Below are 113014 nucleotides of genomic sequence, written 5' to 3'. Positions count from 1 at the left end.
ATATCTCTATTTCTGATCTAGACTATATCTGATTTATCAGATAAGTGCAAAGACCGCGTTGCAATGACCAGGCGGCACTCATCGTTGGTTGATGATCCGAGAGAAAAAAGTCTGTCACGGCATGCTTGCCTAAGCCGTTGATTCGATGATGTATTTTTTTGACGCATCAACGCATTCAAAGTCTGTGACGAGGCACAAGGATTGGGGATCTCGGAAGCGACGGCGGAATATAGTCTGTCAAGCCATAGTGGCGGATTCGATGGAAGCCGGCGGGCAACACATGGAGCAGGAAGCGACGCATGAACTCGCTGGATTCGAGTGTCATCGCTTTATAACGGGTACGGCCCTTCCCCCGGTAGTCTTTCCAGCGGAAGCTCACGCTCCGCCCATCGAAGGCGAGCAGGCGCTGGTTAGCCGTCTCCCGGTATTGCGTGTGCCGAATGACGGTTGACCAGCAAGGAATGGACACTCGGGCGGACTCTTCAGTGGTCGCCGTGCTGCCCGGCAACGTTTTCAGGCGACGTTGAGCAATGAAGTGAGCGACTTTTCACCCCGACGCGAGCCAGTACCCGATTTGGATTTCAACTGAACCGGGCCCCTCACAGCTGGAAGCGGGCGCGCGGCTGCGCGCTGGTGCGTACGGCCCGATCGCTTGATACTTAATTAATTACGGTCAGCAACCGCAACAGGCAGGGTGAACTGAAAGACCGCGCCCCGCCCAGGCGCGCTGGTGACCCATAACCGGCCGCCATGCGACTCGACGATTGAACGGCTGATGCGAAGCCCCATGCCGGTGCCGTGGGACTTGGTTGTAAAGAACGGATCGAAAATCTGTTCCGCGAGCTGCAGCGGAACGCCCATGCCCGTATCACTGACAGACACAAGAATCTGCCCGTTTTCGGCACGCCGCGACCTGATGACCATCTCCCGGATTCCATCAACATCCTTCATCGCTTCGATGCCATTGACGATCAGGTTCATCGCGACCTGCTGCAATTGCACGCGATCTCCGACAATCTGGGGGAGACCGGCTGCCAGTTCTGTGCGGACTGATATGTTGTAGCGCACTGCCTCGCCGCGTAGGAGCTCGACGGTTTCCCGAATAATCTCGCCTACGCCAAAGACCTCGCGATTCAGCGCGCCCTTCTCGAATTGCGTGCGGATCCTGTGAATAATCTGAGCAGCGCGTTCACCGTCTTTCACCATGCGTGTGGCAGCCACGCGCGCTTCGTCGAGATTCGGCTTATCGCGATCAAGCCACCGAACGCAGGCGTTTGCGTAGGCGATAGCACCCGTAACCGGTTGATTGATTTCATGAGCGAGAGAAGCCGTCAGCTCTCCCATTGTTGTCACCCGGTTGATGCGTGCGAAATCGGTCAATGCCTGGCGTAAAGCCTCTTCCGCCCGTTTGCGTTCCGTGATGTCACGAACGGCTCCTATAAAATCAAGGTTGCCGGTGTTCGCCGCCCGGCCCGTAACGTGAACGTATTTGACTCGCCCGTCCGGCATGACGAGACGATGTTCACTATCAAAATCCTTCTTTTCTCTGATAGCGTCGTCGAGCAGCCGTCGAACACCATTCTGGTCGTCGGGATGCACTCGCTGTAATGCGAGTTTCGCTGAGGCCTGGACACCCCGATCATATTCAAGGAGGTTGTAGCCTTCCTCTGACCAGTAATACTCTCCACTTACAACGCTCCAGCCGAAGGTACCCGTGTGGCTGATACTTTGCCCTTGAGCGAGGAAGGCTTCGCTGCGTTGCAGGTCGGTATAGAGCGCGGCATTCTCGAGTGAAATGGCGGCCTGTGAAGCCAGCAACCGCAACACGGCAAGCCGGTCCGACGTGAAGGCACGCGGTGCCAGGTTGTTCTCCAGATAAAGTGCGCCGCCAAACTTTGCATGTTTAAGAATGGGTAGGCAGAGCACGGAGCGCGAGTGGCTCCGCCGCACATAATCGTCCCTTGAGTACACGATGTCGGCCGACGCATCGTCGATGAGGACGTGCTCCTGCGTCCGGATAACGTACTGCAGCACGGTTTGAGGAAGATCAAACGTTCCGATGGCTGCTTGTCGAGTCGAAACCTCGATTCTGCCCGAGCCACTGATAGCCTCCGCTTCGATACGCGGTTCCCCATCCGATAAGATCAGAAGGCCCCGTTCGGCACCTGCCTGTTCGATTGCCGTGCGCATGATCGTCTCGATCAGCTTTTCCAGGTGTATCTCGCCTGAAACGGCCTGTAAAACCTTGATCACGGTCGCCAGCTCGACGTGCTCGATTGGTGTTGCCATCGTATTGGTGGGTCCGGTCGCCGTCTCTCGGGCCCGCAGATACGGGCACTGTTCCTCGAGTTGACGCACCTTTGCGTTGGCGCCCCAACGCAGATAGCCATAGCAGGCGTTCTGCATGTACATGCGCGCAATGCTCCCCAGACCGCGGGCTGCATAGAAGCGGGACGCGAGTTCGCTGGCCAGTGCCTCGACCTGCGCGAAGCCGCTTTCCTGTGCTGAGCGGATGGCCTGTTCGTAGAGCACCTCGGCATCGACCACGCGGCCCTCGAGGCGGGCGATCTCTGCGTCGACCAGCGCGCTGTGGCTTGCGAAGTTCTCCGGGCACAGATCCGCCCAGATGCGCAGCTGGTTGCGGTGGGCAGCTAGTGCGTCCATGTGCTCCGGCAGGTCACCGGCCGGGACGGAGTCGCATCGGGCAGACCGTGCCAGCGCGGCATAAAGGTAATATTCGGCGTCTTCGTTGAACGAGTATGAGGTCCACAGGAGCGCTTGTGCCTTTGAGGCAGCAGCTACGGCTGCGTCATAGTCGCCTGCGAGATAGCGAGCCTGCAGTTTCCGGACCCAGTACCAGCACGCGGCGGTCGAGAGCGACGGGTTGGACAGAAGCTGTTCGCAGTCAGCTTCATTGCACTGCCCGACCTCAAGACAGCCGAACACCGGCGTCAAGCCGCGAAGCGTCCTGATCAGTGCAAGCTGCACTTCGATACAGTGAATGACCAGGCCGAATCGGACTTTCCTCGCGTAGGCCAAGCCGGATTCGGCTTCTCGCTGCACCTCGGTTAGTGACTCACCGATGAAAAGCAAGGTCGAGGTCAGGTGATTGCGCGCGAATACGCCGTAGGTCAGGTCGCCAGTCCGGCTCAAGGCGTCCAGAATGCGGCGGAACTGGTCACAGCACGCCCGTGCAGGTTGCACCCAGCGTGTGACATACAGTGCGCGAGCGTGGTAAGTGCGGGCTGCGTAGCGTTCGAGCCCGCGCCGTTCGACGAGTTGGCAGGCGAGCTGGCTAAATCGAAATCCGGCCTCGTAATCGCCGAAAAGCCGGCCGGCGACCCGTGGCAAGTAAGCGTAGGCCACGCATGAGGCATCGCCATTGCCGTACTCAAGGCTAAGACTGACCGCCTTGCAGATTGCGAGGCCTGCGAACTGGCCATCTATGACCAACGCCGCTGCGAAGAGCTTGGTCAGAACCTCGACGGTCGCAATGGCGACCGCGTCCTGCATAGGCGGCAGGTCGACGAGTCCTTCGATGGCTCGGCCCCCAAGCAGGGACCCGATACGCTCGTATTCGGTTTGCACCGCCATCTCATCCGGATAGGGTGACCACGCGATGCCCACACGACGAAGGAAAGCGAGGCCAACTGTGATTGCCTGGTCGCACTGGTCGCTGACGATGTGGACATCCATCTGCCTGCATGCGACCTGAGCGCGCTCGGTCGTGGTCGCAACACGCTTCGATAGCTGCGCCAGCCGCGCTTCGGCGGCGGCCAGTTGTCCTGTGAGGAATTCGCATTCGGCCCGGTTCAACTCCAGCGTAAAGAGCAGGTCATGCCGCCGCTGCCAGCAATCGTCGCTCAGTAGCCCCGCACCCGTGGCGAAATACGCGAGCGCCGAGGCATAGGCGCTCGATGCCTTGGCGCGCTGGCCAGCGAGCAGATTGAGTTCGGCCAGGTGGTCGCGTTCGTCCTGTTCGGTGATCAGTACGGCGCCGCGATTAAGCTGCCCCACGATCTCGAAGATTGCTTCCTCGCGCTTTTCCTTGGGCGTATGCGCGACGAGCAGCCGGCCGATCCGCAGATGGGCATCGGCGCGCGATGCCTGCGGGATGAGTGAATACGCTGCTTCGTGGATCCGGTCGTGAACGAACGCGTAAGCGTCCTCCGCCCGCACGGCCAGTTCCTGGCGAACCGCCTCCCACAACGCCGTATGAACCTGCGCCTCCTGCATGCCGAGCACGGCGGACAGGGGCGCGATGTCCACGACGCTGCCGAGGCAGGCAAGCTGCCGCAGCGCGTGCTGCGTCGCGGCCGGCAGGCGGATCAGCTTGGCGGCCATCAGATCCACGACGTTGTCGGCGTAACCCCTGGCACGGATGCGATCGGTGTCCCAGCGCCACTGGCGCGCGTCGTGATCGAACGTCAGAAGATTGCCTTCGGCCAGCGCCTGCAAGAACTGGATCACAAAGAATGGATTGCCACCCGTTCTGTCGCGCACGAGGCGCGCGAGAGGCTCGATCGATTCGGGCGCACAGTGGAGGGCATCCGTAATCAGATTTGCGATGTGTGCCCGCGTCAGCGGCGCGAGCCGGATTTCCTCCACTTTCGCGTCTGCATTGCTGAGCGCCTGAAGCCTGGCGGTCAGCGGGTGGGCGGCGTCGACCTCGTTGTCGCGGTAGGCACCGATCAGCATCAGGTAGCGTAGGTCTGGGTGGGTCATCAGATCCGCGAGCAGATCCAGCGTCGCTGCATCGAGCCACTGCAGGTCGTCGAGAAAAAGTGCAAGCGGATGGTCGGCCTGGGCGAATACGCCGATAAAGCGCCGGAACACCAGCAAAAAGCGCTGTTTCGCCTGTTGTGGCTCGAGTTCCGGGACGGCGGGCGGTTCGCCGACGATGAGCTTCAGTTCCGGGATCAGGTCGCTCAATAGCGCGGTATTGGGCGAGAGCGCCTCCAGTAATGCGGTGCGCCAAGCTGCCAGCTCGGTGTCGGATTTGCAAAGCAACATGCGCACCAGGCCCTGGAATGCCTGAATCAGCGTGGAATAGGGGATATCGCGCTTGTACTGGTCGAATTTGCCGGACGCGAAAAGTCCCCGCGGGGGCACCAGCACCTTGTGTAGTTCATTGACGACCGACGATTTGCCGATGCCCGAATAACCGGAGACGAGCACCAGTTCCGGGACGCCATGCGCGACCATCCGATCGAATGCGGCGACCAGGGTGTCGACCTCGCGCTCCCGCCCGTACAGCTTCTCAGGAATCAGCAGGCGGTCAGGCGCATCGTGTTCGCCTAGTGGGAAGGCTCTGACGTGGCGGCGCTGCCAGTCAACCAGGCACTGCCTCAGATCACGCTCAACACCTGCCGCAGTCTGGTAGCGTTCTTCGGCCGTCTTGGCGAGCAGCTTCATGACGATATTCGAGATCACTGCCGGGACGGTCTGCAACCGCGCGCTGGGCGGTACCGCCCTTCTGGCGATATGGCAATGCACCCATTCCATAGGGTCGGCGGCGGTGAACGGTAGCGCGCCGGTCAGCATCTGATAGAGCGTGACGCCGAACGCATAGAGATCGCTGCGCGAATCGATCGAGCGATTCATCCGGCCAGTCTGCTCGGGCGCCATATACGCGAGCGTTCCAGCAAGGTTCTCGGGCGGCTCGGGTGCCTGTCGTTCGCGCGGCAGGCGAGAGGCGAGGCCGAATCCGGTAAGCCGCGCGCGCCCGTCGGCGCAGTTCACCAGGATGTGGGTTGGCTTGAGATCCTTATGAACGAGGCCGCTCTGGTGAAGCTTGCCGAGCGCTGCGGCAATGGGCACCGCGAGCCGCAAAAAGAGTCCCGTCTCCATGGGCGCGCCGAGCAACCGCGCGAGCGGCTCGCCACCTCGGTCCTCGAGCAACAGGAACGTACGGCCATGTTCACGCACCAACTCCAGCGGCAATACCGCCCACGCGCTATCGAGTTCGGCCCTCAGGCCAAACTCGTAGGTGATGCGATCCAGACTGGCGGGCGGTGGATGTTCGGCGGCAAGTCGCGCAAGCAGGACGCTGTCGCCGCCGGCCCCGCTTGCGCGTCGCTCCCGACAGAAGACACGCTCGCCATCGTCCCATAAGATCTCGAGTCTGTTATCCATCGCTGCCGGACCCATAGGTATGCTCTCATCTGCCGCACCCCGTCACTAGCCCGCGCTATGCCCATAAGCTGGACTTAACATCCGTCTACAAAACAAGGCACGCTTGGCGACGCGATTGAACGGAGCCCCCCTACGATTACCAATCGCGGCAGCAGCATCCATTCGTTAGAATACGCCTCTGCCGCCCGCAGTGCCAACGGGATTGGTACGAGAGATGCAGTCGGAGCGAAGTTCGCGCCACGCGAGCTGTCATCTGAAATCGGGAAGGCCATTGGCGCCGCTAGGGCAACGGCGGCGAAGATACCGGACGAAGCCCAACGAAAGGCGGAGCGTGCCACGATCCACTGGCGCATGAACGACTGCTGGATAAGCAAAAGTCACCGCTTATGCGAAAAGCCGTTCAGCGATCGAATAGGCAGGGAGTTTGAGTCCACCGATGTACGGTCCGCCCGCTTGACAACGTCATTGTCCGCAAGCCGGCAACTCGGGCCGAAGGTGCGTTCGTCTTTGACAATCGGGTGGCCGGTTACGACCCCGAGCTTGTGTGAAAACGCGTTGATCACCTAAACTGGATTAACTCATTCAGCATGGGTGACCGGATGAAGCGATTCATAGAAGGTGAAGATCGCAAGCAGGTGACGCTGCTTCCAGAGTGCCTTGATGACTTCGTCGCAGAGGACAACCCGGTCAGGATTATCGAGGCGTTTGTAGAAGAGCTTGACCTCGCATCGCTGGGCTTCGATGGAGCAATGCCCTCGATTACAGGACGCTCGTCCTATCATCCAGCAGTACTGCTGAAGATCTATATTTACGGCTACCTGAACCGTGTTCAATCGAGCCGTCGCCTGGAACGCGAATGCCAACGCAATGTTGAGTTGATGTGGCTTACGGGCCGACTGGCTCCAGACTTCAAGACCATAGCAGACTTTCGCCGTGACAACGGCGTCGGCATTCGCAATGTGTGTCGCCGCTTTGTGATGCTCTGCCGTGAGCTGAAGCTGTTCTCGCAAGCGCTAGTCGCCATTGACGGTAGCAAGTTCAAGGCAGTCAATACGCGGGATCGCAACTTCACCGAAGGTAAAGTCGACAAGCGCCAGAAGCAGATCGAGGAGAGCATCCAGCGGTATCTGAACGCGCTGGAGACTGCCGATCGAACGCAACCCGCGGAGCTCGAAGCGAAGACGACTCGATTGCAAGATAAGATAGCGCGCTTACGCGAGCAGATGCGGAACCTCGATCAGGTCAAGGAGCAACTCAAGACGCAGCCTGATGGCCAACTCTCGATGACTGATCCCGACGCGCGCTCCATGGCGACGAGCGGCAAGGGCTCGGGAATGGTGGGCTACAACGTGCAGGTGGCCGTTGACGCCAAACACCATCTCATCGTGGCTCACGAGGTCACAAACTCTGGCAGTGACAGGGCACAGCTTAGCCCCATGGCAAAAGCTGCACGCGACGCGATGGGCAAGACAAGGCTGAGGGCAGTCGCCGATCGTGGCTACTACACCGGAACCCAGATCAAGGAGTGCGCGGATGCCGGGATCGCGGTAATGCTGCTGAAACCGACGACATCAAGCGCTAAACATCATGGTCGGTTCGATCGGTCAGACTTCGTCTACATTGCCCGGGACGACGAATACAAATGCCCGGCTGGTCAGCGTGCAATTTACAGCTTCACTGGAGAGGAACACGGAATGCAACTGCGCCGCTACTGGAGCAGTGCGTGCCCGCAGTGCCCAATGAAATCCAAATGCACACCAAGTTCTTATCGGCGGATTACCCGCTGGGAACATGAGTCTGTGCTGGAAGGCGTTCAACGTCGGTTGGACAAAACGCCAGACGCAATGAAGATACGCAGGCGAACGGTAGAACATGTCTTCGGGACGTTCAAGCACTGGATGGGCTATACGCACTTCCTGACGCGCAGGCTGCCCAATGTAGGTACCGAGATGAGTTTAAACGTACTCGCCTACAATCTCACGCGAGTGCTGAGAATCCTGGGCTTCAAGAAGACAATGAAGGCGATGCGGCTGGTGGGTGGGTAAGGACCCGCAGGTCCCGAAATAAAGCCCTCAGACTCGCCTGGAACGCATCAGAGAGGTTCAACTTCTCGTCGGCGTCGTGATAGCTGCGAAGGCAGTCAAACGCGCCGCTGGGGTCGGCGTCACGCGTCGCATTGTAATGCCATCGGGTCTCCACATAGCCTGGACCCACAAGCGACAGTCAAGTTACGCGAAGCGGACGCTGGAAGAACACCCAGTGCTATCCGACTACGTGCTGTTTGATTTATTCCGCTGCGATAGCGCTTTGCTTATCGATTTGCCCGTGCCGTGTCATTGCCACCCGCTTTGTGGACCATTGCACCAACATCGCCAGCGCTGCTGCTTCAACAAACGCCAGCGTTGGAGGTTGATGCGGCAACGCGAACGCAAGAAACAAACAGAATGCGGCAAACGAGAACCGGCCGAGGACCATGCCGCTCAAAAGGGAAATTACAAAGTCAGGCCCATGTGCGCGATGTGACGACACCGATAAGACGATTCCAAGCAATGGGAAAACTGCGAGGAGGCCACTCCATGCGGCGCCCACCGACCCCGACAGCGAGGTGACGAGTATTGTGAGCACTGCACCGGCAATCATCCTCCCGATCAGATCAGCGCGAGTGAGCGGTGCGCCTGCCGCGACCGCTGTACTCCGTGGCAAAAACGACTGGCCGAAACAAACCGCAGCGAACGCTGCGGCGGCTGCCCACATGGGCGATGTCGGCAGGAACGAAAGGGCACACGCGCATACGAACCAAGTGAGGAGACCGGCAACCATTGCGACTGGCCACGCAAGCGAGCGGCAGGTCCATGCGTAAGCGAAATTGAACGCTTCCGACGCGAGGATGGCCGAGAGGGATAGTGTCGCAGCACGTGCCCCGAAGATCGGGCCGTGCGCGAGTACGAGAAGGTAAAGAATTGGACCAGCTACCACGGGTAGGCCGGCGAGCCACCCGGCAATTGACGGCCCCCACCATTTACCCGACATCGAAACGACAAGCAAAAACAGTGGAACGAGCGTGAGCTTGAGCGCAAGCATGACGAAATCGGGCGGATTAAAGACGAATTATACCCACTTCAGATTTGCGGCCTCTGCGTTGCGAGCGCGTCGCCGAAACATCGAACGGCCGCTTCCGGACGATATGACGAAGCACCGTTCATGGCCGAACGCGGTCCGATGACGAGGGGCATCACACGACCAGGAGCGGTCCTACAACCTGTTCTCAAGCAGCCATTCACATACGAACCCCACCACAGTCACATCAATGCCAGACGACGGCTATCGCGATCGCGGCAAACAGACACCACTTTATGGCGTAATACGCGGTGCGATTCCAGGCCTTTAGCCGCTTGCCGACAAGCCGCACGGAATAAACATAGCGGAATACACGATTGAGGCCGCCTGTCCGATCGCCTAGTTCATTCGGAGACGCCGCGGCGCGTAGCAGAAACCCGCCAATTATCCGGATGATCGCCTGTGCCCAGGCGAATTTCATTGGCCTCTCAATGTCGCAGAAGAGAATAATGCGATCCTGCTCAGTCCGGTTGGCGGCATGGTGTAGATAGGTTTCGTCGAACACCACATCCTCCCCGTCCCGCCACGAGTAAGGGATACCGTCGACGACAATGGCACAGCGATCGTCGTTCGGTGTAATCAGGCCAAGGTGATAACGCAGTGAACCGGCGAACGGGTCACGATGCGGATTCAGTGTGCCGCCGGCCGGCAGCATCGCGAACATCGCAGCCTTGACAGACGGAAGGCGTTGCAGGATTTCGACGGTGCGCGGACAGAGGGCCTCCGCCGACGGATGCGGATTGTCGTACCATTTCAGGTAAAAGCGTTTCCACCCGGTCCGGAAAAACGAGTTGAACCCGATGTCGTTATACGCATCGGCTGCGCGAATGCGGCTCGCTTCTACTAAAGCAAGTGCCTCCTCGCGAAACACGCGCCATTCGCTCTTTATTACCGCCAGTTCCGGAAATTGCCGCGGTGAAATGTACGGCGTGTTGGGCACCGAGGAGAACAGATACGCGAACCAGTTGAGAGGCGCTGTGAAAGTGGAGTGGTCGGTCAGTTGTCTGAAGAAACTGCCGTGTCGAACCTGTCCGCGTCGATGGGTGAGGACTGCGCACAGCACGAATAATATGAGGATAGTCCAGCGCATGGCTTAAAGGACCTTTCAAGCTTTTGCGATGCCATAAATTATACGAACTTCCACAAATTTTGGTTGTCTGCAGCGTGCGCGCCAAAAAGCAAAAAAGTAATGCTCCACGAGGCACTTAAGCCTGTGCGCAAATCGGGATACGCATGTTTCTGCTTTTGACTCCGTGAATCACGTGTGTGCTGTCAACAATTCAGGCAGTCGCGTCGACCGGCCGGACCTGGCCGATAGCACCAATTCGATGAACGTGCCGCCGTCGGGAGGTTGGAATTTCGATGACAGCTTTCCGGGGGTATGCACGAGCGCGTACTGCCGGCCAGGAAGAGACGGTCGACGGTACTGTTTATAGGAGAGGTAGGCATCGTGGCGATTGTTTCCTGGAACTTCCTCTCTTCGCAGAGTGGTCCCAGCAGGGACAAAGCCTTTAAACAATGCGAAGTAGGCCAGGGTAGACTAAGCACTAAGCACTAAGCACTAAGCGCGAAGCACTAAGCACTAAGCACTAAGCACTAAGCACTAAGCACTAAGCACTAAGCGCGAAGCTGACTGTATCTTCAATATCAGCAACCGCTTCTTTCCAGCCTCCTAGCATGAAATACGCCTTCGTATCGATAGGAGTTGGTCAATCACCCTGTTTCTGTCGGCGTCAAAGGTGATTGTTGGCGCGCTTTCTCCGGCAGCCTTAAGTGATTCAACCGTTGCGTATCGTCCGAGCCATCCCAGCTCCTTCCGAATCCCCCTATGGTTGAGATGCGGCATGTTTTCGCGAATAGCGATGTATTTGAGTTGTGCTCTGGCTATCAACGACTCGCGATTTCTTTCAAAAAACCGCCTGTGGTTGCGCGATTTGTATGTGAGAAGTTCCGGTTCAAGGCGCAGTCTTCCCCGCTTCCGCTTCAAGGGCCTGAATTGAGTGTCGTCTGCATTCGCTTCTTCGACGGCGCTCTCGACATCAGTCCAACCGTCGAAAAGCGCCATCAGGAGCGCCGAACTTTGCAACGGATTCAAATAAACAAGCTTCCCCGTGACATGGTCAATCGACACGGTCTCGTTAGACAGAACGCCGCACCTTTCAAGAAGTCTCTTCATCGAATGATTGGAAAGGTAGGCTTGTGCGAGCTTCGTCTTCATCACGTCAGACTCAATAAGCCCCAACTCTCGAGTACGACGTCGGACCACCTTACCAATCGCACCACGATTGAGGCCAGGCATGTACTCAGGGTTGAGCAAAAGCTTAGTAACTCGATGGAGCTCTATCTCATGCTCCTCCTGGGACGACGACATCCCTGATACTTCATCAAGTGGCTTAAGTCCGCAGCCGCAGTGCCGCATTTATAAAGGAGTGGGGTTCGACCTTGCAAGTCATGCGAGACGTCGCGTTTCGCGTAAGTCAGCCAGCGAATCGCCCAGATTGGATTGCCCCGAACACTCCAGAAGGATTGCAAGCCGACCAGTTCCTGCACGCGTACTATTACCAGCGCGTACGGGAAGGAAAATCGTATCCCGTCGAATCTCTCTATCAATCGAACAACCCAAACCGTGAAGCAGCATTGACTGAGGCGTTTAACTGGTGGAAGAACGGCTGGAGATGGTCATCAGGTGGCTATCAATACTCGGCGGAGGAAGCGGCTCTACAGCGCGCGCCCCTCATGCAAGCAAACCTCTCGAAATCACTGATTCGCGAACTATCTCAACCTGATTTCGCCGAAGTCGCAAAGAACATCTACGCCCTGCGCGACTACGCTTTCCGCCAACCCTCCGTAAGCATCGGGCTCGCGCCCAATGTCCGCGATTACGAGCTCAAGGCAGAAGCGTTCGCGCGCTGCCAATACCCGCGAAAGTCGGTTGAGGGTAAATCTATCCTCGAAACCATCTACTTCGTGCTTTACGGGGGGCTAGACGCAGACATTGCCGCCCGGCTGTGGGATGCCGTCGAAGAGCCCAAATGGCGAATTCAAGGTATGGGGATTAGCACATTGGGTGAAATGGCAGGGTGGGCGTTGCCCAATCGCTTTCCACCGCGAAACGGCCGAACTAGCAAAGCATTGCGCGCGCTCGGCTACGACGTTGCAGTCCCCAAATGATGAAGAAGCGCGCGACGATTGGGTAGCGGATGAAAGCGCGGCGGGAAGCGGACAGGGCAGACTAGGGTCGAGGCCCCGGTCTACCCGCTCATTGTTTCGACGGCGACCTAATGTGATTCGATGCCAGTCATACGAAAGGCGTCAGCTTCAATAAGCATCGCCCATTGCTCGTTGTCGACTTCCATCCCAAATTCGTCGCCGCTTTCCTCGTAGGTCACGAGGAAATAAGCCCGCATGCGCTCGGTCTCGCGAGCAAGTTCATCAGGTGCAGTGACCCCATCAGCCGCCAAGTCCTCTGCAATTTGTTCGTCAGTGAATGGCTCGCTTACCTCCACTACAACAAGTCTGTCGCCTTCGTCGTTTTCCCAAACTGAGTACAGAGGGGGTCTCGCGGTCGTCATGGGGAGTTCTGGTTTATCAAGTGTGCAGCTACACCTGCCTGTTGTCAGAAGCAGGCAGTGGAACGCTGCGTTATGCCAACGGAGAGAGAGATTTCCCCGCGTTGACGGCGTTCCTAGGTGCTGAAATCTAGTGCTATTAGTTGCCCTTAAGCCCCGTCCCGCTGGGGTTTCCGGTCGGTCCGAAGGTCTTAAGGATAACTTTTGCAGGCGCTTTAAGTATAACTATTAGAAGTTGCCACTCGGGCGACAGTTCCGCACACTCCGATTCCACCGTCACAGACTTCGCTACATTCCGCGGAATCTCCACGCCCGCCAATACCGTCCGCCATCCAACCCCATTTTTCGATTAGGAAATCCACGAGGCAAACTCACGCGGAGTCCACATGGTGAAAAATCCATGACGGACTTTATTCTCTCGGATCATTGATCAAAAACGTCGGCCCATGCCCCACCATTTCCTTGACATCTAAACTATCTAGGCCTAAATTAGTTTTCAGATTCCAACCGGAGTGTGAGCATGCGTATCGTCTGTATCGGGGGAGGCCCCGCCGGCCTGTACTTTGGGCTGCTGATGAAAGGCCGCAATCCGGAGCACGAAGTGACGGTCATCGAACGCAACCGGCCCTATGACACGTTCGGTTGGGGCGTGGTGTTCTCGGACCAGACCCTCGGCAACCTGCGCGCGGCCGACGCGCCCAGCGCCGATGCGATTCTCGATGCATTCAATCACTGGGACGACATCGAGATCCATTTCCGCGGCCAGCAGGTCCGCTCGTCGGGCCACGGCTTCTGCGGTATCGGCCGCAAACGCCTCCTTAACATCCTGCAGGCGCGTTGCGAAGAACTCGGCGTCAAGCTGGTGTTCGAGACCCAGGTGACGGACGACAGCGCTTACGAAGCCGATCTGATCATCGCCTGCGACGGCGCCAATAGCGCGATTCGTCAGAAGTATGCGGCGACTTATCAGCCGGATATCGACATGCGCGATTGCCGCTTCGTGTGGCTCGGTACAAAGAAGCTTTTCGACGCATTCACGTTCGCCTTCGAAGAAACCGAATGGGGCTGGTTTCAGGCCCATGCCTACCGGTTCGACGATCAAACTTCCACCTTCATCGTCGAAACGCCGGAACGCGTCTGGCGCGCGGCCGGTCTCGACGAAATGAGCAAGGAAAACAGCATCGCCTTCTGCGAGAAGCTGTTTGCCAGGTATCTGGACGGCAATCCCCTGCTGTCGAATGCAGCGCATTTGCGCGGCTCATCGCAATGGATTCGCTTTCCGCGCGTGGTCAACCAGGAATGGGTGCACTGGCGCAGCAACGCCAATGGCGCAGAGCCCACACCCATCGTGCTGATGGGCGACGCCGCGCACACGGCGCATTTTTCCATCGGCTCCGGCACCAAGCTTGCGCTGGAAGATTCAATCGAACTCGCCAACAGCATTGGCGAACATCCCGGCGATCTTGCCGCCGCGCTCAGGCACTACACCGAAGTGCGCAGCGTCGGCGTACTGCGCATCCAGAACGCAGCCCGCAATTCGACGGAGTGGTTCGAGCACGTCGACCGCTATACCTCGTTCGAGCCGGAACAGTTTGCCTATTCGTTGCTGACCCGCTCGCAACGCATCTCGCACGAAAATTTGCGCGAGCGCGATCTGCACTACCTGTCTGCATTCGAAGACTGGCTCGCACGACGCTCCGGCATCGAACGCGCGCCGGCCACGGCTTCCGTGCCGCCAATGTTCACGCCGTTCAAGCTGCGCGGCGTGACGCTCAAGAACCGCGTGGTAGTGTCGCCCATGGCGCAGTACTCCGCCGTCGACGGTGTCGTCGGCGACTATCACCTGATGCATCTCGGTGCGCGCGCTATGGGCGGCGCGGCACTGGTGATGACCGAGATGACCTGCGTGTCGCCAGAGGCGCGCATCACGCCCGGATGCCCTGGCATGTACACCTCCGAGCACCTGGGTGCCTGGAAGCGCATCGTCGATTTCGTGCACGCGCAATCGGACGCGAAGATCGGCATGCAGCTCGGACATGCGGGCGCCAAGGCGTCCACTCGTGTGAGTTGGGACGGCATCGATCAACCGCTGCCCGAAGGCAACTGGCCGCTCGTGTCGGCGTCGCCGCAGCAATATCTGGCGGGCGTCAGTCAACGGGCGCGAGAAGCGAGCGCGGACGATCTGCGCGAAATCGAAGCGCAGTTCGTCCGCGCGACGGAGATGGCCGCTGAGGCGGGTTTCGACTGGCTCGAACTGCATTGCGCCCACGGCTACTTCCTGTCCAGCTTCCTCTCCCCGCTCACCAATCAGCGCAGCGACGAATACGGCGGCTCGCTGCAAAATCGCCTGCGCTATCCGCTGCAAGTCTTCGCCGCGATTCGTAAGGTCTGGCCGGCGGACAAACCCATCTCGGTGCGGATCTCTGCGCATGACTGGGTCGACGGTGGCACCACGCCGGACGATGCGGTGGAAATCGCCCGCGCATTCAAGGCAGCCGGCGCCGACATGATCGACGTCTCGTCGGGCCAGGTCAGCAAAGCCGAAAAACCCGTCTATGGCCGCATGTTTCAGACGCCCTTCGCCGATCGCGTGCGCAACGAAGCCGGCATCGCGACGATTGCCGTCGGTGCGATCTCCGAAGCGGATCACGTGAACAGCATCATCGCCGCCGGTCGCGCGGACCTGTGCGCGGTGGCGCGGCCGCATCTGGCCAATCCGTCCTGGACGCTCCACGAAGCCGCGAAGATCGGCTACTTCGACGTCATGTGGCCGAAGCAATACGCCGCGGCGAAATCGCAACTGGAACGTAACCTGGAGCGCGAACGCGCACAGGCCGCCGCAAACGCGGGGCTGTCGCCGCAAGAACGCGCCCAGCGCGCAGAAGGAACCGTGTGAATACAGATATCCCCGGCCTGAGCGGGAAACATGCCGTCGTGACGGGCGGCGGAAGTGGGATCGGCGCAGCCACCGCCGCGGCACTGGTGCGCGCCGGCGCACGCGTCACGTTGATGAGTCGCGACGCGGCGCGTCTGGCTGCACAGCGCGATGCGTTAAGCGCCCTGATTTCGGGTACACCTGGCACAGCCAACCAACTTGCCTGCATTTCTGTGGATGTGGCGCAAGAGGACGCCGTCGCGGCAGCATTCGAGCAGGCAGGTCCCGTCGACATCCTGATCAATAACGCTGGCCAGGCGCAGGCAGCCCCGTTTACGCAGACGGGTATGGCGCTCTGGCAGCGCATGCTCGACGTCAATCTGACCGGCGTATTCCTGTGCACGCGCGCGGTGCTGCCAGGTATGCTCGAACGCGGCTATGGCCGCATCGTCAACGTCGCCAGCACCGCGGGACAGATCGGCTACGCCTACGTCGCCGCCTATTGCGCGGCCAAGCATGGCGTGATCGGCTTGACCCGTTCGCTCGCGCTCGAAGTCGCGACCAAAGGCATCACGGTCAACGCGGTCTGTCCCGGCTACACCGAAACCGAACTGCTCCGCGCGTCGCTCGACCAGATCACCAGCAAAACCTCGCGCAGCGAACAGGAAGCGCGCAGCATCCTGTTGCGCAACAACCCGCAACAACGCTTCGTTGCCCCGGAAGAAGTCGCCAATGCTGCCCTGTGGCTTTGCATGCCGGGCTCGGCGGCCATTACCGGCCAAGCCATTTCCGTCTCCGGTGGAGAAGTCACATGACCCGTGCAGCCAGCGCCAAAAAGCCCCCATCCGCAGAGGCGAAACCACCCCGCAAAGGTGTGGCGAAGCCTGCCCAGAACGTGGTCGACATGGAAATGAGCACCGGCGTCGACAGCCATATGGGCCTGCGTTTGTGGCTGCGTATGCTCACCACCACCAACCTCGTGCAAGCCGAGTTGCGCAAACGGCTACGCACCGAATTCGATACGACGCTGCCGCGTTTCGACCTGATGGCGCAACTCGAACGCCATCCCGAGGGACTCAAGATGACCGAGCTCTCGCGACGTTTGATGGTGACGGGCGGCAACGTCACCGGCATTACCGATCAGCTCGAAAAAGAAGGGCTCGTGGTTCGCGATGCCGATCCGAACGACCGCCGCTCGATCAGCGTGCACCTGACTGCCGAAGGCCGCACCCTGTTCGACCGCATGGCGGTGGCGCACGAACAATGGGTCGTCGAAATGTTCGGCGGCCTGAGCCTCGACGAGAAATCACGTACCCATCAGCGTCTGGGCAAACTCAAGCAACATCTGCTCGACAACCTGAAGGGTTGAGCGGCACCGAACTGGAGGAGATTTTTCATGACACGATCCCACGTCGACGCCCTGCTGGCCGGCAATCAAGTCACGCTCGCGGGCTATAAAGCGAAGCACTTCGGCTGGTCGGTCAGCGCCAAAGTGGCGACGATCACGCTCAATCGCCCTGAACGCAAGAACCCGCTCACGTTCGAATCGTATGCAGAGTTGCGCGACCTGTTTCGTCAGCTCAACTATGCGACAGATGTGAAAGCCGTCGTCATTCACGGCGCGGGTGGCAACTTCTGCTCGGGCGGCGACGTCCACGACATCATCGCGCCGCTGATCGATCTGCCCATGCCCGAGTTGTTGCTGTTCACCCGCATGACGGGCGATCTGGTCAAGGCAATCAGACATTGTCCGCAGCCTGTCATTGCCGCGGTCGATGGCATCTGTGCAGGCGCAGGCGCCATTCTCGCCATGGCCTCCGACATGCGTCTGGGTACCGCGCGCAGCAAGCTCGCCTTCCTGTTCTCGCGCGTCGGCCTTGCGGGCTGCGATATGGGTGCCTGCGCGATCCTGCCGCGCATCATCGGTCAGGGACGTGCGTCCGAATTGCTCTTCACCGGCCGCTCGGCAAGCGGCGAAGAAGGCTATACGTGGGGCTTTTACAACCGCCTGTGCGATCCCGACGCCTTGCTCGACGAGGCCGCGAAGCTGGCCGCCGAACTCGTCGCCGGACCGACCTTCGCACATGGCATCACCAAGAAGATGCTGCACCAGGAATGGAGCATGAGCATCGATGAAGCGATCGAATCGGAGGCGCAGGCCCAGGCCATCTGCATGAGCACGCATGATTTCGATCGCGCTTACCGCGCGTTTGCGGCGAAAACACGGCCTGTATTCGAAGGAGACTGACTTGAGCGCTTCCAGCAAGATCGATCTTCACGGCGCAATGGCGTGGCCGTTTTTCGAAGACCGCCATCGCGAACTCGCGGCGGGTATCGAGGCATGGTGCGGCACGCATCTCGCAGACGCCAGCCACGGCAAGGACGTCGATGCCGCCTGTCGTCATCTGGTGCGCGAACTGGGTGCGGCGGGCTGGCTGAAATACGGCGTCGGCGGCACGGCGTACGGCGGGCACGGCGACACCATCGACACGCGCGCCGTCTGCCTGTTGCGTGAAACGCTCGCGAAACATTCGGGTCTCGCAGACTTCGCGCTCGCCATGCAGGGGCTCGGCTCGGGCGCGATTTCGCTTGGCGGCACGCACGAACAGAAGCAGCGCTATCTGCCACGCGTGGCGAATGGCACTGCAATCGCCGCGTTCGCGCTTTCCGAACCGGAAGCGGGATCGGACGTCGCGGCCATGGCGTTGTCCGCCCGCGCCGAAGGCGATAGCTATGTGCTCGACGGCGACAAGACCTGGATTTCGAACGGCGGCATCGCCGATTTCTACGTGGTATTCGCCAGAACCGGCGAAGCGCCCGGCGCGCGCGGCATCAGCGCTTTCATTGTCGACGCCGATACGCCTGGCCTCGAAATCGCCGAACGCATTGACGTAATCGCGCCGCATCCGCTCGCACGCCTGCACTTTGCGGGCGCACGCGTGTCGCGTAGCCAGATGCTAGGTGCGCCCGGCGAAGGCTTCAAACTGGCCATGCGCACGCTCGATATCTTCCGCACTTCAGTGGCTGCTGCCTCCCTTGGCTTTGCGCGTCATGCCATGGCTGAGGGCCTGGCACGCGCGGCCTCGCGCAAGATGTTCGGCCAGACGCTCGGCGACTTTCAGTTGACCCAGGCAAAGCTCGCGCAGATGGCGCTCACCATCGACAGCAGCGCCCTGCTGGTCTATCGCGCGGCCTGGCTGCGCGATCAGGGCGAGAACGTCACGCGCGAAGCCGCCATGGCGAAGTGGCACGCCAGCGAAGGTGCGCAGCAAGTGATCGACGCAGCCGTCCAGCTGTGGGGTGGCATGGGTGTGCAAAGCGGTACCGCCGTGGAAATGCTCTATCGCGAGATCCGCGCGTTGCGCATCTACGAAGGCGCCACCGAAGTGCAGCAACTGATCGTAGGCCGGGATCTATTGAAGGCCTACGCTGCCGCGCAACCGGACCGCACGTCATGAGCGCGACGTTCGATATGCCGGTGCGCATCCGCTTTTCGCATTGCGACCCGGCTGGAATCGTGTTCTTTCCGCAGTACCTGGTGCTGACCAATGCGCTGGTCGAAGACTGGTTCACCGAATGCCTGCACGTCGACTACGCACACATGATCGGCGAGCGCCGCGTCGGCTTGCCGATCGTCAAGCTCGACTGCGAGTTTTCGCGGCCAAGCCGGATGGGCGAGACCATCACGCTCTCGCTGACCGTCAATGCAATCGGTCGACGTTCGATCCGCATTGGCATTGTCGGCCACTGTCACGATGAAGTGCGCTTTCGTGCCCATCAGGTGCTGGTGACGACTTCGCTCGAAACCGGCCAGTCCATCGACATTCCTGACGATATCGCGAGCGCGCTCGCGCGCTTCGCCCCACCGCCTGCTCTAACCGACGAGCCACGCTCATGAAAAAACCTCTCCTTCCTGCCGGCTGGGTCAAACCGCGCGGCTATGCGAACGGCGTTGCAGCCGTCGGCACCCAGGTGTTCATCGCCGGTCAGATTGGTTGGGATGCCGAAGCACGCTTCCAGTCGACCGATTTCGCGGCCCAGGCGATCCAGGCCTTGCGCAATGTGGTCGCCGTCCTGCATGAGGCCGGTGGAAAACCCGCCGATCTCGTGCGTCTGACCTGGTACGTGACGGACAAGCGCGAATACCTTGCCGCGCTCAAGGACATCGGCCGGGCGTTTCGTGAGCTGATCGGCGACTACGACATTGCGATGAGCGCGGTTCAGGTGGTTGCGCTGATCGAAGACGAAGCGAAAGTCGAAATCGAAGCCACCGCAGTGATCCCCCACGAAGCCCACTAACCGTCCGGGAGAGCGTCATGGAACCGTCTGCGCACGTCGACACCTTCGCCCGCGATCATTTGCCGCCGCAAGATCAATGGCCGGTTTTTCTGCTCGACAATCCCGACATTGCGTATCCGGCGCGCCTGAACTGCGCGACTGAATTGCTGGACCGAACCATCGCGGCTGGTCACGCAAACCGGCCGGCGATCTGGTCCGAGGTGAATGGCGAGGCACATGCCACCACCTATGCCGAGTTGCTTGCGTTAGTGAATCGCAGCGCGCATGTGCTAACGGAAGAACTGGGGCTGCAGCCCGGCAACCGCGTTTTGCTGCGCGGGCCCAATACCTTGCAGATGGCCGTGGCGGCACTTGCCGCGCTAAAAGCGGGGCTCGTCCTGGTGCCCACCATGCCCTTGCTGCGCGCCAAGGAACTCAAACAGATCATCGACAAGGCGCACATCAGCGCCGCCCTGTGCGACGCGCGCCTGACTGAAGAACTTGCCCGTTGCAGCGATCCGCAAGACGAATTCTTCTGCGCCGGACTGACGCAGACCTGCCTGTTCCATCACGACGCAGCGGATTCGCTCGAAACACTCGCCGCCGGCAAACCGGATCACTTCACGGCCTGCGACACCGCCAGCGATGATGTCTGCCTGATTGCCTTCACGAGCGGCACGACCGGTTCGCCAAAAGGCTGCATGCATTTTCATCGCGACGTGCTGATGATGTGCGACCTGTTTCCGCGTCACGTGCTCAAACCAACGGCCACTGACGTGTTTTGCGGCACGCCGCCTCTCGCTTTCACATTCGGACTCGGCGGCCTGCTATGTTTTCCGCTGCGGGTGGGCGCTTCCACTGTGCTGATCGAGCGGCTTACGCCCGAAACCTTGTTGCAGACGGTCGAGCGTTTTCACGCCACCATCATGTTCACCGCGCCCACCTTCTACCGGCAGATGGCGCCGCTCGTGCCGCGCTTCGACATCTCGAGCCTGCGCAAGACCGTTTCGGCAGGCGAGGCGCTGCCCGATTCGACGCGGCACTTGTGGCGTGAGGCAAGCGGCATCGAGATGATCGACGGCATCGGCGGGACTGAGCTGATCCATATTTTCATTTCGGCAACCGGCGCGGACATTCGACCTCATGCCATCGGCCGCGCCGTGCCGGGTTACGTCGTGCAAGCCGTCGACGACGCCATGCAGCCGGTGCCGCCCGGCGTCATCGGCAAGCTCGCCGTGCGCGGGCCAACCGGTTGCCGCTATCTGGCCGACGACCGCCAGACGAACTTCGTGCGCGATGGCTGGAATCTGCCCGGCGACACCGTCTATCTGGACGAGGACGGCTACGTGTTTTATCAGGCACGCGCCGACGACATGATCGTCTCCGCGGGCTACAACATCTCCGGCCCGGAAGTGGAAAGCGTGCTGTTGCAGCACGACGCGGTGGCGGAATGCGGCGTGATCGGCTCGCCCGACGAAACCCGTGGCCAGGTCGTCAAGGCCTTTATCGTGCTCAATCCCGGCTTTAGGCCCGACGACAAAATGGTCGCGCAGTTGCAGGATTTCGTGAAGAATAGCGTGGCGCCGTACAAGTATCCGCGGCTTATCACGTTCGTCGATGCACTGCCGCGCACCGAGACCGGGAAGCTCAAACGGTTCGCGCTACGCGGCATGTAGCATCCTGTAGCCCGCCCCGTCGTCCCTTCTGGAGCCTGGCATGTCCGCGTCTCTCATTGAAGTCGTCGCCCACTACGGTGGCCGTTTCATGACTGCGACGGTCAAAGCTTAGGGATCGCGAGCGAGCGACTGATTGGCTCTTTCTCTCTGTCCGTGAGTCCGCAAGCATGACGATTCTCGTCACTGGCGCCACGAGTGGGCTAGGCCGCAATGCGGCCGCATTTCTCGCCCAACAGGGCAGCAACGTACGCGCCACCGGCCGCAATCGCGCGGCCGGCGAGTCGCTGCAGGCGCCCGGCATGGCGTTCGTCCCACTCGATCTCGCCAGCGCCGCCAACACTGAACTCGACTCCCTGCTGCACGGTGTCGACACTGTTTGGCACTGCGCAGCACTTTCGTCGCCATGGGGAGCGTGGTCCGACTTTCACGCGGCCAATGTGCTCGCCACCACGCGCCTCGCCCAGACCGCAGTGACGCATGGCGTGCGGCGCTTCGTCCATATCTCGACGCCTTCGCTTTATTTCGACTTCAATCACCGTCTGGATATCGAAGAAACGTTTCGCCCCGCCCGCTACGTCAATCACTACGCGAGCACCAAGGCGCAAGCGGAGGACGTCATCCGCGAGGTTGCAGCGACGCATCCGGACACCACCTTCGTCATGCTGCGGCCGCGCGGAATTTTCGGGCCGCACGACCGCGTGCTGCTACCGCGCATCTTGCGGCTTCTGCGTGAGCGCAGCGGTCAGTTGCCGTTGCCGCGCGCGGGAACGGCCAGGCTCGATCTGACCTATGTGGGCAACGTGGTCCACGCGATGCATCTGGCCACCACCTGCGCCGATGTGCGTTCGGGTGAAGCCTTCAACATCACCAATGACGAGCCCACTTGCCTGCGCGACGTGCTTGACGCCCTGCTCACGCGGCTCGGCATCGCCTATCGGATCAAGGACGTACCGTACTCCGTGCTCGATCTCGCCGCCCGTGCGATGCAACACTGGGCCGCGTTGAGCGGGCGCGAGCCGCTGCTGACGCGCTATAGTGTCGGCGCATTGAACTTCGACATGACGCTCAGCACGCGCAAAGCGCAGACGGTGCTCGGCTATCGGCCACGCTGGACGCTGCAGCAAAGTATTGAAGAGACAGTCAACTGGATCAGGGCACATGGCGACGATTACGGTCTTTGAAGCCGGCTACTGCACGCATAGGGCGTGCATGGCGCTAAAAGGCGCGGGCCTCGCGACCTGCCGGTTTCCCGCACGCGCTTATCTGATCGAAACGGCACGCCAGCGTTGGCTCTGGGATACCGGTTACGCGCAGCACTTCCTCGACCACACCAAAAGCGGCCTCTTCTCGCTGTACCGGCGCGTGACGCCGGTTTATTTCGATTCGAAACAGGCAGTCGCCAGCCAGTTGAAGGCGCGCGGCATACAGCCGCGCGATCTGACCGCGGTGATTCTGTCCCACTTCCATGGCGACCACATTGCGGGCTTGCGCGACCTGCAAGGTGTGCCGACCTATCTGTCTGGCGCAGGTTGGCACGCCACGCGCGGCCTGCGTGGCGTGAGCGCATTGCGTAAGGGCTTCGTACCGGGGCTGATTCCGCCAGACTTCGAGTCGTCCACCGTGTTTGTCGAGCGCTTCGAGCAAGTTACCCTGCCCGCTGAACTCGAACCGTTCCGACAAGGCTTCGGACTGCCGGGCGCGCCCACTGAGGTCATTCTGGTCGAATTACCAGGGCACGCCGCGGGTCATCTTGGCGCGTTCGTCAGTACCGCTGAGGGCTGGGTATTGCTGGCATCCGATGCGGCCTGGTCGCCAAAGAGTTACCAGCAACTCGTGGGGCCGTCGGTTATCGCACACGCCATCATGGACAGCCCGGCCCAATATCATCAAACGCTGCGCGACCTGAATGCGCTTCATACAAGCGGCAACGCAAGGATCTGCCTGACGCACGAAGGTGCCTTGTAATGCGCCTTGCGCAGACGCTCTGGTCGTATTTGCAGACGCGCCGTTTGCGCTTCACAGCTCGCGAGGCGCTCGAACAGCATCAGCAGCGCAAGCTGAAGCAGTTTATCCATCAGCACCTGACGCGCAGTCCGTGGTTCGCGCCGTATCTGTCCCAGCCATTGCACACGTGGCCGCTGATGGACAAGGCCGTCATGATGGAACATTTCGACCGCATCAATACGGCCGGACTCAAGCTCGACGAGGTGCTCGCCTGTGCGATGCAAGCCGAGCAGTCGCGCGACTTCAAGGCGACCGTGAAGGGCTACAGCGTGGGTCTGTCCTCGGGCACTTCCGGTTCGCGAGGCGTGTTCGTCGTGAGTCCTGCGGAGCAGGCGAAATGGGCAGGCGTCCTGCTAGCCAAACTGCTGCCGCGCGGACTTTTTCACGGTGAGCGCGTCGCGCTGTTTCTGCGCGCCAACAACAACCTGTATATGTCTGTGCGCAATCCGTGGCTTTCGTTTGAGTTTTTCGATCTGTTCGATCCGTTCGAAGCCCATTTCGACCGCCTGAACCATTACGATCCGACCATCGTAGTCGGTCCAGCACAGGTACTGCGAAGTCTCGCGCTCGCCACAACAGCAGGACACCTGACAATCAGGCCTCACAAGGTTATCTCCGGCGCTGAGGTGCTCGATCCGGTCGACAAGGTGCTGATAGGCGCCTCGCTTGGGACAGTCGGCGAGGTCTATCAGGCAACCGAGGGCTTTCTCGCGGCCACCTGCCAGCACGGCACACTGCACCTGAACGAAGCCCATATCCATGTCGAACCACAGTGGCTCGACAGCGAACGTTTCGTCCCGGTCATCACCGATTTCACGCGTGTCACGCAGCCCATCGTGCGCTACAGGCTGGACGACATCCTCGTGCGGCGCGCGACGCCCTGCCCGTGCAATAGCCACGAAATGGCCCTGGAGCGGATCGAAGGACGCTGCGACGACCTGCTCCGACTACCCGGTGTAAACGGGTCGCCTGTAGACGTATTTGCCGACGGTCTTTCACGCGCCATTGCGCAAACGCTGCCACACACTGCGGACTATCGGCTCGTGCAAACGGGACCAGCGTCCCTGACGCTCCATGTCGACGCACCGGACGGGCAACTGGCACAGTATCAGGCGCAGCTGAACGCCTATCTGCAATGGCTGGGTGTGGCGACGACCAACCTGCAATGGCAGCTGCACGCCGCATTACCAGCGACCGATTTCAGCGCCAAACGCCGGCGTATTACGCGGCATCCACACACTGGCACCCAATCCCGTTTGTGAGGCTTCACTCTAGAATGGGCACCGCGCAACGCGGCTATGATGTGACACTCCAACGGCCCGGATCCCACACCCATGCTCACCGTCCATCACCTGAACAATTCCCGCTCGCAGCGTGTCCTCTGGCTGCTTGAAGAACTGGGTGTCCCGTACGAGATCAAGCGTTATGAGCGCGACCCGAAAACCATGCTGGCGCCGCCCGAATTGCGCGCCATTCATCCCCTCGGCAAATCGCCGGTGCTTACCGACGACGGACTCACTATCGCCGAATCGGGCGCCATCATCGAATATCTCGTGGACCGCTACGGGCAGGGGCGCTTCGCTCCCGCCGTGGGCACGCCCGAGCGCTTGCGCTACACCTACTGGCTGCACTACGCGGAAGGGTCGGTGATGCCGCCGTTGCTGCTCAAGCTGGTGGCGCTGCGCATCGCCAGCGCGCCCATGCCGTTCTTCGCCAAACCGATTGCGCGCAAGATCGCGTCGACGCTGCAATCGAGCTTCGTGGATCCGCAGATCAAGCTGCACCTCGGCTATATCAACGATGCGCTGACGCCCACGGGCTGGTTCGTCGGCAACGAGTTTAGCGCCGCGGACGTGCAGATGAGCTTCCCGCTCGAAGCCGCCACGGCGCGCGGCGGACTCGACGGCAATATCGCCGCTATCGAAGGCTATCTCAAGCGCATTCATGCGCGTCCCGCGTATCAGCGCGCACTGGAACGCGGCGGCAAGTACGAATTGTTGAGTTGAGCCTTGCTGAAGATGGGCGCGGCGCGAGGGCCGCTCGCGCCAGGCGGATTACCCATCCATGTCTTTCGTTCGACAGGCGTAACATCTCCGTTTCAGGCTAGATAGCGGTCCGAACGGCGTCACGAATTCCGCCACGAGCGCCAACGGCCAGGCGACCCAACACGGGAGGCGCGCCACATGACCCATGACATCGACCCGCGCAAACGCTGGCTTGCCCTGATCATCCTGTGCCTGGGCGTACTGATGATCGTCCTCGACACGACGATCGTGAACGTCGCCCTGCCATCAATCGCGGCGGATCTGGGCTTCTCGGCCACCACCCTGGTATGGGTCGTGAACGCCTATATGCTGACCTTCGGCGGCTGCCTGCTACTCGGCGGCCGGCTGGGCGACCTCTACGGCCATCGCAAGCTGTTTCTGGCTGGCATCACCCTCTTCACGCTCGCGTCGCTCGCCTGCGGCATGGCGAATTCGCAAGGGTTGCTGGTCTGCGCGCGTGCTGTGCAGGGGTTTGGTGGGGCGGTCGTATCGGCTGTTTCACTTTCGCTGATCATGAACCTTTTCACCGAGCCGGGCGAACGGGCCAAAGCCATGGGCGTGTATGGTTTCGTCTGTGCGGGCGGCGGCAGTATCGGCGTGCTGCTGGGCGGACTGCTCACCAACCTGCTGAGCTGGCACTGGATCTTTCTCGTCAATCTGCCTATCGGTATCGCGGTCTACGCGATGTGCGTCGCGCTGCTGCCCAACGGCCGCGGCCTCGCATACGGCGAGCGGCTCGACGTCGCCGGTGCTGCCACGGTCACCGTCTCGCTGATGCTGGCTGTCTATGCCATCGTGAACGGCAACGAGGCGGGCTGGACTTCGCTGCCCACTCTCGGCATGCTCTTCGCCGCGCTGGCGCTACTCGTCCTCTTCCTGCGTATTGAAGCGCGCGTACAGCACCCGCTGATGCCGCTGGGTCTGTTCAGACTGCGCAACGTTGCCGTCGCGAATGTTGTGGGCGTGCTGTGGGCGGCCGCGATGTTCGCGTGGTTCTTTATCTCCGCGCTGTATCTGCAACGTGTGCTGGGCTATCGGCCCATGCAGGTCGGGCTCGCATTCCTGCCCGCCAATCTGATCATGGCGCTGTTCTCGCTTGGCCTGTCCGCGCGCCTCGTGATGCGCTTCGGTCTGCGCCTGCCGCTCGGCGGCGGCCTGCTGCTGGCCGCCGCCGGGCTCGCGTGGTTCGCGCGGGCGCCGGTTGACGGCGGTTTCGTCATCGACGTGCTGCCCGGCATGATCCTGCTCGGACTCGGCGCGGGTGTCGCGTTCAATCCTGTTCTGCTGGCTGCGATGAGCGATGTCGAAGCCAGCGAATCCGGCCTCGCATCCGGTATCGTCAATACGTCGTTCATGATGGGCGGCGCGGTGGGTCTTGCGGTGCTCGCGAGCCTTGCAGCGGCTCGCACCAACGCGCTGCAGGCGAGCGAGGCGCCGGCCACCGCATTGAACAGCGGGTATCAGGTTGCATTTCTGACCGGGGCGATTTTTGCCGCGGTGGCGGGGCTGCTCGGCGCCCTGTTGCTACGGCCGCGCACACACGCCCCAGCTCCCGACGACGCTCCTGCCGACGCAACACGTGGCGCGCCGAGGCCACATACAAGTACCAACACCGCTGAGAATGGCTGAACGAGACGTAGAAGCATGACGACGGATCAATCACGGCCCTGATTCAAAATGCGCAAACCCGATCAAATCAGTGGCGACCCTGCCCGCTATGCTGGCTTCATGCTGACATGAGATCCCGTATGAACCCCGTCCAAAAGGCACTCTGGTTTATCGAAAGTCACTATTCGCGTGAGCTTTCGCTCGACGACATCGCGAATGGCGGCTGCGTATCACGCTACCACCTGTCACGCGCCTTCGAAGCGGCTACGGGCCGCCCGGTCATGCGCTACGTTCGGGCACGGCGACTTACCGAAGCGGCACGGCGTCTGGCAGGCGGCGCGCCCGATATTCTGGCGCTGGCGCTCGAGGCAGGATACGGTTCTCACGAGGCATTCACGCGTGCGTTTCGCGAGCAGTTCGGGCTCACGCCCGAAGCGCTGCGCTCGCAAGGACACACGCACAACATCGCCCTCGTGGAGCCGATCAAAATGGACGAAACCCTGCTTGCCAGCCTTGCGCCGCCTCGCTTCGAAAACGGCAAACCTTTGCTCATCGCCGGCCTCGCTGCGCGCTACAACTGCGACACTAGCGTGGCCATTCCGGCCCAGTGGCAGCGCTTTAACGAATACTTCGGAAAGGTGCCTGGCCAGATTGGCAACGTCGCATACGGCGTCTGCTACAACGCCGACGATAGCGGCACCTTCGACTATCTGTGCGGCGTCGAAGTGAGCGACTTTTCCGGCCTGCCTGCTGAGTTGAGCCACATGCGGGTGCCCGAGCAACGCTATGCGGTTTTCACGCATCGCGAGCACGTCGCCGTGACCCGGCGTTCGTGGAACACCATCTGGAACAAATGGCTGCCGGAATCGGGACACACACCCGCCGATGCGCCGAACTTCGAACGCTACAGCGAACAGTTCGACCCCGTCACGGGCATGGGCGGCTTCGAAATCTGGTTGCCGCTCAAGACTTGATGGTCCTTTGCTAGAACCTGTGATGCGCGGCTGCTTTTCCACTCCGGCCAACGCCAGCTAGCCGGAGCAAGCCCCGCAATCCGCAGACGCTCGACACCATCGGCCAGCGCCAGCACGACCTGCAGGGCATACGCTGCGCTGGCGTCGTTGATCGTCGCCACCGCCACCTGCTCCGGAGCCAGCCACAATGGCAGCCAGCCTTCGTGGTGTTCGAGCAGCATCGCGATGAAACGCTCCATGCTTCCCAGCACCGCATGATGAATCATCACGGGCCGCTCGCGCTCATTGCGGTCGTTGACGTAAAGCGCGTCGAGCCGCTCGGGCAAGACAAAATCGAGTTGAATCGTGCCGCACTGCCAACTCCGTCCGCGGCTGTCGAGCAAATGAAATTCCAGCTAGGGACCGTAAAAGGCGCCCTCGCCGTCGCGCACATCGAACTGCAGTCCGGCCGCCAGCGCGGCTTTGGCCAGCGCCGCTTCGGCACGATTCCACACTTCGTCGGCACCGGCACGCAGTGCTGGGCGCGTCGCCAGCGCCACCGAGAAAGCGGGAAATCCAAGGTCGGCGTAGACGTTACGCAGCCAATCGCAAAAGCGTCCGACCTCGACCTCGATCTGCGCTTCCAGAGCGAGCGCGCGAGTCACTGCGGCGTGCGGATTTCGCGGAATCCCGCGCGCCGCATGCGCCGGCGAATGTAGTCCTCCAGCACGCGATACAGCTCCCATCCGCGCGGATGCCAGAAGACCATGCCGGAGCCTTCCTCCTGCTGATGAAAGAGGTCCAGCCTGTTGCACAATACGCGATGATCGATGTCGTTCACAGTACGCTCCGTGTGTATGAGCCATCGACGCAGAGCCATAAACGCCAAGGGCCCCGTCCGTCTCCGGCGGGGCCCTTGGGGGTTTGCAACAGCAGCTTATTACGTTAGCGCGTGCAACCTCCAGACGACCCGCCCATGAGGGTGGTCGTCGTGGTGGTGACAGCCGCGAAAGAAAGCGAAGAGAGGTCCATGGATCGACATTAAACGATGGGATGACGATCCGTCAACCGATGTCAGTGGGAATTTCCCGCGCAACATTCGCCGCCGGCTCGACCTCGAATGCTTCACCCGTGGCAAAAAACGTCCCGCCCGCGACGTAATGACAGGTGCGCAATGCCGGGTCGTCGCCGAAATGCCAGCGGTTTTTCGAATACACGCGACTATCAGCGTACGCCGCTACCACTTCGCCGATGATCAGATCGTGGCGCTGGCTGTCGTCCGGAATCACCTTGCATTCGAGCCACGTGACGCAACCGGCCAGCATCGGCACGTCAATGCGCTCGCCCGGAAACGTCTCCAGGTTGAAGGCAGCAAACTTGTTGAGGTCGGCGCCCGGCGTGGTGCCCACCGCGAGGGTTTGTCGCGCGAACGCACGGCTCGGCAGTTGCAGGCCGAACACGCCGCTCGCTTCGATCAGTTGCCGCGTGAGCGTGCGGCTATCGACCACCACCACGACCTTGGGCGGGTTGAAATCGAGCGGCATCGCCCATGACGCCGCCATGACGTTCGTGCGCCCCGCGTGGGCGCTGGTGATGACCGTGACCGGACCGTGGTTCAGTAACTGGGTCGCGCGCGACAATTCCACTGCTTCTCTCGTGCCCTGCATACGTTCCTTCTCTGTGTCAATCCTGGGGTGGACCGATTCGCGCGGTGTGCCGTGGCATTCCGTCCGCGCCACATGGCATTTTAGCCAGGCTGCGGATTGGGGACGTGCGAACCTCGCCGAAGTCGCCGGACGGTTGCGCATGGGTCGCAGCATGGGCCCGTTCGGGAATGCCGAACATTTCGACACGCATCGAAGCATGCGTATCGTTTGACCGCCTATGATGGGAGCATGGCTGGCAATCAGCGTGCGAGACGTGCGTCGCACGGGGACCCGAGACGCGCGCTGAAGCGCGACCGCTCGTCGACCGAGATAAAACTGCATGGGACCAGACTAACGATCATGTGCCCTCAACCGAATATCGCAGCCACCGCCTTCCTGATCTCCGATCCGGCGCGCGCCACCATGCTGATGACCCTCGTCGACGGACATGCGCTGCCCGCTGGTGAGCTTGCTTATGCGGCCGGCGTGACCGCCCAGACCGCCAGTACACATCTGGCGAAGTTGCTGGCCGGCGGCCTCGTCGAAGTCGAAGTGCAAGGCCGGCATCGCTATTACCGGCTAGGCGGGCCACATGTGGCATTGCTGCTGGAAAACCTCGCCTCGGTCGCGCCATCGAGCCGCCCGCGTACCAGGCCCCTCAGCAGGGACGCGCAGAAACTGCGCTTTGCGCGCTGCTGTTACGACCATCTGGCTGGGCAACTCGGCGTGGCAATGACGCAGGCGCTGGAGCAGCGCGGAATGATCGTCGCGGCGGAAGAGAGGCAGTTCGAAGTCACACCTGATGGCGTCGAATGGTTCGGCAGGATGGGGCTGGACGTGCAGGAAGTGCGACCCAACCGTCGTGGCCTCGCGCGCCAGTGTCTCGACTGGTCGGAACGGCAGCATCATCTGGCAGGGCCGCTCGGCGTGCACTGGATGAAGCTGCTGTGCGCAAACGGCGCGCTACGGCGCGTCAAGGCAACGCGCGCCGTACAGGTGACACCGCAAGGTTGGGTGTGGCTGAAGGAGCATCTGGGCATCGAAGACCGCTTCGGAGAGCTCACGCAACGCACGTGAGCAAACTGCACGTGATCTCTCGCTCAACGCTCCTGCACCACCCTCAACGCTTCTCCCCGTGCGCCACATCCAGCGGTTTGTGCTGCTCTTCACCAAGCCCCGGGAAAAACGCGTTCCACGCCGCGCGCACACCTTCTGCCGCGGTCGCCTCGGCTTCGAACGTTTCGCTTTCGCCGGAGCGGGCTGGATCCTTGGAAAGTCCTCGCCAATGTGTGAATACCAGCAGCGGCTTTTCGCTCCATTCGTTTGCACCGAACTTCGCAAACGCCGTGTCGCCGCTCACTAGCTGAACCTCGTACCAGCCGTCACGGGTAGGGGCGTAATGGTCCAGCGGAAACCACGCGGTGGGTCGAATGTCCATCTTGTCCTCTCCGGTCGAAAAATCGTCGTGCATCAATCGAAGGCATTCTTCATGCCCGATGCAGATGAGGAAGTCGAGCGTGGTCAATCTGTCGTCGTGGCCCGCTCGTATGCGGCGCAGGCGGAGCGAATCGACGCGCAGGGACAGCATTCAGACGCGGTGTGCGGGTCGTGCATGAGGTAAGCAGGACGTGCCGTCCGTTCCTGCGAGCGTAAGACTTACACGGTAATGGATACAGACAACGGTGCGAGCGATATCAGCCCGTGCAGGGCACTGCGCAGCACAGCGGCGTTCACACCTTCACGCCTGCCCCAAGCCGCCCGCGCCGCACAGCGCCCGCCACCTCCCGCACGCACTCGGCGAGCGTATTCACCGCAGCCGTGATCTGCTCCGCCGGCGTATTGCCATAGCCGATCACGAGCCCATTGTCCTCATCGCCCGGTTGCAGTGCGAAGCCGGACAGCGCGCGCGGATTGAGCCGCCGCTGCTGCGCCAGGCTGACGACGGCGCGATCAGAAATGCGCGGCGGCAAGCGGAGTGTCAGATGCATGCCGCAATTGCCGCCGAGAATCTGCGCCGCTTCGAAGCGCCCGGCCAGCGCCTCGCGCAACGCCTGCTGCCGCTCACGATAAAGCCGCCGCATGCGCCCCAGGTGACGACCGAATTCACCCGCCTCGATAAAGTGCGCCAATGCCAATTGTTCGAGCCGGTGACCACCGCGCAGCATCTCCTCGAGCGCGGTACGCGTCTGTACCAGCATGCTGCGCGGCAGCACGACGAAGCCGATGCGCAGCGCCGGAAACATCGTCTTGCTGAACGACCCCACGTACAGAACCGGGGCATCCGGCACGAGCCCTTGCATGCTGGCAATCGGCTCGCCGGTATGACGAAATTCGCCGTCGTAGTCATCCTCGATCAACCAGGCGCCCGTGCGGCGCGCCTGCGCGATCAGGTCGAGCCGCCGCGCCACGGACAGCACCGCGCCGGTCGGATACTGGTGCGCCGGGGACGTATAAATCAGCTTCGGCGGACTCAGCCGCCAGGCTTCCGGCGGCACAACCATGCCTTCCTGATCGACCCGCATCGGCACGGTTCTCAGATCGCCCAGATTGCAGGCCGCTTTGGCGCCCCGATAACCGGGATCCTCGACCCATGCGGTATCGCCGGGATTGGTCAGCAGGCTCACACACAGGTTCAGCGCTTCCTGCGCGCCCTCGGTGATCACCACCTGCGAGCCGTCGCAGCGCACCCCGCGCGCCATCCGCAGATGCGCGGCGATGGCATCACGTAAAGCCGGCTCCCCCGCCGGCTCGCCGTAGCCTAGCAACTGAGGCAAGCCCTGCTCCATGGCGCGCTCCAGCGAGCGGCGCCAGGCGCCCAGCGGAAAGCGGTCCAGCGCCGGACTACCGGGCGTCAGCACGGAGGTCATGTCGGACGCCGTGCGAGTGGTGGCGAACCATTTGAGCCGCGTGGCGAAGGTGACCTCGGACGCGGTCGGATCCTGCTGCGTGTCGGCATGCGACGCCGCGTTCGATAGCGGACTGACGCGTGTCCCACGGCGGTCGGCCAGCACATAGCCTTCGGCGATCAGGTGGTCGTAAGCAAGCACCACCGTGTTGCGCGACACGCCGAATTCCGCCGCGAGCAGCCGTGACGACGGCAACATCGCGCCGGCGGGCAGACGGCCGGCCAGAATCGCCTGCTGCAGGCGCTCGATCAGCTGCTTCTGCAGCGACACAGGCTTGCCGCCCAGGCCTGGCGCTCCGTGTGTCAAAGGCCCGATTATCTCGATCATCGTCGCTGGATCTATCAAATGGTGGTTTGTTGGATCTTTTTAACATACCACGTTTGCCGTATCGTCTCTGCTTAATGCATCTCAAACGACATCGGATCAACGCCGTTGCGGTGCCCTCTGGCGGTCGCCGGGCAACAGGACATCAAGGAGAGGAAAGTGGCACAACGACTCAACGACTACATGCAACCCATCGGCACGCCGCTGCCCGACTGGAAGGCCGCCCGACTCCCGGGGCGCGAGCCGCTGCTCGGGCGCTATTGCCGGATCGAGCCCGTGGACGTCGAGCGGCATGTCGAGGACCTCTACGAGGCCTATGCAAGCGCCGAGGACGGACACGACTGGACGTATCTCGCCGTGGGGCCGTTCCAGAGCCTCGACGCGTATCGGGAGCATCTGACCAAAGCGGCTGCGCTCACCGATCCGATGCACCATGCAGTGATCGATCTGGCTACGGGAAAGGCCGTCGGCACGCTGGCCCTGATGCGCATCGATCCGCCCAATGGCGTGATCGAAGTGGGGCATGTGACCTATTCGCCACGGCTGAAACGGACGCGTATCGCGAGCGATGCCATGGCGCTGTTGATGAACTACGTGTTCGGCGATCTCGGCTACCGGCGTTTCGAATGGAAGTGCGACTCGCTCAACGCGCCGTCACGCGCGGCCGCGCTACGTTACGGCTTCAAGTTCGAAGGGATCTTCCGCCAGGCGATCGTCACGCGTGGACGCAATCGGGATACCGCATGGTTCTCGGTTATCGACGGCGAATACCCTGCGGTGCGCGACGGTTTCGCGCAGTGGCTCGACGAGCGTAATTTCGACGCGGAAGGTAATCAGCGTGAGCGGCTGGGCGATCTGATCGCGCAGAAGCGAGCATTGGAGGCGAAAGCCGAAGGCTGAAATCGACGCCGCCACCGGCCGCGCGTTAGCCCGGACACCTGCCAACCGTTGCCGCCTGTTCGGCAACACGCTGCGGGCGGCGAGGCCACCGTGCCTCGTACAGCTCTCAGCCGGGACCGGCGGCGCGACGCAGATGGATAGTCGGCTTGCCCTTGTACGAGCCGCGCGCCCACTCCAGGTAACCGCACTTTTGTGCCACCCGCAGAGACGCCGAGTTGTCCGGTGCGATGATGCAGGCAGTGTCGGTGGCGGGCCATTGTGTATCGGCCCAGCGCAGCGCGGCGCGGACCGCCTCAGTGGCATAGCCGCGCCCGTGGGCCGCAGGCGTGAGCGCCCAGCCGACCTCGGGCATACCGTCGAGCGGCGGCTCGATCTGACGCCGGAAATTGGCGAAGCCCACTTCGCCCAGAAAGCGCCCGCTAGTCTTGTCGCGCACCACCCAATAGCCGAAGCCCAGCAGCGTCCAATGCCCCACGTAGCGCAGCAGACGCGCCCAAACCTCTTCGCGGGTAAATGGCTGGCCGCCGATAAAGCGAATCACCTCCGGGTTGGACCACATCGCGAAGCTATCGTCGTAATCGTCCAGGACGTGGGGACGCATGGTCACGCGGTCAGTTTCGAGGAACGTGCTGAACTGGGCCATGGTGCGGGAAAGGTGGTTGAGCGTGCTTGGATAGTCGCAGAATCCCGACGTTGATGCACGCCCACGCTGCGCGCTAGGATACGCATGCCCACCCGGAGCCCCGCATGCAGCTTCTCAGATACGCGTCCGCCTTATGCATCAACGTGTTGCTGCCGTGGCTCGCCTACCGGTTGGCATCTCCGCATTGGGGGCAGCCTGGCGGCCTGCTGCTGTCGACTGTACCGCTCATCGCATGGATGACGTGGGATCTTGCGCGCCACCGGCATTTCGACGCGTTGAGCGCGATCGTATTGATCGGCATCGTGCTGTCGCTGGCCGCGATGGAACTCACCGGCGCTTCGCATAACCTGGCACTCGACGAGCCCATGGTGTCCGGCATGATCGGCGTTGCGTTTCTGGCTTCACTCGTGCTGCCTCGTCCGATGGTCTTCTATACCGCCCGTTCGACACTTGCCCGCGAAAGCGTGAAACGGGCCGGCGAATTCGAGCAGGAGTGGCGCGAACGGCCCAGACTCGTCTACCGGATCCGCGTTATGACGCTGGTTTGGGGTATCGGCCTCACAGCAGAGAATGTCGTACGCCTGCTGATCGTCTGGCGCGCGGAAGGCGACCCGCATTCATTAGTCGAGTCGGATGTCTTGCGCTATGGATGCTATGGAGCACTCACGCTCTGGACCCTGTGGTATCGCAGACGGATTAAGCAGGATGCCGAAGGTTATCCATCGTCTTCAGCCTAAGCCAGCTCCAGAAACCGCGCCAGGCAAGGATTGCGATTCACGGGCGACCACACCAGCACCTGCTCGATCAGCGGCGCATCCGCAAGTGGCCGGAACACGACGCCCGCTAGCTGAGCCTTGCGCATCGACGCCGGCACGAGCGCGACGCCGACGCCTTCATCCACGAGACTGAGCACGGTCTGCTGCAATTGCACTTCAAAGCGGATATCCGGCTCGAAGCCGCCCGAGCGGCAATGTTCGACAATCGTGGCGCGCAAGGTTGGCGCGACTTCCTCGGACGCCAGCACAAAAGACTCGCCCGCCAGTTGCGCGATCTTCAACTGCCGCGCCCGCGCGCGCGGATGACTCCGCGATAGCGCCACACACAGCGGCTCGGTGACGATCGTCCGCGTTGTCAGATCCTTGTTCGGCACGCTCGGGAACATGATCGCCGCGTCGATCTGGCCTGCCAGCACCTGTGCAGCGAGATCGTTCGAGACAACCTCGCGCAGATTGAGCGCCACCTCCGGATACGCCGAACCGAAGGTCCGTGCATAGCCCGGCACCACGCTATACGCGGCGCACATCGTAAAGCCGATCGCCAGTGTGCCGGCATCGCCATGCGCGGCCGCCTGAGCGTTGCGTGCGGCTTGCTCGACGGCGCCAAGAATCGCCTTGGCGTCTGCGTAAAAGCGCTCGCCCGCCGCGGTCAAAGTGACGCTGCGCGGACTGCGCTCGATCAGCGTGACGCCAAGACTCGCTTCCAGCGCCGCCAGTTGGCGGCTCAACGGCGGTTGCGAAAGGTTGAGCCGCGCCGCGGCCCGGCCGAAATGGCGGGTTTCGGCGAGTGTCACGAAGTAGCGCAGAGGCTTGATGTCGATCACGATGCAAAAAAGGTATTGTTGAGCACCAGAAACAGTATTTGATTGTATCAACCTGAACCACTACTCTGGCGCATCATCTTTCTTCCAGCCTCGCCGCCGTCCCCACCGATGTTATCGACCCTCGAGATTCTGCTCCCCGTCTTCGGCCTCATCTTCGCGGGTTTCGTCTGCCGCAGGCGCGGCCTGCTGGGTCCGACGGCCGCGTCGGAACTGAATCGCTTCGTGGTCTGGCTCACGCTGCCCGCGCTGCTGTTCGACATCATGGCTCACGCCACCTGGCATCAGCTCTATCAGCCCGCGTTCGTCGCCACCTTCGCCCTCTCTTGCGCCGGGTTGTTCGTGCTGATCCTCGCTGCGCGGCTGCTAAGCGGCCGGCACCTGGCCGACGCCAGCGTCGACGCCATCGCGGGCTCGTATCCAAACACCGGCTACATCGGCTTTCCGCTGTGCCTGATCGCGTTTGGGCCGGTCAGCCAGACGCCCACCACGATCGCCACGATCCTCGTCGCCTGCGTGCTGTTTGCGATTGCGATTGTTCTCATCGAGATCGGTTTGCAGAGCGAGCGAGCGCCGCATCGGCTGGCGCTGAAGGTCCTCGGTTCGCTGGCGCGCAATCCGCTGATCGTAGCGCCGATCGTCGGCGTGCTGGTTGCCAGTGTGCACGTCACCCTGCCGCAAAGCGCGGAGACGTTCCTGAAGCTCCTCGGTGGCGCAGCAAGCCCATGCGCGCTGGTGAGCCTCGGCCTGTTCCTCGCGGAAAAGCGCGAAGTGAAGGCAGGCGCCGCAAAAGCGGATGCTTCGCTCATGCTCACCGGCACCAAATTGCTGCTGCAGCCGGCCTTGACCTGGTGGCTCGCTGCGCGCGTTTTTTCGCTGTCGCCGTTGCTCGTTGAAATGGCCGTCGTGCTGGCCGCCCTGCCCACTGGCACGGGCCCGTTCATGCTCGCGGAGTTCTATCGACGCGAAGCGCATATCACCTCGCGGACCATTCTTCTGTCGACCGTGGGTTCGCTTGTAACGCTCTCGCTGCTGTTGCTGTTCATGCCGCACGGCACCTGACGAAACGCGCGGCGCCGGGGCACATTCCCGCGCGCCGGCGCCGTGACACCTCTTGACATATCTCGCACATATCTTTTAACAGTGCCGGTCCCTAGACTGCTTTCATGGGACGCGACGGCAATGGGTGCCGCAGATGATTCGTCCCCTCACGAGTCGGAACAGGCACACCATGATATCCATAGGAAAAATTTCACTCTTTGCCACGGCGATTGTCGTCGGCGCGTCGATGATCGAGGCTTGGGTGCTCAGCCGCAACAAAACCGCGCGTTTCGACTGGTATGAAGTGATGCTGTCGTTGACCGATCTGGTCGGACGCAAGCTGCTGGCACTATTGCCGCTCTCACTCGCCACGCCGGTCTTCGCCTTCGCATGGGATCACCGCATCTATACCGCGACGATCCATAGCGCACTCATGGTGCTGCTGCTCTTCGTCGGACAGGAGTTCTTCTATTACTGGTATCACCGGGCGTCGCACCGCATCCGCTTCTTCTGGGCGACCCACGCGGTGCACCATTCGCCGAATCAACTGACGCTCTCTTCGGCGTACCGCCTCGGCTGGACAGGCAAGCTGACCGGCGCGGCGATATTCTTTACGCCGCTCGTCTGGCTGGGCGTCCGCCCCGAGGTGGTGCTGGCGACGTTGATGATCAACCTGCTGTATCAGTTCTGGCTGCACAACACGTGGATGCCGAAGCTAGGCTGGCTGGAATACGTGTTCAACACACCGTCCGCGCATCGCGTGCATCACGCGTCGAATACGGAGTATCTCGACGCAAATTTTGGCGGTGTACTGATTATTTTCGATCGCCTGTTTGGCACCTACATCCCGGAGCGCGACGACCTGCCGTGCCGCTATGGCCTCACGACGCCGACACGCTCGCACAATCCGCTGGTCGTGCAGTTCGAACATTGGGTGAGCCTCGCTCGTGACATGGCATTGTCGAAGAGTCCGTGGACTGCAATCGAATACGTGCTACGGCCGCCAGGCTGGCGGCCGGATGGTGCAGGGGAGACTACGGAGGATTTGCGGCGCGGAGTAACGCATTGAGAAGGCTAGCCGTTGCAGCCGAATGATTTTTGGTCCGCGTAATGGGTAGCACGATATACAGTTGATAGCCTGTATTTTGCAAATACAGGCTATAGGCTGTTATCTGCAGCAGGAAATCGACGAGTGGTATGTCTCGTGCAGCGAGATGGTGCTGCATATGGTCAATCACACCACGTATCACCGTGGCTTTGTTGCCGATATGTTCTGCCAGATTCCGGACAAGCGCCCGTCACCGATCTGCCGTGTATTTACGCGAGCAGCGCGCAGCGTGCGCTCCTCCGAGCGAAGGCTAGTAGCCCGGCGCCCAGTGACCGTGCACCCATTCCCAATGATTGCCTTCCCAACGATAGTGTCCCTTCACCCAGCGATAGCCCGGTGCGGGGGCCGCGGGCATCACCTCGACCAGCGGCGCTGGTTGGGGCGGCCGCGCCGGTTCGACCACGCAGGCACTCAGCAAGGAAGCGCATAAGCAGGAAAGCAAGGCAGTAGTGAAGGTGGATGGTTTTTTCATACGAAGCTCCCTTTTTTTAGTACCGCAACAACAACAACAACAACCAGGCCGCAGCCAGACTGCACGCTAGCTCCGGATCAAACCTGTCAGCGGCTGGGTCGCGCCCGCTTGCGCAAAGAGCGTGGACGCGGTTCGATGCGGATCGAGCCCAAAACTCTCGCTTGCAGCACCCGCAATCAAACCGTCGAGCGCCGTGGTGGGCCGCAGATCGCGCGCCTGGTAGAGATCGTTGGGTCTCAGTCCCGGCCAGTCGCCGAGCACGCGTCCGCCCTTCACCGCGCCGCCCATCAGCATCGCTACCGAACCGGTTCCGTGATCCGTGCCGCCCGTGCCATTGGCAGCCGCAGTGCGGCCAAACTCGGTGGCCACCAGCACGGTGGTCTTGCTCCATAACGGCCCCAGGCCGTCGCGCAACGAGGCGAGCATCGTGTCGAGCGCTCTGAGCTGATTCGCGAGGCGCGGGTTTTGCGCGCTATGCGTGTCCCAGCCGCCGGTTTCGATCATCGCCATGCGCGGCCCGTCCTCGCGCGACAAAAAACTCGCGGCGAGCTTGCCGAGGCTCGCCGGGTCCTGACGCGCACTGGCGTCGCCAGACAGACCACGCGCCGTCATGGCGGATTCCCACAGCGGCCTGAGTTGCGCGTCCTGTTCATAAAGCTGCGAGACGCGCATCAGCAGATCGTCTGGCGCTTGCGGCAATCCGGACGGCGCATACGACGTGACATCGGCCTTGCCGCGCAAAGCCATCGGCACGGTCGGCGCGAAAGCGATAGCGTTTTCGTGCGTGGCGGGCATCATCGCGACCAGCCGGTTCAGCCAGCCGTCCTTCACCTGATAGGGCGACGTGCCACCGGTTTCCAGCACGTTCTGGCCATCGAAATGCGAGCGGTCCCGATACGGCGAAGCCACCGCGTGCACGAACAGCGCCTCGTTGGCCGCGTACATCTTCGCGGTCTCGGCAAGCGACGGATGCAGCGCAAAGGTGCCGTTCAGTCTGACCGCCGTCGACGTATCGATGGCGAGCGCCCCGCGCAAGCTCTGATACGACGGCTCGGCATATGGCACCACGATGTTCAGACCATCAGCCGCACCGCGCTGAATCACGAAGACGAAGCGGCGGTCGGTCTCGACGCTCGCGAAAGCCATGTGCGGCGAGACGAGCATCGCGCCCGCACCGGCGGCGGCGAAGTTGAGAAATTGACGACGCGAAACCATGACATTCATCTCCGTTGAAAGTCGGGCGACACGAGCAGCAGCGCGATCGCGGTCGTTGCACTCTCGGCGCGCGACACCGCCATCTGGGTCGGCGGGCTGATCGAGCCAACCAGCAGCGTCTGGCCCAGCGTACGTGGATCAATCCGGTCGCCGACGTGCGCCGCAAAGCGCTGCGCCACCTCCACACGACGCACCAGCGCGTCGGGCGCGGCCCAGCTGGCGGCGATATCGTCATAACCGGCGGGCGAACCCGGCCGCCAGACGGGTTCACCGAGTTGCGTAAGCAACGGCGCGCCCTGCAGATTGCCGAGGTCTTGCCAACCGAGACCGCGCATCGACGAAACGGTCCATTCCCACGGCGTTTTGAATTTCACCGCCACGGGCGACCATGCTTGCGGGCAATCGATCAGCGCGCGGTAGACGGTCGGCAAATCGCCGCCGCTGCGTTCGAACGCGTCGGCGAGCCGCTCAGTCACTGCAGGTGGTGGGTTGTCCGAAACAAAATGACGCGCGAGCTTGCCAGCAATATGCTGCGCCGTGGCGGGCGAACCCGCGAAGTCGTGCAGGATCGCCAGCGCCTGATCCTGGCCCTGCTGATCGTAGCGGCGTCCCATGATGGTGCGCGAACCTGGCTCGTGCACTTGCGCGCGATATACAAAGCTGCCGGGTGCGGCGCCGTTCGGTTGCGGTCCTTTCACGCCGGCCACGCTCCATCCTGTGAGCGCGCGGGCAAATTCGGTGACGTCGGCTTGTGTGTAGCCGCTGCGCACGCCGAGCGTATGCAGTTCCATGATCTCGCGCGCGAGATTCTCGTTGAGCCCGCGCTTGTTGTCCGGATTGCGTTGCTCGGCCCGCAGCGCCGCCATGCTGTCCGGTCCCACCGAGCGAGTCTGATCGAGGAAAATCTGCATCGCTGGATGTCGCTCCACCGCGACCAGCATGTCGTCGAAGCGGCCCAGCACGTGCGGCCGGATCGCTTCCATTTCGAACGTGCCCGCAAGCGCCGCAACCTGCGGTTTTTCGATCGACACCGCGAAGTGATTCGCCCAGAAATGCACCAGCCGGTCGATGAACGGCGTCGGGCTCGTCAATGCGCTGTTGATGCGCGCATCCACGGCCGTGCGATAGATATCGCGGATCTCGCCGCGCATCGCCTTGTTGGCGGCCAGCTTTGCCGCCTGACTCCCAGCCTGACTGGCCGCCGGATCGGCGTTGGCGTTGCCGTTGGCGTTGGCGTTGGCGTTGGCGTTGGCGTTGGCGTTGGCGTTGGCGTTGGCGTTGGCGTTGGCGTTGGCTTTGATATCAGCCTTCGCGCCCGCGTTAGCATTCGCGTTCTGCTGCCGTTGTTCGCCCAGTTGAGTCGCAAGCGCCACGGCGGTGGGCTGCCCCGCCCATGCCGCAGGCAGGGGCTGATATTGCTCGAATTGCGCGAGCAGCCATGCCTTGGGATCGGCTGGCGGGCTATCGTCGGGGCGCGCGCCAAGACCAAAGCGATTCAGCGCGGTTGCCGCCGCGTTGTCGCTGGGTGACGTAACCATGCGGGTTCCTTCAAGCGTTGCGTATCTTCCTTAAACGCTCGCCGCCGCGGTTTCCGTCGCTGCTCGCAGAAGTTTTTATCTGCATGATCCGCGCTTGCCCGCCAAGGCTCAATCGCGCACCCACACCCTCATTCGCTGGCGCCGGTCTGGCTAGCCGCCTCGCTCGCACCCGGCTTGCCAAACCGCTTGCCTTTTGCCGGCGCCCCAGGCGGCGACTCACGCCACTGGCCCGCCTGCTTCAGCCCTTCTGCAAACGTGACACGTTCTGCGGCGGTCAGCGTCGTCGCGAAGTTGGCGACGCTGCTTTCGACCTCGGTGCGCAGCGCGATATCCGCCTTACGGGTCTGCTCCAGCGCGGCATCCAGCGCGACGCGATCGAACTGCGGCGCAGCCAGCAGGGCCAGCACTTCGTGACGCCCTTCGCGACCCTCGCGCGCATCGTCTTTCGCGTCGCGGCGCGCCTGCTTGAGCCCCTCGAGGAACTGCTGCTGACGCTCGGGCGAGAGCCCATCCGTGGCGAATCGCAACGCCGTGCGTGGCTGCGGCGCCTTCGCCACCTTGTCATGCGCGGCAAACCATTGATACGCCCCGCCCGCGATCCCTCCCAGCAAAAACACGTTGAGCACGAACGAACCCGCCAGCAGAAGCTTCCATGTACGGTCGCTCATTCGCCGCTCCAGTCGGCGCTTGAACCGTCAAAACCCGAAGCCATATAGGACGGCGATTCATGCCCCTGCGGCGGCGTGCCGGTCAACACAAAAAACGACACCGCAAACGCCCCCGCCAACCCGCCGGCGAGTCCAATCCCGGCAAACGCGGCGCCCTGCCACCAGAGCCGCGCGCGATGTTTCGCCGGACGCTGCACGGGCGCCCCCGCAACGATCCGCTCGACGAACGCGCGCTCCGGCGGTGCCACGGTATGGCTCGCCAGCCATTCATCGAGACCAGCCGATTCAGCCAGCAAGCCGTCCGCCTCGACCCGGTGCAGCTCGGCCCAGGCTTCTGCCGCGGCGCGCTCCTTGTCCGGCCAGCGATGCGGATCGGCGCCGTAGGCGTCGACGAGGGTACGAAATCTCTCTGGTGTCATGGCGTGTCCTTGCTAAAGCCGCTGCCGGCCAGGTGTGCGCGCAGGTTGCGGCGAGCGCGCGCGAGCAGACTTTCGAGGGCGTCGACCGTGATGCCCATCAGCGCGGCAGCTTCAATATTCGATAGCTCCTGGTAATAGTTGAGCACCAGTGCTTCGCGCTGCCGAACCGGCAGCGCAGCAAGCGCCGTGCGCACGCGTTCGTCGCGCACACGGGCTTCGAGTTGTATATCGGGCAGGGCCTGCGGATCGACCTCGTCCGGCAGTTCGGCCACCGGGTCTTCGCGCTGTCGCCGCAAGCGGTCGTAACAGAGGTTCAGCGCCACGCGGTGGATCCACGTGTCGAAACGCGCCTCCCCCTCTTGCCAGTGTGGCGCCTGCTTCCAGATCCGCACAAACGCCTCCTGTGCGACGTCTTCCGCTTCCATACGGTCTCCCAACATGCGCGTCGCGAGCGCGAGCAGACGCGGCAGCTTGCGCGACACCAGGGTGCGCACCGCGGCCGGGTCCTGCTCGCCAACCCGCGCGACGAGTTCAGCGTCCGGATCGCGCTCGCTCAAGGGGCGCAATTCCGTGACATCCGCAGCCTGCGCGGCTGCCGCCGCTGCGCCCGGACATATCGTGTCGCAACACGAGCGTTTCTCACTGGTTGTTGCTCCGAGAAGTGCGTCTTATGCCTGTTCTTATTCAAGGCCTCAATATACGACGACAGCCGGAAAGCTCCGTTTCGTCTTAAACGCGGCTGCCGGAAAAATCCGTCGCCAGCTTTTGCGGCTTTATGAAAATAGGCGGCGCGGCATCGAGGGCGCTGGCCGGTCGCCCCCTCTGCCATGCCGCCGCGGCTCGCGCTATTCTGTGACCCTGATCGCGTGACGCCCTGCAACGCTCGCTGACCGGAAGCCACCGTGCCCCTAGCCCGCCCTCCCGAACTGCCCGAAGACGACGACGCCCATTCGCTCGCGCGGCGCTATCCACGGGGCATGTATATCGAACCCCACTCGCACACCTGGGCCCAGGTCCTGTACGCCGTGGCGGGCGTCATGTGGGTCGAAGTCGGGCGCGAAGCGCTGGTGGTGCCGCCGCAGCGCGCCGTGTGGCTGCCGGCCGGCGCGGTGCACTCGATCCACATGATGAGCGAAGTGGAGATGCGCAACATCTATCTCCACGCGCGCAACATCCAGCACCTCAGCAAACAGAGCGACGTCTTCGAAGTCAACGGCCTGCTGCGCGAACTGATTACCTCGATTGCCGAATACGAACACACCCACGCCCGCGACGACGCCTATCTGGAAGCGGCCTACAAGCTTGCCATGCTGGAACTGGTGCACGCGCCGCGCTCCTCCTTGCGCATTCCCCTGCCCGACGCGTCCGACCGCCGGCTCGACGCGCTGTGCCGGGCGGTGATCGGCAATCCGTCGATTGCGATCAGCTTCGAGCAGCACGCCGCTTCGGTTGGCGCGAGCGTGCGCACGCTCGCGCGCCTGTTCACGCGTGAACTCGGGATGGGGTTTTCCGAGTGGCGGCGCCAGGTGCAACTGGCCGTGGCCGTCTCCGGCCTGGCGGAAGGCCGTTCGGTCAGCGGCATCGCGCGCGAACTCGGCTATCTGCCAAGCAGCTTCAGCGACATGTTCCGGCGCGAACTCGGTGCCGCGCCCACCGAATTCGATCCGCAGGAAACCCTCAGCACTCCACACGACGCAAGCAGCGCTCAAGCCGGCAAATAATCCGTCCGGACCACGGGTTCGGGCGCACAGCAGCGCTGTCCGATATTCGAAAGTTATTGTCTCAACAACGCCCGCCCGGCCACCTAGAATGCCTTCATTGCTGCACCGCGCCGTACACACCCACATAGGAGCGTTGTCATGAAAGCCATCCAGTTCAAGTCTTTTGGCAGCCCGGACGTACTTGAATATCTCGAACTGCCCACTCCGTCAGCCGACGCGGAACACGCTGTCGTTCAGGTCAAGAGTGCCTCCGTCAATCCGAGCGACGTGAAGAACGTCTCGGGCCACTTCGAGCACACGGTTTTACCGCGTACGCCGGGCCGCGATTTCAGCGGCGTCCTGGTCGACGGCCCCGCCGAATGGATCGGCGCCGAAGTCTGGGGCACGGGCGGCGACATCGGCTTTACGCGTGACGGCACGCACGCCCAGTTCATCAGAATTCCTGTCGCAGCGTTGTCGCGCAAGCCGAAAACGCTCAGCCACGAACAGGCGGCGGCAATCGGCGTGAACTTCGTGGTGGCATGGCTCGGCACGGTGGATTACGCGCAGCTGAAGGCCGGCGAGACCATCGCGGTGATCGGTGCCAGCGGTGGCGTCGGCGGCGCAGTGGTGCAGATTGCCAAAGCGCGTGGCTGTCGCGTGATCGGTGTGGACCGGCATGCGCCGCAGGCAGATTCGCCGGCTGGCCGTCTGGTCGACGAGTATGTGCCGTTCGACGAGCATGCCGCCGAGCGCGTCAAGGCGCTGACCGGCGGCGGCGTCGACGTGGTGTACGACGCGGTGGGCGGTGTCGCCTTCGAAACCGCGCTGAGTCTGGTGAAACGGCGTGGCCGCGTGGTCGAAATCAGCGCAACCGGCAAGCGCCGCGTCGAGTTCGACATGATCGACTTCTACCACAACGAGACGCAACTCTTCGGCGTCGATAGCGCCAAGCTCGGCGTGGCCGAGTCGGCCCGCCTGATGACCGCGCTGGTCGAAGGTTTCGAGAGCGGTGCGCTCCAGCCGCCTGCGATCGCCGCGCGCTTCGAACTCGAGCGCACCCGCGAGGCTTACGAGGCCGTCTCCGCCGGTACGCGCGGACGAGTCGTCATCACGATGTGAGATCCCGTTCGCGCGGCGCGCTGCAAGCGTGCGCCGCGCGCCATGTCTAGAGGTAAAGCAATCATGAAAGCGTATTTTGTCTCGCTGGTCGTCGGTCTCGCGGTGGGCCTGATCTATAGCGTCGTCAACGTGAAATCTCCGGCGCCGCCGACCATCGCATTGGTCGGGCTGCTCGGCATGCTCGGCGGCGAACATCTCATTCCGCTGCTGCGGACACTGCTTGGCGCAAGCGTCGGCTAGTCTTGCAGCGGCAGGGCCGGAATCGCACTGCAGCAAGGCGTCTCCGGTCTCCTCGACTCCCGTGGGACGGACTATACTGTTGCCGCTTCGAGGAATGAATCGTCGAAGGCGCACCCCACTCCTTACACCACGTAATGAATACAAAACGGCAATTCGACGATCTGCTGCTCGGCAGTATCGAACTGTTTTGCCTCGCCGCAGAACTGGCGAGCTTCACCGCTGCGGCGACGGCGGCTGGCGTCACGCCCGCCGCGGTGAGCCGGTCGGTTTCACGTCTGGAAGAACGCCTGGGCGTGCGGCTATTCGTACGCACGACGCGGCAAATCCGTTTGACGGATGCTGGCCGCACCTATTTCGAGCAGTGCAGTGGCGCGCTTTCGCAACTGGTGGACGCCGAGCGTCAGGCCACCGGGCAGCAATCGGCACCGGCCGGATTGCTGCGCATCAGCATGCCGACGCCTTACGCGCACTATCGGGTATTGCCGCTTCTGCCGCTCTTTCGTGAGCGCTTTCCGCAGGTTCGGGTCGATGCCCATCTGAGCAACCGCAACGTCGATTTCGCCGAGGAAAGCTACGATCTCGCCGTCCGCGGCAAGGCGCCCGCCGATTCCAACCTGATCGCGCGCAAGCTGGAAGATGCCGAGCTGGTCATCGTGGCCACACCGGCTTATCTGAAACGGGCCGGCACACCGCGCTCGATCGACGATCTGCAGCAACACGAATGCATCCAGTTCGATCTGCCCAGCACCGGCCGGCGCATTCCGTGGACGCTTCGGCACGACGACGGCTTCATCGACCTGAGCACGGACGGCGGTTATTCGACCGGCGGTGACGTGCTCGGCGGCGTCACGCTGGCCCGTCACGGCGCGGGGCTATTTCAGACGTATCGTTTCGTGGTCGAGCAGGATCTGCGCAGCGGTAATCTGGTCGAGGTCATGAAGGAGCTTGGCGGCGCCTCGCGCCCCTTCGTGTTGCTCTATCCGCATGGACGGCATCTGTCGGTCCGCGTGCGTTGCTTCGTGGATTTTCTCGTCGAGCAACTCGCCACCCGCACTGCGCGAGCCTGACCGCACGCCAAGATTGAGCTCCGCGTAGCGAGCACCCGCCGGTGTGCCGACTGCGGCGTCCGGCCGCCTGAAACTCAATAATTAAGTGTTTTCCGGAGTGTTGCATGTCTGATGAATATGAAGTGCATGGTCCGCACGACCATGCTGTCGAGCACGTTGGAGAAGGCCATCACGCCCACGCGGATGCCGATCCGTTTGCGAGCCGCATGGCGGTGATGACGGCCATCCTTGCCACGATTGGCGCGATCTACGCCTACCAGAGCGGCACCAGCGAAAACCTCGCGCTCTACTACAAGAACGAAGCGGCCATCAAGAAGACCGAGGCGGCCAATCAATGGTCGTACTACCAGGCGAAGGGTGAGAAAGAAAACCTCGCCGAACTGGGCGCCGCGCTGTCGGCTGCGGGCAGCGACGCGCACGCGAAATTCCTCGCCGATGTCGAAAAGTACAAGCAGCAGAAAGAGCCGATTCGCGCCAACGCCGAAGCGATCGAAAAGGACGTGGCCAACAACGACGCGCAAAGCGAGAAGTTGCTGCACGGTCATCACCGTTGGGCCCAGGCCACCACGCTGATCCAGATCTCGATTGCGCTGACGGCCATCACCTTGCTGACGCGCAAGAAGTGGCTGCGCAATCTGTCTCTGGGCACGGCTGCAGCCGGCATCCTGTTCGGCGCGGCGGCGTTTTTGTCCGTTTAGACGCGTTTAAAGGCGGAATCCGGCAACGGGACCACTGGCCTGCGAGCGGCGTGAGCTAATTCAGCAGCACACCCGCCGCCGCTTAACCTAGCCCGCACCGCGCCGGGCACGCTCCAGCAGCAATTCGCGCTCGCGCGCATTGCGCGTCATCGCGGCGGCGCGCTCGAATTCCACGCACGCCTCTTCGATTCGCCCGAGTTTCTCCAGCAGGTCGCCGCGCACGCTGGGCAACCAATGGTAGTTCGCCAGTGCCTTGCCGGCAGCGAGCACATCGACAATCTCGAGCGCCGCCGCCGGGCCGAACGCCATGCCCACTGCAACCGCCCGGTTCAACTCCACCACCGGCGAAGGACTGACCCGCGCGAGCACGTCATATAGCGCGACGATCCGCGCCCAATCGGTCTGGTTCGCGGTATGAGCGCGCGCGTGACAGGCTGCGAGCGCAGCCTGCAACGCATAAGGGCCACTGGCGCCGCCGAGCGCCTGGGCACGTTCGAGCGCCGTGAAGCCGCGCCGGATCAGCAGCAGATCCCAGCGGCTGCGGTCCTGATCGAGCAACAGCACCGGCCGCCCCTGCGCGTCGACCCGTGCGTGGATGCGCGAGGCCTGAATTTCCATCAACGCGACGAGGCCGTGTACTTCGCTTTCATCCGGCACGAGCCCGGCCAATACACGCCCCAGGCGCAACGCTTCCTCGCATAAGGCGGGGCGCATCCAGTCGTCGCCCGCCGTTGCCGAATACCCTTCGTTGAAGATCAGATAGATCACTTCGAGCACCGATGCGAGCCGCGCCGCACGCGCATCCGCGCGCGGCACTTCGAACGGTACTTTGGCAGCCGTCAGCGTGCGTTTGGCGCGCACGATCCGTTGCGCGATGGTCGGTTCGGGCACCAGGAAGGCGCGAGCGATTTCGTCGGTGCTCAGGCCGCCGAGCAGGCGCAACGTGAGGGCGACCCGCGCGTCGGTGGACAGCACCGGATGACACGCCGTGAACACGAGGCGCAGGAGATCATCACCGATGTCATCCTCGCGCGCGGCATCGAGCGCATCGACAAAGTCCGGCACGAGATGAGCCTCCTGCGCATCGAGGTCGCGGCCGAGTTCCTCGCGCTTGCGTGCATGCAGGCCATCCTGACGCAAGCGGTCGAGTGCGCGGTGCTTGGCTGTCGTCATCAACCACGCGCCGGGATTGTCGGGCACGCCCTGTCGGGGCCAATGTTCGAGCGCGGCAACGAGCGCATCCTGCGCCAGTTCTTCGGCCACGCCCACATCGCGCACCATGCGGGCGACGCAGGCGATGACCTTGGCCGATTCGATGCGCCAGACCGCTTCGATCGCGCGATGCGTCGCCGCTAGATGCATCGCCACCTCAGTGCGCCTCCACTGCGTATCGATCCACGAGTTGCTGTGCGGATGCATGGAAAGCGCAAGCGATCTGCCTCGACATGATTTGACCTTGCGATGCCCGACTCAACGCCGCGCCGCATCCATCTCGCGAAAGCGATCGACGGCGGGCCCCGGTTCGAAGTCTTCCAGTTCAAATAGCTGCCGCACTTCGATCTCGCCATCGGCGAGTTCGCCGAACGGCGCCGGAAAACGCCGCGCCCACTCCATCGCTTCTTCGCGCGTGCGCACCTGAATCAGCGTATAGCCCGCCAGCAGTTCCTTCGTTTCGGCAAACGGTCCGTCGATCACCCGGCGCTGTCCCTCCGAGTACTGGATGCGCCAGCCCTTCGAACTCGGCTGCAAACCCGTCGCGTCGAGCAATACGCCGGCCTTCGCCAGTTCCTCATGATAGGCACCCATCGCTGCCATCAAGGATTCCTCCGGCATCGCACCGGATTCGCTCAGTGCCGTGGCCTTGACCAGAATCATGAATCGCATCGCCTTCTCCTTGAGGTGTGGAATATCGAGCCGCTTCATGCGCGCTTCACTGACACGACGCGTGACTCTTGGCCAGATCGACATCGAAACTCTTCGCGCGGGGAAAACCCTGAACCGAAAGACGCTGACGATCGCGCGCACGATGCATTGCAGCGTCAGCGCGGCGCTCCTGTCATTGGTAGCACGGCCCCACTTCGCGGACCTCGATCGTGCACCACTGCGCCGCCGGACACGCCGTCGCGATGGCGACCGCCTCTTCACGCGTGTCGCAGTTCACCAGCAGGAATCCACCTACCATTTCCTTGACCTCGGCGAACGGACCGTCGAGCAACCTCGACTGGCCGTCGCGCACCTGTACGCGCACGGCGTCCCGGCTCGACTTCAAGGATTCGCAGCCGAGCAGCACGCCGCGCTCGCGGAGGTCATCAGCGTAATTTCCCATGCGCTCGTAGAGCGCGCGTCCTTCCTCTTCGGTACGTTCGGTGCGTTGTTCGGCGGGTTCGACGACAAACAGCATATAAGCCATACGAAACTCCAATCGGTAGTCCTGCGTACGTCTTGCGCAAAAGGGCACGTGCGCATTGGGCAGGCAAAAAACCGGTCCACGTCTGCGCCTTCAAAGGCGATGCGCTTTGCGCAGGCAGTCTAGCAAGCGCAGACGGATCGACGCAAACGCGTCGGATGACTTCAGTCTTCGCTTAACCGTGCTGATGCTCCGGCACAGGATTTGCTGATAGCGGGTATCAACAGAAAAGAGAGGTTGAAAATGAACACGCGAATCAGGTGGAGCGGCGTCGCCGCGCTTGTCGTTCTGGCCGCGCTCGCCAGCGGCTGCACCCTGGGCGGCGCCGCAGCAGGCGGTGTGGTGGGCAATGAAGCCACCAACCACAGTGCGGCAGGTACGATTGGCGGCGCAGTGGTCGGCGGCGCGGTTGGATATGAACTGGGGAAATAGATCGCTGAACAGGACGGGCGCAGTGCGCGATCAGCCGGAAAATATATAGGCGAACTGAGCAGATTGCCGGGCAGCGAATGTGCCGCGCCGCCCACGCTTTTGCAAACTGCCTTATGCTGACGATGTTTCCGAACTCATCGTTATCTCATGACCTCTCCCGATGTACCAACAGTTCAGAATTGGCACGCTCACGTGTACTTCGACGCTGGGCGTCGCGATGCCGCCTGGGCGCTGCGCGAACAGATCGACGCGCGCTTTCAGGGCAAGTTGCAGCTCGGCCGCTTTCACGAGCGCCCGGTGGGGCCGCATCCGCTCTGGTCGTATCAACTCGAGTTCGAGCGGTCCCACTTCGCCGAGATCGTCGAATGGCTCACGCTGAATCACGGCGACCTCGACGTGTTTCTGCACCCCAATACCGGCGACGATCTACGCGATCATCGCGACAGGGCAGCATGGATCGGTCACTCGCATACGCTCAAGCTCGAAATCTTCGGCAAGTGACTGCACGAATGCGCAGCCCCACGCTGCGCATTCACTACATGTTGCTGTAAGAACTGCACCAGCCGGTTGCCGCCACCTGCTCGTTGCCGAACAACAGGCAACCACCCCACGCATCGGATCCCTTCCCCTGAAATAGCGAGCAATTGCTGCAATTCTGGCCCGCCACGTAAGCGGGATATTTGCTCTTGTCCACCGTTGCAGCCACCTCTTTATAGCCGACCGCCTGTGCTTTTGGATCGGCCTCGCTGAGCTTCGCGGCATCCGCTAATGCGATGCGCGACAGCGCGAGCGACGACCCGATGCCAAGGCTGAACAAAAGAAAACCGCGACGTGAATTTTTCATGATGAGGAGTTCGGTTAGTGGCCAGCGCCTGCTGCTTTTACGTCAGCTAGTGCGCCGGCTGGGGACCTGTCTGCGACCGATTCTAGCCCGAGGTGAGGTTCGACTGCTGGAAGCTGCGCGCCGCTGACTAGCTTCCCGCCGCGAGCCCGGCCAATTCTGCCGGCTCGCTGAACGACGCGTCCGGCGCCAGACGCATCAGCGCGGCGAAGTCTGTATATCCCCAGCCCACCGCGCCGAAGCAGATACCGATCTTGCGCGCCGCGTGGGCATCGCGAATCTCGTCGCCAACGTAGATGGCCTCCGTTCTCGCGACGCCTGTCGCCTGCAGGATCTTGCGCAGACGCTGCGCTTTGCCGAACAAACCCGTACTGCATTCGACCGCGGCAAAGCGTTCCACCCAATCCAGCCCAAGCACGGCCTCGACATTGGCAAGCGAATTCGACGTGGCTATTGCAAGCATCACGTCGTGGTCTGCGAGACTTTGCAGCGCCTGCACGATGCCGGCGAAGGGATGTATCGCGCCCGCGCGCCGCTGCATGAGGGCCCTGTAGTCGATAAGCACGCGTGGAACGCGATGGATGGGCAACCGCAAATCGCGAAGAATCTCACGTGCGCCCATGGAACGCAGCCTGTCCATCTCGTGACGCTCGACCTGTCTGAAGTCGTGGCGAACCGCAAGGCCGTTGATCGATTCGATAAGCAGCGGAAGCGTATCGGCCAACGTACCGTCGAAATCGAAGATGGCGAGTTTGAACGGCATGGAGTGGACTACGCCTTCAGCCATGCCATGCCGCGCTCGATGGACAGATGGGCGTCGCGCAATATCAGATCGCCATGCGCGATCACCACGCGCTCAAACGGCCATTCCAGCAAACGGTCGATACACGCGCGCGCCGCTTGCCGGTTCCTGTACAGCAAACGGTAGGGTCCGCCCCATGTGATCTTGCCTTCCAGACCACACACCTTGAGATACATCCGCGTGAGCCAATGCGGCGACGTTTTGAAATTCTCGACGAGGTCGGAGGCGATCAGCGTGCGGCTCCGCTGATGGAAGAAAACCGTTTCTTGCAGCAGGCAGCCGCGAATGACAAGCGGTGCGAGATCGTTTAGCCAGTCTGGATGCGGCGTATCGGAGAGATCAGCGGAAAACGGCAGATCCTTGCGCTTGCGCCGCAGTGCGTGAGGACCATGGAGCGTCGCGTTTGGATAGGCCGCGACCGGCGAATGCAGCCACAGCCCTCCACTCGCGAGACGAACCACCGTCATGCGCGTCCCAAGGTGCATTCCCAAGAAAGCGTGCTGGGCTGCGACGGTCCAGATGTTGTCGGCAATTTGCTGCAGCTGGGGCATCGTGCGCTCCTCTGTACGGACACGTTTCGGATAAGCTCAGGCATCCTTCGGCCAGACAATCGTCATTATTCAACACGTTGGCATCACGTCCGAAACGACGTTAAAGTAATGCGCGCAAATCAAGCCGGCCGCAAGCTGTCGGCGCACTAACGGCCGGGACGCTTCGACCGCCGCACGCGGTCGAAAACAGTATGCTCCGCCTTCCACCGTCGCCATCAAAACGGAGGCTTTTTTGGACGACCTGCTTCAGCAGCCTGCTCAACCCACCCACCACGAGACGCCCTCCGCGCGGCGCAAGCGACGGTTGCGCCAGACATTCGTCGGCCACCACGGGATTCGCTGGGGCTGGAGAATCGCGCTCTTCATTGCGGTGTTTCTGGCCGCCATATTCAGTATTGCGAAGTTGATGCACTATGTCTTCGGACCTGTGCCGCACAGCACGACGCATTTGATGCTGCTGCCTTTCTACCTCGGCGAGAGCATCCAGATGCTCAGTCTGTTGGTCGCATTAGCCGTGATGTCGGCTATCGAGCGGCGTCCCATGCTGTCCTTCGGACTGCAAGATTCCGCCGGATGGACGCGCTTCGGTGGCGGGTTGCTTTGCGGATTCGCCGCCATCAGCTTGACGGTGTTCGCCCTGATGCAAATGCAGGTGCTGACACTCGACGCACCGGTGATGCAGGATGCGACCGCCTGGTGGGGTGGATTAGCGTGGGCCGGATTGTTTCTGCTCGTCGCTATCTTTGAAGAGTCGGCCTTGCGCGGATACCTGCAATACACGCTGACGCACGGCATGGGTTTCTGGTGGAGTGCGATCCTGCTCTCGATACTGTTCGCAGGTCTGCATGGCTACAACCCCGACGAAACGCCCGTGGGCCTGATCTCCGCCGGGGCGTTTGGCGTCGTATTCTGCTTGAGCCTCTGGTACACAGGGTCGCTGTTCTGGGCAATCGGCTTCCATTGCGCGTGGGACTGGGGTGAGTCCTACTTCTATGGCACGTCGGATAGCGGCACGGTGGTGGACCATCGCCTCTTTACGGCGCATCCGCTCGGCAATGTTCTGCTGAGCGGCGGCAAAACCGGCCCGGAAGGCAGCGTCGTCGTGCTTGTGTTGTTCGTCGTGATGGTTGTGTCAATGCGCTGGTGGTGGGGACGTCGCACCACCTCGCCGTTCGCCGGCAACGGTTGGAAGCCGAAGCGCCGGGTCGACCGCTAACAGATCGCTAACACGCCCATTCGCACTACGCAGGAAATCTCCGCGTGAATGAACGGTTTCGCAGCGTTAAGAAATGAGGTTTGGTCGGCAGGCGAGTTTTCAAGTGAAACTCGCCACCGAGTCATGGGAGAACGCGGCTTTGCTTACGCCGCGTTGTCCTGTTGGGCGGCGCTGTCTTTCTGGCTGGCATTGCCCTGCTGCGTGACGACGTCCTGCTGAGCCACGTGGGCTTCTTGCGCAGCGTTGTTTTGTTCAGCAACGTTGTCTTGTGCACCAGCGTCGCCTTGTGCACCAGCGTTGTTTTGTTCAGCCGCGTTGTCTTCTTGTGGCACCACCGCATCCTGCTGCGCGTCGCTACCTTGTTGCACCGTGGCGGCCTGATGAGCCGCACCACTTTGCGCGGCGCTCCTGGCCTTTTGCCGCTTGGCCTGCAAACCGCGCGCACGCGCCGCTTCCGCCGGCAGCACCTGACCTGCATCCTGACCGTTCAAGTCGACACGCATGGCGTTTTCGGCGACACATGCCCAATAGCGGCTGCCCCAGCACCATACCTTGATGGCATCGCGCAGCGCCGCTTCGTCCAGCCCGAGTTCTTCCGAGTGTTCAAGCAGGTCCTTGAAAATGCCCACTTTGAGTGGCACTTTCGGGGCCGGATTCTTCGGAAACGCTTTCGGGAAGCGTTTCTGCAGCTTGCCGATTGACAGCACCACGGGATCGACCGGCTTTGACTTCTGGGCAGGCGCCTTTTGCGCCTGCGCATGGCGAGCAGACGTGGGCGCAGCGCGGCCCGGCCTGGCTTGCTTCGATGTCTCAGCCTGCTTCGATGCCCCGCCTTGCTTCGGTGCCTCGGCCTGCTTCGCTGGCTTGGCGTTTTGCGCCGGCTTGGCGTGCTGCGCGCGCTTCGCCATGCGTTTCTCTTCAGCCTGTTTCGCCAGCTGGTCTTTCAGTGCAGCGAGTTGTTCAAAGCCCATGATGCAGTCTACGACGAGGAAAATGCGTGGATTGTAGCAGTTCGACCAGAAAGCGATATTTACGCTCCGCCGCAGCGCCAGGCGCCGCGCGGGTCGTGGCCGAAAGCGGGCAGCATCGGCGATGACCGTCGTTTCGCAATACGGAATGAATCGTGCCGGACGTCGGTACGATGAGCGGCTGCTCGCCGAGCCCTACGCGCTAGCGTCACGCTCGGCCGAATCGAGGTAGACGTGCACGAGCCGCCTGATTTCCGCCTGCAGCAAACGACGGCCCCCCGGCTTTTCATCCGCGACCACGGCGAAACCCTTGAGCACGTGCAGAAGCGACCGCGGTGATTTCCGCTTTCGCCTTGCTGATTACGGGGATGACCCTGCGCAGAATTCCCGCCAATCCTTCACGCATGGATTGGCGAAACTTGACGCGCCGCTCGTCACTGCCGCCGCGCGCGTCGAGCAGTGCGGCAGCAAAACTGCGCTGCGATTGCAGCGACATCGTGAAGTCGACGAGCGCGTCGGCCAGTGCGTCGACCGACAGGGTCGACGCGGATTTTCCGAGTGCGGCGAAACGATCCGTCACGTGCTGCGCATAGCGCTGGAGTAAGGTATCCGCCAGCACCTCCTTGGACGGGAAAAACCGGTACAGCGAACCAATCGCGGTGCCGGAGCGCGCTGCGATCTCGGTCATCGTCGCCGCCTCGTAACCCTTTTCGGTGAATACCGCGACTCCGGCTTCCAGAATCGCCGCGACACGCAGGTGCCCCGCTGCCGTTTGGGTTCTTGCGCACTCGTGGAGCGTGTGCTCACATATCAACACTCTTTCACGGGATCCCCGCATGCACTACGTCGCTACCTTCTTTGCTGGTGCTTTCCTTTGCAACAGCATTCCCCACCTCGTCGCAGGACTGCAGGGCGCGCCCTTTCCCACCCCCTTCGCCAAACCACACGGCGTCGGTGACTCCTCTTCACTCGTGAACTTCCTGTGGGGCTTTATCAATCTTCTAGTCGGCCTTTATCTGTTTTCGCGCCATCCCGTGACCCTCGAATTCACGCCCGACCTGATCGTGCCGCTGGCGGGTGCGCTGGCAATCGGGCTTTTTATGTCGATGCACTTCGGGAAGGTCTGGCGCGACAAGCACGCGCAATAAAAGCATGACGGCTCGCCCACATGACAAGCAGCGCTTGTCAGTTGACGGAACAGCCGTTCGCCGATATTGTTCAGTCCATGGCCGATTCAGATTTCATCCACCCGGGCATCACTGTCCGGCAGAACTGCCTCGAGCGGTTCAACTTGAGCGTCACCGAAGGTGCGTCGATTCTGGGCGTCAGTCGTCAGGCGCTTACCAATCTGTTGAGTGGCAAAGCAGGGATTTCACCGGAGATGGCGTTGCGGCTCGACAAGGCCTTCGGTGGTGGCGCGGAAACCTGGTTGCAAAGGCAAGTGCTTCACGATCTTGCCAAAGCGCGCCTGCGACTCGACGAACTCAACGTCATGCCAGTGGTCTCTGCACAGCCGGCGCTGTTCTAGATTCTTCCCGTATCTGGAAGATCAGTAAGGTCAGCATTACCTGTCATGCTCGTTAGTTAGCATAGCTGCATTGAACCCTTGAGACACCCAGGGTTCGAATCGTCTCGCCTTGATTTTTTAGTATTCCTTGATTTTCGATTCGAAAGACTTCGAAGGCCTTGTCACGACTTGCTGTTTTGGGTTGGGCCACGGGGCTCTATAAAACCAATCTGCGCTGAGAGTGAATATGTCCGGGAATCGCCGTTTCTACACGTTTTTGACCGGCAGTTTCTTTGCCAGCTTCGGTGGGTGGATCAATTTTCTCGCGATTTTGAACATCGCGACCTATCGATTCAACGCCAGCCCATTCGACCTGGTGATCCTGAGCGCGGCACTGCTGGTGCCACCCATTCTGCTCACGCGGACCATCAGCCGGGTCTGTAGTCGTCATGCCAGTACACGGGTTCTTATCGTCGCATTGACGCTCACACTGGGAACGACTTCCGCGCTGCTTTGGGTCGGCAACTTCGTTATCTTCCTGCTGGTCGTCGCGCTGAAGTCCGCGGCGCTTGGCTACACCGACCCATCCGAGACGCTCTATGTCACCACCCGCGTCGACGAGGCGCAGCAAAGCCGCGCCTTCCGGCTTCTGACTCTGGCTCAAAATCTAGCGAAGATCTGTGCGCCCGCGGCCGGCGGTATCGTTGGCGCGTGGGCTGGCGACAGCCGCACCGTGCTCGCGTCGATTGTATTGATCGCCGTCGCCATTGCCTTGATGCTGGCAGCGGCGTGGCGCGACCACGCGGCATCTACAGTAGCGGCAGTCCGCGACCGGCAAGCTGCGCCGCGAGCACGCTTCAGCGGGCCCATCGTGCCGCTGTTGCTTTGCGTTGGCATTTACTTCGCGCTGGCTGCCGCCATCAACAATCAGTTTCCGTTGATGTTGAAGCACCACGGCTTCGACAAGTCCCTGCTGGGCATCGTGGTCTCGTGTTCTGCGCTGGGCGGCATGCTCGGCAGCCTGCTGCCCATGGGACGCAACGCACGGCAAGCAGGCTTAAGCGCGCTACTGGCCCCCGCCTTCGCGACATGTGCCGTGTTCATCGCCATTGGCGGTATCTTCCGGTTGCCCTTGCATTCCGCCGCGCTGATGCTGGCCGTTGCTTTCTTTGCCACCGGCCTCGTCGGCGCGCGCTTCAAGGTCGAATGCAGGTCATTTATCGCTCGCCGCCTCGCGGATCAGGTGGCAAGCGCTAGCGCGGCACTGCAGTCCGCGGGGTTGTGCATGCAATTTATCGCGCCGTGTTTCGGAGCGGTACTGACAAGCCTGCTCTCCACGAGCGATGTGTTCATCGTCCTCGGTGGCATTGCAATGGCGTGCCTCGCTGCGGTAGGCATCTCCTTCGGCAAGCACCATCTCATCATTGAACCAGCCGCCGCAGCGTTGCCCGACTGACCCGTCACGCGTGCCGTCAACGCGGATCGTCGATAAGCGCTATGCTTTTCGCTCCACGCAACCGGCAATCTGTTTCTCTCGCGGAGTCCACCATGCAATACCGTAAGTTCGGCCGCACCGGCCTAAGCGTTTCACGTTTATGCCTCGGCACGATGACGTTCGGCTTGCAGACCGAAGCGTCGGTCTCGCACAGCATCCTCGATAAAGCGGCGGAGGCCGGTGTCAACTTCATCGATACCGCAGACGTCTATCCGCTCGGCGGCGGAGAGAATCTGGCGGGACGTACCGAAGAAATCGTCGGTCGCTGGCTGAAGGGCAAGCGCGAACGCTTTATCGTCGCGACCAAGGCCGTGGGCAAGGTTGGACCGTCGCCGTGGGATCAGGGCGCCTCGCGCAAGCACTTGCTCGATGCCATCGACACCTCGCTGCGCCGCCTCGGCACCGATTACGTGGACCTGTACCAGTTGCACTCCGACGACCAGGAAACGCCGCTCGACGAGACGCTCGAAGCGCTCGACATCATCGTGCGTTCGGGCAAAGCCCGCTACGTCGGCGTGTCGAACTTCCTCGCTTACCGGCTTGCGCGTGCATTAGGGCGCGCGGATGTGCTGCGCGTGGCGCGCTTCGTCTCCGTCCAGCCACGCTATAACCTGTTGTTCCGGCAGATCGAGCGCGAACTGTTACCGCTCGCTGGCGAGGAGCAGCTTGCCGTGATGCCGTACAACCCGCTGGCAGGTGGTTTGCTGACCGGCAAGCATCGTCACGAAGCACAACCGGCAGAGGGACGCTTCACCGCAACCGTCGGCAAGGCCGGCGCGATGTATCAGGAGCGCTACTGGCATAAGCGCGAATTCGAAACGATCGACAAATTGCGCGCGCTTGCAGTCGAGTCCGGCGTTACGTTGACAAAAACATCGCTGGCCTGGGTGCTCGCCAATCCGCTGATCACTTCTGCAATCATCGGCGCAAGCAATCCCGATCAACTGACCGACACGCTCAGCGCGGTGGACCTCACGCTCGATGCCGAACTGAAAGCGCGCCTCGACGACGCGACGCACGAGTATCGCTGGGGCGACGCGGCCCGCTAAACAGCAAGGCGCGGCACCTCGCTCGAGATACCGCGCCTGGCTCAGCTAAACATTCCGCGGGTAACGATGCACAAAAAATCAAACGTGCATCAGCTGAACACACCCGTGCGTTTCGCCGCATCAGGAAATTGCCGCGTATCACGCAACGAGAGCGGATGCCAGAGTCGCGCGCCCCCTGCGATGCCGGCGTCGTTCGACACCACCGCGACATTCGGCGGCAACTTGAAGGTCAGGCGCGCAGCATTCCCACCGCCGATCCACAGCTTGTCGTAGTTCACCAGCGACGCAAGAATGCCGATGATCTTTTCGACGCGGTTATTCCAGCGCTTGTTGCCCGCCTTCATGCGTGCCGCGTCGCCGATATATTCGTCGTACGCGCGGTTCTTGCTGACCGGATGATGGGCCAGTTCGAGATGCGGCATCAATTCGCCGTCGCGAAATAGCGCTGTTCCCGCGCCTGTGCCAAGCGTCAGCACGAACTCGATACCGTGCCCTTCGATAACCGCAAAGCCCTGCACTTCGGCGTCGTTGATCATGCGCACCGGCAGACCGCCAAGCCGCTTCGCCAGCGACTCGGCAAGCGGAATATCGTGCCAGCCCTCGTCGCCGAAATGCGGTGCAGTGAGGATGCGATTGTTGCGCACCACGCCCGGAAAGCCGATCGAGATGCGTGATGGCGGATGCTGCGCCATCAGCGGCTCCACCAGCTTGACGAGCGTATCGACCAGCTGCTCCGGCGTGCAGGGATGCGGCGTAGCCACACGCAGGCGCTCGGTCATCATCTTGCCTTGCCCGTCGATGATTGCGGCCTTCAATCCTGTGCCGCCTACATCGATCGCAAGAATCTGCTCTACGCCACGTTTGGCGCTGCTTTTCGCTGCGGACTTGCGCGCCGCTTCAGGCGCGGCCTTCGTCACAGTTTTGGCCTCGCGCTTCGTGGCGGGTTTGACGGCGGGTTTAGCGGCGCCGCTGGTCCGGCTCTTGACGTTACCTTTGACGTTGCTCTGACGTGTCGCCACGGTGGTCCCCTTGGTGATGTGTTGTTGAGCCTTACTTCTTTGCGTCTGCGTCCGTACTCAAAGGCCGCCACTTGTGGCCTTTTTGTGCGAGCAATGCATCGGCTTCGGCCGGACCCTCGCTGCCAGCGGCGTAGCCGTGAAGCGGCAGCGGACTGCCTTTCGGATGCAGCACGTCGTCCACCGCGGCCCAGCTCGTTTCAATGCTGTCGGCACGTTGAAACAGCGTCTCGTCGCCCAGCATGCAGTCATACAGCAACGTTTCGTAGCCCACGTTCGGCTGTTCCGCGAAGAAATCGCCGTAATTGAAGGACGATTGCACGGCGCCCATCTGCATGATGGGACCTGGCGCCTTCACGTTGAAGTCGAAACTCGTGCCATGCGTTGGATCGATCCGCAAGGTCAGCACGTTCGGCGTCAATGCGTCGACAGGCGTGTCGCGAAACAGGCGGAACGGCACCGCTTTCAGTTGCACGGAGATCTCCGTGCGGCGCGCGGCAAGGCGCTTGCCGGTACGCAGATAAAACGGCACGCCGGCCCAACGCCAGTTTTCGATGAACACGCGCGCCGCCGCGTAGGTTTCCGTCTGGCTGTCGGATCCGACGTCCGGTTCCTCGCGGTAACCGGGACCCGCCGGACCCTTCTCGTACTGGCCAAACACCACGTCGTCCGCTTTCAGGCGCTGGATCGCGTCGGAGATATCGGCCTTCTTGTCGCGCACCGCTTCGGCGTCGAACGAATTGGGCGGCTCCATGGCCACCATGCCGAGCAACTGGAATAGGTGGTTCGGCACCATGTCGCGAAACGCGCCCGTCTGTTCGTAGAACTTGCCACGGCCTTCCACGCCAATCGTTTCGGATGCCGTGATCTGGACGCACTCGATGTATTCACGCCGCCAGATCGGTTCGAACAACGCGTTGGCAAAGCGGACGGCGAGAATGCTCTGTACCGTATCCTTGCCGAGAAAGTGGTCGATGCGATAAATCTGCTCTTCTTTCGCATAACTCAGGATATGCGCATTGAGGTCGCGCGCAGAAGCCAGATCGGTGCCGAACGGTTTCTCGATCACGATGCGGCGAAAACCCTTGCCGCCGTCGCCTTCATCGAGCAAGCCGGCCTTGCCGAGATGTTCGACAATCGGCTTGAAGAAGCGTGAACCCACCGCGAGATAGAACACCACGTTGCCGTCGGGCGTGTTCTGCAGTTTCTGCTTCAGGCTATTGAACGTATCGTCGCTTTCGAATTCGCCGGCCATATATTCGAGGCGCTGCGCAAGCGAGCCCCAGGCCTTTTCGTCAAGCTTCGAGGTGTGGAAGGTACTGGCCTTATCAGAGGCGAACTGCTGCAGCGCCTTGAACAGATCGTCGCGCCACGCGCTGGTTTCCACCTGCCCGTGATTCACGCCGATGACCTTCGTCTGTGGATCGAGCAGACCATCTACTGTCAGGTTGTACAGCGCCGGCATCAGCAGACGTTTGGTCAGATCGCCCCCTGCGCCGAAGATCACCAGCGTGCAAGCCGGTGCAGGGTGCTTGCCAGCCGGCGCGGCGGGGATGGATGCGTGCGATCCGAGATCCAGCTTCGGACCGGGTGTGGAGGACGTTGAAGCAGATGCGTTCGAAGGAGTCGACATAGGTTCACTCAATCCAGAGAAGCCAATGGAACGGAGGTGGCGGTATATGAAAGACCACGCCCGCCGCCGCACAGTTCAAAAACAGTCGCGAAACGTCTTCTCGCGGAGTTGCGTCATACGTCGAAGCGCCGCCCCGCCCTTCTGCGCTGCGCGCCTACCTCGTCGCCAGCGTTGCCTCGGCGTCTCCCGTGGTGGGCACCGAGCCCGCCTCCGACGCCACACGCGGTTGCAGCAGCAACGCAACGAGCCCGCTCCAGCCGGTCTGATGCGACGCACCGACACCGCGCCCAGTATCCCCGTGAAAGTATTCGTGGAACAGCACGAGGTCGCTCGAGCGCGGGTCGGCTTGCAGCAGCGGATAAGCGCCCATGACCGGGCGCTCGCCCTTGCTGTCCTTCAGAAACAGGGTGGTCGCACGCCTCGCGAGCTGGTCGGCGATTTCGCTCAACGAGAATTTCTGACCCGAACCGGTTGGAAACTCGACGCGGAAATCGTCACCGTAATAGCGGTGAAATTCGTACAGCGATTCGATCAACAGATAGTTGACCGGCATCCAGACCGGTCCGCGCCAGTTCGAATTGCCGCCGAATACGCGTGAATCCGATTCCGCCGGCAGATACTTGACGGAAAAGCTGTCGCCGTTGTGCCTGAAGACGAACGGCTCATCGCGATGCACCCGGGAAAGGGCCCGCACGCCGTGATCGGAAAGAAATTCTGACTCGTCGAGTGCGCGCCGCAACAATGCCTTCATGCGGTGCCCGCGCAGCAGTGACAGCAGCAGGCTGTTGCCCTTGCCCGGCTCGTTCCAGCGCGACACCAGTTTGGCGAGATCGGGACGATGACCGAGAAACCAGAACAGCCGATCGCGCAGCCCCGGCAGCGTGCCGTGCAGGCGCTCTTCGAGGACGTGCACCGCGAAGAGCGGAATCAGCCCGACAATCGAGCGCAACCGCAACGGCACGCTGGAACCGTCGGGCAAGCGCAATTTGTCGTAGAAGAATTCGTCGGCGCCATCCCACAGCCCGGTTTCGCTGTCGTCATCGCAACTGGCCGCTTCGGCGATGTACAGGAAGTGCTCGAAAAACTTCACGCCAATATCGACGAACACGTGATTGGCAAACGCCAGTTCCAGCGCAATGCGCATGAGATCGAGCGCGTAGGCCGCCATCCACGCGGTGCCGTCGGCCTGGTCGATATGGCCACCGGTCGGCAGCGGCGACGAACGGTCGAAGATGCCGACGTTGTCGAGCCCCAGAAAGCCGCCCTGGAAGATGTTGCGGCCGTCGGCGTCCTTGCGGTTCACCCACCACGAAAAATTCAGCAGCAGCTTGTGAAACACGAGTTCGAGGAAATCGCGGTCGCCTTTGCCGGTTAGCGCCCGGTCGATTTCATAGACCCGCCACGCAGCCCACGCGTGGACCGGCGGATTCGCATCGCCGAAGGCCCACTCGTAGGCCGGCAACTGACCATTGGGATGCTGATAGCGGTCTTTCACGAGCAGCAGCAACTGGCGTTTGGCAAACTGCGGATCGATCAGCGCGAACGCGGCGGCGTGAAAGGCCAGGTCCCACGAGGCGTACCACGGATATTCCCACTTGTCGGGCATCGACACGATGTCCGCATTGCTCAGATGCTGCCAGTCGGCGTTACGGCCATGCTTGCGACTCTCGGGCGGCGCCGGTTGCGCCGGATCGCCCTGCAGCCACCGATGCACGTCGAACTGGTAGAACTGCTTGGACCACAGCATGCCGGCGAGCGCCTGCCGTTGCACCAGCCGCGCATCGGGATCGGCCATGTCGTGCTGCAACGCCGCATAAAATTCGTCCGCTTCGGCGCGACGGCGGGCGAACAACGCGTCGGCGTCGAGCGACCCGTTGTCCGGCGCGCATTCGGGCCGCCAACGCAGATAGATCACGGCGCGGCCATGCGGCGCCAGTTCGAGGGGCACGTGCGCGGCCGCCTTGCTGCCTGCGTCGGACCGCACCGCCTGCGCGTCGCCATGCACGAGGTAATCGTTGATGCCGTCCTTGAACGGACCCGCACCGTCCATGCCGAAGAGCCGTTTGACGTTCGTGTCATTCTCGCAGAAGCACCAGGTCAGCTCAGGCGCGTCGTTCGACCACGCGGTGACCACGATCGGGTCGTGCCCCTGCTGGCGCCCCACCAGTTGCGTGACGCCGCGCGACGTTTGCTTCGTGAGCGACGGTCGATCCTTCGTGCCGTTCCACGACCACGTGTTACGCGCCCAGATCTGCGGCAACACGTCGAGCACGGCGGAGCGGTCGCCGCGGTTTTCGACGGTGACCCGCATGAGCATATCTTCGGGCGTTTGCTTGGCGTATTCGACCTGCACGTCGAAATAACAGTTGTCGTCGAACACGCCGGTATCGAGCACTTCGTACTCGGGCATATCGGCGCCGCGCCGGGCGTTTTCCTGGATCAGGTCGTCATACGGATACGCGGCATGCGGGTACTTGTACAGCATGCGCATATAAGAATGGGTAGGCGTGCCGTCGAGGTAAAAGTACAGTTCCTTGACGTCTTCACCGTGATTGCCCTGCGAATTGGTAAGGCCGAACAGCCGCTCCTTGATGATCGGATCCTGACGGTTCCAGAGCGCGAGGGAGATGCACCAGTTCAGTTTGTCGTCGCCAAAGCCGGCCATGCCGTCCTCGCCCCAGCGATACGCGCGGCTACGGGCTTGATCGTGCGGGAAATGGTCCCACGCCGTACCGTTTTCGCTGTAATCCTCGCGCACGGTGCCCCATTGACGCTCGCTCAAATAGGGGCCCCAGCGCTGCCAGCGGGCGCATTCGCTGGAGTGCAGGCGGGCGCCTTCGATGGTTGCGAGCAGATTGGCGGCACGCAGTGGCGGCATGGACGAGTCCCTTGCTATCAAGCCTCGCGGCGGGACTCACATCGTAGCGCTTTTTGCGTGGCGCAGGCGTCAACAAGGGCTGGCGGTTGTCTACCCGTTCGCCAGCATCCGCTTCACGCGCAACAATTCGCCCAGCGACCAGGCCTGGAACGGCGTACCGCCCGGTTGATGCGGCGCATCGCCGTCGGCGACTTCGCAGATGTGATCGAGGCCATCGTGATCCAGATGTTCGATCAGCGGCGCGAGAAAACGCGTGCGAGCTTGCGCTTTCGCGCCGTTGTCCGGTTGATGCACGCGCAACCATGCCTCGACGAATGGCCCGACCAGCCACGGCCACACCGTCCCCTGGTGATAAGCACCGTCGCGCTCCACGGGACTGCCCGCGTAGCGTCCCCGATAAGCGGGATCGGACGGTGCCAGGGTGCGCAAACCCAGCGGCGTCAGCAGATGCGTTTCCACCTGGTCGACCACCGCGCGTGCCGCCGCCCCTTCGAGCAAGGGAAACGGCAAGCCGCCCACGGCGAAAATCTGATTCGGCCGGATCGATCGATCGATGGCGCCCGCGACGTGATCCACATCCACGTTGTCGAACAATGCGCCGCTCACGGGATCGGTAAACCGCTCGTGGAACGCCTGCGATGCCCGCGCCGCAGCGTCCTGCCATTGCGCGTTCCAGCGAGCCGCAATACGCAGGGCGTTGATCCAGAGCGCTTGCACCTCGACCGGCTTGCCGATGCGCGGCGTCACGACCCAGTCGCCAACCTTGGCGTCCATCCACGTCAGTTGCACACCCGGCACACCGGCGCGCAAGAGTCCGTCGTCGTCGACGCGAATCCCGAAGCGCGTGCCTCCGCTATATCCCGTGAGAATGGCCTCGACGGCCTGCTGCAGGCGCTGACGCGTGGTGTCGCCGGCCTGCCCTGCTGCCAGATACTCGTGCACGGCAACCACGAACCACAGCGACGCATCGACGGCGTTGTATTCCGGCGTGCTGCCGTAATCGGGAAAACGGTTCGGCAGCATTCCCTCGGAAAGCGTATTGGCCCATTCGAGCAGAATCGCCTCCGCTGCCTCGAGGCGGCCGGAGGCGAGCAGCAAGCCGCGCATGGCGATGAAGGTATCGCGTCCCCAATCGGTGAACCATGGAAACCCGGCAAGCAAGGTGCGACCGCCGTCGCGTGCCACCAGATACGCATCGGCGGAGCGATGCAGGCGCGACGCGAACGCGTTGCGCCGCGCGTGCTCCGCGTCGGCGAGCGTCTTGATGCGTTCAACCGCCGGGGTCGTGTCCGTGGGCGCGTTGGCTTGCAGGATCATCCATGCTTCGCCGTTTGCCAGCGGGAAAGTGAATACGCCGGGCGTCGCCAGGTCTTCGCTGAAATCGAGCCCGCGTTCGCGCTCGCGTACGTAGCAGAAGTTTCGGTACCAATCGGGCGCGTGGGTGTAAGTCCCGTTGCTCGACGCGTGGATCACCGGCACATCGCCGTAGGGTTGCCAGCTCACGCAGGCGCGAGCTTCATCGACGTCTGCATTGAAACTGAAAGCCGGGTTTTCATGGTGCAGTGCATGGTAATCGCGGCCCGACAACAACGGCCGCACATGCAACGTATAGTCGCTCGCAGTGCTGCCGCTCGCGCCGCCCGGCTCGCCCCGCTCGACCCGCCAGCGCAACACGGTCTCGCAGGTTGCCTTCGCCACGAAGACCTCGGCGATCAGCACCGCGTCTCCTTCGAGCTGAAAACGCCAGGTCGGCCATGGCTGGGTATCGAAGCCCACCAGGCTGGAGGAAATGTCGGGGTAGACCAGATCTGGCACGTAACGCTGCATGCTCAGCGCATAACGCTTGCCATCCGCCTCGAGCCACGCCTCGATGCCGTTCACCAGCACCATGCGTCCACCCGGCGGATGCGTGGCCGTCAACAACAGTGCGTGATAGCGGCGCGTGCGCGCGGTGCTGACCGTTCCCGACGCGAATCCTCCAAAGCCATCGGCTTCGAGCCACTCATGCTCGGACTGAGAAGAATCGAAAGGCCTGTCGATGTGCGTCATGGTTTGCGTTCACCGTCTGTTCGCCTCCGATATTACCGACTTACGCGCGAGCAGGCGAAAACGAAGGGATTTTTCGTCTCATGCATGAAAAATCCCACTCTGCGACCCTCAAGCTCCCAGCAGTACTCCGGTACGCACAGGCCGCGTGCCCGTCACCCGCCCGAGCGGTGCGCCTGCGGTGACGAAACGGATCGCGCGGCGCATATACAGAATCCCCTCTGTCTTGCTGCTGATCGCGGTGGTTTCGTCCGTCAGCGGGTCGATGATATCGAAGAGCGGATCGCCCACGCGGATGGTGTCGCCAATGTTCACCCGGTGCACCAGAATTCCGCTGACCGGTGCGTAGAACTGTTCGCTGCCGGCAAGCGGTGTCGCCGGTGTGAGCAATTCGGGCAGCGGCTTCGCTTCACCGCGAATCGCTTTGCGGTGGATCAGGTAATCGATCAGCGCGTCCGCGTCCTGTTGCGCCACCGCGTACGAGACGTCGCGCTGGCCGCGGCATTCCACCGTCACGGCGATCGTGCCGTTGTCCACCGGTTGATGCGCCGGCAGATCTTGCTGCAGTTGCCACCACAACAGACTATGCGTCTCGTCGAACGCTTCACCGCCGGAGTCGGTGGCGAGCAGCGAGGCCTGCGAGCCGAGATAGCGCGCGAGCGGCTCGAAGTCGGACCATGCGGATTCGCTGGTGTACACATGCATGACCGCCTCCAGCGAGCAATGCAGATCGATTACCACGTCTGCATCGAACGAGAGTTTGAGCAACGCCAGTTGCAGCGATTCGAATTCGGTCAGCGGCTTGTGCTGTGCCAGTTGCTCGCTCACTAGTTGCCGGACAATCTGGCGATTGGCCGTCACGTCCGCTCCGAGCGATTCCTTCGCGCGCTCCAGCAGGCGCGTGAACTGCAGGAAATGGCGGTTGAAGTTCTTGCCGCTGCCCAGATCGAAACGGCCAAGGAATTGCCCTAGCACGTATTGTCCGAGTCCGACCGGATTGGCGACGGGCACGACCACGATCTGCGCAGTCAGCGCGCCTTGCGCCTCGAGTTCGAGCAGACGGCGCTTCAACAGCACGGTCGTAAGCATGGCGGGCGTTTCATCGGCGTGCAGGGTCGACTGCAGATAGATCTTCTGAGCGCTATCTTCCGGGCCGAAATGGAAGCTCACCAGTTCACGGTGCGTCCCGATGGCGGGTGACAGAAGCGGAATCGATTGTTTTTTCATGTGCGATGAGGTGAAGACAAACGGTAGGCATGCGCGGGAACGCGATGGACGCGCTCAATTGCCGCCGTACGGGTCGAAATCGAAATACTTGTGGGCGATCTGCGCATACGTGCCGTCTTTGAGCATCGCGGCAATCGCGGCGTTGATGGACGCCTGTAAGGCCGTCTCATCCTTACGCAGGCCGATGCCTACGCCGCGGTCGCCCATTGAAAGCGGCGCGCCCGCGAATGCAAAGCCTTTGCCGGCCGGCGTGCGCAGAAAGCCCTGATCGGCTTCCACCGTGCCCAGCAGGGCGCCGTCGAGGCGACCGTTGCTCAGGTCGGTGAAGACTTCATCCTGGCTTTTGTACGCCACCACATTGACGCCGTGCGGCGCCCAATTGGCTTGCGCGTAAGTCTCGAACTGCGTGCCCGACTGCACGCCAATCTGCTTGCCGGCCAGCGACGCCGCCGCATCGCTCAGTCCCGAGCCCTGCTTCGCCACGAGGCGCGACTTGAACTGGAACAGCTTCGCCGAAAACAGAATCTGTTGTTCGCGCTTGGCGGTGATGGCCATCGACGACATGATCGCGTCGATCTTGCGCGCCTGCAGCGCCGGAATCATCCCGGAGAATTCGAGCTCGACCCATTGGCAATGCGCGTGGATGCGTCGGCAGATTTCGTTGCCCAGATCGACATCCAAACCCTTCACGCTGCCGTCCGGCGCTTTGGCGTCCATGGGCGGATAGCTCGGATCGATACCAAGCCGCAGCGTGGCGCCGTCAGCGGCAAACGCACCGCTGCTGAAACTCAGCGCGGCAATCAGGATCATTAACGGAGTCTTCATGGAGAGCCGGTCGGATAGAGAGGTGACAGGGAATGGCAAAAGCCGTGGTCGGGCTCATGCTAACCCTCACCGGTGCTTCAAAGAAGTCCTTGGAGGGATATCATGATCGCTTTTACCGATCACCAAATCATCGACCGCCATGGCTCTGACGATATCCCAGTTGCGCGTCTTTACCGCGGTCGCCGAACACGGCAGCATTCGCGCGGCGTCACGGGCGTTAGGCACGGCGCAAAGCGGCGTCACCCAGCAATTGCAAAATCTCGAACTGATCCTCGGCGCCACGCTGTTTACCCGCACCAACCGTGGCATCGCGCTGACGGCGCTCGGTCAGCGGCTGTTGCAGCGGGCCGGCGCCATTCTCGGCGAGTGCGAACGGGTCGAGCAGGAGGTGCAGCAGTTGCGCGGCGATTATGTCGGCGAGGTCTCGCTCGGCATGACCACCGAGCCGCTGATCGACACCCTGGCGCCCGTGCTGACCGAATTCCGCGCACGTTTTCCGCGGGTGGCCGTGCATCTGCGCACGGGCACCTCACGCATGATGATTGCGTGGATTCGCGAGGGCACGCTGGACTTCGCCGCGGCGCTCGTTTCGAAGCACACGGACACGACCGATCTGTCCGTGACCACCCTCTATCCGTCCGATCCGGTGATCGTATGCCGGCGCGGCCATCCGCAAGCGCAGGCCAGTTCGCTTGCCGAGTTGACCGACTGCAGCTGGATCGCCACCCGCTCGCCGAATCTGACCGATGACCCGCAGGCCAATCGTCTCAGCGACTTCTTCGCAAGCCATGGCCTGCCACCGCCGAAGATCATCGCGACGGTGGAAGGACTGTTCGAGAGCCTGCATCTGGTCGGAGAGACCGATTGCCTGTCGCTGGAGTCGTCGATCGTGACGCGGCATCCGCTGTTTGCTCAGACACTGACCGCGATCCCGGTGCACGAGCGCGTGGTCGAGCAGAACGTCTGCTTGCTCCAGCGTGCCGCAATTCCGGTGACACCGGCCGCGCAGGAACTCGCCACCATGATCGCCTCGTACACGCGCACGGTCCGCGCCCGCACCGGATCGTAATGGCGACGCGCTCCCACGCATGGCGTGCATGGAGAGACACCTGGACTTGTAATTGAATAGGCTGACTTAGCCGCCAAACCCTCGCCGTCACCGGACAACGCTCCGGTCCGCGCCGCCAGCAGGTTACGATGATCACCAGAATCCATGATCAGCCGGCAAGATGTTCGCGCAGCATGCGCGATCACGCCAGACCGGGCGAGGAGACACGTGACATGCTTGCGAGATGAGCATCCTGCCAACCCAACCCCGATCAATTGGCCCTTCCATGCGAGTCCTATTCGTCGTCGGCAATCTGGGTGACTATCACGTGCCGCGGTATCAGGCGCTCTTGCGACTGGCCCAAAGCCGAGGTCATGAGGTGTTTCTTGTCGAAGTGTTCGGCAAATCCGGTGTTTACGGTTTTCCTCAGGACCGCCGCGCGGCCTTCTTCGATACCCATCCTGCGAACTGCGTCACGCTGATCGAAGACGCCAGCGAAGGCGACGGTCACACCATTCGCGTGGCAATCGAACTGCTGTCCGTGTTTCGTTCGTTCGCGCCGGACGTGACCGTCACTCTCGGCTACAACACCAATTACTCCATTGTTCTGTGCATCCTGAAGGCGCTGACGCGCCGCTTCTCCCTGATCTACATGTCGGACTCGAAAGCCGACGACGGCAAGCGCTATGCGCTCAAGGAGCGCTTGAAACGCATGCTGGTATCGAGGTTCGATGGCGCGTTGGTTGCGGGCGAAAAACATCGTACGTACGCCGCATCTTTGGGTATCCCGATGGATCGGTCACGGGTCGGATTCGACGTGATTGATGTCGACTACTTTTCGCGAGTGGCGCGCGAAGCCGCTTCGAACGCGCCTGACATCCGCGCGCACTTCACGCTGCCGCCACGCTATATGCTATGCGTCAGCCGCTTCGTGGCGCGCAAGAATATCGATCTGCTGATTAGCGCGTTCTATCAATCCGGACTCCATACGACAGGGGTTTCGCTCGTGCTGGTCGGGCAAGGTCCGTGCAAGGATTCGCTGCTGGAGCAGATCGACCGGTTGGGTTTGGCAAAACACGTGGTCATTTTGAGTTCGGTGCCGAACCAGCATATGCCCGGCCTTTATGCCCTGGCGGATTTCATCGTGCTGGCCAGCCAGTTCGATCAATGGGGCTTGTGTGTCAATGAAGCGTTTGCGGCAGGCACTCCGGCGATCGTCACGCACGCCTGTGGCGTGGCGAACGAACTCGTGCAGGACGGCGTCAATGGCTTCATCGTGGAACCCGGCGACGAATCCGCGCTCACGGCAAAAATCATACAACTGGGCAGCGATAGCGCGCTGCGCGAGCGGTTCTCGGCCAACGCGGTCACCTCGGTCAGACGCTGGACTCCGGCGCTCTTCGCATCGAACACCATCGATCTCGCCGAATCCATGATTGGCCCGGCGACCCGCACGCAAGAAGTCGCTTAAACGTCATAGCGGCCCCGCGCGTCGTCGCGGGAGACGTTTGCGAAGTCGCACTATCGCAGATCAGAGATTCGGCGCAAACACCAAACCCGAACCCGGCACCATACGGCGCTTGAGAATGCGCGCGACCGAATACATCGTACTAAGTCGCTCCACCCCGAGCCGTTGCTTCAAAACCCCGCCGAAACCATCCAGAAAATTGTAGGTCGCAGGACTGGAAAAGCCGTCGAAGTCGAACGTCAGCTTGCGCTCGAGGGCGTGTTGCATCGCGGTCCAGATCAGCAGGCTGATCGACCCGGCATGCGCGCCCAGCGTGCGCGACGAAAGCAGGTAATGCATTTCATGACGGTCCCACACGAGCCCGATTGCGGCAACCAGTTTCCCTCCCGGTCCATAGGCGCCCAGCAGATGTCCGGCTTTGCGCTCGACAAACGCGTTGACGAGCTGGCGCATCACCACCGATCCATACGCATTCGTACGTGAACGGTCTTGCAGATTCGCTTCGTAGAACTGCAGGAATTCGCTCGGCGTGGCGATAGGCGCGACGGTCAGCTTCTTGTCGGCACTGCGGATGACATTGCGGGTCTTGCCGTGCAGACGCGTCCATGCATCCGCAACCGTGCAGTCGGGTGCGATCTGAAACGTATAGCGCGCGGACACCGTGAAGCCGTGCAAGGCGAAAGCGAGTGCATCCTTGATGCGGGGATCGAAAACCTGAAAGAAGCTATCGAACAGCGGCAACTGCTCGATCAGTTCCGTCGTGACGCTCAGCCGATGATGCTGTTCGTGAGCGCCATCCAGGCCGAGTGACGGAATGACGGGACCCAGGGTGCGCGTGAGCGGTGGCAGTTGCGAGATCCGCCACATGCCCTTGCGCGTGGAGTAGTACGGCAACTCGCCGAGCACCTTGGCGCCGCGCACGACTTTAGCCATGCTCCAGTTGCCACCGGTGGCAATGTCGAGCCACCACGGTTCATGGAAGATGGAGTGGGCCGCAGACTCGTCCGGCAGGCGCACCTGCGCGGCCGGAGAGGGCATGGCGGTGAGGCCGCGCGTCACGCGCTCAGGAGGCAACGCCGGGTCTCGCAGTGTTGTCATCGGCGACTCACATTGTTCCGGGCCTGACCATGCAGTCATCGCCCAGGTCCACCCCAGTTTGATTGCCATACAGGGCCGCTTTCGTGACGGCTAAACGGTGTGCCGTCAGGCACGCTACCGCGACCGCTATTCCCGCACAGCCCGCACGCAGCATCGACTCGATTAACCCGAGTCTATTCGTAGTCCGGTAGTGCTTTTACGCCAAAATCGAGAGTCCGACGGGTGGGTTCGCGTCAGCGGCCGCGCGCCCGTTTTACGGGCAACCTTGGGTCAGGCACGTGAGGCCGCAACGCAATGCAGACACGAAAACGTTTGCCTTCGACAAACATAGTTCGATCTGCCGATTATCCTTGCCACCTAAAACATGGACCCGGCATACTGTGCCGCGCCGATCAGGACACCGTTGCATCTCGGCATGATGTATCGCACGACCAGCGCATAGCAGGTCAGTCGCGCGGGGCACAATAAAAATTGACGGGTATTGCGAGGAAACCATGAACACACGCTTGAGCAGTATCGAACTGCGTCAGCTCGATCTTGCAGATCCGCAGGTCGCGACACTCCATCTGGAATGCCTCGACGCTGAAAAGCGCTTGCGAGGCGCGCGCAAAATGGCGGCCGCAGCCGTCTTCCAGTTGCGAGAGAAACAGCTCAACGAACTATGGTCGCGTCTCAGTGAAGTCGACACCCAACTGTGCGACGCGTTGCAAGAAGGCGTGCGCGACTGGCACGAAGTGGCAGTGAAACTGCGCGGCGGCGAGTGAAGCGTCGCGTCAGGGACGCAGCAGATCGAAACCGCCCAGCACGACAACGCCACTCAACGCGATCAATGCGACCGAGTGCTGTCCGAAATACAGAATGGCTGCGGCCGACCACGTCGCAAGAGAAAAGGCGGCAATACGTTTCATGGTGAAATGGACGCAACGGCTAAATCCGTATGCGACCCTCATATAATTAGCTATGCAACTATCAAGTGAAAAAAAGCGCGCTTAAGGCAGTGCCGCGCGCACCTCACGAATCGCGGATACCGCGCCCGTAAACTCGGTACTGCCCAGCACTCTTTTGAGTCTGGCCGTCACCGCGCCGCTCGCGCCGTTCAACTCGGCCTTGATCGCGAGCGCCTTGGCCGTTGGGAAAATGGAGACTTCGCGACCGTCTTCTCCGGTGCGGCGGCGTTCGATATAGCCCTTTGCTTCGAGTCCATCCAGTGCGCGCGTGGCCGTGGGCCTCGCGATGGACAACTCGTCCGAGAGTTCACGTTGCAGCATGCCTGGACGATCGATCACCGCCCGCAGCATGAAGCCTTGCGGCGGCGTCACCTCGAATGGCTCGAATGCTTCCGCCCATTCGCGTTCAAGACGACGGGCCAGCGCTGAGGTGTTGAAGTAAAGGCAATGATCGAACATGGAACAAGAGTAACGGAATATAGTTAGCAATGCAACTACATTCGGGATGCCGGACGCGCAAAGGGCATACCGTACCCAGCATCCGCGGCCCTCGACCTACTCTGCGGGATCCTGAAACAGTTCAGCGCACAGGCTGCGGCCCGCATCGCTCAGCCGCGCGCTACCGGTGCCTTCCTCTGTCAGCGACGTCTCTGCAATGCCGCCCTCCACCAGCGCCGTCAGTTGACGCCGCAGCGCACTCATCGGCACACCGGCCTGCTTCGAGAGTTTCGCCAGCGACCAGTCACGTCCCGGCCTTTCCTGCTCGGCGCGCCATAGTTGCGCCAGGATGGCGACCACCATCGGATCGACTTCGTCGTTCATCAGTGTCTCCTCAGGCCATCTCGGCAACGAGACCGCCTAGCGTCATGAGCGCCGCCTCGGTCTGCGCGGTCCAGGGATAGCTGTAGTTCAGCCGGATAAAGTGGCTGAAATCATTGCGTGTCGAAAACATGTAGCCAGGACCCACCGTAATGCCGAGTGCGAGCGCCGCCTGGTAAAGCCGCATCGAATTGACGCGTTCGGGCATCTGCACCCACAGCACGTAGCCGCCCTGCGGCACGGAAATACGCGTACCCGTCGGAAAGAAACGCAGCACCATCGCGCTCATCAGGCGAGCCTGCTGCCGGTAGAACTTGCGCAAATGCCGCAGATGGCGGTCGTAGCCATCCTGCCGCAAATAATCGGCGACGGCCACCTGCGGCACGGAAGGTGTCGTCAGCGTGTTCAGGAACTTGAGTTTTTCGACCTGCCCGCGATAGCGGCCCGGCATCGCCCAGCCGATCCGGTACGACGCCGTCAGGCTTTTCGAAAACGAAGCGCAGTGCAGGACCAGCCCTTTGCTGTCGAAGTTCTTGAGCGTGGTGGGTCGCGTGTCGCCGAAATAGAGTTCCTGGTAGACGTCGTTCTCGATCACCGGAATGTCGCGCGCCGCGAGCAGATCGACAAGCTGCTTCTTCCGTTCGTCCGGCATCTGAAAACCCAGCGGATTCTGGAAGTTCGGCATCACCATGCACGCGGCGATCTTTTGCTCGCTGACGACCCGCGCCAGTACCTCGATGTCGATCCCCTCAGTGGGATGCGTCGCCACGGCGATAGCGCGCATGCCCAGCCGTTCAATGGCGTGCAGCATCGCGTAGAACGTCGGCGACTCGACCACCACCGTGTCACCCGGTTTCGCCACCGCCTGCAAGCTCAGATTGATCGCCTCGGTCGCGCCAAGCGTGATGATGATTTCGTCCGGATCCACCGGCACGCCATTTTCGGCGTAGCGCCGCGCGATCTGGCGGATCAGTTCCGGATTGCCCGGCGGCAGGTCGTCGATCAGGTTCCAACTCGAATGACGCCGGGCAATCGCGTTGGCGTACTGGTTGATGCGGCGCCACGGAAATAGCGAGGGGTCCGGATACGGAGAGCCGAACGGCAGCGCCTCGTGCGCGCGGATGCTGCGCAGCGTGGACAGCACCAGACGGCTCACGTCGACTTCCGAAGCCGGTGCGGGAGGCGACGCGGCTGGCTCGCGGCCCATCTGCGGCGTGGCCGCCGGTTCGCGCACGAAATAGCCCGATTGCGGCCGCGTTTCGATCAGGCCGCGGCCTTCCAGCAAGGCGTACGCGTGCAACACGGTCTTGATGCTGACACCGTGCTGCTGGCTCGACTGCCGTACCGACGGAATCCGCTCGCCCACCGCGAACACCCCGCGGCGGACGGCTTCGCCAATTTCATCGGCGAGTTTTTCATAGAGCTTCAAGGGGTCAACTACAGCCAATGACAACGGAGATCACCGCAGTCTATGACAAAACCCGCAAACTGTATCCCTCTTCTTTCCAGTTTTCTGTGTCCCGAGAATTTTTCGGAACACAGTAAGCTTGGACTCATCGGCAACCCCGCCTATTTCAGCCAGTCAGGTCATGAAGAAACCCGAAGCGCGCATCGAACCTTACACACACCCCGCCGCAGGCTGGGGGGCGCTCAAATACGTCGCGATCAACCTGCTCAAGGAGCGTGTCACCGGCGGTAACTACAAGACCTTGTTCAAGCAGAATCAGCCTGACGGCTTCGACTGTCCGGGTTGCGCCTGGCCGGATCGCGAACATGCGTCGACTTTCGAGTTCTGCGAAAACGGCGTCAAGGCCGTGGCTGCGGAGGCAACCAGCAAGCGCGTGACGTCGCAGTTTTTCGCAGAACACACGATTGCGGAACTGATGACGCAGTCCGACTACGAGCTTGAACAACATGGCCGCCTGACCGAGCCGATGGTCTACGACGCGCTGCTCGACCGCTACGTGCCGATCGGCTGGGACGAAGCCTTCGATCTGATCGCGCGCCATCTGAAAGCGCTCGACAACCCCGACCGCGCCGCCTTCTACACCTCGGGACGCGCCAGCAACGAGGCCGCGTTCCTGTTCCAGCTGTTCGTGCGCATGTACGGCACCAACAACTTCCCCGACTGCTCGAACATGTGCCACGAAGCCACCAGCCGCGGCTTGCCGGGCACGGTAGGCGTCGGCAAGGGCACCGTCACGATGGACGATCTGGAACACACCGACACGCTGCTGATCTTCGGCCAGAATCCCGCCACCAACCATCCGCGCATGCTCGGCGAGTTGCGTGAATGCGCCAAGCGTGGCGCGACCATCGTGTCGATCAACCCGCTCAAGGAACGCGGCCTCGAGCGCTTTGCCAGCCCGCAGCACCCGATTGAAATGCTGACCATGGGCAGCACCAAAATCAGTTCCGTGTTCATTCGCCCGACGGTGGGCGGCGACTTCGCGCTGATCAAGGGCGTCGCCAAGCGCGTGATCGAACTGGACGACGCGGCATTGGCTAGCGGCGCCGAACGTGTCCTCGACGTGGATTTCATCGCGGAGCACACGGTGGGCTTCGACAGCTTCGCGGACGATCTGCGCGCCGAAAACTGGGACACCCTCATCGCCGAATCGGGCGTGCCAATGGACGATGTCCTCAAGCTCGCCGACATTTACGTCAAGGGCAAAGCCGTTATCTGCACGTGGGGCATGGGCCTCACGCAGCACAAAAATTCGGTGCCGACGATCCAGATCCTGTCGAACCTGATGATGATGCGCGGCATGATCGGCAAGCGCGGCGCGGGCCTGTGCCCGGTGCGTGGTCACTCGAACGTGCAGGGCGATCGCACGGTGGGGATTGAAGAGCGCCCGATCGAGCAGTTCCTCGACCGTCTCGGCGAGGTGTATGACTTCGAGCCGCCGCGCGAACACGGCCTCGATGTCGTGAACTCGATTCAGGCCATGCTCGACGGCAAGGTGAAGGTGTTTATCGGCCTCGGCGGCAATTTCTCGATTGCGACGCCGGACACACCGCGCACGTGGGAAGCCATACGTTCGTGCGATCTGACCGTTCACATCACCACCAAGCTGAACCGCAGCCATCTCATCCATGGTCGCGATGCGTTGATCCTGCCGACACTCGGCCGCACTGAGATCGACATGCAGAATGGCGTGGCGCAAGGCGTGAGCGTCGAAGATTCGTTCAGCATGGTGCACATTTCGTACGGCATGAACAAGCCGGCGTCGCCGGATCTGCTGTCGGAAATCGCCATCGTGGCGCGCATGGCGGAAGCGACGCTCGGTAACGCGAAGGTCGATTGGCGTGCCCATACCAACGACTACGCGCTGATCCGCGACGGCATCGAGAAGGTGCTCCCCGGCTTCGAAAACTACAACGAGCGTTTGAAGAATCCGGGTGGCTTCCATCTGGGCGTCGCCTCGCGCGACCGGATCTGGCATACGCCGAGCAAAAAAGCGCAATTTCTCGTACATGCCATTTCGCTCGACTCACCCATTCATCGCGCCCGCAGCCGCCATGGCGAGCGTCTGATGACACTGATGACCACCCGCTCGCACGATCAGTACAACACCACCATCTACGGGCTGGACGACCGCTATCGCGGCGTGTTCGGTCAACGGCGCGTGTTGTTTGCGAACAAGGCGGACATCGACATGCTCGGCTTTGAAGCAGGCCAGCGCGTGGACATCACGAGCGTGTGGGACGATGGCGTCGAGCGCCGCGCAGACAGCTTTCTGCTGGTCGAGTACGACATTCCACGCGGCTGCCTTGGCGCCTATTACCCGGAAACGAACCCGTTGGTGCCGCTTTCATCGGTCGCAGATGGCGCTGGGACGCCCACTTCGAAGTCGATTCCGGTGTTGCTGACGGCGTCGGTGGAAGAAGCGATCGCCGCCTGAGACGAACGCGCAAAAGGCCGCTCTGACTGACGTCGGAGCGGCCTTTTGCTTTTGTCTTTGCTTCAATTCACTGCATGCCTGCGCGGTGCGCAAACGGATTGCGCATCCACTCCCCAGCATCAACGGCTTACTGGCCGAAATACACCGGCTTCACACCGGTGGGAGCGGCCGGCGCCGTTGCGTGCACGCCAACTGCAGTGGCATTGGCCATGCCGCCGTAAGCGGTTTCCGAGCTGTTTTGCGCAGCTACGCGTGCTTCAGCCGCCTGAATGTTGGCCGGATAAAACGGATCCGAGATGCCCGGATGGTAGCCAGCCGCTTCGAGTTGAATCAGTTCGGCGCGCACCTGGGCGCGGGTGATCGGCGCGTTCGTCTGTTGAGCGAACGAAGCCACCGGAGCAACCAGTGCAGCGGCGATAACAACAGCTTGAATAAGCGACTTCATGGAAACGACCTCCAGATTTTATTTTTCTGCTGCCGCGAACACCTTGTTCGCAGCCAACGATTGCATTCTAGTTATGCAATCCATCTGAAGTAATCGTCACTCTTGCGAAACATTGTTACGTGATTTGATATAAAGCGCGCTTCGTACTGACGGCGCGCATCACGCGGCTAGGCCAGCAGTTTCAGGAGCAATGAGCCGATCAAGCCGGCCGTGCCGACAATGACAAGCGTCTGGATGATGGTCAGCGATTTACGGGAGTTGGGGACAGAAGCGTTGGAGGAAGAAGTCACGAGTAGTTCAGGTTTCGATTCAAGGAAAGGCGTGCGTCGCGTATCGCCAGACACGAGCCGGACGATTGACGAAGGCGTGATTGTACGGCCAACTCCGAGAGGTGCGGATTGTGCGCGGTGCGATCGTTTGTCGCCGCGCCGCAGCCATCAATTCTTGACAGGGAAGTACCAGAGATTGCGCTCGCTATAACCAAACTGCGCGATGATCGCGCTGAGCGTGCCGTCGGCGCGAATTTCATCGAGCGCGCGGGACACGGCATTGTTCAGGTCGACATCGCCCTTGCGCAGCGCATAACGTGCGTAGCCGTATTCCTGAGGCAACGGCCGGTAGTCAGTCACCATCTGGATGGCAGCGGTGGGATGCTGCTTCAGGAACGCGGAAATCTTGATGTCGTCTTCCATCGCCACATCGAGGCGTCCCGCGATCAGATCCGCGAATTCAGCCTCGTTGCTCGTATAAAGCTTCAGTTCCTTGAGATCTTTGCGTTGACTGAGCAACTGGTGATTGATGCTGCCGCGCAGCGTCCCGATGGTATGGCCGGCAAAATCGGCCCAACTGTGAATCTTCGAAGGATTGCCACGTTGCACCGCGATACCCGAACCGTACCAGTAGGCCGGACTCGTAAACGCAACGACATGCAGGCGCGTTTCGGTCTCATGCAGGTTGTCCACGATCACGTCGGCGCGGCCCGACAGCAACGTGGGGATCATCGCGTCGAACGGCATGATATTCCACGTCACCTTGCTGATGCCGAGACGTTGGGCGATTTCGCGAAAGATACGCACGTCGACGCCATCGTAGCTATTGGTCTTGTTGTCGAGAAACGTCGAAGGCGGATCGGCGGCAATCACGAACGTGACGCCGTTTTGTATTGCGCGCTTGTAGGAGCCATCGCCGCCGTCGAAACGCACGCTTCTGATCGCCGTATCATCGGCCGCCCAAGCCGTGGAGACAGACAGGACCCCCGCCACCATCGAAGCAAACATTAGCGATGTCAGTCTCATGGAAAACTCTCTCAGATCATTGTCTTTTAGGCGCCGGCTCAGGTAGCGTCACGCGCTGACGGCGTGACCCATTTGCCGGTTTCGCTCCCACATCGAGCGCAAAAATTCGCGCGTGCGCGCTTGCTGCGGTGCTGCGAAGAAAGCAGCCGGGGCGCCCTCTTCGACAATCTGCCCCTCCGCCATGAACACGATACGGTCGGACACTTCACGCGCGAAACCCATTTCATGCGTGACGACGATCATCGTCATGCCTTCATCGGCAAGCGTGCGCACGACACGCAACACTTCCCCCACGAGTTCCGGATCGAGGGCCGACGTCACCTCGTCGAAAAGCATGACTTCCGGCTGCATAGCCAGTGCTCGCGCAATGGCCACCCGTTGCTGCTGCCCGCCGCTCAACTCGTGCGGATAGGCGCTGGCTTTCGCCAGCAGACCCACCTTGTCGAGCAATGCGCTGGCTTCATGAATTGCATCGGACGCCGACCGACCCAGTACGTGAATGGGCGCAACCGTGATGTTTTCGATCACGCTCAAATGCGAGAACAGGTTGAACGCCTGGAACACCATGCCGACTCGTGCACGGATCGCTTCGATCGCCCTGTCGTTAGCGGTCCGTCGCTCGCCGTTCTTCACGTTCTGGAAAACCGGGACGTCGTCGACATAGATCGTGCCGCTGTCGATGCTCTCCAGATGGTTCATGCAGCGAAGCAAGGTCGACTTGCCCGACCCGGACGGTCCGACCACACTCAACACCTCGCCTTTCGCGACGCTGAGCGACACGTTTTTCAGCGCATGCACCGCGCCGAAATGCTTGCTGACACCCTCGAGCCGGATCATCGCGTCACCGCCGTGCCCTGCGGCACGCTGCTGACCGGGTTCGCCCGGCTGCCGACGCTCATGCGCCGTTCGAGCCAGCGCACCAGCAGCGCGCTCGGATAGGAGAATGCGAGGTAAATCGCGCCGATGATCGTAAACACGGTGACGTACTGAAAGTTCGTCGATGAAACGATTTGCCCCGTAAAAATCAGCTCTTTCACGGTGACGATCGAAACCAGTGAGGTGTCCTTGAAGAGCGAAATGCCGTAATTGCCGAGCGGCGGAATCACCACGCGAATCGCTTGCGGCAGCACGACCAGGCGCAACATCTTGCGGCGCGACATGCCGAGCGCTTTGGCGGCCTCGATCTGCCCTTGCGGAACCGCGGCAATGCCGGCGCGATAAACCTCGGCGAGATAAGCCGAATAGTTGATCGACAGGCCGATCACCCCCGCTGTAAACGGATCGAAACGAATCCCGAACGAAGGTAGAACGAAATAGATGTAGAACAGTTGCAATAGCGCAGGCGTGCCGCGGATCACCTCGATATACGTGGACACACACGCGCGCAGGATCCGCGAGCGCCCGAGTTTGGCGAGCGCGATCAGCAACCCAAGCGGCAGACTGATCAACATGATGCACGCGGTCAGCACGAGGCTCGTGGCCGCACCTCTTAGCAGTGCAGGCATGTAGTCGCCTGCGCCCTGCCAATCGAACAGGGCAAGAAACGTTGTCAGCATGGAGTTCCTTCGTGCCAAGGCCCCGGGCGCACCATCGCGTCAGCGCTCGCATAGCGAAGCGTCACGTGCAGGCGGTCCACCTGTGCCGTGGCCTAGGTCGTTTGAAGTGTGCAGACTTCAGGATCGACCTGCGCGCCGAGCTTGCGGCTCACACGATCCGCATACCTGCGCAACGTGCGACCCAACTCGTGCAGATCGTCGTCGTCGAGGCCGCTTTTCAGCGTGGTCACGCTGATCGCGGCGACGCCTTCGCCTTCCCGATTCGTAATCGCCGCGCCGATGCACACCACACCGATGTTGTCCTCTTCGTTATCGAACGCGTAACCGCGCTGGGCAACCAGCATCAAATCGGTCATCAATTCGCCGGGTGTCAGGAGGGTATATTCGGTGCGGCGCGGCATGCCGGTTTGCGCCAGCAGTTTGACGACCCGCGCCGGCGGCAACAGCGCCAATAGCGACTTGCCGAGCGCCGAGCAATGGGGCAATTCGCGTTGTCCCAGCGCGGAGGCAATCCGCAAGATGCCGGGCGCGTCGACCCGGCTGATCGCCACTGCGTAGCCTTGATCGAGTATGGCAAGGCGCGACGTCAAACCAGTTACTTCCGTGAGTTCGCGCAGCACCGGCATTGCAAGCTGCGATACGCCGACATCTTCCGCGGCGCGATCGCCCAGATAGACGAGCGCAAGTCCCAACCGGTAGCGACGCGAGCCGCCGAGCCGGACATCGGCCACGAAATTGCGCAGCAAAAGCGTCTGCAAAAGCGCGAAGGCCGTGCTCTTCGATACGCCGATCTGCTCAGCCACGCCGGCAACGGTCATCCCCCCGTTGCCGGCCTTCCCCAAAACCTCAAGGACATCGAGCGCGCGACTCACACTGCGTAGCGCGTATCGGTCCTCTGTAGATTGAGCTGCATCTGTCATTTTGTTTTGAATCCTCTGATTGATGAAGCTACCCCGATAGCATCCCACATCTCATATTGACAGTCACTAATCAGGAAATTAATATGAATCTATTGCCGAACGCAGTTCGGTAGGACAGAACAATTAATCCATGCAGGCGTTGCCGATTCATGGCGCGCCTAACCACGAAAAATAGCGAGAGGAGGCCGCATTCGAGTCGACGCCGCGCTCCGGGGCTTTTGGCGCGGCGTCACCCACTCGGCGGCAAGCAACAATGGGAATAATCTCCGAGCGGGATTTGGGCATTGACGATCAGTCGAAAATGTCAGGCGCACATTCGGCGAAACTCGTGCACAGTGAAATTGTGCATATCCGGCTGGTCATCGAGCGCTTGACCGCAACAGATCTCGCCGAGTCCGGCTTGCCTCTTGCTTATTGGCGTAAGCGCCTGCAAAGCATCATGCAAAACTATCAGTTATCGCAAGCCCATTTCCATGAAATTGACCGGATTCTCGATTCGCTCAAGGAATAGCACAAACGCGCGAAATTTTATCCGGTTAAAAACGGGTGACCTGATTTCCGTATATTTCAGTAAATTTCAAATCCAGTCTGAAATAAGTAAGTAATACCGTATTTGTCATACGAATTAACCTGCTATCACCCGTCGTGAATACGACTGGGACGTGACATATTCGTAGCCGCTCTTGGGCACGATCTCGTTCCGGAAAATCCGCGCCACCATGCTCGCCGCGGTTTGGTTTGCACGATATAAAACGTAAAATCGGCTGCTTCCAATAACCGTCCAGGAGAACGCAGATGACTGCGGGCGCAACCAGGTCGATTGCGGCCACGATCTATCGCGGCGAAGCGATCGAAAACACCCATATCGCGCATGTCGCGGTGGTCGATGCGCGCGGGCGCCTGCTTTATGCCTTCGGCGATCCCGCCCGCATGACGTTGGCGCGTTCGGCGGCAAAGCCCGCCCAGGCGCTTGCCGTGCTCGAAACCGGCGCGCTCGAACGCTTTGGCTTTGATGAGGCGGATCTCGCGCTCATGTGCGCCTCGCACAACAGCGAGGAACGGCACATCGAACGCACCCGTCAGATGATTGCGAAAGCCCACGCGAGCGAGGCGGATCTGCGTTGCGGCGGCCATCCGCCGCTATCCGACGCGGTCTACCGCTCATGGATCAAACGCGATTTCACGCCGGGCGCCGTATGCAGCAACTGCTCCGGCAAGCACGCCGGCATGCTCGCGGCCGCGCAAGCGATCGGTTCGACCGTCGAGGATTACCACCTCCCCGAGCATCCGCTACAGGTACGCGTGAAACATACCGTCGCCGAGGTGTGCGACCTGCCTGACGATGGCGTCCAATGGGCCATCGACGGCTGCAATCTGCCGACGCCCGCTTTTCCGCTGGAGCGTCTGGCACGGCTTTACGCAAAGCTGGCCGATGCCGCCGCCCAACCCGCCGCAGCAGGGGCATCGACGCACCACGCTGGGTTGGCGCGCATCTATCGGGCGATGACTACCTATCCGGAAATGGTCGCAGGTGAAGGTCGCTTCTGCACGGCGTTGATGCGCAGCTTCGAAGGAGCGCTGGTGGCCAAGGTGGGCGCAGACGCCAGCTATGCGATCGGCGTGCGTGCCTCGGAACAGACGGCACGCCTTGGCGCCGATGGCGCGCTGGGGATTGCGGTGAAGGTGGAAGACGGCAACGCCACGGTGCTATACGCGATCGTGGCCGATCTGCTGGACCAGCTCGGGATCGGCACCGCCGCGCAGCGCGCCCAGCTGGATGCGTTCCGCAACCCGCCCATGCGCAACACGATGAACGTGGAAGCTGGACGGATCGCACTTTCCGTTGCACTCGAAGCCGTAGCCGCCACCCTGCCCTGATTAAGCTTCACAATGGCCGACAGAGCCGATATATCGCGCCGCTCATCCTGTAGACCCGGTGTTACGCTGAACTGACATCTATTGCCGGTCGAGCGCGAGCCGCAATGCGGGGACGGTTTCACGCCGCGGCACGTCCGCGGACCGTGAAACAGGGCACGGATTGCAGCGAGACCGCATCAGGAGGCGTCGCGATGAAAATGACAATCCCAATGGGCCTGACGCTGTTGAGCATGAGCGGCGCCGTGCTGGCGTGGCAGCCCGTGGTTTACCCAATCCGCAGCCAGAACGCCTGGCAGCAAAACACCGACGCTGCCACGTGCTACGGCACGGCCAGACGCCAGTCCGGCGTCGACATGACGCGTGAAGCACAGTCGCCCACTCGCCCGAAGCTCGCCTCGGGGGCCGCGAGTATCGGCAGTGGCGCTCAGGTGTCGCAACCGCCGCTGCCCGCAAGCGGAGCGGTATCAGCCAGCGGCACGAAGGCGATGGCAGCGGCTGGCGTACCGCCTGCTAGCGGCGCGGCCGCCGCAACGGGGCAAGCCAGTGAACCGATGCCGAAAACCGACAAGAGCGGGGTGCCTGAGTTAGGCGGCGCCAGCGAGCCGCCAACCGCAACCGAAGTCAAGGCGCCGCCGATGCCGCCGCCTGAACCGCCCATGACGCGTTACTGGCGCGCCTACGCGACCTGCATGCAGGGGCGCGGCTACGCCGTGCAGTGACGAGCGTGACCTCGCTTATTCGCTGCTGGTCCATTCCACGTTTGCCCCCACCGAGCGCAGGTTTTCCACGAAGTGCGGATGCGCGCGGCGGATCGGCAACGCGTTCATGATTTCCGACCGTCCCTCGATGCTGGCGGCGACCATCAGAAGCGCAATCGCCACACGAATGATGTACGGACTCTCGACCCGGGCCGGACTCAACGGCAGGCCGCCGAACGTGATCAGGCGATGCGGGTCGGACAGGAAGACGTGCGCGCCGAATTTGGAGAGCTCGCCGGACCAGCCCATTGCGCCGTCATAAACCTTGTTCCAGAACATCGCGCTGCCTTCGGCCTTCACGCCGAGGGCGATGAAGATCGGCAGCAGGTCCACCGGCAGATACGGCCAGGGCGCCGCTTCCACCTTGGTGAGGATGTTCTGCGTAAATGGCCGGCGTACCCGCAACGGTCCTTCCCGGAGCGCGCGCGACCAGCCGTCGCGATGCTCCACTTCCACGCCGAACTTGGCGAACGTCCGATCGATCAGCGGAAACTGTTCCGGCGCGGTATTCCGAACCACGATGTCACCGCCGGTAATCGCACCCAGTGCCAGAAACGTGGCGATTTCGTGGAAATCCTCGCTAAAGCGGAATTCGCCGCCGCCAAGCGGATTGCCGCCCGATATGCTCAAACGCGAGGTGCCGATACCTTCGATCTCGACGCCGAGCATTGCGAGAAAGCGGCAAAACTCCTGCACATGCGGCTCAGACGCTGCATTGACCAGCGTCGATGTGCCCGTCGCCGACGCCGCACACAACACGAAGTTCTCGGTGGTCGTCACCGAGGCGTAGTCGAGCCAATGCTGATTCGCGCTCATCTGCGTCTCGGCGCGTACGATCAGCGAATCCGCCGTGCGCGCGACCCGTGCGCCGAAGCGCTCGAACACCTCGACGTGCGGGTCGATCTCGCGCACACCGAGCGTGCAGCCTTTCACGTCATTCTCGAGACGAGCCACGCCGAAACGCGCGAGCAACGGCGGGACGAGCATGATCGACGAACGCATCTCCTCCGGCAGCTTGTGCGCGACGGGATCGAATGCGGTGGCGTGATGGTGCAGGTCGAGAATGCCGGTGCCGAAATCCATCGACACCTCGCTGCCCAGCATGCGGAAAATGTCGAGAATCTTCTTGACGTCGGTAATCTCGGGGACGCCGATCAAGCGCAGCGGCTGGCAGGTCAGCAGCGTGGCGCAGAGAATCGGCAGGACGGCGTTCTTGTTGGCAGAGGGTTCGATCTCGCCGCGTAGCGGGAGACCGCCGTGAACGATCAGGTTGGACATGTTCGGGGGGCTGAAAGAGGGGGACGTGAGGCCAATATCATGCCATCGCGCGGCGCGTACTGCCGATCGGACGCGGCCGATTTTTGCGTGGGTTAACCGCCGTGCAGTCAGTCCTGCAAGCGCGCCTCGATCCGTTCAATCAACCCCTCGGCCCAGCGACGCAGCAGCCAATCCGACGCCACCAGCGGTATCGAAGCGCCGATGACCCGATATACCTTGCCGCGCTGGATCTTGGAGACCTTGTCCGGATCGAGCCAGTCGTCGTTATGAACCAGCAACAGCACCGTCTCGAGACCAATCAACACCGGCCACAGGCAAGCCAGCCTCAAGCGCACGGAGAAGGCCGGAAGCGCCAGCGTATAGTCGACGGCCAAGCGGAAGTGATCGAGCGTCAGTCGGACCAGTTCAACCAGCAGCGGCCGCGCCCGCAACGAGTTGCCCGGCTCCAGCAGATCTTGCGGGCTCAGGCCGAAGCGATCCAGCATTTCGACCGGCAGGTAACAGCGGCCAATCCGCAAATCCTTGCCGCAGTCGCGCAGCACATTGGTCATTTGCAGCGCCTTGCCAAAGCGAACCCCACGCTGCAGCATCGACGACATCGTCTCCGGCGAGCTTTTCAGCGTCCCCGGCATGTGCGCGTAAGTCATCCTGGTCCAGAATTCGCCGACGCAACCTGCCACCAGATACGTATAGCGATCCAGTTCGGACAAGGCCTCGAGCGCGACGATCTGGCCTGAACGTTCATCCGGAAAGGTACGCAGATCGAACTCCATCCCCTCCGTGAGCGTCGAGACGATCTCGCGCACCGCCTTGCGATCCGACTCGCTCAACTGCGACAGGATCGCCAGCGCCGGACCCAGCGACTCCAGTAAGACCTTTTCGTCCGACAGCGTCTGCTGCCCTGCCACCTCCACCGACATCCGCTGCAGGAAGGCGCCCTGATCGCCGGCGCCGTTGACCTGGGCACGCAGCGAGAGCAGCAATTCCAGACGTTGCGCTGGGGGAATCAGGGAAGTGTCGGCGATTGTGTCGGCCGCGCGCGCGAGCAGATACGCGAGACCAATCGGGTCGCGCATGCCGGCGGGCAAGATACGCAGCGTGAGATAAAAGGAACGTGAAACGCCTTTTAGCAGCGGACCCAGAAGGTAGGTCCGAGTAGGAGTCAGCATGGATCGATCAGGTCGGTTTGGGACAAATTAGGCGCTGCCGAATTGTATCCTGCAAACCGTGACTATCCTGCCGGCCTTGAGCGGGCCGGCTTCGGTCACACCGTCAAGGCGAAAACGCGTCGTGCGCCGGCCGCCACGGGCTCGAGCCAGAGGTTCAAGGGAACAACTTGCTGTACGGCGAACGCCGCAGAGGCCCTTGGGGCCTCTGCGGCGTCAGTCAACCTGCCAGGCTGGCCGCTAACCCTACTTGGCAGCCGCTTTTTCTTTGTGACCGCCGAAGTCATGCCGCATCGCCGACATCACCCGATTGGCGAAATCCGCGTCGCCGCGTGAGCTGAAGCGCGCGAAGAGCGCCGCACTCAGCACCGGCACGGGCACGCCTTCGTCGATCGCCGCCTCGATCGTCCAACGCCCTTCGCCCGAATCCGATACGCGCCCCGAGTACTGTTCGAGGCCCGCATCGCCAGCCAGCGAAGCGGCGGTCAGGTCGAGCAGCCACGAGCCGATCACGCTGCCGCGCCGCCAGACCTCGGTGATCTCCGGCAAATTCAGGTCGTATTGATAGAACTCCGGGCCGTGCAGCGGCGAGGTTTCGGCGTCGACGTCCTGATTCTTTTTGCCCGCATTGGCGTTGTGGAGGATATTCAAGCCCTCCGCATAAGCCGCCATGATCCCGTACTCGATGCCGTTGTGAACCATCTTCACGAAATGCCCGGCACCTTGCGCTCCGCAATGCAAGTAGCCCTGATCGGCCGTGCCGGCGTCCTTGCTGCGCCCCGGAGTGGGCGTGGCCGCGCCCGGGCCCGGCGCCAACGTCGATAGGATTGGCGCCAGCCGTTCCACCACCGCCGCTTCACCGCCGACCATCAGACAATAGCCGCGCTCACGGCCGTACACGCCGCCGCTCGTGCCGACATCCACATAGTGCAGTTGCTTCGCGCCCAATTCCTTGCCGCGCCGGATGTCGTCGCGGTAAAACGAGTTGCCGCCGTCGATCACAATGTCTCCCGGTTCCAGCAGCGGCGTCACTTGAGCGAGCGTCGCATCGACCACGGCCGCCGGCACCATCAGCCAGACCGCGCGCGGCTTGGCCAGTTGCTTGACCAGATCTTCGAGGGACGAGGCGCCCGCGACGCCGTCCTGCTTGAGTTTCTCTACCGCCGCCGGCTGGACGTCGTAGACCACGCATGTCTGACCGCCGGCGGTCAGGCGTCGTACCATGTCAGCGCCCATGCGCCCCAATCCAATCATGCCTAGCTGCATCTTTCACTCCTTATGTGCGGTACCGCGAGCGTGGTTGTCGCGGACGTTCAAGCAGTTGTGAGCCAGGACCGTGAGCGCATGCGACGCCCGGAACGACGCTCACATGCGAAAGCGATGGTCCTGTACGGTCGTACCTTAGTACGTTACTCGCCACCCGCTCTTTTCGCATGGAATCTTTTCCGCACAATCGAGGGTTGGCGTGTAGCGCGGCGCAGTTATTGCAGGCATGCAATGTGCCTGCTGATGAGCAGGCACAACGATGAGACAGGGAGAGGGCGGGAGTCGTTCAATCCGGTGACGGATACACCGGGGCTTTGCCGCTCGTGTCTTGCTGCCCGCTCTGACCGGGCGTTTTGCAGCGTTGCATGACGCACATCAATCCATCATGCTTCATGCCGGTGTGCACAGGTGCGCGCCACTATGGCGCGCTTTCCATGCAGTTCAGGTCCGTTGCGCCCACAGCGTGCGGCCAAAGAACGTCAACGTACGATCCCAGGCCAACTGTGACCAGACCGGATCGAACTGGGTGCGTGAAATACGGCCGGGGCCGACTGCGGTTTCGTTGGCGAACGCGTGGTGTGCCAGATAGTGGTGCGATTCCAGATCCACTTTCGCGTCACGCAGCTTGGCTTCGACGGCTTCGACCATGGCGGTGGGGAAGAACTCGTCTTGCGTGCCCCAGTGGGCTTGCACCGGCGCCTTGATCTTGTCCGCCTGAATGTATTCCAGCGGCGGGCAGCCATACCACACCACAGCGGACGACAAATCAGGGATCTGGCCGAGCGCCAGCAGTGTCAGCGCACCGCCCATGCAGTAACCGGTCAGCCCGATACGATCGGTATGTTGCTTCAGGTACTGCACTGCGCCGGCAATATCCTGCGAAGCGGCGTCGCCGAAATCGAGCCCGCTCATCAGATGGTGCGCTTCCTCTTCTTCGACCGTCGCTTTACCGCGGTAGAGATCGGGTACGAGCGCCAGATAACCGGATTGCGCGAGCCGGTCGGCTACGCCGCGAATCTGGTCGTTCAAGCCCCACCATTCCTGAATCACCACAATAGCGGGGGCGCCTGCCGCGTTCTGCGGCTTGGCGAGATATCCCTCGACGTCCTTTCCATCCGGGCGGCGAAAGGTAATCATGGATCCTGTTGGCTGTTTCATGAGACGGTCTCCTCGTTTGGGCGGAACGCATAGGATAGCGGTTGTTGTGCGGGGTTGCAGGCCCACACCGCCAAGTCCCTTTCCTCCACACCGTCTTTCGGACCGACTGCGCGAACCTTGCGAGCCGCTTCGCTCATCGCCACGCGCAGCACGGTGGTCATGGCCAACTTTTTGCCGTTTCCCGGCAGCACTGCGTTGGAACGTTCGGGCGCGATGCCTTTGACGAAAGCGTCCAGCGCGACCGCTTTCGTCGCGTGTGACTCACGTCATCTCACGCGCGCCAGCGTAATAGCGCGCTCCGGACATGCGCTCACGCACAAACCGCAGGCCCGGCACGCATCGGCGTTCGTTGCGTAAGCGACCTCCATACCATGCACGCGCAGCTTGAATTTGGCAAGCATGCCTAAGTTATCGTAGTCTGCGTCGTCAATCCGGCGAATTTCGAAAACGTCCTCGGGACACACGACTGCGCAATCGCCCTTACCTTCGCAGCGTTTGAAATCCACCACTGGGGCAATGATGCCCGCGGCCTGCTTGCAAGCCGCTGTCGATGCCTGTCTCACGGGTTGTCCTCCTGCGGCTTGCCGCGCGCGGACGAGACGCCCTTCAGGAAATTCTCGCGTTCTTCCGGGTTCATGCGCTCCCACCTGCGCCATGGTCCGTGTCCGTGCCAGCCGCCCCGGCCGCGAAATCCGCCAAACAGGATACGGCTCAAAACCAAGAGACCCAGCGCGTGCAGGTAATCGATCGCCCGCCCGCCGACGAATACCGCTGGGATCACCCAATTCCATAGGGACATCACGATCCATCCCAACACGGCAATCGCCACCAACGCCAGCAGCGCCTTGCCGAAGAATCTCGCTCTGCATCTCATCGACCTGCTCCTTTAGATATCCAAATCGTCATACACGGCCTGCAAACTGGCACGCAGATGCAGCACCGCATAACGCTTGCGCGCGAGCAACGTGTTCACGCTTACACCGCTCGCGGCGGCCAGTTCCTTGAAGCTGCGCCCTTCGAGTTCATGTGCGACGAAGACTTCGCGCTGGTTGTCCGGTAGTTCGTCAAGCGCCGCCTGTAGCGCACCCAGCAGCACCGATCTCGCATACACCGCGTCAGGACCGGCGTCGTGGGACGGCAAAGCAAGATCCAGTCGATACTCGCTGTCGTCGTCCGGATCTCCCGCGGCCTCGGCCAGCGGCAGCTCCCGTTTCTTGCGAAACACATCGATGATGCGATTGCGTGCCACCCTGAACAGCCATGCGCTGACCTGCTCGATCGGCGCCGGCAGCCGGTAGGCCTGCACGAACTCGTGAAAGACATCCTGCAGGATGTCTTCCGCTTCACTCGGATCGCGCACCCGACGCCGGATGAAATGCCCAAGCTTGCTGCGCTCACGCAAGATGGTTGCGGTGAGGTCGCGGTCTCGTTCGAGCATCGGGTCCGGGGTCGGCGTCGGTTCCATACGTCGGTAGACGGATCAGGAGCGGGGATATTGTGCCGGGCGGGAAATAAGCGGCATATTGTGGTTCGCGGCCTTTGTCAGCGCCGCTGCCGTCCGCAGTCAAGGTGTTGGTGTTACCGCGCGGGAGGTTGAGGGCTGTTTGCCGGGTTGGTGTCGAACTTGTGCACGCTTTCTATTCCGGCAAGGCCAGCCAGCGCGGTCAGTTCCGCCTGCAGAGGGTCGGCAATCTCCTTGTCGTAAACCTCCGCGCCATTGACATACAGCGCGAAGGACCGCAGGTATCGGGCCTTTTTCTCCGGCTTCCCGATCGTGTCCCGGGTCCACTGATACAGCGGGTAATGTTCGGAGCCGAGTCGTTCGGCCTCGCTGACGTAGTCCGCGAACGCGTCGAATTGGCACTTCAAGGACGCATTGTGCTTGCGCAGAACATCGCCGAGTGCCGCGTACGCGTCAGACGACGAATCGCCGCGCAAGCGCGCTGCAAGCTCTGCGGTCACGGTGATCCTCAACTGATATTGCAAGGCGTCGTCCATGTCGACCTCAAAGATCCTGCTCGGCGAAATTCAACTCCACGCCATTGCCGGCCGGGTCCAGAAAAAACAATTGATGCTGGCCGGTCAACGGCACGAGCTCGCGTCGATAGCGGATCTTGAACTCATCCAGACGTGCTTCGAACGCGCCCAGATTGCTGCAGACGAACGCGGCATGGTCGAAGGTGTTGATCACATGCGCGGGGCGCTCTTCGTCCGGTCGCACCTCGCTGAGATGAAGGACATCGCGCTCGCCAATGTAGAGCCAGTAACCGAAGCTCTGAAACGGCGGTCGAGGACCGAGTTGCAACCCGACCACCTCGACATAAAAATCGCGCAAGGTATCGAGCATCGGGCGACTCGCCCGAAAATTGTAATGAGCGAAGCCGAGAACAGGCATGAACCCTCCCACTGAACGGTATGGTGGTGCGATGCGTGCGCGCCGCTTCGCCACGAAGCGAAGCGGTCACATCGCGGATGACAACGCGTCAATCGCCGATCAGTTTAAAGCAGGATGGAGTATTGGCATGCACGGGCCTACGGGCCCACGGGCGCGTCAAGGACGAGGCAAGCGGGACGACCTGGCGGTCTACATGTGAAGCGGTGGGATGATGCAACGGCAGACCAGCCGCGCAAACGACTGGTCTGTGAACCACTCGAACTCAGGCTTGCGGCGCAGCGCCGTCCGTGTCGGACGCCAGCTCAGTGCTTTCGCCCTCTTTCTTGTCGACGAGCGATTCCAGCGCGCCGGCGCCTTTGAACCCGGCGATTGCGGCGATGCCTTTGGTCAGCAGCCCGGCATCCGGATCGACTTTCTCCGTTGCTTCCACTGCCGCGACTGCGCCTGCAATTTCACCTACCGTATCCAGAATTCCCATGACAATCACCGTATATGTTGAAGGTCCATATGAACTACTTCGCGACTACCGCGGAACGTGGGGTTGCATGCCCAAGGCCGACGCTGATGGCCGCTCGCCAGCCTGAACGACAATAGCATCTCAGAAATGCCGAAGCTGTAAAACATTGTCAAATGACGGGGATGTGCGCGAGGTTGTCGTCTGGGAGGGCGGGATGCCGGCCCTCCGATGCGATTCTGCGATTGAATGTTGCGAGTCGCGAATAGCAAATTGATTCGCGTTTTGCGTTGACCGTTTTATCCGCGTGAAAGGCGCTAACCGAGTTCGGTCGCGAACAAGGCATTCAGCAGATTCGACGCGGGCCGCTCGGCAAGCCGCGTCAGCGATTCGATCATCTCGACCTGACAGTCCAGTAGCGGAATCATTCGGATGCGGCGCGATTCGTTGAATTCCGCCGACGCGATCACTCCCACGCCCATACCTTGCGCGATTGCTTCCTCGAGCGCCTCGCGGCCGTCCACATAAAGGACCGGCTCGACCTGCAACGCCTGGCGAACCAGTTCGATTTCGAGCAACTGCTGCGTCACCGATTGCGCTTCCCGAAAGATCACCGGCTGCTGGACGAGCTCCGCGTAGGTCAACTTGCGCTTTTTGGCGATCGGACTGGTAGCCGGTACCATCGCCACGAGCGGATCGCGCCGTAGCACGCGCGCTTCGAGACGGCTGTGAACCTGCGGCGCGGCGGTAATCGCCGCGTCAACCGTGCTCGACAGCACACGCTGCATGCACTCGGCCGCATTCGCGATGGACAGGGTGACCACGATACCGGGATGTTGCTGGCGAAACGCGCCGATTAGCTTGACCGCGAGATCCGGCGCGTCCGCGGCAAGCGAGAGCGTGCCGGATTCCAGGCCGCTTGCCGATTCGAGCAGTTGGCGGGCGTCGCGTTCGCAGCTGAGCATTTGCCGCGTCACGCTGAAGAGCCGTCGCCCGAGTTCGGTCGGCTCGACGCCGCGCGGCCCGCGCTCGAACAGTTTGACCCCGAAATCCTGTTCCAGCCGCCGGACGTGATCCGAAATGGCCGGCTGCGTCAACGACAGCGCCTGCGCCGCCTTGGAAAAGCCGCCGTATTCGGCGACCGCGTGAAATGCCCGCAATTGCGCGTATTGCATCTGCGCCTCGACCTGTCGATAAGTTTTAGTGATAGCTCTATCGATTATATCGATTTTACCGATGGACCAGTCTTCTGTACTGTGACAACCACTGAGACCTTCATTGGACGTTCAAGCATGAACACCGCAGTCGACTCATCCGTTGCCTCGTGCGCGCCCCCTGCCAAAGGCGAGCCGTATCTGCTGACACCGGGACCGCTCACCACGGCGTTCTCGACCAAGGAAGCGATGCTGCGCGACTGGGGCTCGTGGGACGGCGATTTCCGCGCCATGACCGCCCGCCTGCGCCGTAGCCTGCTCGAGATCGCCGGCGACACCGCGGGCGACTACGATTGCGTGCCACTGCAAGGGAGTGGAAGTTACTGCGTCGAAGCCATGCTCGGCAGCCTGATCCCGCGCGACGGACACGCACTCGTGCTGGCGAACGGCGCCTACGGCAAGCGCATGGCGACCACGCTCGGCTATCTGGGCCGCCGTCACACGGTGCTCGACAAAGGCGACTACCTGCCGCCGCGCGGCAACGAAGTGGAGCGCATGCTCGACGCCGACCCGAGCATCACCCACGTCGTCGCGGTGCATTGCGAAACGAGCTCGGGGATTCTCAATCCTGTCGAAGAGATCGCCGCAGCCACCGCGAAGAAGGGCCGCAAGCTGCTGATCGATTCCATGAGCGCATTTGGCGCGGTGCCGCTCGACGTGCGCCATCTGCAGTGCGAAGCGTTCGTTTCTTCAGCGAACAAGTGCATTGAAGGCGTGCCGGGCTTTGGTTTCGTCATCGCGCGTAAAAGCGCCTTGCTCGAAGCCAAGGGCCGCAGCCACTCGCTGAGCCTCGACGTGTACGACCAGTGGGATGTGATGAACCGCACGGGGCAGTGGCGCTTCACGCCGCCCACGCACGCCGTCGCGGCTTTTATCGAGGCGCTAAGGCTGTACGCACTCGAGGGAGGACAACCTGCACGCCTCGCCCGTTATGCGCACAACCGCGACGTGCTGGTTGCCGGCATGCATGAACTCGGATTCGAACCGCTGCTCGACGCTCACTGGCGCTCGCCGATCATCGTGACGTTTTTTGCGCCTGCCCATCCTGCGTTCCGCTTCGACCAGTTCTACGATCTGATGAAGCAGCAGGGCTTCATCATTTATCCGGGCAAGCTGACGGTAGTGGAAAGCTTCCGCGTGGGTTGCATCGGACAGGTGGATGCTGACGTCATGCGACGCGTCGTCGCCGCATGCGCTCAAGCGTTGCGCACGATGGGAGTCGAACACGCGGCGCCGCCAGACGCGGCGCTCGAAGAACGCCAGTTGCTCGCTCAGCAAGTTTGATATTGACCGCGGCGCCCGGGCGCGCAGCAGGAAACCCGCGACGCAAGAGACCTAATAGGCCCTCCACCGTCGCCCAGACTCTACTCAGGATCTGACGTAAATGAAGCACGTAAAAGCAGTGATTTTCGATTGGGCCGGCACCGTGGTCGATTACGGTTCACTTGCACCGATGGGCGCGTTCGTCGAAACGTTCGAGCAGTTTGGCGTGTCGATTACGGTCGACGAAGCGCGCGGGCCGATGGGCATGGCCAAGCGTCCGCATATCGCGGCGTTGATGGCGCTGCCACGTGTCGCTCAGGCGTGGGAGGACAAGTACGGTCACGCGCCGGGCGAGCAGGATATCGATGCGATCTATGACGTCTTCGTGCCGAAGAACATCAAGGTGGCTGCGAGCTATAGCCAGGTGATTCCGGGTGTCGCGGACGTGGCGACGGCATTGCGTTCCGAGGATATCCGCATCGGCACCACCACCGGCTATACCCGCGAGATCATGGCCGAAATCACGCCGGGCGCGGCCGCGCAGGGGTTTTCGCCGGACAGCCTCGTGTGTACCGGGGACACGCCGGAAGGCCGTCCTTCGCCTTACATGATCTATAAGACGTTGCCGCAACTCGGCGTGTGGCTCGCCAAAAATGCGATCAAGGTGGACGATACCGAGGTCGGTATTGAAGAAGGCATCAACGGTGGGACGTGGGCCGTCGGTGTGGCCGTCAGCGGCAATGCATTCGGTATGGCCGAGGCGGATGTGAAAGCACTGCCTGCCGACGAATTCACGCGGCTGCGCGCTGCCGCCGCGCAACGGCTGACCGCTGCGGGCGCGCATTACGTGGTGGATAGCGTAGCGGATCTGATGCCGGTGGTGTATGACATCGAGGGCAGGCTGGCGCGCGGGGAACGGCCTTAATAAGCCTGGTAAAAATAAAGGCAGCTAGTAAAACCCTAAGCTTCCCTAATGAAAAATCCTGCCTGAGAGGCTCTCCAGGCAGGATTTTTTTACATGAAACGCAAGCTTAGAACTTGTGACGGATACCGACCATGCCCATTGCCTGCTTGTTGGTCGACGCATCGTTGCCGAAGTCGCCCATCGACGCCACTGCGGCGACCACATCGCCCGAGGTCGCGCTGATGGTATTGCCCGATGCCTTCTGATAACCGGCCAGCGCGTAGATGTCCGTGCGCTTCGACAGGAAGTAGTCCGCGCCGAAGCTGACCTGGTTATACGCAACCGTGACGTTGTTGCCGCTGCCCTTCGTGTAGTCGTAGCCCACGCCGACAACCGTCTCCGGATTCAGCTGGTAGTTCACGAAGGCCTGACCGGTGTTGAATTTCGTATTGTTCTGGCTACCGAAAGACGTCGTGTAATTGTTGTACTGCACATTGCTATACGAAACGCCGAACGTGAAATTGCGGAACGCGTAGTCGCCTGCGGCGCGAATGATCTGCATCGAGTTCGCCGACACGAAAGCGCCGCTAATGGCTTCAGAATCCACGGCGAAACTCGCGGCGTCCGGATTCAGGCCGTCGAACGTAGCGGCCGTGCCATGGTCGCTGTTTGCGTGGAAATAACCCGCGGCAAAGCCAAACGGACCGTGGTTATAAGCTACCGCTGCCGCATAGGTCTGACCGCTCGCCGTGCTGCCGGGCACACCGCCGAACGCATACATTGCCGATGCCTGCAGGCCGGCATAGTTCGGCGTGGTGTACTTGATGGAATTGTTGGTCCGATAACTATTGTCGTAGTTATCAATGTCGCCCGGCGTGGCGAAGGTCGGACCAAAGGTATCGTCGTTCGTCACAGGCTGGATCAGGTCGATCAGCGGATCATATTGACGACCAAGGGTGATCGTGCCCGTGTTGTCACCCGAAAGACCGATCATGGCCGTGCGGCCGAATATGCGTTGACCCTGGCCAAGGCGGCCATTGTCGACGTTAAAGCCGCTTTCCAGCTTGAAGATGGCCGACAGACCGCCGCCCAGATCTTCCGTACCCTTCAAGCCCCAGAGATTCGGCGACAGATTGCCGGGAGACAGCTGAAACGTTCCGCCTGAGCGGTTCGCGCCTTGCTGATTGCCGAAATACGCAATACTCGTGTCCACCGCGCCGTAGAGCGTGACGCTAGTTTGCGCATGAGCGACCGACGTCATGGCTGCGAGAGACGCCACTGCGAGAATTGCTTTTTTCATGAAATTTTATCCGATTGAAGAATTTGGTCTCGATTTACCGTCGTGCGAAGCCACTCGTAAATCGAACGTACGTTGACGTTTGAAGTCCGCTTTCCCGATGAAAATACCGTTCAGATAAAACGACACTTCATCCGGACGGCGCGATTGACTACCGCGGCGCAAATATATCTGACGGTTTGACGTTAAAAAATCGACTCATATTGAAATTCTATTTTTCAGCAACTCGAAATAGCCATCAGACCGGTACAACAACGCTACAAGGAGATTCGACAGTCCCGTAATAATTGTTTTTCTAACGTGTGTTGGTTGATTGCCACATGCATATTCATTCGAGACACGTACCTCTGGACCATGGAATTTCTTCGAAGATCCGGATACTGATGGAATCAGATTCGCACTGAAATTAGGTATCACCTGACAGCGCATTTGTTATTTTCCAGCGGTTATTTAGTGACCGCCAGCGTGGCGATTAACCTCGCCGTCTTGCCGAATATTGAACCTGGAAAACCACTCCGCGCCGCCCGGGCGCCCTCGGCGCGCTCCTGTTGGCGGCAAAAAATAGCGACGCTAAAATCGATCGCCGCGGCGTCCGACATACCCGCCGGTTCACAAGCTATCTAGGAGCTAACGTGGAAGTCAAGTGGATCGAGGATTTCATCGCCCTCGCGCAGCATCAGAGCTTCTCGCGCGCGGCGGAACTGCGCAACGTCACGCAGTCCGGGCTCAGCCGGCGCATTCAGGCGCTCGAACAGTGGATTGGCGCCGAGCTGATCGACCGCAGCACTTATCCGCCGACGCTCACGCCGGCCGGCCGGCTCTTCCTGGAAGCTGCCGAAGACATCGTCGGCAAACTGTTCGACACGCGCGCAATTATCCGCAGCGAACAGCGCATGCCGGGAACCGGACTGCAGATCGCGGCCGGTCACGCGCTTTCAGTCGGTTTTGTTCCGGACTGGCTGAAATCGCTACAGAGCCGTTTTAGCGGCCTGCGGGTGCGCATCGTACCCACGAATGTGCACGACTCGATTCTGATGCTGGTCAACGGTAACTGCGAATTGATGCTGGCGTACGAGCACCCCGACCTGCCCCTGCATCTGGATGCCACGCGCTATCCTCACCTCACCGTCGGCCGCGACGTATTCCTGCCTGTCTGCGCGCCAAGCCAGCGCTCCACGCCCTCTTTCAGACTGCCCGGAACGCCGGGTCGTCCCCTTCCGCTAATTGGTTATAGCGCCACCACTTACTTCGCCCGCTGCCTTCAGTTGCTCCTGCATCGTGCGAGCAAGAATCCCGCATTGATTCCGCACTTCGAGTCCGACATGGCCGACGTGCTCAAGAAACTCGCGCTCAATGGCGAAGGCATCGCATGGTTGCCGAAGAGTCTGATCGAAACGGAACTCGCTAACGGCACGCTCGTCGCCGCCGGCGACCGGACCTGGCAACTCGATCTGCAACTGCGCCTGTATCGCGATCGAAACAACGATATGCCGCTGCTCAAGGACCTCTGGGAATATCTGGAGTCCCGCACAGAAGGCTAGGTCACGCCGAGTCCGCCGCTCGCACGCGTTATGCGGCTGCCGCATAACGCGATGTCAAGGCCGCATCACGTTCATTTCTGTCGCCTTTAGGATCCGTTCAAGTCTTCGCCGTCCTGTGATTTACACAGGCGCAGAGGCGATGTCTACCCACGTCCGCTCCCAGCACAGACGTGCTCCAAAGGACACCTGTACGACTCGACGAAAGAAAGGGACAACCATGAAAAATCGCCTCACGCTCTATATTGCCGTCGGCATGATACTCGGCGTCGCAGCCGGCTACGTGTGCCACGCGTGCGCCGCAGACGCCACCGCAGCGAAAGCCATGGCGGGCTATTTCTCGATCGTCACCGAGATTTTCCTGCGACTCATCAAGATGATCATCGCGCCGCTGGTATTTGCCACGCTCGTCTCGGGTCTCGCGAGTATGGAGAGCGGACAGGACGTCGGTCGCATCGGACTGCGAACAGTGGGATGGTTTATCTGCGCATCACTGGTATCGCTCGCGCTGGGCCTGATGCTCGCCAACGCCCTGCAGCCGGGCGCCGCATTGCACATGGTCGCAAGCGGTAGCGATGTGAACACCGGACTCAATACGGCCGGACTGAACTTCAAAGACATCGTGACGCACGCGTTTCCGACCAGCTTGCTGGATGCGATGACGCGCAACGACATCTTGCAGATTCTCGTGTTTTCGCTCTTCTTCGGACTGGGACTCGGTGCGCTGAAGCACGACCCGCGTGTCAAGGTGGTCGTGCAGGCGATCGACGGCATGGTGCCCGTCATGTTGCGGCTCACCGACTACGTCATGCGTGCCGCGCCGTTTGGCGTGTTTGGTGCGATTGCATCCGCGGTGACGCTGCGCGGTCTGGACGTACTGCTGACGTACGGCAAGCTAATTGGTTCGTTCTACCTGGGTCTCGCGCTGCTATGGGCCGCGCTGATCAGCGTCGGCTATCTGTTTCTGGGCAAACGAGTGGGACCGCTGCTCAAGGCAGTGCGCGAACCCGCCATGCTCGCATTTTCGACCGCCAGCAGCGAAGCCGCCTATCCGCGTCTGACCGAGCAGCTTGAGAAATTCGGCGTCGACAAGAAGGTGGTCGGCTTTACGTTGCCGCTCGGCTATGTGTTCAACCTCGATGGCTCTATGATGTATCAATCATTCGCAGCGATATTCATCGCGCAGGCCTTCGGCATCGACATGCCGCTGTCGCAGCAGATCTTCATGCTGCTGGTGTTGATGCTAAGCAGCAAGGGCATGGCAAGCGTGCCACGTGGCTCGGTCGTGGTGGTGGCGGCCGTGGCGCCGCTGTTCCATTTACCCGCCGAGGGTGTGGTGATGGTGCTTGCCATTGACCAGATTCTCGATATGGGGCGCACAATGACGAACGTGATCGGCAATAGCGTGGCGACCGCCGTCATTGCGAAATGGGAAACGCGTCGCAGCAACGTCAAGGCCGCGGCTACCGCGCCATTCGAGCAACTTCAGAGCGAAGTCCAATGACAGCAGGGAAGTTACCAGGGAAGCGGGTGTTTGGTGTGATCGGCGGCCTCGGACCGCTCGCCGGCGCGGATGTGCTCTCCAGGCTGATTCAGGCGAGCCCGGCGCACACCGACGCTGAGCACTTCGACATCGTCTTCGAGCAGCACCCGTTGCGCAACGCAAACGCGTCGCGAACCGCGACGACAGAGCGCAAGCTCTATATCTTCGACATGATCCGCGATTTCGAAAAGCGTGGCGTCACGACGGTGGTGTTGCCATGCTTTCTGAGCCACACGTTCATCGAGGAATTGCAGGAGAACGTATCGGTCCGGATCGTCGATATGCTCGACGCCCTGCGCGAACACGTGCTTCGTCGGTATCCTTCGGTGCGTCGTGTGGGTATCCTGACCTCGGACTTCATTCGCGACGAGCGTCTGTTCGAGCGGTACTTCGACGCTCCGGAGTTCGAAGTATTGCATCCGCGCCAGCGTGCCCTCGGTGAGGTCGATCCGGTCACTTCGGCCGTCTACGGTGCAGGCGGCATCAAAGGCGGCGGGCTCAACGAAAAGTCCGTGGATATCTTGCGTGACGCCTGCCTGGATCTGATTGCGCAAGGTGCCGAACTGATCCTGCCCGGCATCACGGAGATCGGCCTCGTGGTGGATCGGATCGGACCGCTCGCCGTGCCGGTCGTCAATTCGAACCAGGTGTATGCACAATATGCTGTAGCGGGTCAGTACGATGGCCGCGAGCCTGTGTTCAAGGTCGGGATAGTGGGCGGTGTCGGCCCCGCCGCGACCGTGGATTTCATGCACAAGCTGATACGCAGCACACCCGCCAGGCGCGATCAGGAACACATCAAACTGCTGGTGGAACAGAATCCGCAGATTCCGGACCGCACGGAAAACCTGCTGGGCGGCGGTCAGGACCCGACCGTGTCGCTCTACGCAACCTGCAAAAAGCTGGAGGCGGGCGACGTCGACATCATTGCGATTCCCTGCAATACCGCGCATGCGTTCGTCGAGCGGATTCAACCATACCTGAGCGTGCCGATCATCAACATGTTGACCGTGAGCGTCGAATATCTGCGTACGGCGTTTCCTGCGCTGCGCGAAGTTGGGCTGCTGGCGACGACGGGCACCATCATGAGCGGGGTGTATCGGAAAGCGCTGGAAGCGCATGGGTTGAAGCAGGTCGTGCCCGGTGATGAGATGCAGGCACGAGTGATGAATGCGATTTATGGCGAACGTGGGGTGAAGGCCGGGTTCATGTCCGGTGAGTGTGTGGACCACGTTAATGCAGCAGCGAATGAACTGAGCGAACTCGGCGTAGAAGTGATTCTTCTTGGATGTACGGAGTTGCCATTGCTGCTGCCCGAGGGAAAAATGTCTCTGGCCAACGGCCGGGCGGTGACGCTTGTCGATCCGACGGCTATTCTCGCCAAATGCTGTGTGGCGTATGCGCTTGGCGATGTGGGTTCGACAGCCGGGTTGCCCGAGACGAACGGGCTCATGGTCAGCCCGATCGGGCAGCCGTAGCGTCAAGCTATTCAGAAACGCCAGAAATCTGCCCGATGGACTTGGGTTCGGCGGCTTCCCCTGCCCGCCATTGAGGTGTGCTGCGATTCGCCTCGTTTACAATACGAGGATTCTTCACCCCCGAACCACACTCTCGACACCTCACCAACAGGGGTCTTCATGATCATCAAACCACGCGTACGCGGATTCATCTGCGTCACTACTCACCCTGCCGGCTGCGAAGCCAATGTCAAGGAACAGATCGGCTACGTCACCGCTAGCGGACCGATTGCTGACGGTCCGAAGAAAGTCCTGGTGATTGGCGCATCGACCGGCTACGGTCTGGCCGCCCGCATCACGGCGGCATTCGGCTGCGGCGCCGATACGCTGGGCGTGTTCTTCGAGCGCGCCGGCAGCGACACCAAGCCGGGTACCGCAGGCTGGTACAACACCGCCGCCTTCGAAAAATTCGCCAAGGGCAAAGGCCTGTACGCGCAGAGTATCAACGGCGACGCGTTCTCCGACGCGGTCAAGCAACAGACCATCGACGTCATCAAGCGCGATCTCGGCAAGGTGGATCTGGTCGTGTACAGCCTGGCATCGCCACGGCGCACGCACCCCAAGACCGGCGAAGTGTTCAATTCGACGCTCAAGCCGATCGGCAAGGCCGTCACGCTGCGCGGCATCGACACCGACAAGGAAGTCGTCAGGGAAACCGTTCTTGAAGCCGCCACGCAAGCCGAAATCGACAATACCGTAGCGGTCATGGGCGGCGAAGACTGGCAGATGTGGATCGGTGCGCTCCTTGAAGCGGACGTTCTCGCCGACGGCGCAAAGACCACCGCCTTCACCTATCTCGGCGAGAAGATCACGCACGACATCTATTGGAACGGCTCGATCGGCGCAGCGAAGAAGGACCTCGATCAAAAGGTGGTCGGCATTCGCGAGAAGCTGGCCCGCACAGGCGGCGATGCACGCGTCTCCGTGTTGAAGGCGGTCGTCACTCAGGCAAGCTCGGCCATTCCGATGATGCCGCTGTACCTGTCGCTGCTGTTCAAGGTCATGAAGGAAAAGGGCACGCACGAGGGTTGCATCGAGCAGGTCTACGGACTCTACAAGGACAGTCTCTACGGGAACGCGCCGCATCTCGATGACGAAGGGCGTCTGCGCGCAGACTACAAGGAACTCGCCCCTGACGTGCAAGCCGAGGTCCTGAAGCTCTGGGACCAGGTGACGAGCGAGAACATCTACGCGCTCACTGATTTCACTGGCTACAAGACGGAGTTCCTGCGTCTGTTCGGCTTCGAGATCGAGGGTGTGGACTACGAAGCCGACGTCAATCCCGACGTCGCGATCCCCAACCTCGTGCAACTCTAGATCTCCGCAGAACAGGTGCCGCTCGCCCGCGGCACACGGCATTGCGCCCGCCAGCTGCGGGCGCAATGCCTGAACAGGAGTACGCGTGATGAAAAAAATTCTGATCATCGGGATCGGCGCGGGCGATCCCGACTACATGACCGTACAGGCAATCAACGCGCTCAATCGGGCAGCCGTGTTCTTCGTGATGGACAAAGGCGCGGTGAAAGAGAAGCTCGTCGCGTTGCGCCGCGCGATCATCGAGCGCTTCGTCACGCACGAGCGTTACCGTATCGTCGAAGCAACCAGCCCCGAGCGCAGGCGCGACACCAGCGATTACACCTCGGCGGTCGACGAACTGAACCGCGACAAGCAGCAGATATTCGAACGCCTGATCGCCGACGAGATGCGCGACGGAGAATGCGGTGCGTTCCTCGTCTGGGGCGATCCGTCGCTGTACGACAGCACGATACGCATCCTCGAGGCCATCGCGAAGGCTGGCCAGCCCCCGTTCGACTATGAGGTCATTCCAGGCATCAGCAGTGTCCAGGCGCTGGCCGCGCGGCACCGGGTGCCGCTCAACCTGATTGGGCGTTCAGTCGAAATCACGAACGGCCGAGGCATCGCCGAAGGTTTTCCGGACAACGTGGACAGCGTGGTCGTCATGCTCGACTCGCAGAATACGTACCGCAATCTTGTCGGCGAGGATCTGGATATTTACTGGGGTGCCTACGTGGGCACGCCTGACGAGATCCTGATCTCGGGCAAGCTGCGCGACGTAGCGGACGAAATAGAACGCGTCAGGACAGAAGCGCGCCGCACCCACGGCTGGATCATGGATACCTATCTGCTACGCAGGCCTGTGTCTGCGTTGACACCGTCGACACGGTAGAAACCGCTCATGGCTGTTCCCCGCTCTTGCCCGGTGCCGCTTCTGGCACGTCGGGCGTGGGCGTAGGCGTCGAACTCGGGCCTTCGGAGGGGAATCCGCCGCTGCCGCGTGTCTGACGTGGCGGCTCGCCCATCAAGGCCGCGGCCTCTGACGCAGTCATGACTCCACCGGCACTCGACGCGGCCACCGGTCCCGACGCCGACCCATGAGGTGTGCCAAGCAAAGGCGGTAATTCGCGCGGTGCAAAGGCTCCGGAGACATTGGAACCGCTGGAAGCGCTGGAGGCCTGGGACGCCGCTGGCGCAACCGGCACGACCGGCGCCGCAGGCGTAACCGGCGCAGGCTTCGGCGTCACATGATGAACCGGCGCCGCTGGCACCTGCGTCTGAGGCTTCGACCCGAAGAGGTGGCCCATCCACGCGTGCAGTTTGTCGCGGAACTGCTCGAACCAACCGGGTTGCACATCCGTATCAAAGCGAACCCGCGCATCGATCAACCGTGCGCGCAATGCCCGCTGATAGAAGTCACCCACGATCGGCAACGCGGTATGCGCCCCTTCACCCCAATAGCTGCTGCCGAGCGTGACACGTCCATCGTCGAAGCCGACCCATGCGCCCGCCACCAGTTGCGGATGCATCAGGATGAACCAGCCGTCCGCATTGTCCTGCGTCGTGCCGGTCTTGCCCGCCACATCAGCGCGAATGCCGAAACGCGAACGGATAGCCGCGCCCGTGCCGCGATTCACCACATCACGCATCACATCGATCAGCGTGCGGTCCGCCGCCTCCGGCAACGCCCGTTCCGGCGAGGCAGGAGCAAACTGCGCCAGCATGTTGCCATTGCGATCTTCGATGCTCGTCACCATGCGCGGCTCGAGATACATGCCGTCGTTGGCGATCGTGCTGTATCCCGACACCATCTCCTTGATCGTCACCGGACTGGTGCCCAACGCAAGCGACGGCACCGCCTCGAGCGTGCTGTCGCGCACGCCCATCGCACGGGCGAGCCGGACCACCTTGTCGGGCCCGATCTGTTCCATCAACTGCGCCGTGATGCGATTGCGCGAATACGCCAGCGCGTCGCGCAGCGTCATCGGCTTACCGCTCGGCGGTACGTCGTCGTTAGGACGCCAGATCTCGCCACCCTTCAGCGGAATTTCGACCGGCTGATCGATGAAGGTATCGGTCGGCTTGGCACCGTCTGCAAATGCAGCGCCGTACACGAACGGCTTGAAGGTCGAGCCGGGTTGACGGCGCGACTGCTGGACGTGATCGAAAGGCTCATCCGCAAAATCGCGGCTGCCGACCCACGCCTTGATCTGACCGTTACGCGGATCGATGGCGAGAAAACCCGCCTGCACTTCCGACTTGTCCTGGCATAAATTGCGCACGAATGTCCGGTCCGCGCTGAGATGCTGGAGCGCATCGTCGTCGTTCTGGCCTGCCGTGCGCAGGGCCCGGTAGTCCGGCGTCTCGCGCATGAAGGTCTTGAAGAGATCGCTGCCCGGTGCACAGCCCGTTCGTCCGCTCCACGCGCCATTAGCGATGGATTGCAGTGCATTGCCCTGCAGGGCGACGGCCGCGGTCGCCATCGACTGCAGGCGCGAATCGATCGTCGTACGAACGATCAGTCCATCTGAGTAAATGTTGTAGTCGTTGTGGTCGGCCCACGAGATCAGCCATTTGCGCAACTGCTGCGCAAAGTGCGGCGCGGGTCCGGGCGGCTCGATCTGCCGTTCGAAGTCGATGCGCAACGGCTTGCGTTTGAGCGTTTCGTAAGTGGCGGGCGCGAGGCGGCCATATTTGACCATTTGCGCAAGCACCGTATTGCGGCGTTCCAGCGCGCGGTCTGGATTCAGCACCGGGTTGTAGTAGCTATTGCCCTTGAGCATGCCGGTCAGCGTGGCGCTTTCCAGAATGTCCAGTTGATCGGCCGACTTGCCGAAGTAAGTCCGCGCGGCCATTTCAATGCCGTACGCGTTGTAGAGAAACGGTACCGTGTTCAGATACGTTTCGAGAATCTGGCTTTTGCTGTAGGCCGCTTCGATTTTCAGCGCCGTCACGGCTTCCTTCACTTTGCGCGTCAGGGTGGGCGCACGGCCGATCTCGTCGGGATAGAGATTGCGCGCGAGCTGCTGCGTGATGGTCGAGCCGCCCTGACGATCGCCGCCGAACGTATGCAACGCCGCCGATCCCGTCCGCCGCCAGTCGATGCCGTGATGCTCATAGAAACGGTGGTCCTCGGTCGAAATCAGTGCGTCGACCATGTGCGGTGAGATATCGGAGAGCGCAACCCATTCGCGATTCGACGGTTTGAATTCGGCGAGCAGCTTGCCGTCAGCCGACAGGATCTGCGCCGGCTGATCGACGCGGGCCTTGCGGATGTCGCTGATACTCGGCGTGAACGGAATTAGCACGATCACATACAGCAGCACCAGCGCGGGCGGTGTAGCGAGCGTGAGCAGAGCGCCGCGGCGCGTCGGATGACGCACACGAAACAGCGCGGTGACCAGCAAAGGCTTGAGCAGACGCGCGATCAAGTGGATCAACGCGACCGCGAGATGAAACGCGGTCTCCAATACACGTGCCAGCCGGCCCATCCACTTGCGGCAAGATTCACGTACGGACGATGCAAATTGGCGACTCACGCTGGTTTCAGCCCTGCTTGAAAAGCGTGAATGGTATCAAACTGCGCATTGGGACCCGGCTGGCCTGTAACCACAGGACCCTTTGCGAGGGTCGGCGCCAGCCCGATCTGGCGGCCGCGCTGAATGCCAACCGAAAGATTGACTCACTAGAATCGTCCGGCAGACCAATCAGAAAAAACGGGCGACCATGAAAACGACAAGAATCACCTTGCTACTGATTTCCCTGGCTGCATCGACGCTGGTGCAGGCGGAATCCATTTCCGCTCCCAAGCTCAGCCCGGGCGACACGTGGACCTACGTCGACACGGTCGAAACCGGACCGAACGGCTGGCGCCAGACTCACGACGAGATTGTCGTGCTGCGCACAACCGCCGACCATATCTACTTTGAAGCCAAGCAGGCCGGCACCACGCAGGCGGCCAATGAAATGGTCGCGGGCGCGGACTGGAGCCGCTCGCGCAACGTCAACGGCACCGAAACGACGGTCAATCAGCCTTTGTCATTTCCGCTCTCCGTGGGCAAGTCGTGGGAGGTGAAATACACGGAGGCGCATCCGAACGTCAGACACGCGTCGGAATCGTTCGACAATCGCTTCAAGGTTGTCGGCCCTGAATCCGTTGCAGTCCCGGCCGGAAAGTTCGATGCGATCAAGGTCGAAGCCGAAGGCGAATGGACGGCCGAGACGGCTCCCATGCAGTCCGCCGCAGGCAACACCATCGCCAATCAGTCCGGGACGACGGTCGTCATGCAGACGCATCGCGTTGTGCCGACGACGGCAACCGGCCGCCTCTACAAGGCCTTCTGGTACGTGCCGGAAACCGGCCGCTGGGTCAAATCTGTCGAGGAGTATTACGGGAGCAACGGCATCCGCACGCAACGGTTCTCAAGCGAACTCGAATCGTTCAAACACGCTGCGCCCCCGCAGTGATCTGGCGTCGTCTACACGCTCAGGAAGGCGGGTCCGGATGTCTCCGGCATCTCCCCCGCCTTCAGAAAATCCACAAAGGCCCGCAACGGTGCCGGCAAGTGGCGACGCCCCGGATAGTAAAGAAACGGTCCCGAGAAACGCTGCCACCAGGGCTGCAGGATCGGCTCCAGCGCTCCGCTATCGAGGTGCGGGCGCAGCATGTCCTCAAACAGATGAATCACCCCTACGCCGGCTAGTGCTGTGCTGATCGCAAGATCCATGGCCGCGCCCGGTCGCACGAGGAGCGGCCCGGACGGATCCAGCCGCACCACTTCGCCGTCACGTTCGAAATCCCAGGTGGGCTTCGCGCCGCCCGCAAACTGGCCGCGCAAACAGGCATGCGAGAGCAGGTTGCGTGGGTGTTCGGGCCTGCCGTGCGCCTCAAGATACTCAGGTGTCGCGGCCGTCGCAAAACGCTGTACGCGAGGTCCGATGGGAATGGCGATCATGTCCTGTTCAAGCCGCTCGTCGTAGCGAATGCCCGCGTCGCAGCCGATAGAAAGCACGTCGACAAAGCCGTCCTCGACCACCACCTCCACACGAATGTCCGGATAGGCCTTCAGGAATGCCGCGATCACGGACGGCAGGACAATTCGCGCCGTGCTCGACGGTACATTGAGTTTGAGCGTGCCCGTGGGCTTCTCGCGGAATCCGTTCAGGACGTCCAGCGCCGCTTCCATCTCGCTGAACAAAGGTGTCAGCTTTTCGAGCAGACGCAAGCCCGCTTCGGTCGGGGCCACGCTGCGCGTGGTGCGGTTCAGCAGCCGCATGCCGAGCTTCGCCTCGAGGCGACGCACAGCAATGCTGAGGCTCGAGGCAGACACACCGCTGATGCGCGCCGCGTCGCGAAAGCCGCCCGCCCGCGCGACCGAGACAAACGCGGCAAGATCATTCAATTCCATGGTCATTGTTCACAATTTTCAACAACCCGTACAATTTAGATCGGATTTTCAAACAGCGCAACGACGACCATACTGGCCCTCATCACTCGTCAAGGAGAGCGCGATGTCAACCTTCACCCCCGTGGATACGTTTCAACTCGCCGGCCGTGCGGTTCGCCGCATGGGCTATGGCGCGATGCAGCTGGCGGGACCCGGCGTGTTCGGACCGCCGAAAGACCGCGACACGGCCCTCGCGGTGCTTCGCGAAGCGGTGGCCTCTGGCGTCAATCACATCGACACCAGCGACTTCTACGGTCCGCATGTCACCAATCAACTCATTCGCGAGGCGCTTCATCCTTACGCGGACGATCTGGTGATCGTCACCAAGGTGGGCGCCGTGCGTGGCGACGATGGTTCGTGGCTCCCAGCGATCGAACCGCAAGATATCGAACGCGGCGTGCACGACAATCTCCGCAACCTGGGACTCGACGTTATCGATGTCGTCAACCTGCGCGTCATGGGCAAGATCCACGCGCCCGCTGAAGGATCGATTGCCAGGCAGGTCGAAGCGTTGGCAGAACTTCAGCGTCACGGGCTGGTGCGTCACATCGGTCTGAGCAACGTGACCTCGACGCAGGTCGCGGAAGCACAGGGCATCGCGGAGATCGTTTGCGTGCAGAACCAGTACAACGTGGTGCAGCGAGAGGACGACACGCTGGTCGACGAACTGGCCGCCAAAGGCATCGCGTATGTGCCGTTCTTCCCGCTTGGCGGATTCACGCCGATTCAATCGTCCGTGCTGTCCGCCGTCGCGCAAACGCTCGACGCGACTCCCATGCAGGTCGCGCTTGCATGGCTACTGCATCGCTCACCTAACATTCTGCTGATTCCCGGTACGTCGTCGCCAGGACATCTGCGCGAAAATTTACGTGCGGCGAAATTGAGTCTGTCGAGGCCGGTGCTCGCTGAACTGGATGCGATCCGCCACGTGGGCGGGGAGCATTGAACGCGCGCGTGTCAACGACACCGCGTGCAGCAGGGCTTCCTCGCCACTGCGACCTGAGCTGAATTGAAATAGCCGGCAGTAACGGATTCGAAGATCGTTTTTAATTCAAATAGCATCATTCGAATATCTATTAGTGGCCGGCTGATGCCTGAATAGCGGCATGCCAATCGTTTGCGTAAGCAATGGCATGCCTTGCGCAACACGTCATTAGTAAATTATCAATTACCCATATATTGGAACATTCGGTGCGGCTATATGCAGTCATTGCCTATGAGACCGCCGCGTTGATTTTTCCGTAAAAACAATCGCGAAATGCGGATATAGCAAAGAAATCCTGCTCATTGTTTCCTGCTGGGCAACATCCTCTTTCCCAAAATTCAACGCGCAGCGTTTTGCAATGCAACATCTCTGTTTCAAAGCGAAAAAATAATTTTGTTTAAAAGGTTCCTGTAATGATTGCGCGCCGTGTTTCGGTGAACAAACGTATGTTTGAATCGGCCTTTTTAGACGGTTGATTCAATTGACAGGAATTAAGCGCAAAGCGAAATTACGCCGCGAAATCATAAAAACGGAGACAACAATGTCACACGCTCTCACAAGAGGCGTGGCAATGGCCATTGCCGCGACCCCTTTGTTGCTCGCTTGCGGTGGAGGGAGTCCTGGCGCTCCCGGCGCCATCGCCTCGGCGCAATGTTCAGGACCGACTTGTCCCGTTCAGGGTCCCCCGCCACAAGGCGCCGGTGCGGCACCCCTGTGTCCGGCAACGGCAGATATCGGTAGCAGTACGTATTTAGGCGGCGCCGGCAGCGGCGAGGTTGTTCGCCTGAACATCAACGCGGTCGCGATGACCTATACGCTCACGTGGCTCGAATCGCCGATTCCGGCGCAGCCGGTCAATGTCCAGCCGACCCGTCAGGGCGTCTCGATCAGCGGCGTGGTCTCGCACCCGCCAACCGGTTTCCTGCCGACAGCCGAGCAGACGCGTTGCGCCTTCATATTGCAGCCGGCCACCGGCACCACGCCGGCTGGCGGCACCACGCCATACAGCACCACCTCCACGTTTAACGCGCAAAACCCGCCGATGATCCTGATAGGCCAGGGTGGCGTTGCGGGTGGTGGGATTCCGGGCGCGGAAATCTCGTTTCCCGGCACACCGAACCCGCTCGATCCGACCAACATCGTCTTCCCCGTTCCAGACCGAATATTCGACTTCTATCCGTTCATTGGTTTTGCAACCACCGACAGCACCCTGGCTGACCTGCAAGGCACCTATAACGCGCTCGCCTACCATATCCGGCCCTCGGACACGTACGGGGCGATCGGCGTCAACGCTGTAGAAACGTTCGATGCCACAGGCAACTGCACGTCCCCAACCGCGTGCATTACGACAGGTGGCTCCGCTACGGGCGGAACACCATGGACGCCTGTCGCCTCTAGCGGCTACTTCACCAGCACCAACGCTCCCCAGCTTTTGCCGCCTCCTTCCGTCACCTTAGGCAGCCTTGTTTTCCCGTTCAGTCCGCAGTCCCCTGCCTACATGATCCTGGGCAAGGTCAATGGCACGCTTGTCCCGGTGGTCGTGCGTGCCGGCATAGCCGATCCTGCCAATCTGGCAGTCGACGACGAATCCGGCATCGCCATGCTCGCGCCTGCCACCGCAGTGGCGTCAGGTGGCATTGACGGCGGCTACGTCGGTGCGGATTCGAACTTCAAATACACCGCAACCTTGATCAAAGGCGGCTCCGCCAGCTTCGTCAACCCCTCGACCGCCACCGCTGAAAGCAGCTTTGCGCTGCAATACGGCCTGTCCAGCCCCGGCCTCGTGGGCGCAACGGACGCGCAGGCGAACCCCGGCTTCGTGATTGCCGCCGGCGGCCTGTACGCGGTCCTGCTGCAAGGCGTGGAGAACGGCGGCATCACGGCGTCCTCGGCAATCATAGGACAACCAACCAGTTCGGTGCCCTACTTCGGGATCGGCGCGCAGATCAGCAAATAGCCGTTCTACAGCCAGCGCAACGCAACACAACACCACGCATAAAAAGCACGCGGCGGCCCGACCTGGAGTCGGCCGCCCACAACAAGAACATTTTGGAGATGCAGCATGAAATGGAAACTCCTGATGGTGCTGGCCCTTGCCGCACCGTTGCTGGGGGCATGCGGTGGCGGTGGTCCCGGAGAGGACACGCCGGCACCGGTGGTCGCGCGTCTGTGTCCGGCAGCGCTCGACTACAGCACGGTCTTCACCGGAGGCGGCGGTGACGGCGAACTCGTCAAGCTGCAACTCAATACCACCAGCATGACCTGGCAGATCAGCTATATCGCGTCGCCCATTCCGCTCACCACCGGCACCGTCACCCCGACGCGCGCGGGCACCACCGCCAGCGGCACGCTCACCCAGGAAACCGCGCTGCCTACCGCCAAGCTCAACCAGTGCGCGTTCCAGCTGAACGGCGCGAGCCTCGATCCGACCCGGCCGGCACGCATCTTCGTCGGTGAAGGCGTGGCAGGCGGCACGATCCCCGGTGCGGAGATCTCGTTTGGCGGCGTGCTGGGCGATGGCCAGGTACCGGACACGAAATTCCCGTACTACCCGTTCATCGGCTTTTCATCGATTGAAACCAACCTCGCCAATGTCGCCGGCACCTACAACCAAGTCGGCTATCACCAGGTGCCCTCGCAAAGCTTCCTGCCGGTCGCGGTCAACTCAACGATCACGATCAACGCCAACGGCACCTGGAGCGAGTGCGACACCACCGGCATCAACGCCGGAACCTGCCAGCAGCCCGGCACAAATCTCGTGCAATCGGCCAACGGCAGTGGCGCCTTCGAGACCGACAACTTCCTCGGTCAGGTCAAGCCGACGCTTACTACCGCGGGGCCGGTCGCCCAGGGCTTCATGATCGTCGGCAAGCTGAAGAACCAGTTGGTGCCCATCCTGGTACGCACCGGTGTGGCGTATGCCTCGCCCGGCCCGGATCCGCAGAATCCCGCGCTGACGAGTCCGGTAGCCGACGACGAGTCCGGCATTTCGATCCTCGCGCCACAGACCTCGGTCGCGCAGGGTTCGCAGGACGGCGAGTACATCGGCGTGGACAGTCAGTTCGACTATCGGACGACCGCCCTCGCCGGCACCCAGGCCACGCTGCTCGATCCGTTCAATGCCTCGCAGGCCTCGCTTGCGACCGCGCTGAACCTCAGCTACACGCAGACCCTGCCGGGTGTGGTCACGACAACGCAGGTGGGCGCATCGACCGGTACCACTCCAACCGGCAAGATGATCTTCACCGGTGGCGTCTTCGGCTACCTCGACATGACGACGCCCGCATCGCCGTACTTCACGATCGGGGCGTTCGTCCAGTGACGCTCAGCCGCGCCACCTTCGACCACCCATGAGGCGACCGCCGCCGGTTGCCGCGCATAGGTATGACGCGCGGCAACCGGAACCACCCCATCAGATGACGGACCGGTGAGTTCTTCCAGGATCACCGTACGCGCAAAGCACGCCCGTCTCACGAGGAACATTATGAAAAAGATCGCTTTCGCGGCGCTGGCCGCATGCCTGTCGGTGCACGCCTATGCGCAGCAAGCCGGCGATAACGTCGTGGCGCTTGGCTGGTTCCACGTCGCGCCGCAAGACTCCAGTTCACCGCTCACCACCGATGTCGCGCCGACGCCGATCAACACGCCGCTGCGGCTGCCCAGTTCGTTCACGTCGCCGGGTACAGGCCTCTCGACCAA

110 protein-coding genes and 1 pseudogene (1 of these 111 cut by a window edge) are annotated in these 113014 nt (G+C 61.6%); 52 read left to right on the top strand and 59 right to left on the bottom strand.

The window, feature by feature from the left end; translation table 11 throughout:
* Positions 1-238: 238 nt before the first annotated feature.
* Positions 239-415, bottom strand: a pseudogene (locus tag P3T43_RS05515) (transposase); the annotation flags it as partial.
* Positions 416-663: 248 nt separating this feature from the next.
* Complete coding sequence (locus tag P3T43_RS05510) at positions 664-6135, bottom strand: trifunctional serine/threonine-protein kinase/ATP-binding protein/sensor histidine kinase (RefSeq protein ID WP_429280024.1); 5472 nt, start codon at positions 6133-6135, stop codon at positions 664-666.
* A gap of 599 nt (positions 6136-6734) precedes the next feature.
* On the opposite strand from P3T43_RS05510, the gene P3T43_RS05505 reads away from it, so the two are divergent.
* Positions 6735-8180, top strand: coding sequence for an IS1182 family transposase (locus tag P3T43_RS05505; RefSeq protein ID WP_429280023.1), 1446 nt, complete (start codon positions 6735-6737; stop codon positions 8178-8180).
* 241 nt (positions 8181-8421) lie between these two features.
* On the opposite strand, the gene P3T43_RS05500 is transcribed toward P3T43_RS05505, so the two are convergent.
* From P3T43_RS05500 to P3T43_RS05490, 3 genes are all read right to left on the bottom strand, one after another.
* On the bottom strand, positions 8422-9216 hold the full coding sequence (locus P3T43_RS05500) for a hypothetical protein (RefSeq protein WP_429280022.1): 795 nt from the start codon (positions 9214-9216) through the stop codon (positions 8422-8424).
* A 223-nt stretch (positions 9217-9439) separates the two neighbouring features.
* Positions 9440-10342: an aspartyl/asparaginyl beta-hydroxylase domain-containing protein gene (locus tag P3T43_RS05495; RefSeq protein WP_429280021.1), complete on the bottom strand. Its 903-nt coding sequence runs from the start codon at positions 10340-10342 to the stop codon at positions 9440-9442.
* Positions 10343-10924: 582 nt separating this feature from the next.
* Entirely contained in the window at positions 10925-11470 is a 546-nt protein-coding gene (locus P3T43_RS05490; protein WP_429280020.1) for a hypothetical protein, read from the bottom strand.
* A gap of 224 nt (positions 11471-11694) precedes the next feature.
* Here P3T43_RS05490 and P3T43_RS05485 point away from each other — a divergent pair, with 224 nt between their 5' ends.
* Positions 11695-12423, top strand: coding sequence for a hypothetical protein (locus tag P3T43_RS05485; protein ID WP_429280019.1), 729 nt, complete (start codon positions 11695-11697; stop codon positions 12421-12423).
* 107 nt (positions 12424-12530) lie between these two features.
* Here the strand turns inward: P3T43_RS05485 and P3T43_RS05480 are convergent, their stop codons facing one another.
* Entirely contained in the window at positions 12531-12824 is a 294-nt protein-coding gene (locus P3T43_RS05480) for a hypothetical protein (protein ID WP_429280018.1), read from the bottom strand.
* 517 nt (positions 12825-13341) lie between these two features.
* Between P3T43_RS05480 and P3T43_RS05475 the strand changes: the two genes are divergently transcribed.
* The 14 genes from P3T43_RS05475 (at position 13342) to P3T43_RS05410 (ending at position 28281) form a co-directional block, all read left to right on the top strand.
* On the top strand, positions 13342-15717 hold the full coding sequence (locus tag P3T43_RS05475; RefSeq protein WP_429280017.1) for a bifunctional salicylyl-CoA 5-hydroxylase/oxidoreductase: 2376 nt from the start codon (positions 13342-13344) through the stop codon (positions 15715-15717).
* Positions 15714-16511: an SDR family NAD(P)-dependent oxidoreductase gene (locus P3T43_RS05470; protein ID WP_429280016.1), complete on the top strand. Its 798-nt coding sequence runs from the start codon at positions 15714-15716 to the stop codon at positions 16509-16511. Before P3T43_RS05475 ends, P3T43_RS05470 begins: the two co-directional genes overlap by 4 nt.
* Positions 16508-17065: a MarR family winged helix-turn-helix transcriptional regulator gene (locus P3T43_RS05465; RefSeq protein ID WP_429280015.1), complete on the top strand. Its 558-nt coding sequence runs from the start codon at positions 16508-16510 to the stop codon at positions 17063-17065. Before P3T43_RS05470 ends, P3T43_RS05465 begins: the two co-directional genes overlap by 4 nt.
* 27 nt (positions 17066-17092) lie before the next feature.
* Positions 17093-17944 carry an enoyl-CoA hydratase family protein gene (locus P3T43_RS05460; RefSeq protein WP_429280014.1) on the top strand — a complete coding sequence of 284 codons (852 nt, stop codon included), beginning with the start codon at positions 17093-17095 and terminating at the stop codon, positions 17942-17944.
* 37 nt (positions 17945-17981) lie between these two features.
* Positions 17982-19154, top strand: coding sequence for an acyl-CoA dehydrogenase family protein (locus P3T43_RS05455; protein ID WP_429280170.1), 1173 nt, complete (start codon positions 17982-17984; stop codon positions 19152-19154).
* Entirely contained in the window at positions 19151-19594 is a 444-nt protein-coding gene (locus tag P3T43_RS05450; RefSeq protein WP_429280013.1) for an acyl-CoA thioesterase, read from the top strand. Before P3T43_RS05455 ends, P3T43_RS05450 begins: the two co-directional genes overlap by 4 nt.
* The gene (locus P3T43_RS05445) at positions 19591-19995 is read left to right on the top strand and encodes a RidA family protein (protein ID WP_429280012.1); all 405 of its coding nucleotides are present in this window, start codon (positions 19591-19593) and stop codon (positions 19993-19995) included. The genes P3T43_RS05450 and P3T43_RS05445 overlap by 4 nt, the downstream gene beginning before the upstream one ends.
* Positions 19996-20012: 17 nt before the next feature.
* Positions 20013-21650 carry an AMP-binding protein gene (locus P3T43_RS05440; RefSeq protein ID WP_429280011.1) on the top strand — a complete coding sequence of 546 codons (1638 nt, stop codon included), beginning with the start codon at positions 20013-20015 and terminating at the stop codon, positions 21648-21650.
* Between the two features lie 167 nt (positions 21651-21817).
* Entirely contained in the window at positions 21818-22831 is a 1014-nt protein-coding gene (locus tag P3T43_RS05435) for an NAD-dependent epimerase/dehydratase family protein (protein WP_429280010.1), read from the top strand.
* Entirely contained in the window at positions 22809-23615 is an 807-nt protein-coding gene (locus P3T43_RS05430; RefSeq protein ID WP_429280009.1) for an MBL fold metallo-hydrolase, read from the top strand. Before P3T43_RS05435 ends, P3T43_RS05430 begins: the two co-directional genes overlap by 23 nt.
* Positions 23615-24916 carry a F390 synthetase-related protein gene (locus tag P3T43_RS05425; protein ID WP_429280008.1) on the top strand — a complete coding sequence of 434 codons (1302 nt, stop codon included), beginning with the start codon at positions 23615-23617 and terminating at the stop codon, positions 24914-24916. The genes P3T43_RS05430 and P3T43_RS05425 overlap by 1 nt, the downstream gene beginning before the upstream one ends.
* Before the next feature lie 72 nt (positions 24917-24988).
* Positions 24989-25660 (top strand): glutathione S-transferase family protein, encoded by a 672-nt coding sequence (locus P3T43_RS05420; RefSeq protein WP_429280007.1) that lies wholly within the window; start codon positions 24989-24991, stop codon positions 25658-25660.
* A 177-nt stretch (positions 25661-25837) separates the two neighbouring features.
* The gene (locus tag P3T43_RS05415; RefSeq protein ID WP_429280006.1) at positions 25838-27328 is read left to right on the top strand and encodes a DHA2 family efflux MFS transporter permease subunit; all 1491 of its coding nucleotides are present in this window, start codon (positions 25838-25840) and stop codon (positions 27326-27328) included.
* A gap of 119 nt (positions 27329-27447) precedes the next feature.
* Positions 27448-28281 carry an AraC family transcriptional regulator gene (locus P3T43_RS05410; protein ID WP_429280005.1) on the top strand — a complete coding sequence of 278 codons (834 nt, stop codon included), beginning with the start codon at positions 27448-27450 and terminating at the stop codon, positions 28279-28281.
* Here P3T43_RS05410 and P3T43_RS05405 read toward each other — a convergent pair.
* From P3T43_RS05405 to P3T43_RS05390, 4 genes are all read right to left on the bottom strand, one after another.
* Positions 28212-28664, bottom strand: a complete 453-nt coding sequence (locus tag P3T43_RS05405) for an aminoacyl--tRNA ligase-related protein (RefSeq protein WP_429280004.1) — start codon at positions 28662-28664, stop codon at positions 28212-28214. The two genes, P3T43_RS05410 and P3T43_RS05405, sit on opposite strands and share 70 nt — an antisense overlap.
* 12 nt (positions 28665-28676) lie before the next feature.
* Positions 28677-28925: a hypothetical protein gene (locus tag P3T43_RS05400; protein WP_429280003.1), complete on the bottom strand. Its 249-nt coding sequence runs from the start codon at positions 28923-28925 to the stop codon at positions 28677-28679.
* A complete protein-coding gene (locus P3T43_RS05395) occupies positions 28922-29101 on the bottom strand; it encodes a hypothetical protein (protein ID WP_429280002.1) in 180 nt (59 codons plus the stop codon). The genes P3T43_RS05400 and P3T43_RS05395 overlap by 4 nt, the downstream gene beginning before the upstream one ends.
* A 223-nt stretch (positions 29102-29324) precedes the next feature.
* The gene (locus tag P3T43_RS05390; RefSeq protein ID WP_429280001.1) at positions 29325-29927 is read right to left on the bottom strand and encodes a flavin reductase family protein; all 603 of its coding nucleotides are present in this window, start codon (positions 29925-29927) and stop codon (positions 29325-29327) included.
* Between the two features lie 339 nt (positions 29928-30266).
* Between P3T43_RS05390 and P3T43_RS05385 the strand changes: the two genes are divergently transcribed.
* A complete protein-coding gene (locus tag P3T43_RS05385; RefSeq protein WP_429280000.1) occupies positions 30267-30983 on the top strand; it encodes an ArsR/SmtB family transcription factor in 717 nt (238 codons plus the stop codon).
* A 43-nt stretch (positions 30984-31026) separates the two neighbouring features.
* Here P3T43_RS05385 and P3T43_RS05380 read toward each other — a convergent pair whose 3' ends face one another.
* On the bottom strand, positions 31027-31344 hold the full coding sequence (locus P3T43_RS05380) for a hypothetical protein (RefSeq protein ID WP_429280169.1): 318 nt from the start codon (positions 31342-31344) through the stop codon (positions 31027-31029).
* 292 nt (positions 31345-31636) lie between these two features.
* Positions 31637-33139 (bottom strand): PLP-dependent aminotransferase family protein, encoded by a 1503-nt coding sequence (locus P3T43_RS05375; protein WP_429279999.1) that lies wholly within the window; start codon positions 33137-33139, stop codon positions 31637-31639.
* 180 nt (positions 33140-33319) lie between these two features.
* Between P3T43_RS05375 and P3T43_RS05370 the strand changes: the two genes are divergently transcribed.
* The gene (locus P3T43_RS05370) at positions 33320-34036 is read left to right on the top strand and encodes a GNAT family N-acetyltransferase (protein WP_429280168.1); all 717 of its coding nucleotides are present in this window, start codon (positions 33320-33322) and stop codon (positions 34034-34036) included.
* A gap of 106 nt (positions 34037-34142) precedes the next feature.
* Here the strand turns inward: P3T43_RS05370 and P3T43_RS05365 are convergent, their stop codons facing one another.
* Positions 34143-34637, bottom strand: a complete 495-nt coding sequence (locus P3T43_RS05365) for a GNAT family N-acetyltransferase (RefSeq protein WP_429279998.1) — start codon at positions 34635-34637, stop codon at positions 34143-34145.
* A gap of 146 nt (positions 34638-34783) precedes the next feature.
* Here P3T43_RS05365 and P3T43_RS05360 point away from each other — a divergent pair, with 146 nt between their 5' ends.
* Positions 34784-35416, top strand: a complete 633-nt coding sequence (locus P3T43_RS05360; protein ID WP_429279997.1) for a VC0807 family protein — start codon at positions 34784-34786, stop codon at positions 35414-35416.
* On the opposite strand, the gene P3T43_RS05355 is transcribed toward P3T43_RS05360, so the two are convergent.
* Complete coding sequence (locus P3T43_RS05355; protein ID WP_429279996.1) at positions 35413-36279, bottom strand: LysR family transcriptional regulator; 867 nt, start codon at positions 36277-36279, stop codon at positions 35413-35415. The two genes, P3T43_RS05360 and P3T43_RS05355, sit on opposite strands and share 4 nt — an antisense overlap.
* A 108-nt stretch (positions 36280-36387) precedes the next feature.
* On the opposite strand from P3T43_RS05355, the gene P3T43_RS05350 reads away from it, so the two are divergent.
* Together P3T43_RS05350 and P3T43_RS05345 are read left to right on the top strand one after the other, a co-directional pair.
* The gene (locus tag P3T43_RS05350; RefSeq protein ID WP_429279995.1) at positions 36388-37338 is read left to right on the top strand and encodes an AEC family transporter; all 951 of its coding nucleotides are present in this window, start codon (positions 36388-36390) and stop codon (positions 37336-37338) included.
* Positions 37339-37507: 169 nt separating this feature from the next.
* Positions 37508-38386 (top strand): sterol desaturase family protein, encoded by an 879-nt coding sequence (locus P3T43_RS05345; RefSeq protein WP_429279994.1) that lies wholly within the window; start codon positions 37508-37510, stop codon positions 38384-38386.
* Between the two features lie 289 nt (positions 38387-38675).
* Here P3T43_RS05345 and P3T43_RS05340 read toward each other — a convergent pair whose 3' ends face one another.
* The 6 genes from P3T43_RS05340 to P3T43_RS05315 all read right to left on the bottom strand — a co-directional run bounded on the left by P3T43_RS05340 (position 38676) and on the right by P3T43_RS05315 (position 43354).
* Positions 38676-38897 (bottom strand): YXWGXW repeat-containing protein, encoded by a 222-nt coding sequence (locus P3T43_RS05340; protein ID WP_429279993.1) that lies wholly within the window; start codon positions 38895-38897, stop codon positions 38676-38678.
* A 66-nt stretch (positions 38898-38963) separates the two neighbouring features.
* Positions 38964-40112, bottom strand: coding sequence for a DUF1501 domain-containing protein (locus P3T43_RS05335; RefSeq protein WP_429279992.1), 1149 nt, complete (start codon positions 40110-40112; stop codon positions 38964-38966).
* Positions 40113-40117: 5 nt separating this feature from the next.
* Positions 40118-41650, bottom strand: a complete 1533-nt coding sequence (locus tag P3T43_RS05330) for a DUF1800 domain-containing protein (protein WP_429279991.1) — start codon at positions 41648-41650, stop codon at positions 40118-40120.
* Between the two features lie 128 nt (positions 41651-41778).
* The gene (locus P3T43_RS05325) at positions 41779-42318 is read right to left on the bottom strand and encodes a periplasmic heavy metal sensor (RefSeq protein ID WP_429279990.1); all 540 of its coding nucleotides are present in this window, start codon (positions 42316-42318) and stop codon (positions 41779-41781) included.
* Complete coding sequence (locus P3T43_RS05320) at positions 42315-42737, bottom strand: hypothetical protein (protein ID WP_429279989.1); 423 nt, start codon at positions 42735-42737, stop codon at positions 42315-42317. Before P3T43_RS05320 ends, P3T43_RS05325 begins: the two co-directional genes overlap by 4 nt.
* Positions 42734-43354, bottom strand: a complete 621-nt coding sequence (locus P3T43_RS05315; protein WP_429280167.1) for an RNA polymerase sigma factor — start codon at positions 43352-43354, stop codon at positions 42734-42736. Before P3T43_RS05315 ends, P3T43_RS05320 begins: the two co-directional genes overlap by 4 nt.
* 285 nt (positions 43355-43639) lie before the next feature.
* On the opposite strand from P3T43_RS05315, the gene P3T43_RS05310 reads away from it, so the two are divergent.
* From P3T43_RS05310 to P3T43_RS05290, 5 genes are all read left to right on the top strand, one after another.
* Complete coding sequence (locus tag P3T43_RS05310; protein WP_429279988.1) at positions 43640-44458, top strand: AraC family transcriptional regulator; 819 nt, start codon at positions 43640-43642, stop codon at positions 44456-44458.
* A gap of 138 nt (positions 44459-44596) precedes the next feature.
* Positions 44597-45559 (top strand): quinone oxidoreductase family protein, encoded by a 963-nt coding sequence (locus P3T43_RS05305; RefSeq protein ID WP_429279987.1) that lies wholly within the window; start codon positions 44597-44599, stop codon positions 45557-45559.
* Positions 45560-45622: 63 nt separating this feature from the next.
* Entirely contained in the window at positions 45623-45799 is a 177-nt protein-coding gene (locus tag P3T43_RS05300) for a DUF1427 family protein (protein ID WP_429279986.1), read from the top strand.
* A 134-nt stretch (positions 45800-45933) separates the two neighbouring features.
* Entirely contained in the window at positions 45934-46866 is a 933-nt protein-coding gene (locus P3T43_RS05295) for a LysR substrate-binding domain-containing protein (RefSeq protein ID WP_429279985.1), read from the top strand.
* Between the two features lie 104 nt (positions 46867-46970).
* Entirely contained in the window at positions 46971-47564 is a 594-nt protein-coding gene (locus tag P3T43_RS05290; protein ID WP_429279984.1) for a DUF4337 domain-containing protein, read from the top strand.
* 87 nt (positions 47565-47651) lie between these two features.
* On the opposite strand, the gene P3T43_RS05285 is transcribed toward P3T43_RS05290, so the two are convergent.
* From P3T43_RS05285 to P3T43_RS05275, 3 genes are all read right to left on the bottom strand, one after another.
* The gene (locus P3T43_RS05285) at positions 47652-48926 is read right to left on the bottom strand and encodes an RNA polymerase sigma factor (protein WP_429280166.1); all 1275 of its coding nucleotides are present in this window, start codon (positions 48924-48926) and stop codon (positions 47652-47654) included.
* Between the two features lie 108 nt (positions 48927-49034).
* Positions 49035-49448 (bottom strand): YciI family protein, encoded by a 414-nt coding sequence (locus tag P3T43_RS05280; protein ID WP_429279983.1) that lies wholly within the window; start codon positions 49446-49448, stop codon positions 49035-49037.
* 172 nt (positions 49449-49620) lie between these two features.
* On the bottom strand, positions 49621-49974 hold the full coding sequence (locus P3T43_RS05275) for a YciI family protein (protein ID WP_429279982.1): 354 nt from the start codon (positions 49972-49974) through the stop codon (positions 49621-49623).
* Positions 49975-50214: 240 nt separating this feature from the next.
* On the opposite strand from P3T43_RS05275, the gene P3T43_RS05270 reads away from it, so the two are divergent.
* Both P3T43_RS05270 and P3T43_RS05265 read left to right on the top strand, forming a co-directional pair.
* On the top strand, positions 50215-50403 hold the full coding sequence (locus P3T43_RS05270; RefSeq protein WP_429279981.1) for a glycine zipper 2TM domain-containing protein: 189 nt from the start codon (positions 50215-50217) through the stop codon (positions 50401-50403).
* Positions 50404-50550: 147 nt separating this feature from the next.
* Positions 50551-50904, top strand: coding sequence for a DOPA 4,5-dioxygenase family protein (locus P3T43_RS05265; protein ID WP_429279980.1), 354 nt, complete (start codon positions 50551-50553; stop codon positions 50902-50904).
* A gap of 34 nt (positions 50905-50938) precedes the next feature.
* Here P3T43_RS05265 and P3T43_RS05260 read toward each other — a convergent pair whose 3' ends face one another.
* From P3T43_RS05260 to P3T43_RS05250, 3 genes are all read right to left on the bottom strand, one after another.
* Complete coding sequence (locus P3T43_RS05260) at positions 50939-51247, bottom strand: high-potential iron-sulfur protein (protein ID WP_429279979.1); 309 nt, start codon at positions 51245-51247, stop codon at positions 50939-50941.
* 127 nt (positions 51248-51374) lie between these two features.
* On the bottom strand, positions 51375-52031 hold the full coding sequence (locus P3T43_RS05255; protein ID WP_429279978.1) for an HAD hydrolase-like protein: 657 nt from the start codon (positions 52029-52031) through the stop codon (positions 51375-51377).
* The gene (locus P3T43_RS05250; RefSeq protein ID WP_429279977.1) at positions 52016-52597 is read right to left on the bottom strand and encodes a DUF4336 domain-containing protein; all 582 of its coding nucleotides are present in this window, start codon (positions 52595-52597) and stop codon (positions 52016-52018) included. The genes P3T43_RS05255 and P3T43_RS05250 overlap by 16 nt, the downstream gene beginning before the upstream one ends.
* 232 nt (positions 52598-52829) lie before the next feature.
* Between P3T43_RS05250 and P3T43_RS05245 the strand changes: the two genes are divergently transcribed.
* Positions 52830-53813, top strand: a complete 984-nt coding sequence (locus P3T43_RS05245; protein WP_429279976.1) for a CPBP family intramembrane glutamic endopeptidase — start codon at positions 52830-52832, stop codon at positions 53811-53813.
* A 143-nt stretch (positions 53814-53956) separates the two neighbouring features.
* Here P3T43_RS05245 and P3T43_RS05240 read toward each other — a convergent pair whose 3' ends face one another.
* The gene (locus P3T43_RS05240; RefSeq protein ID WP_429279975.1) at positions 53957-54784 is read right to left on the bottom strand and encodes a ProQ/FINO family protein; all 828 of its coding nucleotides are present in this window, start codon (positions 54782-54784) and stop codon (positions 53957-53959) included.
* A 283-nt stretch (positions 54785-55067) separates the two neighbouring features.
* Positions 55068-55469 carry a TetR/AcrR family transcriptional regulator gene (locus P3T43_RS05235; protein WP_429279974.1) on the bottom strand — a complete coding sequence of 134 codons (402 nt, stop codon included), beginning with the start codon at positions 55467-55469 and terminating at the stop codon, positions 55068-55070.
* Between the two features lie 148 nt (positions 55470-55617).
* Here P3T43_RS05235 and P3T43_RS05230 point away from each other — a divergent pair, with 148 nt between their 5' ends.
* The 4 genes from P3T43_RS05230 (at position 55618) to P3T43_RS05215 (ending at position 58832) form a co-directional block, all read left to right on the top strand.
* On the top strand, positions 55618-55929 hold the full coding sequence (locus P3T43_RS05230; protein WP_429279973.1) for a hypothetical protein: 312 nt from the start codon (positions 55618-55620) through the stop codon (positions 55927-55929).
* Positions 55930-55949: 20 nt separating this feature from the next.
* Complete coding sequence (locus P3T43_RS05225; RefSeq protein WP_429279972.1) at positions 55950-56309, top strand: HigA family addiction module antitoxin; 360 nt, start codon at positions 55950-55952, stop codon at positions 56307-56309.
* Positions 56310-56535: 226 nt separating this feature from the next.
* Entirely contained in the window at positions 56536-57744 is a 1209-nt protein-coding gene (locus P3T43_RS05220) for an MFS transporter (protein WP_429279971.1), read from the top strand.
* Positions 57745-57836: 92 nt separating this feature from the next.
* Positions 57837-58832: an aldo/keto reductase gene (locus tag P3T43_RS05215; protein ID WP_429279970.1), complete on the top strand. Its 996-nt coding sequence runs from the start codon at positions 57837-57839 to the stop codon at positions 58830-58832.
* Positions 58833-58921: 89 nt separating this feature from the next.
* On the opposite strand, the gene P3T43_RS05210 is transcribed toward P3T43_RS05215, so the two are convergent.
* The 6 genes from P3T43_RS05210 to P3T43_RS05185 all read right to left on the bottom strand — a co-directional run bounded on the left by P3T43_RS05210 (position 58922) and on the right by P3T43_RS05185 (position 68457).
* A complete protein-coding gene (locus P3T43_RS05210; protein WP_429280165.1) occupies positions 58922-59677 on the bottom strand; it encodes an ROK family protein in 756 nt (251 codons plus the stop codon).
* Between the two features lie 205 nt (positions 59678-59882).
* The gene (gene zwf / locus P3T43_RS05205) at positions 59883-61481 is read right to left on the bottom strand and encodes a glucose-6-phosphate dehydrogenase (protein WP_429279969.1); all 1599 of its coding nucleotides are present in this window, start codon (positions 61479-61481) and stop codon (positions 59883-59885) included.
* Between the two features lie 154 nt (positions 61482-61635).
* Entirely contained in the window at positions 61636-64359 is a 2724-nt protein-coding gene (locus P3T43_RS05200; protein WP_429279968.1) for an MGH1-like glycoside hydrolase domain-containing protein, read from the bottom strand.
* Positions 64360-64449: 90 nt separating this feature from the next.
* Complete coding sequence (locus P3T43_RS05195; protein WP_429279967.1) at positions 64450-66408, bottom strand: amylo-alpha-1,6-glucosidase; 1959 nt, start codon at positions 66406-66408, stop codon at positions 64450-64452.
* A gap of 108 nt (positions 66409-66516) precedes the next feature.
* On the bottom strand, positions 66517-67632 hold the full coding sequence (locus P3T43_RS05190; RefSeq protein WP_429279966.1) for a succinylglutamate desuccinylase/aspartoacylase family protein: 1116 nt from the start codon (positions 67630-67632) through the stop codon (positions 66517-66519).
* A gap of 54 nt (positions 67633-67686) precedes the next feature.
* Complete coding sequence (locus P3T43_RS05185) at positions 67687-68457, bottom strand: transporter substrate-binding domain-containing protein (RefSeq protein WP_429279965.1); 771 nt, start codon at positions 68455-68457, stop codon at positions 67687-67689.
* 139 nt (positions 68458-68596) lie between these two features.
* Between P3T43_RS05185 and P3T43_RS05180 the strand changes: the two genes are divergently transcribed.
* Positions 68597-69526, top strand: a complete 930-nt coding sequence (locus P3T43_RS05180; RefSeq protein ID WP_429279964.1) for a LysR substrate-binding domain-containing protein — start codon at positions 68597-68599, stop codon at positions 69524-69526.
* 265 nt (positions 69527-69791) lie between these two features.
* Entirely contained in the window at positions 69792-70976 is a 1185-nt protein-coding gene (locus P3T43_RS05175; protein WP_429279963.1) for a glycosyltransferase family 4 protein, read from the top strand.
* A 60-nt stretch (positions 70977-71036) separates the two neighbouring features.
* Here the strand turns inward: P3T43_RS05175 and P3T43_RS05170 are convergent, their stop codons facing one another.
* On the bottom strand, positions 71037-72071 hold the full coding sequence (locus P3T43_RS05170) for a GNAT family N-acetyltransferase (RefSeq protein ID WP_429279962.1): 1035 nt from the start codon (positions 72069-72071) through the stop codon (positions 71037-71039).
* A gap of 494 nt (positions 72072-72565) precedes the next feature.
* Between P3T43_RS05170 and P3T43_RS05165 the strand changes: the two genes are divergently transcribed.
* Positions 72566-72835, top strand: a complete 270-nt coding sequence (locus P3T43_RS05165; protein ID WP_429279961.1) for a hypothetical protein — start codon at positions 72566-72568, stop codon at positions 72833-72835.
* A gap of 9 nt (positions 72836-72844) precedes the next feature.
* On the opposite strand, the gene P3T43_RS05160 is transcribed toward P3T43_RS05165, so the two are convergent.
* The 4 genes from P3T43_RS05160 to P3T43_RS05145 form a co-directional block, all read right to left on the bottom strand.
* A complete protein-coding gene (locus P3T43_RS05160) occupies positions 72845-72979 on the bottom strand; it encodes a hypothetical protein (RefSeq protein ID WP_283204765.1) in 135 nt (44 codons plus the stop codon).
* A gap of 81 nt (positions 72980-73060) precedes the next feature.
* On the bottom strand, positions 73061-73477 hold the full coding sequence (locus P3T43_RS05155; protein WP_429279960.1) for a MarR family winged helix-turn-helix transcriptional regulator: 417 nt from the start codon (positions 73475-73477) through the stop codon (positions 73061-73063).
* Positions 73478-73573: 96 nt separating this feature from the next.
* Positions 73574-73843 carry an ArsR family transcriptional regulator gene (locus P3T43_RS05150; RefSeq protein ID WP_429280164.1) on the bottom strand — a complete coding sequence of 90 codons (270 nt, stop codon included), beginning with the start codon at positions 73841-73843 and terminating at the stop codon, positions 73574-73576.
* Between the two features lie 7 nt (positions 73844-73850).
* Positions 73851-75266: a PLP-dependent aminotransferase family protein gene (locus tag P3T43_RS05145; RefSeq protein ID WP_429279959.1), complete on the bottom strand. Its 1416-nt coding sequence runs from the start codon at positions 75264-75266 to the stop codon at positions 73851-73853.
* 160 nt (positions 75267-75426) lie between these two features.
* Here P3T43_RS05145 and P3T43_RS05140 point away from each other — a divergent pair, with 160 nt between their 5' ends.
* Positions 75427-77742, top strand: coding sequence for an FdhF/YdeP family oxidoreductase (locus P3T43_RS05140; protein ID WP_429279958.1), 2316 nt, complete (start codon positions 75427-75429; stop codon positions 77740-77742).
* Between the two features lie 127 nt (positions 77743-77869).
* Here the strand turns inward: P3T43_RS05140 and P3T43_RS05135 are convergent, their stop codons facing one another.
* The 5 genes from P3T43_RS05135 to P3T43_RS05115 form a co-directional block, all read right to left on the bottom strand.
* Entirely contained in the window at positions 77870-78187 is a 318-nt protein-coding gene (locus P3T43_RS05135) for a DUF4148 domain-containing protein (RefSeq protein WP_429279957.1), read from the bottom strand.
* A 437-nt stretch (positions 78188-78624) separates the two neighbouring features.
* Positions 78625-79482 carry a substrate-binding periplasmic protein gene (locus tag P3T43_RS05130; RefSeq protein ID WP_429279956.1) on the bottom strand — a complete coding sequence of 286 codons (858 nt, stop codon included), beginning with the start codon at positions 79480-79482 and terminating at the stop codon, positions 78625-78627.
* 48 nt (positions 79483-79530) lie between these two features.
* A complete protein-coding gene (locus tag P3T43_RS05125) occupies positions 79531-80319 on the bottom strand; it encodes an amino acid ABC transporter ATP-binding protein (RefSeq protein WP_429279955.1) in 789 nt (262 codons plus the stop codon).
* Positions 80316-81038 carry an ectoine/hydroxyectoine ABC transporter permease subunit EhuD gene (ehuD, locus tag P3T43_RS05120; RefSeq protein WP_429279954.1) on the bottom strand — a complete coding sequence of 241 codons (723 nt, stop codon included), beginning with the start codon at positions 81036-81038 and terminating at the stop codon, positions 80316-80318. Before ehuD ends, P3T43_RS05125 begins: the two co-directional genes overlap by 4 nt.
* Positions 81039-81130: 92 nt before the next feature.
* A complete protein-coding gene (locus tag P3T43_RS05115) occupies positions 81131-81958 on the bottom strand; it encodes an IclR family transcriptional regulator (protein ID WP_429279953.1) in 828 nt (275 codons plus the stop codon).
* Between the two features lie 277 nt (positions 81959-82235).
* On the opposite strand from P3T43_RS05115, the gene P3T43_RS05110 reads away from it, so the two are divergent.
* The 3 genes from P3T43_RS05110 (at position 82236) to P3T43_RS05100 (ending at position 84555) form a co-directional block, all read left to right on the top strand.
* Entirely contained in the window at positions 82236-82469 is a 234-nt protein-coding gene (locus tag P3T43_RS05110; protein WP_429279952.1) for a hypothetical protein, read from the top strand.
* Positions 82470-82753: 284 nt separating this feature from the next.
* The gene (locus P3T43_RS05105; RefSeq protein WP_429279951.1) at positions 82754-83836 is read left to right on the top strand and encodes an asparaginase; all 1083 of its coding nucleotides are present in this window, start codon (positions 82754-82756) and stop codon (positions 83834-83836) included.
* Positions 83837-84027: 191 nt separating this feature from the next.
* Positions 84028-84555, top strand: coding sequence for a hypothetical protein (locus P3T43_RS05100; protein WP_429279950.1), 528 nt, complete (start codon positions 84028-84030; stop codon positions 84553-84555).
* Positions 84556-84570: 15 nt separating this feature from the next.
* Here the strand turns inward: P3T43_RS05100 and P3T43_RS05095 are convergent, their stop codons facing one another.
* The 12 genes from P3T43_RS05095 to P3T43_RS05040 form a co-directional block, all read right to left on the bottom strand.
* Positions 84571-85872: a UDP-N-acetylglucosamine 1-carboxyvinyltransferase gene (locus tag P3T43_RS05095; RefSeq protein ID WP_429279949.1), complete on the bottom strand. Its 1302-nt coding sequence runs from the start codon at positions 85870-85872 to the stop codon at positions 84571-84573.
* A 107-nt stretch (positions 85873-85979) separates the two neighbouring features.
* Positions 85980-87041, bottom strand: coding sequence for a phytoene/squalene synthase family protein (locus tag P3T43_RS05090; RefSeq protein ID WP_429279948.1), 1062 nt, complete (start codon positions 87039-87041; stop codon positions 85980-85982).
* A 243-nt stretch (positions 87042-87284) separates the two neighbouring features.
* Complete coding sequence (gnd, locus tag P3T43_RS05085; RefSeq protein WP_429279947.1) at positions 87285-88304, bottom strand: phosphogluconate dehydrogenase (NAD(+)-dependent, decarboxylating); 1020 nt, start codon at positions 88302-88304, stop codon at positions 87285-87287.
* A 441-nt stretch (positions 88305-88745) separates the two neighbouring features.
* A complete protein-coding gene (locus P3T43_RS05080; protein ID WP_429279946.1) occupies positions 88746-89462 on the bottom strand; it encodes a dienelactone hydrolase family protein in 717 nt (238 codons plus the stop codon).
* Positions 89459-89623, bottom strand: a complete 165-nt coding sequence (locus tag P3T43_RS05075; RefSeq protein WP_429279945.1) for a hypothetical protein — start codon at positions 89621-89623, stop codon at positions 89459-89461. Before P3T43_RS05075 ends, P3T43_RS05080 begins: the two co-directional genes overlap by 4 nt.
* A gap of 105 nt (positions 89624-89728) precedes the next feature.
* Positions 89729-90025, bottom strand: a complete 297-nt coding sequence (locus tag P3T43_RS05070) for a 4Fe-4S binding protein (RefSeq protein WP_429279944.1) — start codon at positions 90023-90025, stop codon at positions 89729-89731.
* Complete coding sequence (locus P3T43_RS05065; RefSeq protein ID WP_429279943.1) at positions 90022-90336, bottom strand: hypothetical protein; 315 nt, start codon at positions 90334-90336, stop codon at positions 90022-90024. The genes P3T43_RS05070 and P3T43_RS05065 overlap by 4 nt, the downstream gene beginning before the upstream one ends.
* A gap of 12 nt (positions 90337-90348) precedes the next feature.
* Entirely contained in the window at positions 90349-90927 is a 579-nt protein-coding gene (locus P3T43_RS05060; RefSeq protein WP_429279942.1) for an RNA polymerase sigma factor, read from the bottom strand.
* 113 nt (positions 90928-91040) lie between these two features.
* The gene (locus P3T43_RS05055) at positions 91041-91460 is read right to left on the bottom strand and encodes a hypothetical protein (protein WP_429279941.1); all 420 of its coding nucleotides are present in this window, start codon (positions 91458-91460) and stop codon (positions 91041-91043) included.
* 7 nt (positions 91461-91467) lie between these two features.
* A complete protein-coding gene (locus tag P3T43_RS05050; protein WP_429279940.1) occupies positions 91468-91857 on the bottom strand; it encodes a VOC family protein in 390 nt (129 codons plus the stop codon).
* 262 nt (positions 91858-92119) lie between these two features.
* Positions 92120-92335, bottom strand: a complete 216-nt coding sequence (locus P3T43_RS05045) for a hypothetical protein (RefSeq protein ID WP_429279939.1) — start codon at positions 92333-92335, stop codon at positions 92120-92122.
* Between the two features lie 293 nt (positions 92336-92628).
* On the bottom strand, positions 92629-93486 hold the full coding sequence (locus tag P3T43_RS05040) for a LysR substrate-binding domain-containing protein (protein WP_429279938.1): 858 nt from the start codon (positions 93484-93486) through the stop codon (positions 92629-92631).
* Positions 93487-93603: 117 nt separating this feature from the next.
* Between P3T43_RS05040 and P3T43_RS05035 the strand changes: the two genes are divergently transcribed.
* Both P3T43_RS05035 and phnX read left to right on the top strand, forming a co-directional pair.
* Positions 93604-94809 (top strand): 2-aminoethylphosphonate--pyruvate transaminase, encoded by a 1206-nt coding sequence (locus P3T43_RS05035; protein WP_429279937.1) that lies wholly within the window; start codon positions 93604-93606, stop codon positions 94807-94809.
* 100 nt (positions 94810-94909) lie between these two features.
* On the top strand, positions 94910-95713 hold the full coding sequence (gene phnX, locus P3T43_RS05030) for a phosphonoacetaldehyde hydrolase (protein ID WP_429279936.1): 804 nt from the start codon (positions 94910-94912) through the stop codon (positions 95711-95713).
* Positions 95714-95819: 106 nt separating this feature from the next.
* On the opposite strand, the gene P3T43_RS05025 is transcribed toward phnX, so the two are convergent.
* Positions 95820-96992, bottom strand: coding sequence for a porin (locus tag P3T43_RS05025; RefSeq protein ID WP_429279935.1), 1173 nt, complete (start codon positions 96990-96992; stop codon positions 95820-95822).
* A gap of 629 nt (positions 96993-97621) precedes the next feature.
* On the opposite strand from P3T43_RS05025, the gene P3T43_RS05020 reads away from it, so the two are divergent.
* The 5 genes from P3T43_RS05020 (at position 97622) to cobF (ending at position 103775) form a co-directional block, all read left to right on the top strand.
* Positions 97622-98530: a LysR substrate-binding domain-containing protein gene (locus tag P3T43_RS05020; protein WP_429279934.1), complete on the top strand. Its 909-nt coding sequence runs from the start codon at positions 97622-97624 to the stop codon at positions 98528-98530.
* A 217-nt stretch (positions 98531-98747) separates the two neighbouring features.
* Positions 98748-100031, top strand: a complete 1284-nt coding sequence (locus tag P3T43_RS05015; protein ID WP_429279933.1) for a dicarboxylate/amino acid:cation symporter — start codon at positions 98748-98750, stop codon at positions 100029-100031.
* Positions 100028-101548, top strand: coding sequence for an aspartate/glutamate racemase family protein (locus tag P3T43_RS05010; protein WP_429279932.1), 1521 nt, complete (start codon positions 100028-100030; stop codon positions 101546-101548). The genes P3T43_RS05015 and P3T43_RS05010 overlap by 4 nt, the downstream gene beginning before the upstream one ends.
* Positions 101549-101707: 159 nt before the next feature.
* A complete protein-coding gene (gene fabV, locus P3T43_RS05005) occupies positions 101708-102904 on the top strand; it encodes an enoyl-ACP reductase FabV (protein ID WP_429279931.1) in 1197 nt (398 codons plus the stop codon).
* A gap of 88 nt (positions 102905-102992) precedes the next feature.
* The gene (gene cobF, locus P3T43_RS05000; RefSeq protein WP_429279930.1) at positions 102993-103775 is read left to right on the top strand and encodes a precorrin-6A synthase (deacetylating); all 783 of its coding nucleotides are present in this window, start codon (positions 102993-102995) and stop codon (positions 103773-103775) included.
* Positions 103776-103782: 7 nt separating this feature from the next.
* On the opposite strand, the gene P3T43_RS04995 is transcribed toward cobF, so the two are convergent.
* On the bottom strand, positions 103783-106422 hold the full coding sequence (locus tag P3T43_RS04995; RefSeq protein WP_429279929.1) for a penicillin-binding protein 1A: 2640 nt from the start codon (positions 106420-106422) through the stop codon (positions 103783-103785).
* A 187-nt stretch (positions 106423-106609) separates the two neighbouring features.
* Between P3T43_RS04995 and P3T43_RS04990 the strand changes: the two genes are divergently transcribed.
* Positions 106610-107350: a hypothetical protein gene (locus P3T43_RS04990; protein ID WP_429279928.1), complete on the top strand. Its 741-nt coding sequence runs from the start codon at positions 106610-106612 to the stop codon at positions 107348-107350.
* 11 nt (positions 107351-107361) lie between these two features.
* Here P3T43_RS04990 and P3T43_RS04985 read toward each other — a convergent pair whose 3' ends face one another.
* Positions 107362-108291 (bottom strand): LysR family transcriptional regulator, encoded by a 930-nt coding sequence (locus P3T43_RS04985; protein ID WP_429279927.1) that lies wholly within the window; start codon positions 108289-108291, stop codon positions 107362-107364.
* A 103-nt stretch (positions 108292-108394) separates the two neighbouring features.
* Between P3T43_RS04985 and P3T43_RS04980 the strand changes: the two genes are divergently transcribed.
* The 4 genes from P3T43_RS04980 to P3T43_RS04965 form a co-directional block, all read left to right on the top strand.
* Positions 108395-109276: an aldo/keto reductase family oxidoreductase gene (locus P3T43_RS04980; RefSeq protein ID WP_429279926.1), complete on the top strand. Its 882-nt coding sequence runs from the start codon at positions 108395-108397 to the stop codon at positions 109274-109276.
* Positions 109277-109886: 610 nt separating this feature from the next.
* On the top strand, positions 109887-111272 hold the full coding sequence (locus P3T43_RS04975; protein WP_429280163.1) for a DUF2957 domain-containing protein: 1386 nt from the start codon (positions 109887-109889) through the stop codon (positions 111270-111272).
* Positions 111273-111377: 105 nt separating this feature from the next.
* A complete protein-coding gene (locus P3T43_RS04970) occupies positions 111378-112637 on the top strand; it encodes a DUF2957 domain-containing protein (protein ID WP_429279925.1) in 1260 nt (419 codons plus the stop codon).
* A 162-nt stretch (positions 112638-112799) separates the two neighbouring features.
* A protein-coding gene (locus P3T43_RS04965; RefSeq protein ID WP_429279924.1) for an OmpW/AlkL family protein crosses the window boundary here: on the top strand, positions 112800-113014 show its 5' portion. It continues 610 nt past the right edge of the window; the window shows 215 of its 825 coding nt (coding positions 1-215); it begins with the start codon at positions 112800-112802; its stop codon lies beyond the right edge, outside the window.

Source organism: Paraburkholderia sp. GAS41, assembly GCF_050436545.1.
Taxonomy (GTDB): domain Bacteria; phylum Pseudomonadota; class Gammaproteobacteria; order Burkholderiales; family Burkholderiaceae; genus Paraburkholderia.
The sequence above is the reverse complement of the archived record's forward strand: the minus strand, read 5'-3'. Positions and strand labels throughout refer to the sequence as shown.

Bases quoted from the DNA above. Each gene is read 5' to 3' on its own strand.
- P3T43_RS05305 (WP_429279987.1), top strand. From the start codon at position 44,597: ATGAAAGCCATCCAGTTCAAGTCTTTTGGCAGCCCGGACGTACTTGAA.
- P3T43_RS05320 (WP_429279989.1), bottom strand. From the start codon at position 42,737: ATGACACCAGAGAGATTTCGTACCCTCGTCGACGCCTACGGCGCCGAT.
- P3T43_RS05275 (WP_429279982.1), bottom strand. From the start codon at position 49,974: ATGGCTTATATGCTGTTTGTCGTCGAACCCGCCGAACAACGCACCGAA.
- P3T43_RS05360 (WP_429279997.1), top strand. From the start codon at position 34,784: ATGCAGCTTCTCAGATACGCGTCCGCCTTATGCATCAACGTGTTGCTG.
- P3T43_RS05065 (WP_429279943.1), bottom strand. From the start codon at position 90,336: ATGAGATGCAGAGCGAGATTCTTCGGCAAGGCGCTGCTGGCGTTGGTG.
- P3T43_RS05295 (WP_429279985.1), top strand. From the start codon at position 45,934: ATGAATACAAAACGGCAATTCGACGATCTGCTGCTCGGCAGTATCGAA.
- P3T43_RS05135 (WP_429279957.1), bottom strand. From the start codon at position 78,187: ATGAAGTCGCTTATTCAAGCTGTTGTTATCGCCGCTGCACTGGTTGCT.
- P3T43_RS05270 (WP_429279981.1), top strand. From the start codon at position 50,215: ATGAACACGCGAATCAGGTGGAGCGGCGTCGCCGCGCTTGTCGTTCTG.
- P3T43_RS05115 (WP_429279953.1), bottom strand. From the start codon at position 81,958: ATGACAGATGCAGCTCAATCTACAGAGGACCGATACGCGCTACGCAGT.
- P3T43_RS05040 (WP_429279938.1), bottom strand. From the start codon at position 93,486: ATGCAATACGCGCAATTGCGGGCATTTCACGCGGTCGCCGAATACGGC.
- P3T43_RS05370 (WP_429280168.1), top strand. From the start codon at position 33,320: ATGCAACCCATCGGCACGCCGCTGCCCGACTGGAAGGCCGCCCGACTC.
- P3T43_RS05200 (WP_429279968.1), bottom strand. From the start codon at position 64,359: ATGCCGCCACTGCGTGCCGCCAATCTGCTCGCAACCATCGAAGGCGCC.
- P3T43_RS05250 (WP_429279977.1), bottom strand. From the start codon at position 52,597: ATGCCCCAGCTGCAGCAAATTGCCGACAACATCTGGACCGTCGCAGCC.
- P3T43_RS05430 (WP_429280009.1), top strand. From the start codon at position 22,809: ATGGCGACGATTACGGTCTTTGAAGCCGGCTACTGCACGCATAGGGCG.
- P3T43_RS05425 (WP_429280008.1), top strand. From the start codon at position 23,615: ATGCGCCTTGCGCAGACGCTCTGGTCGTATTTGCAGACGCGCCGTTTG.
- P3T43_RS05055 (WP_429279941.1), bottom strand. From the start codon at position 91,460: ATGGACGACGCCTTGCAATATCAGTTGAGGATCACCGTGACCGCAGAG.
- P3T43_RS05185 (WP_429279965.1), bottom strand. From the start codon at position 68,457: ATGAAGACTCCGTTAATGATCCTGATTGCCGCGCTGAGTTTCAGCAGC.
- P3T43_RS05350 (WP_429279995.1), top strand. From the start codon at position 36,388: ATGTTATCGACCCTCGAGATTCTGCTCCCCGTCTTCGGCCTCATCTTC.
- P3T43_RS05160 (WP_283204765.1), bottom strand. From the start codon at position 72,979: ATGAAACGTATTGCCGCCTTTTCTCTTGCGACGTGGTCGGCCGCAGCC.
- zwf (WP_429279969.1), bottom strand. From the start codon at position 61,481: ATGTCGACTCCTTCGAACGCATCTGCTTCAACGTCCTCCACACCCGGT.
- P3T43_RS05450 (WP_429280013.1), top strand. From the start codon at position 19,151: ATGAGCGCGACGTTCGATATGCCGGTGCGCATCCGCTTTTCGCATTGC.
- P3T43_RS05095 (WP_429279949.1), bottom strand. From the start codon at position 85,872: ATGTCCAACCTGATCGTTCACGGCGGTCTCCCGCTACGCGGCGAGATC.
- P3T43_RS05300 (WP_429279986.1), top strand. From the start codon at position 45,623: ATGAAAGCGTATTTTGTCTCGCTGGTCGTCGGTCTCGCGGTGGGCCTG.
- P3T43_RS05390 (WP_429280001.1), bottom strand. From the start codon at position 29,927: ATGCAGGGCACGAGAGAAGCAGTGGAATTGTCGCGCGCGACCCAGTTA.
- P3T43_RS05505 (WP_429280023.1), top strand. From the start codon at position 6,735: ATGAAGCGATTCATAGAAGGTGAAGATCGCAAGCAGGTGACGCTGCTT.
- P3T43_RS05230 (WP_429279973.1), top strand. From the start codon at position 55,618: ATGCACTACGTCGCTACCTTCTTTGCTGGTGCTTTCCTTTGCAACAGC.
- P3T43_RS05410 (WP_429280005.1), top strand. From the start codon at position 27,448: ATGAACCCCGTCCAAAAGGCACTCTGGTTTATCGAAAGTCACTATTCG.
- P3T43_RS05180 (WP_429279964.1), top strand. From the start codon at position 68,597: ATGGCTCTGACGATATCCCAGTTGCGCGTCTTTACCGCGGTCGCCGAA.
- P3T43_RS05330 (WP_429279991.1), bottom strand. From the start codon at position 41,650: ATGGTTACGTCACCCAGCGACAACGCGGCGGCAACCGCGCTGAATCGC.
- P3T43_RS05415 (WP_429280006.1), top strand. From the start codon at position 25,838: ATGACCCATGACATCGACCCGCGCAAACGCTGGCTTGCCCTGATCATC.
- P3T43_RS05045 (WP_429279939.1), bottom strand. From the start codon at position 92,335: ATGGGAATTCTGGATACGGTAGGTGAAATTGCAGGCGCAGTCGCGGCA.
- phnX (WP_429279936.1), top strand. From the start codon at position 94,910: ATGAAGCACGTAAAAGCAGTGATTTTCGATTGGGCCGGCACCGTGGTC.
- P3T43_RS04985 (WP_429279927.1), bottom strand. From the start codon at position 108,291: ATGGAATTGAATGATCTTGCCGCGTTTGTCTCGGTCGCGCGGGCGGGC.
- P3T43_RS05420 (WP_429280007.1), top strand. From the start codon at position 24,989: ATGCTCACCGTCCATCACCTGAACAATTCCCGCTCGCAGCGTGTCCTC.
- P3T43_RS05500 (WP_429280022.1), bottom strand. From the start codon at position 9,216: ATGCTTGCGCTCAAGCTCACGCTCGTTCCACTGTTTTTGCTTGTCGTT.
- P3T43_RS05265 (WP_429279980.1), top strand. From the start codon at position 50,551: ATGACCTCTCCCGATGTACCAACAGTTCAGAATTGGCACGCTCACGTG.
- P3T43_RS05010 (WP_429279932.1), top strand. From the start codon at position 100,028: ATGACAGCAGGGAAGTTACCAGGGAAGCGGGTGTTTGGTGTGATCGGC.
- P3T43_RS05060 (WP_429279942.1), bottom strand. From the start codon at position 90,927: ATGGAACCGACGCCGACCCCGGACCCGATGCTCGAACGAGACCGCGAC.
- P3T43_RS05445 (WP_429280012.1), top strand. From the start codon at position 19,591: ATGAAAAAACCTCTCCTTCCTGCCGGCTGGGTCAAACCGCGCGGCTAT.
- P3T43_RS05290 (WP_429279984.1), top strand. From the start codon at position 46,971: ATGTCTGATGAATATGAAGTGCATGGTCCGCACGACCATGCTGTCGAG.
- P3T43_RS05255 (WP_429279978.1), bottom strand. From the start codon at position 52,031: ATGGCTGAAGGCGTAGTCCACTCCATGCCGTTCAAACTCGCCATCTTC.
- P3T43_RS05455 (WP_429280170.1), top strand. From the start codon at position 17,982: ATGGCGTGGCCGTTTTTCGAAGACCGCCATCGCGAACTCGCGGCGGGT.
- P3T43_RS05385 (WP_429280000.1), top strand. From the start codon at position 30,267: ATGTGCCCTCAACCGAATATCGCAGCCACCGCCTTCCTGATCTCCGAT.
- P3T43_RS05170 (WP_429279962.1), bottom strand. From the start codon at position 72,071: ATGACAACACTGCGAGACCCGGCGTTGCCTCCTGAGCGCGTGACGCGC.
- P3T43_RS05375 (WP_429279999.1), bottom strand. From the start codon at position 33,139: ATGATCGAGATAATCGGGCCTTTGACACACGGAGCGCCAGGCCTGGGC.
- P3T43_RS05345 (WP_429279994.1), top strand. From the start codon at position 37,508: ATGATATCCATAGGAAAAATTTCACTCTTTGCCACGGCGATTGTCGTC.
- P3T43_RS05365 (WP_429279998.1), bottom strand. From the start codon at position 34,637: ATGCGTCCCCACGTCCTGGACGATTACGACGATAGCTTCGCGATGTGG.
- P3T43_RS05105 (WP_429279951.1), top strand. From the start codon at position 82,754: ATGACTGCGGGCGCAACCAGGTCGATTGCGGCCACGATCTATCGCGGC.
- P3T43_RS05175 (WP_429279963.1), top strand. From the start codon at position 69,792: ATGCGAGTCCTATTCGTCGTCGGCAATCTGGGTGACTATCACGTGCCG.
- P3T43_RS05260 (WP_429279979.1), bottom strand. From the start codon at position 51,247: ATGAAAAATTCACGTCGCGGTTTTCTTTTGTTCAGCCTTGGCATCGGG.
- P3T43_RS05510 (WP_429280024.1), bottom strand. From the start codon at position 6,135: ATGGATAACAGACTCGAGATCTTATGGGACGATGGCGAGCGTGTCTTC.
- P3T43_RS05440 (WP_429280011.1), top strand. From the start codon at position 20,013: ATGGAACCGTCTGCGCACGTCGACACCTTCGCCCGCGATCATTTGCCG.
- P3T43_RS05235 (WP_429279974.1), bottom strand. From the start codon at position 55,469: ATGACCGAGATCGCAGCGCGCTCCGGCACCGCGATTGGTTCGCTGTAC.
- P3T43_RS05435 (WP_429280010.1), top strand. From the start codon at position 21,818: ATGACGATTCTCGTCACTGGCGCCACGAGTGGGCTAGGCCGCAATGCG.
- P3T43_RS05380 (WP_429280169.1), bottom strand. From the start codon at position 31,344: ATGGACATTCGACCCACCGCGTGGTTTCCGCTGGACCATTACGCCCCT.
- cobF (WP_429279930.1), top strand. From the start codon at position 102,993: ATGAAAAAAATTCTGATCATCGGGATCGGCGCGGGCGATCCCGACTAC.
- P3T43_RS05025 (WP_429279935.1), bottom strand. From the start codon at position 96,992: ATGAAAAAAGCAATTCTCGCAGTGGCGTCTCTCGCAGCCATGACGTCG.
- P3T43_RS04990 (WP_429279928.1), top strand. From the start codon at position 106,610: ATGAAAACGACAAGAATCACCTTGCTACTGATTTCCCTGGCTGCATCG.
- P3T43_RS05195 (WP_429279967.1), bottom strand. From the start codon at position 66,408: ATGACGCACATCGACAGGCCTTTCGATTCTTCTCAGTCCGAGCATGAG.
- P3T43_RS05075 (WP_429279945.1), bottom strand. From the start codon at position 89,623: ATGACCACCGTGCTGCGCGTGGCGATGAGCGAAGCGGCTCGCAAGGTT.
- ehuD (WP_429279954.1), bottom strand. From the start codon at position 81,038: ATGCTGACAACGTTTCTTGCCCTGTTCGATTGGCAGGGCGCAGGCGAC.
- P3T43_RS05090 (WP_429279948.1), bottom strand. From the start codon at position 87,041: ATGCTGACTCCTACTCGGACCTACCTTCTGGGTCCGCTGCTAAAAGGC.
- P3T43_RS04970 (WP_429279925.1), top strand. From the start codon at position 111,378: ATGAAATGGAAACTCCTGATGGTGCTGGCCCTTGCCGCACCGTTGCTG.
- P3T43_RS05490 (WP_429280020.1), bottom strand. From the start codon at position 11,470: ATGAAGACGAAGCTCGCACAAGCCTACCTTTCCAATCATTCGATGAAG.
- P3T43_RS05125 (WP_429279955.1), bottom strand. From the start codon at position 80,319: ATGATCCGGCTCGAGGGTGTCAGCAAGCATTTCGGCGCGGTGCATGCG.
- P3T43_RS05220 (WP_429279971.1), top strand. From the start codon at position 56,536: ATGTCCGGGAATCGCCGTTTCTACACGTTTTTGACCGGCAGTTTCTTT.
- P3T43_RS05280 (WP_429279983.1), bottom strand. From the start codon at position 49,448: ATGCGATTCATGATTCTGGTCAAGGCCACGGCACTGAGCGAATCCGGT.
- P3T43_RS05140 (WP_429279958.1), top strand. From the start codon at position 75,427: ATGAAGAAACCCGAAGCGCGCATCGAACCTTACACACACCCCGCCGCA.
- P3T43_RS04980 (WP_429279926.1), top strand. From the start codon at position 108,395: ATGTCAACCTTCACCCCCGTGGATACGTTTCAACTCGCCGGCCGTGCG.
- P3T43_RS05340 (WP_429279993.1), bottom strand. From the start codon at position 38,897: ATGAAAAAACCATCCACCTTCACTACTGCCTTGCTTTCCTGCTTATGC.
- P3T43_RS05285 (WP_429280166.1), bottom strand. From the start codon at position 48,926: ATGCATCTAGCGGCGACGCATCGCGCGATCGAAGCGGTCTGGCGCATC.
- fabV (WP_429279931.1), top strand. From the start codon at position 101,708: ATGATCATCAAACCACGCGTACGCGGATTCATCTGCGTCACTACTCAC.
- gnd (WP_429279947.1), bottom strand. From the start codon at position 88,304: ATGCAGCTAGGCATGATTGGATTGGGGCGCATGGGCGCTGACATGGTA.
- P3T43_RS05465 (WP_429280015.1), top strand. From the start codon at position 16,508: ATGACCCGTGCAGCCAGCGCCAAAAAGCCCCCATCCGCAGAGGCGAAA.
- P3T43_RS05015 (WP_429279933.1), top strand. From the start codon at position 98,748: ATGAAAAATCGCCTCACGCTCTATATTGCCGTCGGCATGATACTCGGC.
- P3T43_RS05225 (WP_429279972.1), top strand. From the start codon at position 55,950: ATGACAAGCAGCGCTTGTCAGTTGACGGAACAGCCGTTCGCCGATATT.
- P3T43_RS05460 (WP_429280014.1), top strand. From the start codon at position 17,093: ATGACACGATCCCACGTCGACGCCCTGCTGGCCGGCAATCAAGTCACG.
- P3T43_RS05240 (WP_429279975.1), bottom strand. From the start codon at position 54,784: ATGGGCTTTGAACAACTCGCTGCACTGAAAGACCAGCTGGCGAAACAG.
- P3T43_RS05215 (WP_429279970.1), top strand. From the start codon at position 57,837: ATGCAATACCGTAAGTTCGGCCGCACCGGCCTAAGCGTTTCACGTTTA.
- P3T43_RS05165 (WP_429279961.1), top strand. From the start codon at position 72,566: ATGAACACACGCTTGAGCAGTATCGAACTGCGTCAGCTCGATCTTGCA.
- P3T43_RS05100 (WP_429279950.1), top strand. From the start codon at position 84,028: ATGAAAATGACAATCCCAATGGGCCTGACGCTGTTGAGCATGAGCGGC.
- P3T43_RS05035 (WP_429279937.1), top strand. From the start codon at position 93,604: ATGAACACCGCAGTCGACTCATCCGTTGCCTCGTGCGCGCCCCCTGCC.
- P3T43_RS05130 (WP_429279956.1), bottom strand. From the start codon at position 79,482: ATGAGACTGACATCGCTAATGTTTGCTTCGATGGTGGCGGGGGTCCTG.
- P3T43_RS05050 (WP_429279940.1), bottom strand. From the start codon at position 91,857: ATGCCTGTTCTCGGCTTCGCTCATTACAATTTTCGGGCGAGTCGCCCG.
- P3T43_RS05480 (WP_429280018.1), bottom strand. From the start codon at position 12,824: ATGACGACCGCGAGACCCCCTCTGTACTCAGTTTGGGAAAACGACGAA.
- P3T43_RS05325 (WP_429279990.1), bottom strand. From the start codon at position 42,318: ATGAGCGACCGTACATGGAAGCTTCTGCTGGCGGGTTCGTTCGTGCTC.
- P3T43_RS05495 (WP_429280021.1), bottom strand. From the start codon at position 10,342: ATGCGCTGGACTATCCTCATATTATTCGTGCTGTGCGCAGTCCTCACC.
- P3T43_RS04975 (WP_429280163.1), top strand. From the start codon at position 109,887: ATGGCCATTGCCGCGACCCCTTTGTTGCTCGCTTGCGGTGGAGGGAGT.
- P3T43_RS05155 (WP_429279960.1), bottom strand. From the start codon at position 73,477: ATGTTCGATCATTGCCTTTACTTCAACACCTCAGCGCTGGCCCGTCGT.
- P3T43_RS05475 (WP_429280017.1), top strand. From the start codon at position 13,342: ATGCGTATCGTCTGTATCGGGGGAGGCCCCGCCGGCCTGTACTTTGGG.
- P3T43_RS05335 (WP_429279992.1), bottom strand. From the start codon at position 40,112: ATGGTTTCGCGTCGTCAATTTCTCAACTTCGCCGCCGCCGGTGCGGGC.
- P3T43_RS05080 (WP_429279946.1), bottom strand. From the start codon at position 89,462: ATGAAACAGCCAACAGGATCCATGATTACCTTTCGCCGCCCGGATGGA.
- P3T43_RS05190 (WP_429279966.1), bottom strand. From the start codon at position 67,632: ATGAAAAAACAATCGATTCCGCTTCTGTCACCCGCCATCGGGACGCAC.